Origin of the sequence: Roseomonas sp. KE2513, assembly GCF_016107305.1 — a bacterium.
In the GTDB taxonomy this organism is placed as follows: Bacteria; Pseudomonadota; Alphaproteobacteria; order Acetobacterales; family Acetobacteraceae; genus Roseomonas.
Map to the genome: position 1 here is coordinate 55,995 of NZ_RCVR01000007.1, position 113,340 is coordinate 169,334.

Genomic DNA, 113,340 nt, shown 5'->3' on the forward strand with positions numbered 1-113,340 from the left:
AGGGCGATCCGCTGGCCCTCGGCATGCGGGCGGTCCACCGCGCGGTATCGGACCTGCGCCGCGGCACGCCCGTGCTGCTGGACGGCAATGGGGAGTGCCTCGTGCTCGCCGCCGCCGAGACAGTCGGCGCGCGCGGGCTTTCGGACCTCTCGGGCATCGCCGTCGGTCCTGCCGTGCTGCTCCTCTCCCTGCCACGCGCGGCCGCCCTCCTCGCCCGTCCGGTCGCGGCCACCGCCGCCTCGTCGGTCACGGCCGAGGACGTGCCGGTCGCGCTCCGGCTCTCCCCCGCGCTGCTCGCCCCCGATTCGCTGAGGCGCCTCGCCGACCCGGTGGCCGAGCAGATGCTGCCCGAATCGCCTCAGGTCGTTCCCAGCCCCGGCTTCGCCCAGGCGCTCTCGCCGGCCGCGATCGCGCTGGCCAAGATCGGCCGGCTGCTTCCTGCCCTCGTCGCCGCCCCTGCCTCGGCTGCCGCGGCGGCGCGACTTGGCCTTCTCTCCGTCTCTGTGGCGGATGTCCTCGCCTATCCCCTGTCGGCCGCCGCCAGCCTGACCCGCGTGGCCGAGGCCCGCGTGCCGCTGGCGGAGGCGCCCGAGGCCCGCATCGTCGCCTTCCGCGCAGCGGACGGCGGGATCGAGCACCTGGCCATCCTCGTCGGCAAGCCGGAGGCCTCGGGCTCCGTCGCGCCGCTCTGCCGCATCCACTCCGAGTGCTTCACCGGCGACCTCCTGGGATCGCTGCGCTGCGATTGCGGACCGCAGCTCCGCGGCGCCATCGCGCGCATGGCCGCGGAACCGAGCGGTGGCGTGCTGCTCTATCTCGCGCAGGAGGGGCGGGGCATCGGCCTCGTGAACAAGCTCCGCGCCTATACCCTGCAGGACACGGGCCTCGACACGCTCGATGCCAACCGCGCCATCGGCTACGGCGCGGACGAGCGCGACTTTCGCGTGGCCGCGACGATGCTGGAGGCGCTCGGCTTCCCGCGGGTGCGGGTGCTGACCAACAACCCCGACAAACTTGCCGGCCTTGCCGCCTGCGGCATCGGGGTGGAGGGCCGGGTCTCGCACCTCTTCGCCGCGAACGGGGTGAACGACGGTTACCTTGCCACCAAGAAGGCCCGCTTCGGCCACCTGATGGGGTGACGGGGAGGGGGATCAGCCCTCCTTCACGCCCCAGAAGATCGGGAAGCCGCGCACGCGGTCCCGCAGGGCCCGCCGGGTTGCCGTCATGGCGCGATAGGCGCCGACGGGGATATAGGGCACGTCCTCCATCGCCTGGCGCTGGATCTCGGCGGCGATCCGCACCTGGGCGGCACGGTCCTCTGCCGTCAGCCATTCCTCGCGTAGCGCCTCCAGCCGCGGGCTGGTCGGCCAGCCGAACCAGGCGTCCAGCCCGTTGCCGCGGATCGCGAAGTGCACGGCAGGGTCGAGGAAATCTGTGTCGTTCACCGCCGTGGTCATGGCGGACCAGCCGCCGCGTTCCACCGGCTCCCGGCTCGCGCGGCGCTGAACCACCGTGCCCCAGTCCGAGGTCGCGTCCTCCAGGTTGAAGCCCAGGCGCCGGAACAGGTCGCCCGCCACCTGCGCGATGGCGGAGGGGGCCAGGATGTCGGTGGGCGTCAGCAGGCGGAGCGGCTGCCCGGCATAGCCCGCCTCCCGCATGAGAGCCTTGGCGCGGTCGAGGCCGCGCGGCCCGAGCAGCGGCTCCAGCCCCGCTTTGCTCGCCATGGCCGAACCGCTGGTGAAGAAGCCGCATTCCACGTCGATGGCGGCGGGGTCGTCGCCGGCGATCGCCGTCATGAAGTCGCGCTGGTCGATAGCGGGCCACAGCGCCCGGCGCAGCGCCGGGTTGTCGAAGGGCGGGTGCAGGTGGTTCAGCCGCAGCACGCCCGGCTGCGGGCGCGCGCCCATCGGCTCGACCAGGATCGCCCGGTCTCGCCGCAACGAGGCCGCAAGCTCCGGCACCACCTGCTCGTACCAGCCGATCTCGCCGGTTCGCAGCGCCGCGGCGGCGGTCGCCGAATCCGGGATCACCAGCCACTCGATCCGGTCGAAATAGGCGACCTTCGGCCCGGCCGTCAGGCTGAGAGGCCCGCCCGGCGCCGGGGCGTAGTCCGCGTTCCGCTCATAGACGCTGCGGCTGCCCGAGACGTACTCGTCCGCCTTGAAGCGGTAAGGGCCGGAGCCGACCACTTCCCGGAACTGAGTGAAGGGGTCTGTCCGCGCGATGCGCTCCGGCATGATGAAGGCAACGGGCGAGGTGGCCGAGGCGAGCGAATCGATGAGATTGGGCTGCCGTCGCTTCAGCCGGATCTGAAGGCGCCGATCGTCCAGCGCCGTCATCTCCTCGAGGTTGGCGGCCATGTACTGCCCGGCCGCGTTGCGCCGCGACCAGCGCGCGAGGCTCGCCACCGCATCCGCCGCCCGCACCGGCTCGCCGTCGTGGAAGCGCAGGCCGGGGCGCAGGGTGATGACGTAGCGCCGGCCGTCATCCTCCACCGCGTGGCCCTCGGCCATCTGCGGGTGGGCGGTGTTGTCCTCGGCCAGCCCGTAGAGGGTGTCGTAGACCATGTAGCCGTGGTGGCGGGTGACGTTCGCTGTGGTCCAGACAGGATCGAGGCTCGTGAGGTTGGCCTGCGGCACGAACTTCAGCACCCGCGCCCGCCCCGTCTGCGCGGCGGCATGCAGGGGTGCCGCGAGCGCGAGCGAGGAGGCGAGAAGGTCCCGGCGGCGCATCGTCAGCCCTCCCTGGCGTGTGCGGGGTGGCCCGGGTGGATCATGTGCACCGCCACCCAGCGGGTCTCCGGCATGGCCATCCGCAGCTTCCCTGTCGCCGAGCAGGCGGCATGCTGGGGATTGTCCTATCATGCTGTCAATCAGTCCTGCGGCACGCCGCTTGCGCTGGTCTCTGCCGTCCGGAAGCCGGACCAGAAGGGTGGAGAGGTGCCATGAACCCCATCGTCCCCAACACCGCGAGCCCCGAGGGCTGGGGCATGTTCGCCGGCAAGGTCTATGGCGGGAGCCGCCCGGCCGTGGATGGCGGCCCGCCCCTCTTTGGAGAGGAATCCGCGCCGATGCCCGTCAGCGGTTCGTTCAACGACCTCATGGAGTCGATCAACCCGCTGCAGCACATGCCCGGAGTGGGCATGATCTACCGGGAGGCGACCGGAAATGCCGCCCCGCTGGCCGCCCGCATTCTCGTCGGCACGGCGATCGGCGGGCCCATGGGCTTCCTCGGCGGCGTGGCTTCCGCCCTGGCCGAGGTGACGGGCTTCGTGGACACCCTGCGCGCCATCGCCAACGGGCGCGACCAACCCACCGCCTACATGGCCTGGGGACAGACTGCGGACCCGCAGACCGTCGCGCGGGGCAGGGCGGCCTACGAGCAGGCGATGCGGGGAAACATGGCCTGATGCGGTCCTGATGCCGCTGAGGCCTCCGGGAAGAGCGACACCCTCTCCGGCGCCGCAGGCGGCGGGCCGCTAATCCGCGAACTGCCCCACGGGCGTGCCCGCCACACCCACGTCGAGCGCGAGCAGCCGGCCTTCATGCGCCCCCGCTTCCTTCTGCAGGCTGGTCACAAAGAGAGTTCGCAGCCCGGGGCCGCCGAAGCAGGGCATGGTCGGGGACTTGATCGGCAGTTCCACGAAGCGGTCCAGCGTGCCGTCCGGCAGCCAGCGGTTCAGCCGGCCGGCCGAAACGCCCGCGCTCCAGTAGGCGCCTTCCGCGTCCACCGCGCCGCCGTCGGGGCGGCCGATCTCGTTCGTGGGGCGCGCCACCTCGCGCCGGTTGGCGATGGCGCCGGTCGCTGGGTCGTAGTCCCAGTTCCAGATCACGGCCTGGCGGGTGCAGCTGTGCCAGAGGGTCCGTCCGTCCGGGCTCCAGGCGAGGCCGTTGGAGATGATGAGCCCCTGCGCCAGCAGCACGCATTCGCCCGCGCCGGGCGAGAGGCTCCAGAGGGCGGCGGTCGGCTTCTTCTCCGGCACGTCGTGCATGGAGCCGACAACGAAGCGGCCCTCGGGCGACACCTTGCCGTCGTTCAGCCGGTTTTCCGGCAGGTCCGGCTCCGGCGCCGCGACGAGGTCGAGGGAGCCGTCCTCAGGGTCGAAGCGGTGGATGCCGGAGCGGAGGCCGAGCACGAGGGCGCCCGAGCGGCAGAGGCCGAGGCAGCCGACCGGCTCGGGCATCGGCCAGGTCTCGGTTTCGCCGGTCGCAGGGTCGGTGCGGTGCACGGCGGGGCGGGGGATGTCCACCCACCACAGGCGGCCGGTCCGCTCGTCCCAGACCGGGCTCTCGCCGGTGCCGGCCGCGGGGGCGATGTCGTAGACGCGGATGGAGGGGGTCATTGGGTCGGCGCCTCGCTACACGGACTCAGCCAGAAGGTCCTGGTCCTCGGGGTGGCGCGCGATATAGGCCGCGACGAAGGAGCAACTGGGGATGACACGGATACCCTCGGCCCGGATGCGGTCGAGCGCGCCGCGGACGAGGCGCGACCCGACGCCCTGTCCGGAGAGGGCGTCCGGCACCTCCGTATGGATGAGCGTGATCCGTCCGCCCTCGCGTCGATAGACGATGCGGGCGAGCGCCTCGCCGACCCGCATCTCGAACTGGCTGCGCTCGCGGTTATCGGTGACCTCGCCCTGCATTCCACCCTCCATTGCCCGGGCAGCGCCGGGCCCGTTCCTGAACGCCCGGGCTTCGCGGTCGTTGGGGCTGGGCGGCCTGCCTCAGCCCTTCTCCACGATGAAGCCGATGGAGGTCGCGACAAGGCCCATGATGGACAGCCTGAGATGCGGCGCCTCGGGGATCGCCAGCGGGCTGGCATTGCCGGGATAGGGGGGCAGGTCCACGAAGCCGTCGAGGATGCCCGTGCCGGTGCCGAAATCCATCGGCAGCATGCGGTGGCCGGCGAGCGAGAGGCGTGCCTCCAACTCCTCCATGTGGCGCCGCTGGAAGAGGACGGTGGCGCCCTCCTCGATGGTTGGGCCCTCGGGGTTCATGTTGAACTCGGTGGTGTGGACGGCGACTCCGCCGGGGCGGAGGCAGCGCATCGCCTCCACCACGAAGTCGAGCCCCTGCCTGATCGAGCCGCAATGCTCCAGCGAGCAGACGGACCAGACGAAGTCGAAGCCCCCGTGCAGGTCCGCGGGAATGCGGTTCATGTCCACCGGCCGCAGCGAGACCCTGCTGTTGAAGCTATCGAGGTCGATAAGGCCCGGCTTGAAGATGGTCTCCACCCGCCCGCCGTGCTGGTCGGCCTTGATCCAGTTCTGCGCGCGCATGTCCTCGGCATCGAGGTCGGTGGCCACCACCTCCACGCCGCGCTTCGCGAGGAAGCTCGGCAGCCATTCGGCGCCCACCGCGAAGCCAAGGCCGCGCTTGCCCGGTGCCAGCATGCCGCGCTCGTGCAGGACCTGCAGGGCGTAGCAGTCCTCCCAGACCTTGCGGTGGTACATCGGCACGAAGCCGATCTGGCCGCACCAGTGGCGGAGCCAGGGACTCTCGATGTCCTCCTGCCGGCAGAGGCGGCCGCCGAAGCCCATGTGCACGGGCTCGGGTGGAAGCGGAGCCTGCCGCCCGGCCAGCCCGGCCTCGTAGAACCCGGCCGCGATGGCGGAGCCCATCACCTTCGTGTTCCAGGCCGCCAGCTCGGCGTTCCGGGCGACCGCACCGGAGGAGACCTCCAGGGACTGGATCTTCCCGAGGAGACCGCCCGGACCGAGGCCGCGGGCGATCGAGCGGAGGCGACGGAGCAAGGGGCTGATGTTCCTGTCCTGGACGGCAATGTCTGTTCGGTCAGGAACTAACAAATGCGCCAGCTGCCCGGAAGGGCTCGCAGGGGAATGGCCGACGGGCGTTCCCCATCGGCCACGCCGTGCGCGGCGCTCAGCTGTCCAGGCGGATGCCCAACTCGCGGATCAGCGGGCGCCACTCCGCGTTCTCCCGCGCGACGAAGGCGGCGAAATCGGCGGGGGAGAAGTTCGCCCGCTCGATGCCGAGGGTAGTGAAGCGGGCCTGCACCTCGTCGGAGCCGATCGCGCGGGCGAGTTCGGCCGAGAGGCGCGAGACGACGGGCGCCGGCGTCCCGATCGGCACGCAGATGCCCTGCCAGCCATAGGCGATGGCGTTGGCAAAGCCGAGTTCCCGCGCGGTGGGCACGGCGGCGCTGGTGGGGGAGCGCGCCTCGCTCAGCACGCAGAGGGCGCGGACGCGGCCGTCGGCGATGAAGGCGGTGCCCGTCGCGCAGTCGATCACCACGCTGTCCACGGTGCCGGCCAGCAGGTCCTGCATGGCGGCGGGGCCGCCACGATAGGGCACGTGCGTGGCGTCGAAGCCTGCGCGGCGCTTGAACATCTCCATCGCCAGGTGGTGCGGCGAGGCGACGGCCGGCGTGCCGTAGGTCGGTGCCTTGGCCTTTGAGGCGGCGATGTAGCCTGCCAAGTCCTGGATGGGGCTGTCCGCCTTCACGACGAGGAAGAGCGGAAAGCGCCCGATGAAGCCGACACCCGCGAGGTCCTTGTCGGGGTCGTAGGGCAGGCGGGCGTAGAGCGCGGGGTTGTAGACGAGGATGCCGTTGTCGACGTGCAGCAGCGTGTTGCCATCCGGCGCGCTGCGGGCCACCGCCTCGCTCGCCACCACGGCGCCGCCGCCGGGGCGGTTCTCCACCACCACGTTGTGGCCGAGCCGCGGGCCCATCTGCCCCGCGATCATCCGCCCGAAAAGGTCCGAGGCGCCGCCCGGCGGGTAGCCGATGATCAGCCGCAGCGGCCGGTCGGGCCAGTTGCCCTGGGCCTGCGCGAAGGAGGGAGCGAGGGAGGCGGCGCCAAGGCCCAGGGCCCCGCGCGCGAGGCTCCGTCGTGTCAGGGTGGGGCGCGTCAGCATGGAACGTGATCCCGTCAGGGTGAGGTTGACGCCATCATGAGGCAGGGGCCTTGCCCCGCCAATCGCAACGAGCGCGCGATCTGGCCCGCTCCGGCGCGATCCGCCCGCCCGCGCGTCACGTCAGGGGCAGGATTGCCCAGAGAATGGCCAGCCAGAGCGGCAGGGTCGCCACGGCGACCACGTGCTGGAGCGTGGTCATGGCCGCCATCAGCGGCGCGTCACCCCCCATCATCCGGGCCATGACATAGGCGGTGGTGGCGGTGGGCTGGGCCATGAAGACGGTCGCGATGGTCGCCGGCAGCGGCTCCAGTCCGAAGGCGAGGCTGAAGGCGAGCGTCATCGCGGGCATGGCGAGCAGCTTCCAGGCCGTCGTCGCCCCTTGCAGGGCGAGCCGGTCGCGCATGGCCTCGGCCCCCAGGGCGGCGCCCACCGCGAGCAGGCCGAGCGAGACCGAGGCCTGCCCGAGGGTGCGGGCGAGCGGCCCCAGGCCCGGCGGCAGCCCGCCGAGGGCGGCGAGCACGAAGCCGGCAGCGCAGCCGATGATCAGCGGGTTGAGCGTCACCTGCCGCAGCAGCGCCGCCGGGCGCGGCCGCCTCCCGCCGCCCATGGCGAAGGCGGGGGTGATGATGAGCTGCACGCAGGGCACGATCAGGCCCACCGTGACCGCGGCCAGCGCCGTGCCGGGTGCCCCGAAGACCGCGCCGGTGATGGCGAAGCCGAGCAGGTTGTTGAAGCGGATGCCCCCCTGCAGCACCGAGGTCGCGGCCGGGTGCGCCTGCCCGAAGCCGCGCGCGATGAGCAGCGAGGCAGCGGCACCGAGGAGGAGCGAGGTCCAGAGCGCCGCCGCCATTCCCCCGACAGGCAGGGCGGCGAGGTTCACCGAGGATAGGGAGGAGGCCAGTAGGCAGGGCAGCAGCACCCAGAAGACGAGCCGCTCGATCCCCGCCCAGACCGCGTCCTCCCGCAGCAGGCGGCGCTTGAGGAAGGCGCCGAGCGCGATCAGCCCGAAGGCGGGCAGGAAGGCGTCTAGCCAGGGGTTCATGGCCGGTCAGCTGCGGTCCTGGGCCGGCGTGTCGCGGGCGAGGCCGTCGAAGGCGTCCAGCAGCCGGCCGCGCCATGCGTAAACGGGGTCGTCGGGTGTGAGCAGCGGGAAGGCGGAGACGCAGCGCGCCCATTGAAGCGGCCCGAAGGCGATGTAGTCCGCCGCCCCCGCGGTGGGGCCGGAGAGCCAGGGCCGCTCCCGCAGCACCATCCGCAGAGGGTGCAGGTCCCGGCGGAAGGCCTCCACGTCGCGGTCGCGATTCGCGGTCACCTCGGCCAGCGGCTTGCCGAAGCGGGCTTCCCGCGTACGGACGAAGTAGGCGGCGTCCTCAGGCGCGAGATGCGCCGGGATGTCGGAGACGACGAGCTTCACGACGGTCGGCATCATGACCGCGTCCGACCAGGTGTTGACGAAGCGCGAGAGCGCCCGTCCTCCCTCCCCGCCGAAGAGGCTGAGGGCGCCCGGCCAGGTGTCCTCGAGGTACTCGAGGACGGTCCAGCTCTCCGACACCGTGCGGTCGCCGTGGCGGAGTACCGGCACCTTGTCCGTCCCCGCATCGGCGATGGCGGCCTTGTCGGTGAAGCGCCAGGGCACCGTCTCGTGCGGGATCCCCTTGTGGGCGAGCGCCATGCGGACGCGCCAGCAATAGGGCGAGAAGCGGTGCGACGGGTCGGCGCCGCAGAGGTCATGGAGGATCACGGGCATGGTGCCTATGCTGCCCCCGGAAACATGAGGGGGGAAGCGCATGGCGGCGGATGCCTTGCTGGCGCTCGATCAGGGCACGACGTCGACGCGGGCGATTCTTTTCGACGCCGCCCTGCACCCGCGCGCCACGCACCAGGTGGAACTGCCGCAGCACTTCCCGAGCCCCGGCCGGGTGGAGCACGCGCCGGAGGACCTCGTCGCCCATTCCATTGCCTGCCTGCGCGGGGCGCTGGAGCGGGGCAGGGTGGCCGCGAATCAGGTGGCGGGGATCGGCATCACCAACCAGCGCGAGACCACGCTCGTCTGGGACCGGCAGACCGGCCGCACTGTGCACCGCGCCATCGTCTGGCAGGACCGCCGCAGCGCCGGCATCTGCGAGCGCCTGCGGGCCGAGGGGATCGAGGCGCTGCTGACCGAGCGCACGGGCCTCCTCGCCGATCCCTACTTCTCGGCGACGAAGCTCATGTGGCTGCTCGCCGAGATCCCCGATCTGCACGCCCGCGCGACGCGGGGCGAGTTGGCCTTCGGCACCGTGGACAGCTTCCTGCTGTGGCACCTGACCGGCGGGCGGGTACACGCGACCGACGCGACCAACGCCGCGCGCACGATGCTCTACGATATCCGGCGGGGCGACTGGGACGACGACATCCTGCACGCCCTCGGTATCCCCCGCGCCCTGCTGCCGGAGGTGCGGGACTGCGCCTCGGAGTTCGGCACGACCGACCCCTCCGTGCTCGGCGCCGCCGTGCCGATCCGCGGCATCGCGGGGGACCAGCAGGCGGCCACCCTTGGCCAAGCCTGCTTCTCGCCGGGCATGGTGAAATCCACCTACGGCACCGGCTGTTTCATGCTGCTGAACACAGGGGAGAGGGCGGTGCGCTCCTCCCACCGGTTGCTCACCACCGTCGCCTGGCAGATCGCGGGCAGGCGGACCTATGCGCTGGAGGGGGCGATCTTCGTCGCGGGCGCCGCGGTGCAGTGGCTGCGCGACGGCCTCGGCATCATCCGCACAGCGGCCGAGGCGGGGGAGTTGGCCTCACGGGCCGACCCCGATTCGGGCGTGGTCATGGTGCCCGCTTTCACCGGCCTCGGCGCCCCGTACTGGGACGCGGAGGCGCGCGGCGCCATTCTCGGCCTCACGCGCGGGGCGGGGGCGGCCGAGATCGCGCGCGCGGCGCTGGAGAGCGTGGCTTGGCAGACGCGCGACCTGCTGGACGCCATGCGCGCGGACTGGCCCGATCCCGGCGGCACGGTGCTGCGCGTGGACGGTGGGATGACCGCGAGCGACTGGACGATGCGGTTCCTGGCCGACGCGCTGCAATGTCCGGTGGAGGTGCCGGCGGTCGCCGAAACGACGGCGCTCGGGGCCGCCTACCTCGCCGGCCTTCAGGCGGGGCTCTGCCCAGCCCCGGAGGAGGACGCCACCCACTGGCGGCGGCGCGTCCTCTTCGAACCAGCGATGCCCGCGCCGGAAGCCGCGTGCCGACACGCGGCCTGGAAGGTGGCGGTGGGACGGGTGACGGGGCCGAGTTGACCCTCGGGGCTAGTGGGAGGGGCTTTGTTCTGATCCGGCGTCGTGGGTGATTTCGGGGAGAGGAAGAAGGAATTCTTCCTCTCCCCAAGCCCCTCACCATCATCTTTTTCTTCGAGTTTGAGGGACTTCTACGGCCGGTTCGCCTCGGGGCGTGGACCCGAGGCGACTACACGGACAGGAAGGGGGGAACGGGAAATAGAACTAATCCCGGATCACCGCATCCGCGAAAGCCAGATGGGGATCCAAGGGCCTCAGGCCCTTGGCGGGTGAGGTCCAGAGAGGGCAGAGCCCTCTCCGGGGGCCGCCAGGTACCGGCAGGCCAAGATCGGCTCAGACCCCCCGCGTGTTCACGTAGACCGAGTAGAGCGACCGTGCGCCCGTGATGAACAGCCGGTTGCGGCGGAGGCCTCCGAAGCAGAGGTTGGCCGCGCGTTCCGGCAGGTCGATGTGCCCGATGGGCGCGCCGGCTGCGTTAAACACGCGCACGCCATCCTGCTCGGCGGTGCCCATGCCCCAGCCGCACCAGAGGTTGCCGTCCTCGTCCACGCGGAAGCCGTCCGGCGTGCCGCCGGGCTCGGCCACGATGAAGTCACGGCGGTTCGAGAGGCGCGCGCCATCGACGGCGAAGGACAGGATCTTGCGCGGGTTGGTTCGGCTCTCGACGATGTAGAGGAGCGATTCGTCGGGGCTGAAGGCGAGGCCGTTGGGGCCCTCGATGCCCTCCGCCGCCACCTCCAGCGTGCCGCGCGCGGGGTCGATGCGGTAGACGTTCTGCGGCAGCTCGGGCTCGGCGCGCTCCCCCTCGTTGTCCGAGAGAATGCCGAAGGGCGGGTCGGTGAACCAGATCGTGCCGTCCGATTTCACGACGACGTCGTTCGGGGAGTTGAGGCGCTTACCCTCGTAGCGGTCGGCGAGAACCGTGATCCGGCCATCGTGCTCGGTGCGCGTGACGCGCCGCGTCAGGTGCTCGCAGGTGACCAGCCGGCCCTCCCGGTCGCGCGTGTTGCCGTTGGCGAAGTTGGATGGAGTGCGGAAGGTGGTGGTGGCGCCCGTCGCCTCGTCCCAGCGCAGCATGCGGTCGCCCGGCACGTCGGACCAGACGAGACAGCGGTGGTCGCCGAACCAGACAGGGCCTTCGCCCCATCGCGTGCCGCCCGCAAGCTTCTGCACGGGCGCATTCATCAGCCGGTAGCGTGCGAAGGAGGGATCGAGATCCCGCAGACGAGGGTCCGGATAGCGGGCGGAGGGGACCCAAGGGGTCTCGTTGTCGAAGGGACGTTCCATGCGGAGGAGGCTGCGCGGGTGCGCAACCTCCCGCAAGCCCCCCACGTTGGGGTTGCGGACGTAACATTGGGAGAATCAGCCGATGCGCGGCATCCTTCTCTGGTTGATCGGGATCCCCATTCCCGTGATCCTGCTGCTCTGGCTCTTCGGGGTGTTGCACTAGGCCCTTCGCCGCCAAGCCCCTTCGGCCCAGTGCGGCCGAAGGGGAGATGCGCGATGCCACTCTCGCTTCCGGCCCGCTTCGCGGACAGGATGCGCTCCATGGACGCCCCCGCCCGTACCATTCCGCAGAGCCCGCGCGCCGAGGCCACGCGCCAGCGTATCCTCGATGCCGCAAGAGCCGAGTTCGCGGCCAATGGCCTGGCCGGCGCGCGGGTGGATGACATCGCCGCGCGCGCCGGCGCCAACAAGCGCATGATCTACGCCTATTTCGGCAATAAGGAGGACCTTTGGGTCGCCGTGCTGGAAGCGGCCTACGCGCATAAGCGCGACGAGGAACGGGCGCTGCGGGTGGACGACCTGCCGCCCGGGGAGGCCATGGCGCGGCTGGTGCGTTTCAACCTCCGCTACACCGCCCGCCATCCCGACTTCGTCGCCCTGCTGAACCAGGAGAACCTGCACCGTGCCGCCTATCTCGCGCGGAGCGAAAGGGTGCCCGCCCTCTACTCTCCGCTTCTCGAGACGCTGCGTGCCGTGCTGCGCCGCGGCGTGGCCGAGGGGGTCTTCCGGCAAGGCGTGGACCCCATGCAGGCCTATGTGACGATCGTATCGCTCGGCCATTTCTACGTCTCCAACATGCACACCCTCTCGGCCATCTTCGGCACCGGCCTCGGCACGGAAGCTGCCATCGAGGCCCGGGAGGCACATTCGGTGGAGGTGGTGCTGGGCTGGCTTCGTCCGTGACGAAGCGCTTGACCTTGTCTTCCAGCGGGTCTTAGGTAACCATGCGGTTACTTACTGAGCCCGGTGGGAGGAAGCGCGAATGGCGCAGCGGCGTATCGGCCTGATCATGCATGGCGTGACCGGGCGCATGGGGATGAACCAGCACCTCATCCGCTCCATTGCGGCCATCCGGCGGGATGGCGGCGTGCCGCTGGCCAATGGCGACCGCATCATGCCGGACCCCATCATCGTCGGCCGCAACAAGGAGAAGCTGGAGGCACTGGCCAAGGCGCATGGCGTGGACCGCGTGGGCACGGATCTGGACGCAGCGCTCGCCAACCCCGACGACACGATCTTCTTCGACGCCGCCACAACGCAGATGCGCGCGGAGCTGATCCGCAAGGCGATCGCGGCAGGCAAGCACATCTACTGCGAGAAGCCGACCGCCGATAACCTGGCCGATGCGCTGGACTTGGTCCGCGTCGCCAAGGCCGCCGGCGTCAAGCACGGCGTGGTGCAGGACAAGCTCTTCCTGCCGGGCATCCGCAAGATGAAGATGGTGATCGACAGCGGCTTCCTCGGCCGCATCCTCTCGGTGCGCGGCGAGTTCGGCTACTGGGTCTTCGAGGGCGACCTGCAGCCGACGCAGCGGCCGAGCTGGAACTACAAGAAGAACGAGGGCGGCGGCATCATCCTCGATATGCTGTGCCACTGGCGCTATGTGCTGGACAACACCTTCGGCGCCACGAGGTCCGTCTCCTGCCTCGGCGCCACCCATATTCCCGTCCGCTACGACGAGAACGATAAGCCCTACGAGGCCGATACCGACGACGCCGCCTATGCCACCTTCCAGCTGGAGGGCGGAATCGTCGCGCAGATCAATTCCTCCTGGACCACGCGCGTGCGGCGGGACGACCTCGTCACCTTCCACGTGGACGGGACGCACGGTTCGGCCGTCTGTGGGCTGACCGATTGCTGGACGCAGTCCCGCGTGAACACGCCCAAGCCCGTCTGGAACCCCGACGAGCCGCAGACGATCAACTTCTACGAGGGCTGGCAGAAGGTGCCCAGCACCCAGCCTTATCCGAATGGCTTCCGCGTGCAGTGGGAGGAGTTCCTGAAGCACGTGGCCGGCGAGCGCGCCGACTATCCCTGGGACCTGATGGCCGGTGCCAAGGGCGTGCAGCTTGCGGAAGCCGGGCTGCAATCCTGGGCAGAGCGCCGTTGGATCGACCTGCCGACGCTGGAGGCGTGACATGGCCACGCTGAACCTTCCGACCGCCGCCGGCACGGTGGAGGCCTATACCACCGGCACGCCCGGCAATTTTGCGACGGCGAAGCCGCCTTATCCGCGCGTCGCCTATGCCGCGGCCCATGTCGTGGCCGACCCGCTCGCGGAGCAGGATCCCTGGCTGGACGCGAAGGTGGATTGGGACCGCACCATCGCCTTCCGACGACATCTCTGGTCGCTCGGCCTTGGCGTTGCCGAGGCCATGGACACGGCGCAGCGCGGCATGGGCCTCGACTGGGCCGGGGCGCAGGAACTAATCCGCCGCTCCCTCGACGCCGCGCGCGACTTCCCGGACGCCTTCATCGCCAGCGGCGCCGGCACGGACCACCTGGCCCCTGGGCCCGACGTGACGGTGGACGACGTCATCCGCGCCTATGAGGAGCAGTGCGAGGCGGTGGAGGGGATGGGCGGGCGCATCATCCTCATGGCCTCCCGCGCGCTGGCCAAGGCTGCGAAATCCCCGGCGGACTACGTGCGCGTCTATGACCGCGTGCTCTCCTCCGTGCGCCAGCCCGTCATCATCCACTGGCTCGGTGAGATGTTCGACCCGGCGCTGGAGGGCTACTGGGGCCACCACGACCATATGCAGGCCATGGAGGTGGCGCTGGAGGTGATCGCCGCCCATGCGGACAAGGTGGATGGCGTGAAGATCTCGCTTCTCGACGATCGGAAGGAGGTCTCGATGCGCCGCCGTCTGCCGAAGGGCGTGCGCATGTACACGGGCGACGACTTCAACTACGCCGAGTTGATCGCGGGCGATGCCGAGGGCCATTCGGACGCGCTGCTCGGCATTTTCGACCCGATCGCGCCCGCGGTGGGCGGCGCGCTGGCCGCGCTGTCGCGGAATGATCTCTCCACCTTTCACGAGATCCTGACGCCGACGGTCCCGCTCTCCCGCCACATCTTCAAGTCGCCCACGCGCTTCTACAAGACGGGCGTGGTTTTCATGGCCTGGCTGAACGGCCACCAGGATCATTTCGCGATGATTGGCGGGCAGCAATCCACCCGCTCCATCCAGCACTTCGCCGAGTTGTTCCGGCTTGCTGACAAGGCCGGGCTGCTCTCCGATCCGGAACGCGCCGCGTCCCGAATGAGGACATTCCTCGCCCTTCACGGGGTGGCGTGATGGGTGCGCCGGGACCGCTGTCCCTCAACACCGTCACGGTGAAGGAGCGCTGGGACCTACGCGAGTGCATCGAGGGCTGCGCGCGCCATGGAATCCCCGGTATCTCCCCCTGGCGCGACGTGCTCCAGGCCATGGGCGTGGAGGCGGCTGCGCGCGCGATCCGCGATGCCGGGCTGTCCGTCTCCGGCCTCTGCCGTGGCGGCATGTTCCCGGCGGCGGACGCTGTGGGCCGTGCCGCGGCCATCGAGGACAACCGCCGCGCCATCGCGGAGGCGCACGCGATCGGTGCCGCCTGCCTCGTCATGGTCTGCGGCGGGTTGCCGCCGGGCTCGAAGGATATCGAGGGCGCGCGCGTCATGGTGCGGGACGGGCTGCACGCCATCATGGAGGATGCGCGCGCCGCCGGCGTTACCATCGCACTCGAGCCGCTGCACCCGATGACCTGCGCCGACCGCAGCGTGCTCTCCACGCTCGCCCAGGCACTCGACCTCTGTGACGAGCTGGGCGCGGGCAGCGGTATCGCTCTCGATGTCTATCATGTCTGGTGGGATCCGGCGCTGCGGGCGCAGCTGGCGCGGGCAGGAGCGCGCATCGCCGCCTTCCACGTCTGTGACTGGCTGGTGCCCACGACCGACACCGTCTTCGACCGCGGCCTGCCCGGGGAGGGGGTGATCGACATCCCCACGATCCGCGCGATGGTCGAGGCCGGCGGCTATCGCGGCCACACGGAGGTGGAGGTGCTCTCCCGCCGCTGGTGGGCCGCCGATCCGGACGAGGTGCTGCGTGAAATGAAGCGGCGGCACGCCACGGCCTGCTAGTCTGCGCGACACAAGACTTGGAGGAACGACAGGAATGACCATTGCCCGACGGACCTTTCTCGCCAGCGCCGCGGGGCTCGCGGCCCTGCCTGCGTGGGCGCAGGACTGGACGCCGCCACGCCCCATCCGTTTCGTCGTTCCCTTCGCCGCCGGCGGGGCCACCGATGTCGTGGCCCGCGTGCTGGCGGATCGCATGGGCGAGAAGCTGGGCCAGCCCGTGGTGGTGGAGAACCGCGCGGGATCGGGCGGCAACATCGGCGTGGAGAACGTGGTGCGCGCGCCTGCCGACGGCACCGTCATCCTCATGGGCACGACGGGCACGCTGACGATCAATCAGCACCTTTACAACAACATGGGCTTCGATCCCGTGCGGGACCTCGCGCCCATCTCCATGGCCTTCGCGACCGATCACGTGTTGATCGTCGGCCCGAACGTGCCGGCCCGCACCGCGCAGGAATTCATCGCCTGGCTGCGCGAGAACCCGGGCAAGGCGAGCTTCGGCTCCGCCGGCTCCGGTTCCTCCACGCATATGGTGGCCGAGCTGTTCCGCTCGGCCGCGAAGGTGGAGGTGACGCATGTGCCCTATCGCGGCAGCGCGCCGGCGCTGAACGACACCGTCGCCGGCAACGTGCAGTTCATGCTCGACCAGTTGCCCTCCGCCATTGGCCAGATCCAGGGCGGCCGCGTGCGCGCGCTGGCCACCACCGGCCCGCGCCGCACCGCGCAGCTGCCGGAGGTGCCGACGATGAAGGAGATCGGCCTGCCGGATGCCGAAGCCACCTCCTGGGGCGCGGTCATGGCCCCGCAGGGCACGCCGGCCGCGGCTATTGCGCGAATGAATGCGGTGCTGCGCGAGGCCCTGGCCGATCCCGCGATCCAGGCGCGCTTGGTTGCGGCCGGAGCGGACGCGGTTTCCTCCACCCCCGGGGAGCTGTCGCAAAAGATGGTGCAGGAGGCGGCGACCTGGGGCCGGGTGGTGCGCGATGCCCGGATCACCGTGAACTAGGCGGGATCAGCGGGCGTAGTCGCCCACCGCGCGCCGGGCCGCGTCCTCGCGCCCGGCGCGCGTCACCTCCCAGAGCGGGTTGTCCACGGCCAGCCGCTGCCCGCCGTCGCGCTGCACCGGCCGGAACACGGCCGTGCCGTTGCCGCGCGAGTTCGTGCCGAAGAGCGAGAGCGGCACGCGCACGTAGATTCCCTTGTCGAAGGAGCCCTCTCCGAAGCGGGAGAAGGGCACGTTGGTGAAGGTGGCGAAGCCGCCGACCTCCACGCCGCTGTCGAAGCGCCGGCCCATCTCGATCGTCGCGCCCCAGTCGCCTGCCAGGTAGCGGCCGGCGCGCAGGATGCCGTAAAGGTTCCAGAAGGGCAGGTCGGCGTAGAGCGAGACGTGCCCCGTCGCCACGCCGTAGCGGCGGAAGCCGAAGAGGCCGTCGGTCGCGCGTTGCTGCACGAGGTTGAGGTCGAGGCCCAGCGCGAAGCCCCGGTTCACCGGGCGCCAGAGCACCTCGGACGAGACGCCGCCGAACATCGGTTCCAGCAGCCCGGCGCTGGCGCGGGCGAAGACATCCGGCGTCAGGTTCCAGATCCCCTCGGCGTAGAGGCCGGGGATCGAAGTCTTTCCGTCCCGCGCGTAGAGCGCGTAGTCGCTGCGCACATGCGGCAGCTTGCTGTCCGAGGGCAGGCCGCGGTCGAGATTGCCGAAGACTGCCTGCTGCAAGGCGCCCGACAGGCTGTAGGCGCCCCACTCCACCCGCCCGCCCGCGGCGGCCGCGCCCTGGTAGCGCAGCGTGCGGCTGGGATCGCCGAGCTGCAGGTTCAGGCGGGGTTCCAGCACCCAGTCGAAATGCGGCCCGGGCTCGGCATAGGCCTCGGGCCATGGTGCGCCCTTGGCGGGGAAGAGGGTGGTGGCGGACCAGGCCTCCTCCGGGCTGCCGAGACCGGCGCGGGGTGCCGCGTTCTCCACGGTCCGGCGCGGCACCATCAGCGAGGCCGTCTCAATCCCGGCTTGCCACCAGGAGAGGCGGATCGCCTCGACCTCCGGCGGGAGAATGCCGTTGACCGCGCGCAGCACGCGGGAGGCGACCTGGGGCAGGGTGCGGAAATCCCCCTCGGCCACCGCGATCCGCGCCTCCACCCCTCGTTCCTCATAGGCGAGGGGGCGGAAGCCCGCGGCGCGCAGGGCGGCGAAGACGGCCGTGGCGCGGCCATGCTCATCGCCCCCGTTCTCGTGTCGGTGGGTGGCGCGCGCGGGCATGGCCGGCAGGGGGCGCAGCGGCGTGGCGGCGGGCGGGTTTGCCGCGTCCATCCGGAGCGAGATGCGGGCCATCAGGTCCGTCCCGTGCACGAAGGAGAGGGCGGCGTCCACGTACTCGCCCGACCATTGCAGGCCGAGGTTGACGGGGCTCTCGGCCAAGCCCCTCAGCGGGCCGCGGCGCACGGGATAGCCGCCGCGCTCGTCCCGCAAGGCGTCGCCGGACCACTCGATCTTGGCGCGCAGGCCGTCCACCTCGCCCCAGGGCGTGTCGAAGCGGGGCAGGCTGTATTCCAGGCCGCCGAAAAGGGCCGTGTTCTCGCCCCGGAAGAAGTCCAGCCGCAGCGTGCCGCCGCGCCCGATGCTGCGGGGGCGCACGCGGAAGGATTCGGAGATCTCGGTCAGCGGGTTCGTCACGTCGCCCCGCGTGCCCAGCCGCCCGAAGCCGAGGCCGAGCGTGAAATCCGCCGGCCCCCAGCGGCGGGAGGCCACCACGTATTCCCCGCCATAGAGGCCGGTGCCGATGAGGTCCTGCAGGCCCACCGCCACGGCAGGCGTCCAGGCCCCCTCCTCCAGCAGGCGCAGCTTGAGGTCGAAGGAGCGGTCGGTGGTGGTGCCGCGGCCGGTGGTGGCGTTCAGGCGCTCCGTCAGGCGGAAGGTGGTCTCCAGGAAGGGCAGGGCCTGGAAATTGGCGAAGAAGAACCGGCGCTGGTGGCGTAGCGTGGCGCCGGCCTCCAGGGTTCCGTCCTCGCGGAAGCGGGCGTTACGCATCTCGATGAGGCCGGCCCCGCCGAAGTCGCTTCCGGTGGCCGGCACCTCCTCCGCCCGGGCTGCCGCGGGAAGGGCCAGAGGGGCGGCCAACAGGGCGAGCAGGAGGACGGCGGGCCTGGCGGCACGCGTCATGGATGACTTTGTTGCTCCCGATTTTGTGATCTATTGGTCATGTGCTTCGGGCGAAGGCAAGCGCGAACCCACCACCTCTGCGCGTAACGAGTGGGATGGACACCCGCCGGACACGCTCCCAGGATCCCGGCCATGACCTTCTCGCTCCTCGGCCGCTGCGCCCGGACCGGTCAGATCGGCGCGGCGGGCGCTACCTCGGATATCGGGGTGGGGGCGCGCATTCAGCACGTCGCGGGCGGGGGCGGGGCGGTGCTCACGCAGCACCGGACGGACCCGCGCCTCGGCCCGCGTGGCCTGGCTCTGCTGAGGAGCGGCTGCTCGGCCGTGGAGACAGTAGCGGCGCTGGTCGCCTCCACCGCCCATGCGGAATGGCGCCAACTCGCGGCGCTCGATGCCGCGGGGCGCACCGCGCACCACCACGGCGCTCGCGTGAAGCCCGCCCGCGCCGCAGCCCATGGGCGGGATTGCGTGGCTACCGGCAACATCCTCTCGAACGAGGCGGTGCCCGAGGCCATGCGGCGCGCCTTCGAGGCCGAGCCGGATGCGCCGCTCGGCGACCGTCTGCTCGCGGCGCTGGTCGCCGGGGAGGCGGCGGGCGGCGAGCACGGACCGGTCCTCTCCGCCGTGCTGGAGGTGCATGGCGGGCACGATTTTGCCCTGGCCGATCTTCGCGTGGACCGCGCGGCGGCGCCCATCGCGGAGCTGGCGGGTCTATGGCGCGACTACGCGCCGAAGATCGATGAGTTCGTCCTCCGCGCGACCGATCCCGACCGGGCGCGCGGCGGCGCCTCCGGCGGTCTGGAGATTTCCGCATGAAGCGCCGCGAGATCGCCGGCCTCGGTGCTGCCCTTGCCGCCAACACCCTCGACGCGGGAGCCGCTATGGCCCAGGACGCCCCACGCCCCCCGATGGGCGGCGCCATCACCGAGGTGCCGGGCATCCGCGTCGGCCATTTCACCGAGACGCGCCGCCCGACCGGCTGCACCGTCATCCTCGCGGAGGAGGGGGCAACCGCCGGGGTGGATGTGCGCGGCGCCGCCCCCGGCACGCGGGAGACCGACCTGCTGAACCCCGCCAACCTCGTGGAGAAGGTTCACGCCGTCCTTCTCTCCGGCGGCTCCGCCTTCGGATTGGAGGCGGCGACCGGCGTGGTGCGCTGGCTGGAGGAGCGCGGCATCGGCTATCCCGCCGGTCCCGCGCGGGTGCCGATCGTGCCAGCGGCCATCCTGTTCGACCTCTCCGTAGGGGACCACCGCATCCGCCCCGACGCTGCCGCCGGCTACGCCGCCTGCGAGGCCGCGCGGGGCGAGGCTCCGGCGGAGGGAAGCGTCGGCGCCGGCACGGGCGCGACCGTCGGCAAGCTCTTCGGCATGGCGCGGGCGATGAAGGGTGGCGTCGGCACCGCCTCGCTCAAGGTCGGCGCGATCACCGTGGGAGCCATCGTCGCGGTGAACGCGGTGGGCGACGTGATCGAGCCCGGCACGGGGCGTATCCTGGCCGGCGCGCGCGACCCGGAGGGCCGCCGGCCCTTCGGCACGACCGCCGCCCTGCTGCGCGGCGAGCTTCCGCCGCCCATGCAGGCGGGAATGGCGACCACGATCGGCGTGGTGGCGACCGATGCCGCGCTGACCAAGGCGCAGTGCCAGCGCCTCGCCGGCGCCGCGCATGACGGTTTCGCCCGGACCATCGACCCCTCCCACACCATGTCGGACGGCGACACGGTCTTCGCGCTTTCCACAGGCAGGAGCGGGCTGCCGGGGAACATGATGGCCCTCGGCGCCATCGTGCCGCAGGTGATGGCGGCGGCCGTGCTGCGGGCGGTGATGGCGGCGAAGGGAATCGCGCCCAGCCCGCCCGGGATGTCGGAGCTGGGCTAGGGTCTATCCTGGCAGGAGGGCGGATCGCCCGGCCTCCACGACGAAGCGGCGCTGCGTCGAGAGCCCGGTGTCGCGGTCCCGGACGTCGTCGATGGCCCGCAGCTCCGCCGTGGCCGTTTCCGGGGTGAGGGTCATCATGAGATAGCCGCGCGCGCTGCCGTTCGCGTGGGCGATGTGCGGGTCGGCCGGGTAGCTCTCGCGGTAGCGGCCGCCCTGGCTGGTGATGGAAGTTCCCGTGAACTCCACGGCCACGGGGGGCGTCTCCGGCCGGTCGAAGTCGGGGCGCAGCTCCGCCACGAGATGCGCGTGGATGTCGCCGCCGATGACCAGCGGGTTCGGCGCGCGGCTGGCCGCGAGGTCCCCCAGCAGGCGCGCGCGGGCGGCGGGATAGCCGTCCCAGCCGTCGGTCCAGTAGGTGACGGGGGTTCGCATCGTACCAAGGCGGGCCATGCGCGTCTGCTGCGCGAGGACGGTCCAGCGCGCCCTCGCGCCGCCCAGACCCTCGCGGAGCCACGCCTCCTGCGCGGGGCCGAGCATGGAGCGGGCGGGATCGTCCAGCTCGGCGCAGGCCTCCCGCGAGACGTAGCCGCCACCGCCGCGCCCCGGTCGCTGGCAGGCCTGGTAGGCGCGGTACTGCCGGTCGTCCAGGATGTGGAAGCCCGCGAGGTCGCCGAAGCCGGCGCGGCGGTAGATCCGCGCACTCGCCCCGTCCGGCCGGGCAGAGAGGGGGAGCGGCATGTGCTCCCAGAAGGCCTTGTAGGCCGCGGCACGGCGCGCGAGGAAAGCCGCGCCTTCCTCCATCTCGCCGCGGTCGGCGGCGTAGTCGTTGCTCACCTCGTGGTCGTCCCAGGTGACGAGCCAGGGGCAGGCGCGGTGCATCGCCTGAAGGTCGGGGTCGGTCTTGTAGAGGGCGTAGCGGTCCCGGTAGCCCTCCAGGTCCCGAGCGCTCGGCCCCTCGTGGCTGCGCACGAGGTTGCGGCCCCAGGAAGCCTCGTAGATGTAGTCGCCGAGGAAGACAACGAGGTCCGGGTTCTCCGCCAGCATGTGGCGATAGGCGCCGTAGTAGCCCTGCTCGTATTGCTGGCAGGAGGCCACGGCGAAGCGAAGGCGCGCGGGCAGGGTGCCGGGCCGGGGGGCGGTGCGCGTACGGGCCGTGCCGCTCTCGGCACCGAGGGCGGTGAATCGGTACCAGTACGGGCGGTCCGGATCGAGGCCGGTGACCTCGACGTGAACGGAATGCGCGTCCTCCGCCACGGCCATCACGCGGCCGCGGCGGACCACGTCGCGCAAGCCCTCGTCACGCGCCACCACCCAGTCCACCGGCACGGGCGCGGGCGTCATGCCGCCGCCCTGCCAGCGCGTGGCTAGGCGGGTCCAGAGAACCACCAAATCGGCGCCCGGCTCGCCCGAGGCGACGCCGAGGGCGAAGGGGTAATCATCCGCCCGCGCGGGGAGGTGGCCGAGCAGCGCCAGGCCCGGCATGGCCATCCCGGCCCGCAGCAGGCCGCGCCGGGTAAGGAGGAGGGTCATGGAAGCGGCCTCGCCGTCGCCTGGAACGCGCGCATTCTGTCGCGGAAGGGCGCCCGCGCCCAGGCCCGGCCCCTTGGCGGCCGGGCGGGTGCGGGGCGATGATCCCGTGCCGCGCCTGGATGCGGCGGGGTGGCCGGAATGGTGGCTGCCCGGACGAGGCCTGGGGGAACGATCAGGATGGAAGCCTTCACCTACGAGGCGCTGCCCGCGCGCGTGATCTTCGGCACGGGCACCCTCGCCCGCACGGGGGAGGAGGTGCAGGCCCTCGGCTGCAAGCGCGTCCTCGTGCTCTCCACCCCCGAGCAGCGCGACATGGCGGAGGCCCTTTCCGCCCGCCTCGGCCCGCTCTCCGCCGGTGTCTTCGCGGGGGCCGCCATGCACACGCCGGTCGAGGTGACAGAGCGCGCCATGGCGGCGCTGCGGGAGGCCGGCGCCGACTGCACCGTCGCCATCGGCGGCGGTTCCACCACCGGGCTGGGCAAGGCGATCGCGCTACGGACCGACCTGCCGCAGATTGCCATCCCCACCACCTACGCCGGATCGGAGGCGACGCCGATCCTCGGCGAGACCGAGGGCGGGCGGAAGACCACCCAGCGCACGCTGAAGGTGCTGCCTGAGGTCATCCTCTACGACGTGGAACTGACGCTCAGCTTGCCGCCTGCTCTCTCCGCCACTTCCGGCATGAACGCCATCGCGCATTCGGTGGAGGCGCTCTACGCGCGCGACGGCAACCCCGTCACCTCGGCCATGGCGGAGCAGGGGATCGCGGCTCTCGCCCGCGCCTTGCCGCGCATCGTGAAGGACCCGGGCGATCGCGAGGCGCGCTCGGACGCGCTGTTCGGCGCCTGGGCCTGCGGCGTCTGCCTTGGCACGGTCGGCATGTCGCTGCACCACAAGCTCTGCCATACGCTCGGCGGCTCCTTCGACCTGCCGCACGCGCAGACGCACACGGTGGTGCTGCCCCACGCCACCGCCTTCAACGCGCCCGCGGCGCCCGAGGCCATGGCGCGCATCGCCCGCGCGCTCGGCGCCGGCGAGGCGGCGACCGGGTTGTTCGACCTCGCCCAATCCCTCGGCGCACCCGTCGCGCTGCGCGATCTTGGCATGCCGGAGGACGGGCTGGACCGCGCGGCCGACCTCGCGACCGCGAACCCCTACTGGAACCCGCGCCCGGTCGAGCGGACCGCCATCCGTGCGCTGCTGGACGACGCTTGGCACGGGCGGCGGCCGGGGGAGCGGTAGTGGCTGTGCTTGTGCTGGTCTTGTGGCGCTGGTGACTCCGGGGAGAGGAAGAAGGAATTCTTCGTCTCCCCAGACCCCTATCATCTTTTTCTTCGAATTTAGGATGCCTTGCGGCCGGTGCGCCTCGGGTCGTGAACCCGAGGCGATGGCACGCGCAGAAGGGCACCAGGAAACCGAACCGGCCGTCAGTCACCGCAGCCGCGAAAGCCAGACGGGGATCCAAGAGCCTCAGGTCTTTGGCGGGGCGGGATGAACGCTGCGCGTTCACCCGGAAGCCGCACGCGCCAACCGGTCAGCGCGAAGCTGCAGCCCGTCGCCGGCGCAGGATCACGACGCAGCCCAGCGCGATCCCGATGACGGCAAGCGATAGCCCGGTGGTGACGGTGCCGAGCGCGTAGATCTCCGGCGTCGTCACCGTGGTGGTCAGGCCCTGGAGTTCCAGCGGCAGCGTGTTGCGGCCGCCGATCGCCTGGCTGGTGCGCGCCACCTCGTCCCAGGAAAGGGTGAAGCCGAAGAGCGCGACGCCGACGAGAGAGGGCGCGATGATCGGCAGCACCACGTGGCGCAGCGTGCGCCATGGCGTCGCGCCGAGATCGCGCGCGGCTTCCTCGTAGGCGGGGTTGAAGCGGTTGAAGACCGCGAAAAGGATGAGCAGGCCGAAGGGCAACGTCCAGGTCAGGTGCGCGCCGAGGGCTGAGCTGTAGAGGCCTGACGAGGTCTCGTAGCCCTGCAGGAAGCCCCAGCCCGTGCTCTCGGCCAACGACTTCATCATGTCGTCGATGATGCGGAACTCGAGCCCGATGCCGAGGCTGACGACGATGGAGGGCACGATGAGGCTCGCGACCGCGACGTAGAACAGCGCCCCCTGGCCGATAAAGCGCTTGCGGAAGGCCAAGCCCGCGGGCAACGCGAGCAGAACGGTCAGCAGCATCACAACCGCGCCGAGGCGAAGCGAACGTCCGAAGGCCGCCCAGATGTCCACCACGCCCACGCCCTGCCACAGCTTCGAGAACCAGTAGGTGGAGACCCCGTTCATCGGGAAGGTGAGCCCGCCGGACGGTCCCTGGAAGCTGAGCACGATGATCGCGAGGATCGGCCCGTAGAGGAACAGCACGAAGAGGGTGAACAGCGCGGCCAGCCACCAGAAGGCGGCGGGGCGGCGCTCGCCGTCGCGGCTCATCACAGCTCCCGCCGGATATCGACCAGCCTGGTCAGGGCCCAGATCATCAGCAGCACGATGCCGAGCAGCACCACGGCATTGGCGGCGGCGATCGGAAATTGCAGGTAGCTCATCTGCACCTGGATCACCTTGCCGATGGAGGCGATCTGCTGCCCGCCCATGATGCCGACGGTCACGAAATCGCCCATCACGATGGTGAGCACGAAGATGGAGCCGATGACGATGCCGGGCTTGCAGAGCGGGATGACCACGTTCCACAGCGTCTGCCAACCCGAGGCCCCGGCGTCGCGCGCGGCCTCGATGAGGGAGCGGTCGATCCGCGCCATGGAGTTGAAGATCGGCACCATCATGAACAGCGTGTAGAGGTGCACGAAGGCGAGCACGACGGAAAATTGCGAGTAGAGCAGCCAGTCAAGCGGCCCCGTCGTCAGCCCCACCGCCTGCAGCCCCTGGTTCACCAGCCCGTTCCGCCCGAGCAGCGGCACCCAGGCAACCATGCGGATGATGTTGGAGGTCCAGAAGGGCACCGTGCAGAGGAGGAACAGCGCCATCTGCACGGGCACGCTGCGGACGTGGAAGGCGAGGAAGTAGGCGATGCCGAAGCCGAGCACGAGGGTCGCGGCCCAGGACATCAGGGCGAAGCGCAGCGTCGAGAGATAGGTCGCGAAGGTGACGCAGAGTTGGGGCAGCTTGTCGATGCAGCCCTCGAAGACTTCGCGATAAGCATCGAGGTTGAGGTCGGGCGTCAGCACGTAGTCATCGAAGCGCCAGAAGGAGACGGCGACGGTGAGCACCAGCGGCACGATGAAGAAGACGAGGAAGAGAAAGGCGAAGGGCGCCGCCTGCCAGTAGGCGGTGCCCCGGCCGCGCCGCATGGTGCGCGCGTCCTTCGCCGTTGTGTCGGACACGCGCACCATGCCATCCATCATGCCCGCGACTCAGGCAGCAATGAACTCGTTCCACTTTCGGATGAGGTAGCTGTTCTCGTCCATGACGGCGTTCCAGCAGGCCACGCGGCCCATCCGCTCCTCGTAGGAGCCGCCGTCGCGCGTGGTGCCGGCCTTCTCCAGCAGGGAGCCATCGGGCGCCTTGATGTCCTGCGCGGCCGGCTTGCCCTCCATCCAGTAGGCCCATTCGTAGGGCTCCATGTTCGCCTGCGCCGTCTCCAGCACCGCGGAGTAATAGCCCTGGCGGTTGAGGAAGGCGCCGGCCCAGCCGGAGAGGAACCAGTTGATGAATTCGTAGGCGGCGTCGAGCTTGCGCCCGTCCAGCGTGCGCGGCATGCCGAAGCCGGTGGCCCAGGCGCGGTAGCCCTCCTTCAGCGGCTGGTAGATGCACTGCACGCCCTGGCTGCGCACCTTCGTCACGGCGGGCGACCACATGGACTGGATGACCGTCTCGCCGGAGGCCATCAGGTTCACGCTCTCGTTGAACTCGGACCAGAAGGCCCGGAACTGGCCGGCCTTCTTGGCCTCGGTCAGCATGGCCATGGTGCGGTCGATCTCGGCCCGCGTCATGTTGCCCTTGTCCGGGTACTTATACGCGCCGGTTGCCTCCATCACCATGGCCGCGTCCATGATGCCGATGGAGGGAATGTTGAGGATCGAGGCCTTGCCCTTGAACTGCGGGTTCAGCAGCTCGGCCCAGCTGTCGATCGGGCGGCCGATCAGGTCGGGGCGGATGCCCAGGGTGTCCGCGTTATAGGTGGTGGGGATCAGCGTCATCCACTCGGTGGGGGAGGAGGCGAGATCCTTGCTGCCGCGGCCGGTGATGAACTGCACCTTCTTCGGCGCCGTGCCCTGCTCGCCCAACGTCTTGCCGCCCGCCGTCACGCCGCGGGTGAAGACCGGCGTGATCTTGTCGAACAGCTTGATCCGCCGCGCCTCGATGCCCTGCAGGTTGCCGGAGGGCAGCACGCGCTTGACGGAGAAGTACTCCATGTCCAGCAGGTCGAAGGTATTCGGCTGCGTCACCGCGCGGCGGATCACGTCATCGGTCGTAACCGGGATGTACTCGATGGTGATGCCCAGGTCCTGCTTCGCCTTGGCGGCGATCTCGGCACTCTGGTTCACGGCCGTGCCGAGGTAGCGCAGCGTCACCGGCTCCTGCGCGTGCACGGCTGGGGCGGCAAGCTTCGTGGCCGCGCCGGCGATGGCGAGGCCGGCGGTGGCGCGCAGCATGTCGCGACGGCCGGGCCGCGCGCTCCGGCAGGGTGTCTCGGTCATGGGGTGGATTCCTCCAGGGCCGGCACGAGGGCCGACGGTTGCGCGTCGCGCAGGGAATGGGCGTCGCCCGCCTCCCAGCGCGCGGTCACGGCATCGCCCACCGCGAAGGGGCGGGCGGCGAAGGCGTCGTCCGGCACTACGGCGAAGAGTTCCGTGGTGCCAAGGGCGTGATCCAGGGGCCGCAGGCGGAGCTGCACGAAGGAGCCCTGGTACTCCACCGTCTCCACCCGCGCGCCGAGCGAGAGGGGCGTCGTCGGCGAGGCTTCCGGCAGGAGGCGCATCCGGTCCACCCGCACCGCAATGGTGCTGCCGCCTGGCAGAGCGATCACGTTGTGCCCGCCGATGAAGCGGGCGACGAAGGCGGTGTCGGGCCGGGAGAAGACCTCGCGCGGCGTTCCCGCCTGCTCGATTCGCCCGTTGTTCATCACCACCACTAGGTCCGAGAGCGCCATGGCCTCCTCCTGGCTGTGGGTGACGTGGATGAAGGTGATGCCCAGCTCCGATTGCAGCCGCTTCAATTCGGCGCGGACCTGGATGCGGAGGAAGGGGTCGAGCGCGCTCAGCGGCTCGTCCAGCAGCAGGACCGAGGGCTCGGTGACCAGCGCGCGGGCAAGCGCCACGCGCTGCTGCTGCCCGCCCGAGAGCTGCGCAGGCAGGCGGTGAGCGAGGGCCTCCATTCGCACCAAGGTGAGCATCTCCCGCGCCTTCCTCTGGCGGGTCGCCTTGTCCACGCCCCGCATGCGCGGCCCGAAGGCTACGTTGTCGAGGAGGTTGAGGTGCGGGAACAGGGCGTAGGACTGGAACATCATGGCCGTGCCACGAGCCGCGGGCGGCAGGTGGCCGACCTCGCGCGGGCCGATCAGCACGTCGCCGTCGCTGGCGGTTTCATGCCCCGCGATCATCCGCAGGGTGGTGGTCTTGCCACAGCCAGAGGGGCCGAGAAGGCAGCAATAGGCGCCCTCCGGGACTTTCAGGTTGATCGCGTCCACCGCCACGGCGGAGCCGTAGCGCTTGCTGACCTGAACAAGTTCGACGCTGGCGCCGTGCATTCGTCCCCGCATTCGCTGGGCCGGGCGGCCCTTGGCCTGAGACTGAGCAAGGTGCGTGCCAACGGGCCTGGGTGGCGTCCGCGGCTTGCGTCCCTAAGGCAGCGACGGTGCGGCGGGGACGGCCGGCCGGCGCATGCCGCCGGGCCAGGTGGATGGTGCGCCGGGGCAGCGCCCTCTTCAACTCATCGCCATAGGGGCCCGGCGCCATCAGAATCGGGCCGATCCGGGTTATGTCTGCCCTTGCCGCTGAGGTGAGGAGGCCGTTTGCAGCACACGACCGACGCAGAGTCCGAGCCGGGGCTGCCGCCCTCCGCGGCGCCCCTTCCAGCAATTGAGGCGTCGCGACAGGCCGTGCCGCACGCTGCGCTGGAGGAGGCGCGCCGCCGGGTGCTGGAGGCCCTGGAGCGCGGGGCGCCGGTGGTCGCGCTGGTCGGCGCGGCCGGGACGGGCAAGACGCTGCTGCTCGGGCAGCTCGCGGAGATCCTGCGCGGCCGGCAGGACGGCGTCCTTCTGCTGCGCACCACCCATGATCTGCTGACCTATCGGGCAGAGGCGGGCGACGCCGCGCTGGCCGCGGCCACCGTGCTGCTCGACGAGGCTGACCGCATCGGCGACGACCAGCTCGCCCCGCTGCTCGGTGTCGGGCAGGCTGCCCATCTTCCTCCTCGGATCCTCGTCGGCCTGCCGCCCCTTCTGCGCCGGCTGGAGGCGCTGGGCCGGCCGGCCATGGCCGTGACGCTCAGCCCCGTGTCCCGCTCGGAACTGCCCGGTTTCATCGAGGCCCGCCTCGCCGCCGCCGGCTACCCGCCCGACCTCTTCGCGGCCGAGGCGGTGGAGGAGCTCGCCCGGCGCTCTGGCGGTGTGCCGCGGCTGGTTAACGTGCTGACGAAGGCCGCCGCCTTTGCCGCCTCGCTCGAAGGATCGCCGGAAGTCCTGGCCCGCCACGTGGTTGAGGCGACGCGCCACGCCGCGGGGATCGCGCCGGCCACCCGCGCTGCGCCCCCGCCTGCCCAGGCCGAGCCGCCTGCCCTGCGTCCCCCTCCGGCGGAGGGCGCCCCGCCCACTCGGCCGCATTTGGTGGATGCGGCGGCAGAGTGGATGGACGGTCTCCGCCCCCTCCCGCCCGCCGCGCCGCCCGTTGCGCAGCTGGTGCCCGCAGCCGCTCCGCCCTCGGCCGAGGCCCCGGCAAGCAGCCTCTTGCCCGAGGTGGCGGCTGATGCGATGTCCCCGCCGCCCGTTCCCCCGCCGCTCGATGCGGTGCGGGCGACGGCCGACGAGATCGCCATCCCTCCGCAGCCCGTCGCGCCGGCTCCCGGCAGGATCGAGCCCCCGGCGACCGCCGCGATGCCCCTTTCGGGAACCGACGCACCGCCTGCCCGGCCGGCGCCCCCGGTGGTGTCGGAACCGGTCCTCGCCGAGCCTGCGCCCGCCGTTTCCCCTGCCCGAAGGCGGCGGGGTGCCGGTTGGGTGCTCGCCGTCGTGGCCCTGCTGATCCTGGCCGGGGCGGCGGTGGCGGTGGAACGGTCGAAGCACGCTCAGCCGGGCAGCCCGCTGGCACGGTTGGCGCCGGCCCGCGCCTGGCTGGCGGAGAGGACCGACCTGGATCGCATCATGGCCGCCCTGCGCAGCGACAGCGGAAGCGCGCCGGCCGCGAGGACCACCCCGGCAGCAGTGGCTCCCGAGCCAGCAGCCGTGACGGCGCCGCCTGTACCTGTACCTGTACCTGTACCTGTGCCCGCGCCAGCGGTTGCGCCCGTGCCCGCGCCGGTCACAACGCCAGAGCCGGTCGCGACGCCCGAGCCGGTCACGACGCCGGAGCCGCCCGCGCTGCGGCCAGCCCTCTCCGAACCCCCGCCGGCCGCCAGCGCAGTGCCGGCGGCGCCCACTCCGGCGCCCGCCGAGCCCGTTCCTTCAACGCCGCCCCCGGCTCCGGCCCCTGTGGAGGGGAACGCGGCGCCCGCCGCCGAGCCTCCCGCGCCCACGGCCATTCCGCCGGTGCCGCCCGTGAACCAGGGGTTCCTCGCGCCTCCAGCGCCCCCAGTCCCTGCCGAGGCGCCGGTCGTGGCTGAAGCGGCGGGTGGGCCGCCGGCGCGGGTGATCGTCCACTTTCTCTCCGCCACCCCGCAGGGGAGGTCGGAGCGGCTCCTGGCCGGGTTGACCGCGCGCTATCCAGACCTTCAGGTCCGCCGAGGCGGAAGGGGGCCGAGCTTCGCCGCGGTGCGCCACTTCCTCCCCGCGGATGCGGGCAGCGCGGCGACGGTCGCTGCCCTTCTCGCCTCCTCCGGCGTCGAGGCGCGGGTGCAGGACTTCTCCTCCTACCGCCCGCGGCCCCGGCCGGGCACGATCGAGGTCTGGCTGCCCTGAAGGCGGGGCGTGGCGCCCGTGCAACGCCGCGCCCCGCCGGACCTTCCTTCCACGGTCAGTGCCAGGAGGTCCCATGCCAGCCGATGATCCAGCCCGGGCGCAGCGCCACCTTTTGGAGGCGCCCGGCCTTCGCGCCACCATCCTTACACTCGGCGGCGTTATCGAGCGGCTGGAGGTGCCGGACCGCGAGGGGCGCTTCGCGAATGTCGCGCTCGGCCTGCCCGCGCCCGCCGACTACGCGGCGCAGGGGCCCTATTTCGGCGCCCTCATCGGCCGCTATGCCAACCGCATCGCGCGGGGGCGCTTCACGCTGGATGGGCGCGAGCACCGCCTCGCCACCAATAACGGGCCGAACAGCCTGCATGGCGGGGCGCGCGGCTTCGACAAGCGGATCTGGGATGTCACCGCCGCCGATCCCCGCCGGCTGGACCTCTCCCTGGTCAGCCCGGATGGGGAGGAGGGCTATCCGGGCACGCTTACCGTGCGCGTCTCCTACACGCTGGAGGGAACGGACACGCTGCGCATCGACTACACCGCGGAGACGGACGCGCCGACGGTCATGAACCTGACCAACCACAGCTACTGGAACTTGGCGGGAGAGGGGTCGGGCACGGCCCTCAGTCACGAGCTGGAGATCGCCGCGGACGGCTTCACCCCGGTGGACGAGACGGTGATCCCCACGGGCGAGATCCTGCCGGTGGAGGGCACGCCTTTCGATTTCCGCACCCCCACGCCGATCGGTGCCCGCATCCGCGCCGACCACCCGCAACTCCGAATCGGGCAGGGCTACGACCACAACTGGGTGCTGCGCGGCGCGCCCGGCGCCGGGGTGCGGCCCGCCGCGCGACTGCGCGACCCCGGAAGCGGGCGGGTGCTGGAGGTGCTGACGGACCAGCCGGGCCTGCAGTTCTACAGCGGGAACCTGCTGGACGGTACGCTGGCGGGACCCAGCGGGCGCCTATACAGGAGCGGCGACGGCGTGGCGCTGGAGACCCAGCACTTCCCGGATAGTCCGAACCGGCTGGCCTTCCCCTCCACCGTGCTGCGGCCCGGGGCGGTGTTCCGCTCAACGACGCAACTGCGCTTCGGCACTGGCTGATGGGAGACAAAATTCTTTGCGAACTCGCTTGAAACGGTTCCGTTAAGACCCACACGTGATTTGCATTTGTTGATGAAATCCGCCCCCTGCTCCCCACCTCACCGCGTCCGGCAGAAGAGGAGGCCTCCGCACCCGTGACCCGCTCCTTCGAGACTGTGCCGCCTGTCGATCCGAATCGCGCTTCTACGGGGATTGCGGGCCTGGACGACATCCTCGGCGGGGGACTGACGCGGGACCGTCTCTACCTCGTGGAGGGAACGCCGGGGACGGGGAAAACCACGCTCTCGCTGCAGTTCCTGCTGGAGGGTGCGGCGAAGGGGGAGGCGGGGCTCTACATCACCCTCTCGGAGACCGCCGAAGAGCTGCGCGCGGTGGCCGAGGCGCATGGCTGGTCGCTGGACGGCCTTTCCCTCTTCGAGCTGGCCGGCGACCTCGGCCTCGACCCGGAGAGCGAGCAGACGGTGCTGCACCCCTCCGAGGTGGAGTTGGGCGAGACGACGCGGGAGGTGATGCAGCGGGTGGAGGACCTGCACCCCACCCGCGTGGTGTTCGACAGCCTTTCCGAGATGCGGCTGCTGGCGCAGAGCCCGCTGCGCTATCGCCGGCAGATCCTGGCGCTGAAGGGCTTCTTCTCCAGCCGCCGCTGCACGGTGCTCATGCTGGACGACCGCACGGCCGATCCCACGGACCTGCAGCTGCACAGCATCGCCCACGGCGTGATCTCGCTCGAGCAGGTGCCCCGCAACTACGGCGCGGAGCGGCGGCGGCTGCGCGTCGCTAAGATGCGCGGCATCAAGTTCCGCGGCGGCTTCCACGACTTCGTACTCGACACCGGGGGGCTGACCGTCTTCCCGCGGCTGATCGCGGCCGAGCACCACGACAGCTTCGCGTCCGCCCCTACCTCGAGCGGCAACGCCGACCTCGACGCCTTGCTCGGTGGCGGGCTGGTGCCCGGCACCAACATTCTTCTCAGCGGCCCCTCCGGTGCGGGCAAGTCCACGACGGCAACGCACTGCGTGATGGCTGCCCTCGAACGTGGGGAGCGCGCGACCTACTACCTTTTCGACGAGGGCCTGGGCACCTTCCTGTCCCGCAGCGCGGCACTGGGGATGGACCTTCACCCTCATGTCGAAGCGGGGCGGCTGACGCTCCGCCAGATCGACCCGGCCGAGCTCTCCCCCGGCGAGTTCGCCTGCCGCGTGCGCGCCGCGGTGGAGGGAGGATGCAGCTTCATCGTCATCGACAGCCTCAACGCCTACATGCAGTCGATGCCCGGGGAGAACTACCTTCTCCTGCAGATGCACGAACTGCTGAGTTATCTCGGCCAGCGCGGGGTCAAGACGATGCTCGTCCTCGGCTATCATGGGCTGGTGGGAGACGTGCGCGCCGATATCGACCTCAGCTATCTCAGCGACAGCATCCTCTTCTTTCGCTTCTTCGAAGCGGCGGGGCAGGTGCGGACCGCGATTTCCGTCGTGAAGACGCGCAGCAACGCGCATGAGCGGACGATCCGGGAGCTGAAGCTGAGCGCCGGCGGGCTGCAGGTCGGCGAGGCGCTGACGGATTTCGAGGGCGTGCTGACGGGCCTGCCCTCCTACAAGGGTGGGGTCTCCATGCTGAAGGACCGGCTGCCCCGGGTGGACGGAGCCTGATCGCCCATGGCCGAGCGCATACTCGTTCTGGCGCCGCGAGGGCGGGACGGCCGGGTCATCGAAGGGGTGATGCAGCGCGCCGGCATCACCGTCCAGCTCTGCAACGACCTTCCGGACCTGCATGAACGCCTGCAGGGCAAGGTGGGAAGCGCGTTGGTGACGGAGGAGGCACTCGTCGGGCCCGCGCTCGAGCCGCTGCTCGCGCTCTGCGAGGCCCAGCCCTCTTGGTCGGACATCCCCTTCATCGTTCTCGCGACACGCCAGATCGGGCGTCGTTCCGATGCCGCGACCCGCGTGCTGGAGCGCCTCGGCAACGTCGTGCTGCTGGAGCGGCCGGTGAACGCGGAGACGCTGGCGAGCGCCGCGCGAGCCTGCCTTCGGGTGCGGCGCCGCCAGTACGAGACGCGAGACCTCCTGCAGGAGCGCGAGCGGCGCGAGCGCGAGCTCAGCCTGCTGAATGAGACGCTGGAGCAGCGCGTGAGCGAGCGTGCCCAGGAATTGGAGAAGACGCGGGTCGCCCTTGAGTTCGCGCTTGATTCCGCGGGCATGGGATCCTGGGATCTCGACCTCGTCGCAGATACCTCCCGCCGGACGCCGCAGCACGACCGCATCTTCGGCTACGCGACGATGCTGCCCGCCTGGGGCCGCGCAACCTTCCTGGAGCACGTGCTCGAGGAGGAGCGCGAGGAGGCCGCCGCAGCCTTCGCGCGCGCGGCCGAGACGGGCGCTCTGGACGTCGAGTGCCGCATCCGCCGGCCCGACGGCGCCGTGCGCTGGATCACCGCCAAGGGCCGCGCCGGCTACGACGCGGCGGGACGTGCGGTGCGCATGGCCGGCGTGGTCATGGATACCACCGACCGCCGCGTGACCGAGGATGCGCTGCACCAGGCGCAGAAGATGGAGGCGATCGGGCAGCTGACGGGCGGTGTTGCCCACGACTTCAACAACCTGCTGACCGTTATCGTCGGCGGGCTGGACATGGTGCTGCGGCGCCCGGAGCAGACCGAGCGCGTGACCCGCCTGGCGACGGCCGCGATGACCGCCGCACGGCGCGGGGAACAGCTGACGCAGCAGCTCCTCGCCTTCTCCCGCCGGCAGATGCTGCGGCCGCAAACACTCAACCCGAACCGGCTGTTGCTGGAGTTCGCGGGTCTCGCCCGGCGGGCTGTGGGCGAGGCGGTGACGCTGCGCTTCGACCTCGACCCCGCGGTCGACCCCATCCGCGTCGACCCCGCGCAATTCGAGTCGGCTGTGCTCAACCTCGTGGTGAACGCGCGGGACGCGATGCCCGAGGGGGGCGAGGTGACGGTGTCGAGCCGCAACGTGCACCGGGACACGCGCGCCACCAACGAGCGCGGCATCGCGCCCGGCGCCTATGTCATGGTTACGGTGACGGATACCGGCACCGGCATCGAAGCGCCGACTCTGCTGCGCGCCTTCGAGCCCTTCTTCACGACGAAGGAGGTGGGTAAGGGATCGGGTCTCGGGCTGAGCCAGGTCTACGGCTTCGCCCGGAGCGCCGGCGGCGATGTGGCGATCGATTCCGAGGTCGGCCACGGCACGAGCGTGCGGCTTTACTTCCCACCCTCCTTCGACGCGCCGGCCGAGGAGCCGGCAACGGCGCCGGGCAAGGTGCCGCTGCGCCCGGCGGCGAGCGGGGAGACGGTGCTTCTGGTGGAGGACGACGAGCAGGTGCTCGCCATGGCCGTCGAGAGCCTGGAGGAGCTGCGCTATAACGTGATCATTGCCCACAACGCGCGTGAGGCGCTGGAGCACATCCACGGACCGGCGCGGATCGACATCATGTTCTCGGACGTGGTGATGCCGGGCGGCATGAACGGCGCGCAGTTGGCGGTGGAAGCGCGTCGGCTGCGGCCTGAGCTGAAGGTGCTCCTCACGTCCGGCTATGTGGGGGAGCCGCTGACGAGCAAGCCGATCGCGGACGACATGGACGTGCTGAACAAGCCCTATCGGCGTGACGAGCTGGCGCAAAAGCTGCGCGTGGTGCTGGGTCGCGGGTGAGGCCGAGTTCCTCCCGCGCGGTGCGGCGGGCTGGAAAACCGGTGGCTCCGCTACGATCTGGTGGCGTAGCGCGCGTTCAGCGCGTGCCGATCCGTGAGAGGCGCCTGAGGCATTCGGGGCAAGTGACGGCCTCGGCCGGCGGTTCCGCCCAATAGGATCCCGCGCCGGGCTCATCGGCGCAGAGGGACATGCGGCAGTTCGGTGTCACGGCATGGAAGACGGCGGCCCGCCCTCGCGTCGGACGGCCAGCTTTCTGGAGCGCGACGAAGGTGCGGCCGGCGACGGTGATGGCTGTCTGTTGCATGGCGCGCCTTGGATGGCGATCCATTCGCCCGAGGTCAATCGTTTGCAAGGAATGGTTTCGATTGCGGATTCGTGCCGGTTTCAACTCGCGGTGCCGAATGCGAGGGCTGGCGACAGAAGGATAAGACGATGAGGTTTTGGAGGGTGGTTCTTCTCTGCGCGTCGATGGCCTTCACGGCGGTCGAGGCACCCGCGGTGGCGGCGGAAGGCGGAAAGGATTCGCGGCATGCGAGTGTTGGTGTGGGTTACCGCGCGCATCCGGTTGTACGCTCGGTCGGGCAGTGGCACGCGCATCAGGCACGGGCGCAGGAGCGGCGGCCCGCGATCCGCCGTGGTCACGCTGCCGTGACCCAGCGCGGCCGTGCCTCCATCTATGCCTCCAGCCTTGCGGGGCGGCGGATGGCCGATGGCGGGCGCTTCGATCCCCGTTCGGATTCCGTGGCCAGCCGGACGCTGCCGCTGGGTGCCCGGGCACGCGTGACGAACCTGCGGAACGGTCGCAGCGCAGTCGTGCATGTGCGGGACCGCGGTCCGCACGTGCGGCATCGCATTCTGGACGTCAGCCCCGGCGTCGCCACGCGGCTCGGTATGGGGCGTACCGGCACCGCGCCGGTGGCAGTCACGCCACTGCCGGGCCCCTCCACACGGGCAGAGGCGGGGACGCTTCCCCGCCGCTGAACCGCTAAGCCGCCGGCAGCGCGCGCCGCGCCATCTCCACCGCCCCGTCACGCGAGCGTGCGGCGCCGACGAAGCGACGCACATGAACGAAGACCGCGTCCGCGACGCCCGAGCGCTCGGCCAGTTCCGTGTCCTGAAGGCCCGCCCATTCCTCCGGCAGCGGCTGGCGCTGGGCGAAGGAGCCGGGCTCGGGCGGCATGGTGTCGAGCATCCAGTTGCCGTTGGAGGCAGGGCTGACCGCGAAGAGCACGGGCAGGTCGTGCGCGAAGACGGCGCCTTTCCAGGGCATGCCGCGCTCGAGCACGAGGATGCGCGGGTCCTCCCCGGCCTGATGCGCGGCCAGCACGCGCGCATCGGCCGCGTGGCGCGCGCGCAGCCCTTCCACACGGCGGCGCAGGACGCCCTCCATGAAGGCGGTCGCCTCCAGGAAGGCGGCATCGCCGGCGGTGGGGCCTTCCGAGGCGGGGTCGTCCCAGGACGGGTTGAACTCGCCGACCAGCGAGGCGAGGCTCAGCGTGTCGTCCACCAGGGGACCGGTCATGGAGACGCCGTTGTCCACCTCGTCGATGCGGCGCACGAGCTTGCGGTCCAGCTCCGCCGCGATGGCGGGGGCGAAGCGCGCGCTGTCCGAGACCTCCAGCAGCCGAGCCACCGCGTGTTCCCCATAGACCTGCCAGACAAGGCCGGCGGAGGAGAAGGGCGTGCCGTCCTCGCGCGTCGGAGCGCCGCGCTGGTGGTGGTCGAAGCGCTGGCGCGCGGCGTCGAAGGTGGTGCCGACGTCCCAGACGATGTCGGCGGCCGCGATCGGCTCCGGCTTGCGCGTCCGCACCAGCCGGTGGTCCTCGCCCGGCGTCCGCAGCGCGAGGGCGAGGCGCAGCACGGCGTAAGCGAAGACCTCGTCGCAGTGGAACTTGCCGCTATGCGTGACCAGAAGGGGCATCCCGCCGGCCGCTTCCAGGGCGCTCATGCCGCCACCAGGCCGCGGCCACGCAATAGTGCGGCGGTGCTCGGCTCCCGCCCGCGGAAGGCGATGTAGAGCTCCATCGGATCGCGCGCGTCGCCGGCGCTCAGCAGGGTGCGCAAGCGGGCAGCCGTCGCGGGGTCGAAGGGATCCCCGGCCTCGGTGAAGGCGTCGAAGCCGTCGGCGTCCAACACCTCCGCCCACATGTAGGAGTAGTAGCCCGCCGCGTAGCCGCTGCCGGCGAAGAGGTGCTGGAAATGCGCGGGGCGGTGGCGAAAGCCGATCTCGGGGGGCATGCCGATCTCCGCAAGGAATTCCGCTTCGAAGCGGTCGGTGTCGATGGATGCCGGATCGGGATGGCTGTGCAGCGCCATGTCGATGAGGGCTGAGGAGGTATACTCCACCGTCGCGAAGCCCTGGTTGAAGTTGCGCGCCGAGAGCAGCCGCTCGCTCAACGCCTCCGGAAGCGGCTCGCCCGTGCGGTGGTGCAGGGCGTAGTGCCGCAGTGTCTCCGGCAGCGCCATCCAGTGCTCGTAGATCTGCGACGGCAACTCCACGAAGTCGCGCCGCACGGAGGTGCCGGACTGCGCGGGGTAGCGCACCCTGCTCAGCAGCCCGTGCAGCGCGTGGCCGAACTCGTGAAACAGCGTCTCCGCGTCGTCGAAGCTCAGCAGCACCGGCTCAGACTTCGCAAAGTTGTTGTTGTTGACGATGACGGGGGAGACGGGCGCGTCGAGATCTTCCTGGTCGCGGTAGCTGCTCATCCAGGCGCCGGAGCGCTTGCCCGGCCGCGCGTAGGGATCGGCCAGGAACACGCCGACATGCCCGTCCGCGTCCCGCACCTCGTAAGCGCGGACGTCGGGGTGGTAGAGCGGCACGTCGTCCCGCGGCGTGAAGGTGACGCCGAAGAGGCGGGTCGCGGTGTCGAAGGCGGCCCTCTGGATGTTGTCGAAGACGAAGAAAGGCTTCAGCTCCGCCTCGTCCAGCGCGTAGTCGGCCAGGCGGACGCGCTCGGCGAGGAAGCGCCAGTCCCAGGGGGCGATCTCACCCTCGAAGCCCTCCTGGCGGGCGAGGGCGAGCAGGCGGTCGCGTTCGGCGGCAGCCTTCTTCTTGGCGGGTTCCCAGACCTCAGCCAGCAAGCCCTGCACGGCGGTCGCGCTGCCGGCCATGGTGTCGGCGAGGCGGAAGGCGGCGTAGGTCTCGTAGCCGAGCAGCCTTGCCCGCTCCGCCCGCAGCGCCAGGATCTCGGGGATCAGGGGGCGGTTGTCGTGCTCGCCGGGATGGGTGCCGCGCGCGATCCAGGCCTTGTAGGCGCGCTCCCGCAGGTCCCGCCGGGCGGAGAAGGTGAGGAAGGGCTCGATGAGGGAGCGCGAGAGCGTCACGGCGTAGCCGGGGATGCCGCGCTCGGTGGCGACCGCGGCCATGCCGTCGCGGAGGAAGGCGGGCAGGCCCTCGAGGTCGCCCTCCTCGAGCGCCATGTGCCACTCGTTCTCGTCGTGCAGCACGTTCTGGCCGAACTGGGTGTGCAGCACGGCCAGGCGCTCGGAGATCGCGGTCATGCGCGCCTTTGCCGCCTCGTCCAGCGCCGCGCCGCTGCGAATGAAGCCGAGATAGGTGCGCTCCAGCAGCCGGCGCTGGTCCTCTTTCAGGTTCAGCTCCTCGCGGCGCTCGTGCAGGGTGCGCACCAGGGCGAAGACCTGCGGGTCGAGCGCCACGCGCATGCCGTGCTGGGCCAGCCGGGGCGACATCTCCCGATCCAGCGCTTCCAGATCGGCGCCGCCGAAGCTGTAGACGAGGTTGGAGAAGACGAGGCTCACCCGCGCCAGTGCCCGGCCGCTGCGCTCCAGTGCCTCTATCGTGTTGGCAAAGCCGGCCGCGGCGGGATCGGTGCCGATGGCCGCGATCTCCTCCAGGTTCTCTGCAATGGCAGCCTCGAAGGCGGGGGCGAAGTGCTCCGGCCTGATCCGGTCGAAGGGCGGCAGGCCGAAAGGGGTGTCCCAGGCCGACAGGAGGGGATTGGTCTCGCTCATGCCGCTATAGGTGGCGATGTGCCCCACGGGTCAAGCCGTGGCGGTCATTCCATCGGGCGGCGGGCCGGAGGAGCCGCGCTGCACCAAACCGGAGGCGAGGACCAGCGTGCCCGCCTCCGCACCCTGGTGGATACGCTCCAGCAGCAGCCGCGCGGCCTCGCGGCCCATCCTCTCGTGCGGGATGCGAATGGTGGTCAAGGGCGGCTCGATGAGATCCACCATCGGCATGTCGTTGTGGCCGGTGACGGAAATATCCGCGGGGATGCGAAGGCCAGCCCGGTGGCAGGCATCATAGGCGCCGAGCGCCAGCAGGTCGTTCGCGCAGGCCAGCGCCGTGACGCCGGGGCAGCGCGTGAGGAGGAGGGTGGCGGCCGCCTCTCCCTCGGCGCGGCCATAGGCCGTGGCGGCCTCTACCCAGCCCGGGGGGATGTCCAGGCCTGCGGCGGCCATGGCGCGCTCGAAGCCCTCCCGCCGTAGCAGGCCGGTGGAGAGGGGAGCGGGGCCGCCGACATGGGCGATGCGGCGATGGCCGAGGCCCACGAGATGCTCGACCGCGAGCGCCATGCCGCCGCGGTCGTCCGAGACCACGGCGGGCACGCCCTCGCCGCCGCTGCGGTTGACGAGCACCGTGGGCAGGCCGCGCAGGCGGCAGGCGGCGAGCGCGGGGTCATCGCGCAGCGACACGGTGGCGAGCAGGAGGCCGTCCACGCGGCGGGCAGCCAGCTCGGCCACGAACTCGGCCGCGCGCTCGGGATCGTCACCGGGATCGGCGACGAGAAGAGCGTGGCCGTCCGCCGAGAGGGCGGCCGCGGCGGCGGCGAGGATGGGCGCGAAGACGGGGTTGGCGATGCCCGGCACCAGCGCACCGACAAGGCGCGAGCGCCCGGTACGAAGCGACATCGCCGCCGCGTCCGGCCGGTAGCCGAGGCGCGCGGCGGCCTCCTGCACGCGCTCCGCAACGGGGGCCGCGACGAGGTGCCGGGTCGCGGAATTGAGCGCGCGGGAGGCCGTGGAGGGGTGCACGCCCGCCTCCTCCGCGACCTGGCGGAGATTGATCGAACGAGGGATGGGTGTCGTCATTGTCACCAAGATAGCGATTGCGGAGCCGCTGTGAGGGGCTATACAATCGATTGCAGAGGAAATGGGAGGGCAATCCGTGATCATCAACGGCGAAGCCATGGTCACGCCGGCGGTGCTCGAGGCGATGGCCGGCACGAAGGACGCGCGCCTGCACGAGGTGACTACCGCGCTGGTTCGCCACCTGCACGCCTTCATCCGCGAGGTGAAGCCGACCGAGCAGGAATGGGAGTACGGCGTGGAGTTCCTCGGCCGGATTGGCCAGGCGAATAGCGCGGTGCACAACGAAGGCGTGCTCTTCTCGGACGCGGTCGGCGTCTCGACCCTCGTCTGCCTGCTGAACAACGGGGCGAACGGGTCCACCGAGACGGCCGCGGCGTTGCTCGGACCCTTTTGGCGCGACAACTCGCCGGCCGTTCCGGATGGCGGCAGCATCGTGCGCGGGCCGACGCCGGGGCCGAAGCTTTTCGCCACCTGCCAGGTGCTCTCGGGTGGGGCGCCCGTGGCGGATGCCCGGGTGGATGTGTGGCATTCCTCGCCGGAGGGGGTCTACGAGAACCAGGACCCGAACATGGCCGACATGAACCTGCGCGGCCAATTCAGGACCGATGCGGAGGGGCGGTTCCGCTTCACCTCCGTCAAGCCCGCGGGTTACCCGGTGCCGACGGACGGGCCGACAGGCGACCTGCTGCGCGCCCAGGGCCGCCACCCCTTTCGCCCGGCGCACCTGCACTTCCTCATCCACAAGCCCGGCCTCAAGACACTGATCACCCAGGTTTTCGTGGACGACGACGAGCACCTGGAGAGCGACGTGGTCTTCGGCGTGACCCTGGCTCTGGTCGGTGGCTACAAGAAGGGCGAGGGGCCGGCGCCGGACGGGAGCGAGGGAGAGTGGTGGTCGCTCGACTATACCTTCCACATGGAGCCGGGTGACTCCCGCCTGCCGGTGCCGCCGATCCAATGAGCACTCTCAACGGGAAGATTGCGGTCATCCTCGGTGGCTCCGGGGGGATCGGCGCGGCGACGGCCAGGGTGCTGGCCGAGGCCGGCGCCTCCGTGATCGTCAGCTATCGCGGGCAGGAGGCAGCGGCGCGCGCGCTGGTCACCTCTTTGCCGGGAAGTGGGCATGACGCCCGCCCGGCCTCGATGGAGGACCGGGCCTCGATCGAGGCGCTGGCGGCGGATGTGGCCCGCAGCCACGGCCGCTGCGACGTGCTGGTGAACAGCGCGGGCTTCACGCGGGCCATCGCCCATACCGACCTGGATGCGCTGGACGACGAGTTCCTCGATTCCATGTGGCGCGTGAACTGGCGCGGCCCGCTCTCCGCCGTGCGGGCCTTCCGCCCGCTGCTGGAGGAGTCGGAGGGGCTGGTCGTGAACATCTCCTCCATCGGGGGGCTGAACGGATCGGGCTCCAACCTCGCCTACGCCGCGGTGAAGGCAGCAACGGACAGCCTGACGAAGTCGCTCGCCCGGGCGCTCGCGCCGAAGGTGCGGGTGATGTCCGTCTCCCCCGGCGTGGTGGAGACGGGCTTCGTGCCAGGGCGGGGGCCGGAGGCGAACGCGAAGATCGCGCCCTCCATTCCGCTGAAGCGCGTCGCGCAGCCGGAGGACGTGGCGAATGCCGTCCTCGCCTGCGCGACGCTTCTCACCTATTCCACGGGATCGCTGATCCTCGTCGACGGAGGGCGTGCGCTTTGAGATCCATGCGCGACGAGGTCTTCATCACCTGCGCGGTGACGGGCAACCTGACCACGCGGGAGCAGCATCCGGAGCTGCCGGTGACGCCGGAGGAGATCGCCAACGCCGCCCTCGCCGCGGCGGAGGAGGGGGCGGCCGTCGTCCACCTGCACGTGCGCGACCCCGCGACGGGCAAGCCGAGCATGGAGCTGGAATACTACAAGGACGTGGTCGCGCGCATTCGCGGCCGCAACAAGGACCTCATCATCAATCTCACCACCGGCCCCGGTGGCCGTTTCGTGGTGGGTGAGGAAGATCCGAAGATCGCCGGTCCCGGCACGACGCTGACCACGCCGGAGATCCGCACGGCGCATATCACCGCGCTGCGTCCGGATATCGCGACGCTCGACCTGAACACGATGAACTCGGGGCGCGAGGTGGTAATCAACACGCCCCGCAACGTGCGCCGCATGGCGGCTTTCCTGCGGGAAGCCGGGGCGGTGCCGGAGATCGAGCTGTTCGATTCCGGCGATATCGCCCTCATGCGCGACATGCTGGCCGATGGCAGCCTGGCGGCGCCGGCGCTCACCTCCTTCGTCATGGGCGTGAAGTACGGCTTCCAGCCCTCGCCCGAGACGGTGATCTACGCGCGCAACCTTCTGCCGGCGGACGCGCAGTTCACCGCCATCGGCATCGGGCGCAGCGCCTTCCCGATGGTCGCGCAATCGATCATCGCCGGCGGCCACGCGCGCGTCGGGCTGGAGGACGCGACGATGATCGCGCGCGGCGTTCTCGCCCCCTCCAACGCCGCCATGGTCGAGAAGGCTCGGCGAATGGTGGAGGATCTCGGACCGCGCGTCGTCGGGCCTGCCCGCGCGCGCGAAATCATCGGCCTTTCCTGAGGGATTCACGAGACGTGTCAGCTTCCCTCAAGCCCGGGCGCCGCAGCGGCCCGGGGCTGCGTATCGAGACCAAGGCCGCAGGGCCAAAGGACCTCGGCCTTTCACATGCCGAGGTTTCGCCCGAGTTGCCGCCCGGCTGGTGCCTCGTCGAGGTCGCGGCGGCCGGGGTCAATCCTTCCGACGTGAAGGCTCTCCTGGGCGTCATGCCCAAGGCGGTCTTCCCGCGCACGCCCGGCCGCGATTTCGCGGGGCGCGTGGTGGAGGGGCCGGCGGAGTTGATCGGCCTTGAGGTCTGGGGTTCGGGCGGCGATGTCGGCATCTCGCGGGACGGCAGCCATGCCAGCCTGCTTGCCCTGCCGCCTGACGCGGTCTTCGCCAAGCCGAAGAATCTATCCATGCAGCAGGCGGCGGCGATCGGTGTGCCCTTCGTCACCGCCGAGGTCGGCTTCCGCGAGGCGGGCGGCGTGAAAGCGGGGCAGGTGGTGCTCGTGCTCGGCGCCAATGGCCGCGTCGGGCAGGCGGCCTGCCGCATCGCGCACGCGGCGGGCGCGCGGGTCTTCGCGGGCGTGCGGCGGCCCGGCATCGCGGTCGAGGGTGCCGAGGCGGTCTTCGACAGCGAGACGGGCGACGTGGCCGCGGCCGTGCGCGAGGCTACGAAGGGCCATGGCGCCGATCTCGTCTTCAACTGCGTCGGCTCGCCCTGGTTCGCGGCGGGCAATGCGGCGATGGCGCATGGAGCGACGCAGATCTTCATCGCGACGCTCGACCGCGCCGTCCCCTTCGACATCTTCCTCTTCTATCGCGGGCAGCACCGCTATGTCGGTGTGGACACGCTCGCGCTCTCGGCCGCCGAGACGGGCGCCGTGCTGGAAGCGCTGCGGCCGGGCTTCGAGTCAGGCGCGCTGACGCCCTACGAGATCGAACCGGACTTCGTCTTCCCGCTCTCCCGCGCCGAGGAGGCATATCGCATCGTGCTCGGCGGTGCGCCGCAGCGCGTGCTGCTGGAGATGGGCGCGTGAACGTCACCCGGCTGGCCGATGCCCCCGCCTACCAGGCGCCCGGGCATTTCGACATGCGCATGCTCCGCCTGCAGGGCCGCGAGGCCGGGCCGGCGGAGAGCCTCTGGCTCGGTCTCTCCTGGCTGCTGCCGGGCGGGCACACCACGCTCGACGCTTCGCCGGTGGAGAAGCACTACGTGGTGGTAGAGGGCGAGTTGACGATCATTGCGGAGCGCGATGGCGTGAAGGAGGAGGCGACGCTCGGCCGCCTTGATTCCTGTCGTATCGCGCCGGGTGAGGGGCGGCAGCTTGAGAACCGGACGAACCGGCCAGCGGCCGTGGTCTTGGCCATGCCTTTCGCGCCGCCTGCCTGAACGAGCAGGTCTGAAGGAGGAAGAAGAATGAACGTCCGATCCATCCTCACCCGACTGTCGGGTGGCCTTGCGGCGGTCCTGCTGCTCCTACCGGGAGCCCAGGCGCAGGGGCGCTTTCCCGATCGCACCATCACCATCATCGTGCCTTTCGCGGCCGGCGGCCCGACCGACGTGGTGGCGCGCCAGCTCGGCGAGGCGATGGGGCGCGACCTCGGTGTCTCCGTCGTAGCCGAGAACGTGACGGGCGCGGGTGGCACGATCGGCGGGCAGCGCGTCGCGCAGTCCCGGCCGGACGGCTACACGCTGCTGCTCGGCAATATCGGTGTCGCGACGGCACCCACCCTCTACCGCAACCTGCCCTATGACGTGCTGAAGTCCTTCGACACGGTTGGCCTCATCACGCCCGTGCCGATGACGCTGGTCGCCCGCCCGAACATCCCGGCGGCGAACCTGCCGGAGCTCGTCGCTTGGCTGAAGCGGCCGGGAGCAGAGGTGAATATCGGGCATGCAGGCCTCGGCTCCGCCAGCCATCTCTGCGCAACGCTGCTGCGCTCACTGCTCCAGACACCGATGACGCCGATCGCCTTCCGCGGCACGGCACCGATCATGACGGAGCTGATGGCGGGCCGCCTGGACCTGACCTGCGACCAGACGACCAATACGGTGCCCTATATCCAGGACAACCGCGTCCGCGCCTTCGCCGCCACCACCGAGCAGCGCCTGCCCGCCCTGCCCAACCTGCCCACCGCCGCCGAGGGCGGGCTGCCCGGGCTGACGGTGACGGTGTGGCACGGCTTCTACGTCGCTGCCGGCACGCCGCGCCCGATCATCGACCGCCTTTCCCAGGCACTGCGCGCCGCGCTGGCGGACGACAAGGTGGTAACCCGCTTCGCGGAGCTGGCGACGACGCCGGAGCCCGCCGAGCGCGCGACGCCCGAGGCGCACCGCGCGCTTCTTGAAGCCGAGGTCGCCCGCTGGCGCCCGATCATCCAGTCCGCCGGCGAATACGCGGACTGAGTTAATAGCCTTTTCAAGGCGCCGCGGGCCGCGCCCGCCCGCGGCGCTTACCAACAAAGGGCGCAGGAGAACGCGTCCATGACCCCGTCCCGCCGTGCGCTGCTGGGCGCCGTGCCCGCTGCCGGCCTCGTCGCCAGCCTTCCCGCCGCTGCCCAAGGCAACGCGCCTGCCCTTGATCCCGCCCGGCCGGTGCTCATCCGCGGTGCCGTCGTCGTCACGATGGATCCCTCGGTGCCCGATCTGCCGGCCGGCGACATCCTCGTGCGGGATGGCGCCATTGCCGCCGTCGGGCGCGACCTGCCGCAGCCCGAGGGCGCGCAGGTGGTGGATGGCGTGGGGCGGATCGCCATCCCCGGTCTCGTGAACGCCCATATTCATCTAGGCCAGGCGCTGCAGCGCGGCATGTCCGGCGACCAGACGCTCGCGCAGTATTTCGGCACGGTGGTCGCAAAGCGATCCTCCCGCCTCACGGCGGACGACCTGCGCGCGGCGGATTATGCGGGATGCCTCGAGCTTCTCTCGGCCGGCGTGACCACGGTGCTGGACTGGAGCCGTGAGACGACCAGTTCCGCGCACGCGGACGCCGCGCTGGACGCCTTTGAGAAATCTGGCATCCGCGCCGTCTTCGCCTACGGGCTGGCGGGGTCAGGCGCTGGCAGCACCACCAGCGCGAACAGCCCCGAGGCGGTTTCCGCCGATATCCGCCGCCTGCGCGCGGGCCGCATGGCCTCACCTGGCCGGGTGCGGCTGGCGCTGGCCATGCGCGGACCGGACTTCTCCTCGCTGGAGGAGACGGAGAGCGACCTTCGTCTCGCGCGCGACCTCGACCTTCTGGTGCAGTTCCACGCGGGTGCCCCGGTCTATGCCGAGCGCAAGCGGCGCAGCATCGCCGCGCTGCACGAGAAGGGATTGCTGAACTCACGCATCAGCCTCGCCCATGCCAACGACCTGGACGAGGACGAGTACAAGATGCTGGCGGATGCCGGCGGCAGCACCGTCTCCACGCCGGAGGTGGAGATGCAGATGGGGCACGGCTTCCCCGCCGCCCCGCGCATGCAGCGAGCAGGCGGCGCGGTGGGCATCGGCAGCGATATCTCGGCTGGGGTGGGGGGTGATGTCTTCACCCAGACGCGGATCGCGCTCGCGGCCGCGCGGGGCTTGGCCAATGCCGAGGCAATCCGTGCCGGGGCGCCGCTCCGGGCTGTCGCCTTCACCACGCGGCAGGCGCTGGGCTGGGCAACGCTCGGCGGGGCACGTGCGGCTGGGTTGGGCGACGTCACGGGCAGCCTGACGCCTGGCAAGCGCGCCGATATCGTTCTGCTGCGGGCGGACACGGTCGGCACCTCGCCCGTGCTCGACCCTATCTCCTCCGCCCTCCTGCAGTGCGGGGCAGGGGCCGTTGATCTCGTGATGGTGGACGGGCGCATCCTGAAGCGCGACGGGCGCCTGCTGCACGCCGACGCCGAGGCGGCCGCGGCGAATGCGCGCAGCCGCGCCGCCGGCCTGGAGGCCCGCGCCGCGGGCTGAGAGAGGTGGCCGGGGGCTGCTCCCCGGCCCCTAGTTCACGCGGCCGAGCAGCCCGCGCGCGATCACCTGGGCCTGGATCTCCGCCGCGCCTTCGAAGATCGACAGGATGCGGGCGTCGCAGAGTACCCGGCTGATCGGGTACTCGATGGCGTATCCGTTGCCGCCATGGATCTGCAGCGCCGCGTCCGCGTTCGACCAGGCGACGCGCGCGGCCAGCAGCTTCGCCATGCCGGCCTCCACGTCGCAGCGGCGGCCGGCGTCCTTCTGGCGGGCGGCGAAGTAAGAGAGCTGGCGCGCCATCATCGTTTCCGCCGCCATCCAGGCGAGCTTCGCGTGCACGCGCGGGAAGGCGAGAATGGGCTTGCCGAACTGGGCGCGGCTGCTGGCGTAGGCGGTGCCGAGCTCGAGCGCGTTCTGCGCGACGCCGAGCGCGCGGGCGGCGGTCTGGATGCGCGCGCTCTCGAAGGTCTCCATGAGCTGCTTGAAGCCCTGGCCCTCCACGCCGCCGAGCAGGGCGGAGGCGGGAACCTCGAAGCCGTCGAAGCCGATCTCGTACTCCCGCATGCCGCGATAGCCGAGGACGTGGATTTCGGCGCCGCTCATGCCGGGGGCGGGGAAGGGGTCTTCCTCCATGCCGCGCGGCTTCTCGGCCAGCAACATGGACAGGCCCTTGTAGCCCGAGCCCGGCGCGCCCGTGCGGACGAGAAGCGTCATCAAGTCGGAGCGGGAGCCATGGGTGATCCAGGTCTTTGCGCCGTGGATGCGGTAGGTGTCGCCCTCGCGCACCGCGCGCGTGCGGAGGCTGCCGAGATCGGAGCCGGTGTCAGGCTCGGTGAAGACGGCGGTCGGCAGGATTTCGCCGGAGGCAATGAGGGGCAGCCAGCGCGCCTTCTGCTCCTCTGTGCCGCCGAGGCGGATCAGCTCCGCCGCGATCTCGGAGCGCGTGCCGAGGGATCCGACGCCCAGATAGGCGCCGCTCAGCGCCTCCGAAACAAGGCACATGGCGACCTTGCCGAGGCCGAGCCCGCCGAATTCCTCTGGCACGGTCAGGCCGAAGACGCCCATCTCCGCGAGCTTGCGCACGACAGGCATGGGGATAAGCGCGTTCCCCTGATGCCACTCCTGCGCATGAGGAGCGATCTCGGCGGCGGCGAAGCGGAGGAACTCGCCGCGCGTCGCCTCCAGCAACTCGTCCTCCAGCGCGAGCGCGCCGAAGCGGCCCTCGGAGACGGCGGTGGCGAGGGAGAGGCGCGCGGCGTCGAGGGCGGCGGGATCGGAGAGGGCCATCAGGCTGGGCCGGAGGGCTTCCAGCCGCGGCTCCGGCACGCCCATGTCGTGCGGGCGGACGATCTCGGCCTGACTCATCGGGATTCCGCCCACGAGTTGCGCGCCGTACTCCGCGAAGCCGAGGCGGAGGATAGCCGCCTCCACCTCACCGAAGGCGCCAACGGCCTCCAGCCGTCGTGCCCAGGCGAGGGACTGGCGCAGCGCCTCGACATAGGTGGCCTGCCAGGCAAGGCCGTGGGCGGCGAACTGCGCGGCTTCCAACCGGGCGGGATCGGCCCGGCCTTCAGGGGCAAGGGTGGCGCCCAGCGCGGCGCGGGTGGCCTCGTGCAGCCGTTCGGCCGCTTCCAGCAGGGCGGCGCAGCCCTCCACCAGGGCGGGGGCGGGATGGTCCAGCATGGGGCGTCTCCTCGGCTTGCCCATCATGTGGGGGCGGGTGTCGTGCCCGCATCGTGGCGCCGGTTCACCCTGACGGTCGAGAGGCGGGGCCGCCCTGCCTGGAGGGCCCCGCAACCGGGCCGGTGAGCAGGCGGATGCGTACAGGACCAAGTTGTCGCAAAATTCTTGCCATCAGCAGTGATTTACTGACTCTGGCAGCCAAGTGGAGGGGAACGGAACGATGCGCGGGGAAGGTTTCGAGAGTTGCGTCGCCGCCGTTCGGCGCTTCAGCCGCTTCTACACGCGGCGCATCGGCCTCCTGCACGAAGGACTGCTCAGGGGGCCGCTTTCTCTTGCCGAGGGCCGGCTCGTCTACGAATTGGCCCAGCGCGAGACCTGCACCGCGCGGGATCTCGGCGTGAAGCTCGACCTCGACTCCGGCTATCTTAGCCGCCTGCTGCGCGGGCTGGAGGAGCGCGGCCTGATCGGCCGCCGCCCTGCCGAGAGGGACGGCCGCCAGCTTCTGCTCTCCTTGACCACCACGGGCCGGGAGGCCTTCGCCGCCATCGACGCGCGCTCGCGCGACGAGATCGGCGCCCTGCTTGACCGTCTCTCGCTGGCGGAACGGCGCCAACTCGCCTCCGCGCTCGCCGAGGCCGAGCGTTTGCTCAGCGGCACGCCCCCGGAGCCCGCCCGCGCGGCGCCGTACCTCCTGCGCCCGCCACGCCCAGGCGACATGGGCTGGATCGTGCATCGGCAGGCGGTGATCTACACCGAGGAATACGGTTGGGACGCGACCTTCGAAGCCCTGGTGGCTGAAATCGTCGCGACGTTCATCCGGGAGTTCGACCCCCGGCGTGAACGCTGCTGGCTGGCGGAGCGCGATGGGGTCGTCGTCGGCTCGGTCTTCCTGGTCCGAGCCTCGGAGGAGGTCGCCAAGCTGCGCCTCCTCTATGTCGAGCCCTCGGCGCGCGGCCTTGGCATGGGGCGGCGGCTGGTAGAGGAATGCATCCGCTCGGCGCGCGAACTTGGATACCGGCGGCTGACGCTTTGGACGAACGACATCCTCGTCTCGGCGCGGCGCATCTACCTTGCCGCCGGCTTCCGCCTCTCTGCGGAGGAGCGGCACCACAGCTTTGGGAAGGATCTAGTGGGGCAGAACTGGGAGTTGGACCTGTGAGGCCGCGCGGCCGGCGCCGGTCCCCTAGGTATCCCGCTCCCAGTTGCCGATGATGCGCTCGCGGTTCTCCGTCGCCTCGTCGGCGAGCGCGGAGGTAAGGGCGCCGACCGCCATTAGCGCTGCGACCAGGGGGCGGCGTGCTCTCGCGAGCCCGGTCATGTGGCACCTGCCCGGGCGGGCCGCTCGATCTGCTCCTGCAGGGCACCAACGCCGCCTCGCAGGAAGTCGGCCAGATTTTGGCGGAGCGTCGGTAGGGCCTGCTCCGCATAGGTGTCGCTCATCCCGCCGATATGCGGCGTGATGATGAGGTTCGGCGTGTCCCAGAGCGGGCTGCTCTCCGGCAGAGGCTCCTGTGCGAAGACGTCGAGCGCGGCGCCCGCGATGGTGCCGGCCCGCAGCGCCGTGGCCAGCGCCTCCTCGTCCACCACATTGCCGCGGGCGAGGTTCACCAGCCAGGAATCCGGCCGCATCGAGGCGAGCAGCTTCGCGTCGATGATGTTGTGCGTCTCGGGCGTGTAGGGGGTCAGCAGGATGAGAAAGTCGGCGAGCGCGGCGGCCTCGGCCAGTCGTGCGCGCGGCATCATCTTGTCGAAGCCCGGGGGCGGTTCGCTCCGGCTGCTGATGCCGATCACGCGCATGCCAAAGGCCTTGCAGCGCGGCGCCAGCTCCTCGCTGATGGAACCGACCCCGAGAATGACGGCGGTGCGGCCGACGAGCAGCTTCTGCGGCCAGCGTTCCCAGCGGCGCCTCTCCTGATTGCGCAGCACGGCCGGGAAGTTCCGCGCCAGCAGCATCATGTTGAGTATGGCCATCTCGGACATTTGCGGGCCGTGGATGCCGCGCACGCGCGTGATGGCGACCTCGGGCGGGAGTTCCGGCATGATGAGCAGGTTGTCCACGCCCGTGGTCATGGCCTGCACCCATTGCAGCCGCGGCAGCGCGCGCACGGTGGCGGCGGTGACGGCGGGCGCCATGGCGACAAGCAGCTGCGACTCCGCCGCTTGCCCTGTGATGCCGGCATTGTCCTTCGCCAGGTGCAGGCGCAACCCGGGAAACTCCTGCGCGAGATGCTCCCGGTAGTACTCGGCGTCCTTGCCGAAGAAGAGGATGTCGGAGACGGCCATGGCTCAGCCGATCTCGGTGACGATCTCGGGGAATTCGTGCAGCCGCCCCGTCGGCCCCTCCGGCCCGATGAGGTAGTTGTCGCAGACCCAGGACATGATGCCGTTGTGGTTGTATGTGGGGTGGACGACGATGTTCGTGTCCGCCTGAATCGGGAAGGGCTCGTCATGGCGGATGAGCGGGCGCTCCACCATGTCGTAGCCCTGGCCGTGGCAGTAAAGGCGGTTCTCGGGCGGGCGGCCGTTCCGCACCATGAAGGCGTTGAACTCCTCCCAGATCTGGCGGCTTGGCATGCCGGGCTTGAGGAGGTCGAGCGTGAACTTGCGGGCTTCCAGCGTGAAGGCGAACTCGTCCTTCATCTGCTGGGAGACCTTGCCCAGGACACAGCTGCGGCCCAGCTCCGTGTACATGCCGCCCGGGCCGCTGTTCTCCACGAGGAGAACAAACTGGTCACCCTCGCGCAGCATCCGGTTGCCGAAATGCCACTGGCCGAAGTGGAAGGGCGTGCCGGCGGGGGCGGAGGCGCAGAGATAGATGCCCTGCTCGCTGCCATAGGCGTGGCTGTACTGCTGGGCCACGGCGGCCACCTCGCGGTCGCGCATGCCCGGCTTGATGGCAGCGAAAGCGGCGCGCATGGCGCCGTCCTGCATCCGCGCGGCGTCGCGGATCAGTCCTTTCTCCTCGTCGCTTTTGATGACCTTGATCCGGTCCACGAGGTCCGAGGCGTCGACGAAGCGGGCCTGCGGGTAGGTGGCACGGATATGGTCCGTGACGGCCGCAGACATCTGGTAGGTGCCGACAAGGCCGATGGTCGCGCGCGCATAGGGCGCGAGGCCCGTGGCCGCGAGTTCCGCGTCATAGGGCGCGGTGTAGAAGCAGGAGGAGTAGCTGGGGGTCGTCAGCGCCCGCTTCACGCCGCGCAGCACGCCGTTGCTGCCGCCCGCCGGTTCCTCCACCAGACCGAAGGGCCCCTGGCGGACGATCGTCATCAGGTCGTCGCGCGGGAAGATGACCGTCACGGGGTAGCCATTGGTGGCCGGCAGGTCCGTGAAGTACTTCACGTAGCCGCCCATGTGGTCGCTGTTGTTCTGCATCAGCAGGACGTCGATGCCCGCCGCTTCCATCGCAGCGCGCACGGCCGCCCAGCGCCGCTCGAGCTCGGCGGTCGAGATCGGCCGCTGGATCCTCTGGTCCTGGTCGGACATGGTCACCCCTTCACACGCAATGTTCCGCCGCGATCTTCCGCAGCGCTATCGTTCGAGCGAGATCCCGGCTTGCCGCGCGACGGCGATCCAGAACTCGGCATTCGCCTTCACCGCGGCGCGGAAGGCCTCCGGGTCCTTGCCGTCCGGCTCCACCGAGTTCAGCGCGAGCCGCTGCTGGACGTCCGGCGTGGCCGCGGCGCGCCGCACCTCGTCGTAGAGGCGGCGGTGGATCTCCTCGGGCACGCCGGCCGGCGCGAAGAGGCCGATCCAGTATTCCACCACGAAATCCGGGAAGCCTGCCTCCACCATGGTCGGCACGTCCGGATAGGCGGCCATCCGATGCGCGGATGTGACCGCCAGGAGGCGCACGCGGCCGCCCTCGATTGCCGCGCGCGCGGGCCCGGGATCGCTGAGAGCCAGGGCCACGTCGCCCGCGGAAAGGGCGGTCACGCCCTCGGTGCTGCTGCGATAGATGATGTTCTCGAGCGTGACCCCCGCGCGCTGCGCGAAATAGGCGCCGAGGAGCTGAAAGCCCGTGCCGCCGGTGCCGTAATTCGCCCGTCCCGGATTCGCCTTTAACCATGCGACGAGGTCCGCCACCGTGCGGTGCGGGCTGTCGCCCTTGACCAGCAGCATCCCGGGAAAGGCACCGAGGACAGCGATGGGCGTCATATCGGACTGCAGGTCGTAGGCCGGCCTGGTTGCGCCCTTCTCGGACAGGACGGGGCCGCTGGCGTGGACGAGCAGCGTATAGCCGTCGGGGCGGGAGCGGATGACCGACTCGGTGCCGATCACCGCGCTGGCGCCGGGCCGGTTGTCCACCACGAAGGGCTGGCCCAGCGCCTCCGCCAGCTTCTGGCCGTAGATGCGTGCCAGGATGTCGTTGCCGCCACCGGCCGCGTAGGGCACGACGATCCGCACGGGGCGGTCGGGATAGCCGCCGGACGTTGCGCGGCCCTGCGCGAGGGCGGGCAGCCCGCTCGCCGTGCCGGCCGCCGCGATGCTGGTCAACAGGGCGCGTCGCGTCGCCATCGAACCCCTCCCGATGCCGCGGCCTTGTTCCGGCGCGGCTTTTTCTTTGCTGGCCTGCGGCAGCCGGTGTCGTGTTGAACCGCATGGCAGTACGACGTGCCTACGATACGGTTCGGCTACCCCGTCCTGTCAACAGGAAGGAATGGACGAGGCGAAGGAAGCCTCCCGTCTTGCGCATCACGGCACGAATGGCTTTCCCTGCCAGACGCGCCAGCACCGGAAGATTGGCGTCAGGAGAACAGGTTGCCACCCGAGAAGAACCAGATCCAGGTGATCGGCCGCGCCGCCGCCATCCTGCGCTGCCTGGAAAACCAGTCCCACGGCCTCAGTCTGGGCCAGATCGCCGCCAAGGTGGAACTCGCACGTTCCACGGTCCAGCGGATCGTGGCGGCGCTGGAGAGCGAGAAGCTGGTGGTGGCCGCGACACCCGGCGGGCGCGTGAGGCTCGGCCCCGCGCTGCTGCGGCTCGCGGCCTCGGTGGAGACCAACGTGGCCGCGCTCGCGCATCCCTTCATAGCGGAGCTCTCGGCTTCCCTTGGCGAAACCGTGGATTTCGCGGCGGTACGACGTGACCATCTTGTCTTCGTGGATCAGGTGATTGGGATGCAACGGCTACAGGCGGTCTCGGCCGTGGGGGAAACCTTCCCGCTCTACTGCACCGCCAACGGCAAGGCCTATTTGGCCACCCTTTCGGACGACGAGATCCTGGCGCTGATCGGTCGCAGCTACCCGCGCCGCACGCCAAGCACGCTCACCGCCGCCGAGCCGCTGCTCGACGAGGTCCGGGTGGTGCGGCAATCGGGCTTCGCCTTGGATAGGGAGGAGCACGTTCTTGGCATCTCCGCCGTAGGCGTGGCCCTGCGGGACATGATGGGCAACCCCGTGGCCATTTCCGTGCCGGTGCCGACGCAGCGGTTCCTGGGACGGGAGGAGGAGATCGCCGGGAGGCTGCTTGCGACAAAACGGGCGCTGGCCGAGCGCTTTGCCGATGAGAGCGCCTGAGAGAAACGCAGGGGGAAAAACCTCTTGCGGAGCCTGCCCGTATCCCGATACGGTCGGCCCACAAAGTAATACAGAAGGCTAGGATCAGGGGCCAAGCGCCCCGCCTGCCGAAGGGGAAACGCGCATGCCGGTGACCATCAAGGGCATCCAGTTCGAGGCGAATCTCGACAATTCCATGGGGTTGCAGTTCCACAACCTCTCGCATCGCTTCGGCTTTCAGTCGCCGAACTGGCCGTATTTTCAGGACGTGCAGATCGAGCGCATCCACTACATGGCGAAGTCGGGCGTGCTGAGCCAGCGCATCACGACCACCATGCACAACGGTACCCATATCGACGCACCCGCGCATGTCGTCTCCGGCACGCCCTTCATCGATGAGGTTCCGCTGCCGCACTTCTTCGGCACGGGCATTGTCGTCTCCATTCCCAAGAAGCGCTGGGAGATGATCACCTATGACGACCTCGAGGCTGCGGCCGGCAAGGTCGTGCGCCCCGGGGACGTGGTGATCGTCAACACCGGCTGGCACCACAAGTACGACGACAACGACGAGTACTTCGCCTACTGCCCGGGCTTCGTGCCCTCGGCCGGCGACTGGTTCGTTGAGAAGAAGGTGAAGGTGGTCGGCCACGACACCCAGGCCAACGACCACCCGCTGGCCACCGCCATTGGCCCGCACCGCAACGGCCCGCTGCTGCCCCACCTGGCGAAGGAATACCTGGAGTGGTCCGGCGGCCGTTCCTGGGATCAGGACCATCCGGAGTGGGAGCCGGTGCACCGCAAGCTCTTCACCAACGGCATCCTCGGCATCGAGAACGTGGGCGGCGACCTCGACGCCGTGACCGGCAAGCGCGTGACCTTCGCCTTCTTCCCCTGGAACTGGGACCGCGGCGACGGCTGCATCATCCGCCTGGTGGCCATCACCGATCCCACGCAGAACTATCGGATCGAGCCGGGCTCGTCCTTCTGATGCGCGTCAGGCGCTTCCAGGACGCGAAGCCCTACGAGGCGCCCAACCACTTCGACATGAAGGGGCTGCGCCTCCAGGGCTTCGAGGAGGGCGGTCCGGAGAAATTCTGGACGGGCCTCTCTCACTTCCTGCCGGGTGGCGGCGCAGGCCCTGACAGCTCGCCGCTGGAGAAGGTCTATGTCGTCGTCGCCGGCGAGGTGACGGTGCGCGCCGAGGGCGAGGAGGTCGTGCTCGGGCCGCTCGATTCCGTCTGTATCGGTGGTAACGTAGTGCGGGAGGTGGTGAACGCCTCCAACACCGTCGCGACGATGATTGTCATCATGCCCTATCCGGAGGGTGCTGCGTGAGCGACTTCCTCTCCAACCCGGCCTCGCTCTTCGACGTGCGCGGCAAGGTCGCGGTCATCACGGGTGCTTCCGGAGCCTTCGGGGCGCTGGCCGCGAAGGTGCTCGCCGGCGCGGGCGCGAAGATCATCACTGTCGCCGGCAGCAAGGATGCGCTGGACGAGGTGGTGGCCGAGTGCCGTGCGCTCGGCGCCGAGGCGGAGGGCGTGAACCGCCGCCCCTCATCCGAGGCGGAATGCGATGCTATCGTCACCGAGGCCGTGGCGCATTACGGGCGCGTCGATATTCTCGTCGTCGCTTCCGGCAAGAACGACGTGGCGAAGATTACGGAGATGGCGCCTGAGCGCTTCCTCGACGTGATGGACGCCAACGTCACCCAGTCCTGGCTGATGGCGCGCGCCGCGGGCAAGCGGATGCTGGAGCAAGGGGAGGGCGGCAAGGTCGTCCTCATGTCCTCCGCGCGCGGCAAGCTCGGGCATCCCGCTGGTTACTCCGCCTATTGCGCCTCCAAGTCGGCGGTCGATGGGCTCACGCGCGCGCTCGGCTGCGAGTGGGGCGAGACAGGCATCACGGTGAACGCCATCGCGCCCACCGTCTTCCGCTCCCCGCTCACCGCCTGGATGTTCGAGGATACGGACCGCGCCAAGACGGTGCGCGCCGGGTTCCTCTCGCGTGTTCCGAAGGGACGGCTGGGCGAGCCGGCCGACCTCGCGGGGCCGCTGCTCTTCCTCGCTTCCCGCGCCTCGGACTTCTACACCGGGCACGTGCTCTACGCCGATGGCGGGTACACTGCGGGATGATCGAGGGCTTCAACCGGATCGCGGTGATCGGCGCCGGGCTCATGGGCCACGGCATCGCGCAGGTCTTCGCCGGCGCGGGGCTGGCCGTCACGGTCTATGACCCCGCCCCCGCCGCCCGCGCCGCGCTGCTCGACCGCATCCGGGCGAACCTGCGCGATCTCGGCGAGGACGAGGCTGCCGCGGACCGCGTGACGCCGGTTTCGGATCTGGCGCAGGCAGTTCGCGAGGCCGACTTCGTGGTCGAGGCGGCGCTGGAGAACCTGCCGGTCAAGCAGGAACTCTTCGCCGCGATCGAAGCGGCCTGCCGCCCCGACGCCGTCCTCGCAAGCAACACCTCCGTCATCCCGATCACCGACATCATGGGCGGGCTCCGCGACCGCGCGCGGGCGCTGGGCACCCACTGGTGGAACCCGCCCTTCCTCGTCCCGCTCGTCGAGGTGATCGGCACCGAATGGACCTCGCCGGGGGTGATCTCGCGGACGATGGCGCTGCACAAGGCGCTTGGGAAGGTCCCCGTGCACGTGAAGCGTGACGTGCCGGGCTTCGTCGGGAACCGCCTGCAGCACGCGCTCTGGCGGGAGGCGATCTCGTTGATCGAGAACGGCATCTGCGACGCCGAGACGGTGGACCTCGTCGTCAAGAACAGCTTCGGCCGCCGCTCGGGCGTGCTGGGGCCGATCGAGAACGCGGACCTGGTGGGCACCGACCTGACGCTCGCCATCCATCAGAACGTGCTGGGGGCGATCGAGAGCCGCCCGGGCCCCTCGCCCCTGCTGGAGAAGCTCGTCGCGGAGGGCCGGCTGGGCATGAAGTCCGGCGAGGGCTTCCGCCGCTGGACTCCGGAGCAGCAGGCGGCGCTGCGCCGTGATATCGTCGTCGAGCTGAAGCGGGCGCGAAGCAACGACGCCCTGCGTGCCAAGGGAACGGACGGGAATGACGACCATGGAGACGGACGGGCAGGCGAATAGCGCCAAACTGACGCGCCGCGCCGCCGCGGCAGCGGCAATCGGCACCCTGGCGACACCCTCGGTGCTGCGCGCCCAGGGTGCCGGGCGCCCGATCAAGATCGGCTTCGTGAACCCGCGCACCGGGCCGCTGGCGGCCTTCGGGGAGGCGGACGCCTTCGTGCAGGAGGGACTCGCCCGCGCGCTCTCGGGCGGCATCCGCATCGCCGGCCGCACCCATCCCGTGCAGATCCTGGCGCGCGACAGCCAGTCGAGCCCGAGCCGCGCGGCCGAGGTCGCCTCCGAGCTCATCCTGCGCGACAAGGTGGATCTGATCACCGCCACCAGCGCGCCCGAGACGGTGAATCCCGTGGCCGACCAGGCCGAGGTGAACGAGGTTCCCTGCCTCACCACGAACTGCCCCTGGCAGCCCTATTTTTTCGGGCGACGCGGCGACCCCGCGAAGGGCTTCGACTGGACCTACCATTTCTTCTGGGGGCTGGAGGACGTGATCGCGGCCTTCACCGATCTCTGGTCCAAGACCGAGACGAACAAGGTCGTCGGCGCACTCTTCCCGAACGATGCCGACGGCAATGCCTGGGGCGACGCGCGGATGGGCATGCCGCCGGCACTGGCGCAGAAGGGATACCGGCTGATTGACACCGGGCGTTATCAGCCAGGCGCCAACGACTTCTCCGCGCAGATCTCCGCCTTCAAGGCGGCGGGCGTGCAGATCGTGACGGGTGTCATGCCGCCGCCGGACTTCGCCACCTTCTGGACCCAGGCCGGGCAGCAGGATTTCCGGCCGAAGATCGCGACCATCGGTAAGGCGCTGCTCTTCCCCTCCGCCGTCTCCTCCCTCGGCGATCGCGGGCTGGGGTTGACGACGGAGATCTGGTGGTCCCCGCACCACCCCTTCCGCTCCTCGCTGACGAACCAGACGGCGGAGGAGGTCTGCGCGGCCTATACTCAGTCCACCGGCAAGCTTTGGACCCAGCCGATCGGCTACCAGCACGCGCTGTTCGAGGTGGCGGTGGACGTGCTGAAGCGCACAACGGCGCTGGAGCCGGAGGCGATCATCCGCGCGATCCGCGCGACCGACCTGCGCACCATCGCGGGGCCGGTGAAGTGGGGATCGGGGCCGGTGAAGAACGTTGCCAAGACGCCGCTCGTCGCGGGGCAGTGGCGGCGGGCCGGAGGCAATTCGCTCGACCTCGTGGTGCTCGCGAATCCCGGCTCGGCCGAGATCCCGGTCGGCGGCACCCTTGACCCCCTCGGCTGAAACGGCGCCGATCCTTGAGCTGAAGGGCATCCGCAAGCGCTTCGGCGCGGTGGTGGTGGCCGACGGCATCGACCTCTCCGTGCGGGAGGGCGAGGCGCTCGGCATCCTCGGCCCCAACGGCGCCGGCAAGACCACGCTTTTCGGCATGGTCACCGGCACCGTCCGGCCCGATGCCGGCCGCGTGCTGTTCGAGGGGAGGGACGTCACCGCCCTCTCGCCAGCGCGCCGCTGCCGGCAGGGGATGGCACGGTCCTTCCAGGTGCCGCAGCCCTTCGCGGGGCTGACGGTCTTCGAGAACCTCGTCGCTGCCGCCTCCTTCGGGGCGGGGGAGGGGGAGCGCGCCACCTACGACCGCTGCGCCGATATCCTTGAGCGCTGCGGGCTGATGGCCCAGGCGAACGGGCGCGCCGGCGGGCTGCGGCTGCTGGACCGCAAGCGGCTGGAACTGGCGCGGGCGCTGGCCACCCGCCCGAAGCTGCTGCTGCTGGACGAGGTGGCGGGCGGGCTGACCGAGCAGGAATGCGCTGTTCTGGTTGATCTGGTGCGGGAGGTGCGCGCGGGCGGCGTCACCGTCGTCTGGATCGAGCACGTGCTGCACGCACTGGTGGCCGTCGCGAACCGCGTCGTGGTGCTGCATGGCGGCCGCCTGATCGCCGAGGGGCGGGCGGACGAAGTAGTCCGTATACCCGCCGTGGCCGAGGTCTACATGGGAATCCCCATGGATGCCTGAGGCGCCCCTTCTGGAACTGCGCGCGCTCGACGCCTTCTACGGCGACTTCCAGGCGCTGTTCGGCATCTCCATGGCGGTCGCGCCGGGCCAGGTCGCGGCCGTGATCGGCGCCAACGGCGCAGGCAAGAGCACGCTGCTGAAGACGATCGCCGGACTGATCGCGGCCCCGAGCCGGGATGCGGTGGTCTTCGGTGGGGAACCCATCGGCGGGTTGCCGGCGCATGGCGTGGTCGGCCGAGGGATCGCGCTGGTGCCCGAGGGACGGCGCCTCTTCTCCTCCCTCAGCGTGGAGGAGAACCTGCTGATCGGCGGGCGCACGCGCCGCCCTGGCCCCTGGTCACTGGAAGCGGTCTACGGCTTCTTCCCCGTGCTGGCGGAACGGCGGCACACGCCGGCGACGGCGCTCTCGGGTGGGCAGCAGCAGATGGTGGCGATCGGCCGCGCGCTGATGTCCAACCCGCGTTTGCTGCTCTGCGACGAGATCAGCCTTGGCCTCGCGCCCGTCATCGTGCGCGACATCTATGCCCGCTTGCCCGCTCTGGCGGCGCAGGGCACTGCGATGGTGATCGTGGAGCAGGACGTATCCCAGGCGCTGGCCGCGGCGGATCACGTGTTCTGCCTCCGGGAGGGAAGGGTGGTGCTGGAGGACACGGCACGCGCCCTGACGCGAGAGGCGGTCGCGGCCGCCTATTTCGGGGTCTGACTCGGGATGGAATGGATCAACGCGATCGTCCAGGGCGTGCTGCTGGGGGGCCTCTACGGCCTCTTCGCGGCCGGGCTGTCGCTCATCTTTGGTGTCATGCGGCTGGTGAACATCGCCCATGGCGACCTCATCGTGCTGGCCGCTTACCTGGCGCTGGTGGTCACGCAGGCGCTCGGCATCGGGCCGCTGCCCTCCCTCTTGCTGGTGGTGCCGCTGATGGCCGTTATCGGCTACGGCTTGCAGCGATTGCTGCTCAACCGGGCGCTCGGGGACGACCTGCTGCCGCCGCTGCTCGTCACCTTCGGGCTCTCCGTCATCATCCAGAACGGGCTGCTGGAGGTCTTCTCCGCCGATAGCCGGCGCCTGCAGGCCGGGGCGATCGAGACGGCGGCCCTGCCGCTCGGCGGCGGGCTGGCGATTGGCGTGCTGCCGCTGCTGCAATTCGGTGTGGCTGTCGCGGCGATCGCGGGGTTGCAGCTTCTTTCCTGGCGCACACCGCTCGGCCGCGCCTTCCGCGCGACGGCGGACGATCCGGAGGTCGCGCGGCTGATGGGGCTCGACAACCGGCACGTCTTCGCGCTGGCCATGGCGCTGTCCCTCGCCGTGGTGGCGCTCGCGGGAGTGTTCCTGGCGGTACGCACCAACTTCGACCCGGCGATCGGCCCGGCACGCCTCATCTTCGGCTTCGAGGCGGTGATCATCGGAGGCCTGGGCAGCCTCTGGGGCACGCTGGCGGGCGGCGTGCTGCTCGGCGTCGCCCAGTCCATCGGGGCGCAGATCGACCCGGGCTGGCAGATCCTGGCGGGGCACCTCCTTTTCCTCCTCGTGCTCGCCGTCCGGCCCGAGGGGCTTTTCCCGAGGCTGCGCGGATGAGCGCCATCCACGTCGCCCACGGCACGCGCGCGAGCCGGATCGGGCTGCCGCTCTTCCTCGTGCTGCTGGCCGTCCTGGCCGCCGCGCCTTGGTGGACGGACCGCCAGGGCATGCGGTTGCTGGGCGAGATCTACGCCTATGCGGCGCTGGCCAGCCTGTGGAACCTGCTCGCGGGCTATGCGGGGCTGGTGACGGTGGGGCAGCAGGCCTTCGTGGGGCTTGGGGCCTATGCTCTTTTCTCGCTCTCGCTGCTGCTGGGGCTGAACCCGCTCTGGGGCATTCCGGCTGCGGGGTTGGTCGCCGCCCTGGCCGCGGTGCCCGTAGCCGCGCTGACTTTCCGGCTGCGCGGCGCCTATTTCGCCATCGGCACCTGGGTGGTGGCGGAGGTGTTCCGGCTGTTTGCCGCGCAGTTCACCGCGCTGGGCGGCGGCTCCGGCACCAGCCTGCCGGCCTCGGTCGTCGCTTCCATCGCCAGCGGGCGGGCGGCGCGGGAGCAGCTGCTCTACTGGCTGGCGCTCGGGCTTGCCGTCCTGGTGCTCCTCGCGATCCTGCTGCTACTTCGCTCGCGCCACGGGCTGGCACTCGCCGCCATCCGGGACAATGAGGTGGCCGCGCGCTCCTGCGGGATCGAGGTGGACCGGACGCGGCTGGTGGTCTTCGTCCTGGCCTCCGCGTGCGCCGCGATGGTGGGGGCGCTGATCTTCCTCCAGAAGCTTCGCATTTCGCCGGACGCCGCTTTCAGCGTGAACGATTGGACGGCACTGGTGATCTTCATCGCCGTCATCGGCGGCATCGGGCGCGTGGAGGGGCCGCTGATCGGCACCGCCATCTTCTTTCTCCTGCGCGAGACGCTGTCCCAGCTCGGCAGCCTCTACCTCATGGTGCTCGGGGCGGTCGCGATCGCTGTCATGCTCTTCGCGCCGCGCGGCCTCTGGGGCGTGCTGGCGGACCGGCTGGGCTGGCAGGTCTTCCCGCTGGCGCGGCGGCTGGAAGCGCGCCCTCCCATGCTATCCACATCCTCTTTGAGAGAACCGTCATGAGCAGCCTTCGCAACAAGGTCATCATCACCTGTGCGGTCACGGGCGGCATCCACACGCCCACCATGTCCGACGCCCTGCCCATCACACCCAACGAGATCACCGAGCAGGCGGTGGCGGCGGCCGAGGCGGGCGCCTCCATCCTCCACCTGCACGCGCGCGACCCTGAGACCGGCAAGCCCACGCCGGACCCGGACGTGTTCATGCAGTTCCTGCCGCGCATCAAGCAGGCCACAGGGGCGGTGCTGAACGTCACCACCGGCGGCGGGCTGAACATGACGGTGGAAGACCGGCTGGCCGCGCCGCTTCGCGCGAAGCCCGAGATGTGCTCGCTCAACATGGGATCGATGAACTTCGCGATCTTCGGCCTGGCGGACCGCTACAAGACCTGGAAGCACGACTGGGAGGAGCCCTACCTGCGGGGCACCGACGACTTCATCTTCCGCAATACCTTCCGCGACATCGAGCGCATCCTCCAGCTGCTCGGCAAGGACCACGGCACGCGCTTCGAGCACGAGTGCTACGATGTCGGGCACCTCTACAACCTGGCCCACTTCGTGGACCGCAAGCTGATCGAGCCGCCCTTCTTCGTGCAGACGATCTTCGGCATCCTCGGCGGCATCGGCAGCGATTGGGACAATGTGCTCTTCATGAAGCGCACAGCGGACCGGCTCTTCGGCACGGACTATGTCTGGTCGGTGCTGGCCGCCGGGCGCCAGCAGATGCCGATCTGCACCCAGGCCGCGATGATGGGCGGCAACGTGCGCGTGGGGCTGGAGGACAGCCTCTATATCGGCCGCGGCAAGCTGGCCTCCTCCAACGCGGAGCAGGTGGCGAAGATCCGTCGCATCATCGAGGAGCTGGGCCTCGAGGTCGCAACCCCCGATGAAGCGCGCCAAGCCCTCGCACTGAAGGGGGCCGACCTTGTCGGGTTCTGAGCCGACCACCGAGACGCTGCGCTACGCGAGTGGCGATCTCGCCTGCGCGGGCACGCTCGTTATCGGCCCGCGAGCAGACCGGAGCAGCCCGCTGCTGCTGGTCTCGCCGAACTGGCTGGGCACTACGCCCGAGGCCGCTTCCCGTGCCGCCCGCATCGCGGGCGAGCGGGGCGTCGCGCTCGTCGCCGACATGTATGGCGGCGGCCGCACCGCCACGGGACCGGAGGACGCGGGGCCGCTGGCCGAAGCGCTGCGCCGCAACCCCACCGAGCGGCGCCGGCGGATCACGGCCGCACTCGACGCGCTAACTGCCGAGGCAGCACGGCGCGGCTTGGGCGACTCTGCGAAGCGCGCCGCCATCGGTTTCTGCTTCGGCGGCGGAAACGTGTTGGAACTGGCCCGGACCAGCGCCGAGATCAGGGCCGCAATCTCTCTGCACGGCGACCTCACCAGCCCGATGCCGGCCGCACCGGGCACGCTACGCGCGGCGCTGCTCGTCCTGCACGGCTCGCGCGATCCGGTCGCGCCGAAGGCGGAGCGCGACGCCTTCGAGGCAGAGATGGACGCGGCCGGCGCGAACTGGCGGATGATGACCTTCGGCGGTCTCGTCCACTCCTTCTGCGAGGAGGACGCCACGGTGCCGGGAATCGCCGAGTACAACGACGCGGCGGCGCGGGCGAGCTACCGAATGGTCGACGACTTCCTGGCTGAAGCCTTCGCGGCCTAGCGCGTGGCGGGTGCCGCTCCGGCACCTGTCTTTCCCCACCCAAGTGCGAATGAGGCACCCGTCATACGATCGTCGTTGACCGGGATGTGGGACACACATACCGTATCGTGGACAACGAAAAGAAGCGCGCCGGAAGGGCCGCGCCGAAACGGGAGAAGGTCGTCATGAACAAGCGCAGGCCGCTTCGCCGTTCGCTCCTGCTGCTGGCCGCCGGGCTGATGGGCGGCCTTGCCTCGATTGGGGGAGCGAAGGCTCAGGGAGCGGCCCAGCCGGTCGGCGCCTGGCCCAACCGTCCTGTGCGCGTCATCATCCCGCAACCGCCGGGCGGCGTGCTGGACATCCTCATCCGCGCGCTTGCCGAGCCGCTGCGCCAGCAGTTCGGCCAGCCCATCGTGGTGGACAACCGCCCCGGCGGAAACAACGTGGTCGGCCTTGAGGCCTGCGCGGGCGCGGCGCCGGACGGCTACGCGATCTGCGCCGTCTCAGCCGAGGTGCTCTCGACCTATCCGCTCGTGGAACCCGCACTCTACGCCCGCTACAGCTCGATCGTGCCGGTGACGCTCATCGCGCGGAACGCGGGCGTGCTGCTGGCTAATCCCGCCGTGCCCGCGAAGGATCTGCGCGAGTTCGTCACCTGGGCGCGCGGGCAGACGGGTCTGAACTACTCATCCTCGGGCCAGGGCTCGACACCGCATCTCCTCTGGGAATTCATTAGGCAGCACGACAGCCTGCGGATCGAGCACGTGCCCTATCGCGGCATCATCGAGGCCTTCAACGAGATGGCGGCAGGGCGCGTGCAGGTCTCCTACATCGCCCTCGGCTTCGCGCTGGAGCCGATCGCGACGGGCCGGGTGAAGCCGCTCGCGGTGCTTGGCAGCCGCCGTTCGCCCCGCCTGCCGGAGGTGCCCTCCCTCGGCGAGCTCGGCTACGAGTTCCCGTATGACGGTCCTTGGTGGGGCTTCGCCGCGCCCGCCGGCACGCCCGCATCGGTGATGGAGCGCATCGCGGGCGCGACGCGCGCTGCGCTGCAGGACGCAAACCTCCGTACCCGCCTGCTGGAGCCCCAGGCCTACGAGGCCGTCGGCAACACCCCCGCCGAGTTCGCCGCGATCATCGAGCAGGAGCGCACGCGCGGCGTGGCCATCGTGCGCGCCGCCGGCATCGAGGCCCGGTAGTCCCACGGCGCAGCTTGCTGCGCTCGCCCACGGCGCGGCTGTCCGCGCCGCACATCCTTCCCAGACGCCGGCCGTAGCCGGAATCGCCGTGACGGAGATGAAGTTTGATCAGCAAGATCGCGCTTGAGGAACACTTCATGACCCCGGGTATGGAGGGGTACTGGCGGGCGACGGTGGAGGACCTTCCGCCCGCGCTCTACAAGGATATCCACGGCCGCCTATCCGATTTCGGGGAGAGCCGCCTAGCCGCGATGGACGCCGCCGGCATCTCGCGTGCGGTTCTCTCCCTCGCCGGGCCAGGCGTGCAGGCGGAACCGGACACCGCGACCGCGATCCGCCGCGCGAAGGAGGCGAACGACGCGCTGGCGGCCGAGATCACGAAGCGCCCCGACCGTTATTCCGGCTTCGCGCACCTACCGATGCAGGACGGCCGCGCAGCGGCGGATGAGCTGGAGCGCAGCGTGCGCGAGCTCGGCCTCGTCGGCGGCATGGTGAACGGCCAGACCGACGCCACCTATCTCGACCACGACAAGTACGAGCCTTTCTGGGAGCGCGTGGCGGCGCTGGGCGTGCCGGTTTACATCCACCCGAACGACCCGCCCGCGCCCTATGGCGGCTGGGCCGATGCCAAGATCCTCTCCCGCGCCACCTGGGGCTGGACGGTGGAGACGGCGACGCACGCGCTGCGCCTCGTCTTCAACGGCGTCTTTGACCGGCATCCCAACGCCCGCGTCATCCTTGGCCATATGGGCGAGACGCTGCCCTTCCTGCTCTGGCGCCTCGACAGCCGTGCGAAGCTCTACAAGGCGGAGCGGCCGCTGAAGAGGGAGCCCTCGGCCTATATCCGCGAGAACATCCTCGTCACCACCTCGGGGCAGTGCGCGAAGGAGCCGCTGCTCTGCACCCTGGCCTCGCTCGGCGAGGACCGGGTGATGTTCGCGGTGGACTATCCTTTCGAGGCGGCGGAGATTGCCGGCCGCTTCCTCGACGAGGTGCCCGTCAGCGACGCGGTGCGTGAGGGGATCGCGAGCGGCAACGCAAAGCGCCTGCTTGGCCTGTAACGCGCGGAGGGGACGGCATGGGGCATTGGGGCATCGGCCGGCGCGTCGAGGACGAGGCGCTGCTGCGCGGCCTCGGCCGCTATTCCGATGACGAGATAGCCGAGTGCGCGGCCTGCGCCTTCTTCCTCCGCTCCCCCCATGCCCATGCCGCCATCAGCAGCATCGACGCGGACGTCGCGCGCGCGATGCCCGGCGTGCTCGCGGTGCTGACCGGCGAGGATCTCCTAGGCTTTGGAAGCGTCACCAGTCCCATGCCCGTGCGCGGCCGCGACGGCGTGCCGATCCGCCCCGTGCACCGTCCGGCGCTGGCAACAGGCCGCGTGCTGCATCTCGGCGAGCCCGTCGCGCTTGTTGTGGCCGAGACGGCCGCCCAGGCGCAGGACGCGGCGGAGGCGGTGGTGGTGGATTACGATCCGCTCCCCGCCGTGACCGATGCCGCCGCCGCGCTCACCCCTGGGGCGCCGGTGCTCTGGCCTGACGAAGCACCGGGGAACCTCGCGCTTGATTGGGTGGGCCCGCCCGATCCGGACGGGACGAAGGCCGCGGCCGTCGAGGCTGCCTTTGCCCGCGCGGCGCTCGTCGCGCGTGTCGAGGTGCCGATCGGGCGGCTGGTCGTCGCCTCCCTGGAGCCGCGCGCCGCGACCGCCCTGCACGACCCCGGTACGGGGCGATACACGCTCGTCACCGGTTCCCAGGGCGCCGCGGGAATGCGCCAGGGTGTTGCGGCCTCCATGGGCATTCCCGAGGCAGGGCTGCGCGTGGTCAGCCACGATGTCGGCGGCGCCTTCGGCATGAAATCGGGCAACTACCCGGAATACCCCGCCCTGCTGCGCGCGGCGGAGCGCCTGGGGCGACCAGTGCGCTGGGTCTCCACGCGTTCCGAGGCCTTTCTGACCGACAACCAGGGCCGCGGCAGCGACTGGATGGCCGAGCTGGCGCTGGACGCCGAGGGCCGCTTCCTCGCGCTGCGCGTGGAGGGCCTGGCGGATCTCGGCGCCTATCTCACCCAGGCCGCGGCCTTCGTGCCGACGGGCCTGGTGATGATGTGCCTGCCGGGCATGTACGACATTCCTCACATCGCCCTGCGCACGCGCTGCGCCTTCACCAACACCGTGCCCACGGGCCCCTATCGCGGCGCGGGGCGGCCGGAAATCAACCTGTTGCTGGAACGCGCGGTGGAGGAGGCAGCCCGGCTGCGCGGTGAGAGCAGCGCGGCGCTGCGCCGCCGCAACCTCATCCCGCCCGCGCGCATGCCCTATGCCACGGCGGTGGGCACCACCTATGACAGCGGCGACTTCCCTGCGATCCTCGATGCCGCGCTGAGGTCTGCGGACTACGAGGGCTTCCCGGTCCGCCGCGCGGAGGCCGCCGCGCGCGGGCGGCTGCGCGGCATCGGCTTCGCCTGCTTCCTGGAGAATGCCGGCGTGATGCCGGAGGAGCCGGCGCGCATCGCTTTCACTGCGGGCGGAGAGGTGCATGTCAGCATCAATTCCGTCTCCAGCGGGCAAGGACACCAAACCGTGTTCGGTGACCTCGTGGCAGAGCGGCTGGGCGTGTCGCGGGATGCCGTGCGCGTCACCAAGGGCGACAGTGATCGCGACGTGCCCGGCTTCGGCGCCGTCGCCTCGCGCTCCGCCATGACGGTGGGCGGCGCCATCGCCAACACGGCCGACGAGGTGCTGCGCAAGGCCCGTCCCATCGCCGCACTGCTGCTGCAGGCGAGGGAAGAGGATGTGACTTATGCGGAGGGCCGTTTCTCCGTGGGTGCCGCGGGCGGCGTCGGCCTGATCGAGGTCGCAGCACGCGCGGCAGAGCTGGGCACGCCACTCGACACCACGGGCAAGGTCATGGCCCCCACCACCTTCCCCAATGGCTGCCATGTGGCCGAGGTGGAGATCGACCCCGAGACCGGCGCAGCGCAGGTCGTCTCCTACCTCGCCGCGGATGATTGCGGGCGGGTGCTGAACGCCATGGTGGTGGAGGGGCAGATCATGGGCGGCGTCGCCCAGGGGCTCGGCCAAGCGTTGACGGAGCGCGTGGCGATGGATGCCGATGGGCAGCTCATTTCCGGTTCCTTCATGGACTACGCCCTGCCGCGTGCCGAGGACGTGCCACCGATCCGCGGGCTGCACATCGAGGTGCCCGCGACGACCAACCCGCTAGGCGTGAAGGGGACCGGCGAAGCCGGGACCACCGCGGCGCCGCCGGCCATCCTCGGCGCCATTGCCAACGCCATGCCGCCCGAGGCCGCCGCCCGTCTGGTGCTGCCCGCTACCCCCGAGCGCGTCTGGCAGGCCCTGCGCGCCGCCGGCTGAGGAACAGGCATGATTGACATTTACACGCACATCCTGCCGCGCCCCTTCTCGGAGGCGCTGGGGAAGGTCTCGCCCAGGCTCGGCAACATCGCGGCGCGCCTGCAGGGCGTGCGGGCGCTGCACGACCTCGAGGCCCGCTTCCGTGCCATGGACGAGGTGCCCGGCTACAGCCAGGTCATCTCGCTGCCCAACCCGCCGCTCGAGGACATCGTCTCCGCGCCCCAGGCCGCCGACCTCGCGCGCATCGCCAACGACGCCATGGCCGGGCTCTGCGCCCGCCACCCCGAGCGCTTCCCCGCCTTCGTCGCCACCCTCTCCCTCCTCGACCCCGAGGACGCGCTCCGCGAGGCCGACCGCGCCATCACCACCCTCGGCGCCCGCGGCGTGCAGATCTTCACCAACGTCGCGGGCAAGCCGCTGGACCGGCCCGAGTACCAGCCCCTCTTCGCCGCCATGGCAGGCCACGACCTGCCGGTCTGGCTCCACCCCGCCCGCACCGCCGACATGGCGGACTACGCAAGTGAGGCAAAGAGCCGCTTCGAGATGTGGTGGTGCTTCGGCTGGCCCTACGAGACCTCCGTCGCCATGGCACGCCTCGTGCTGTCAGGTCTCTTCGACCGCCACCCCGCCCTCAAGATCATCACCCACCACGGCGGCGGCATGATCCCGACCTTCGACGGCCGCGTCGGACCCGGCATGGCCGTGCTCGGCAGCCGAACCACCGACGAGGACCTCTCGGGCATCCTCCCCGCCCTCCGCCGCCCCCACCTCGACTACTTCCGCGACTTCTACGCCGACACCGCCATGTTCGGCTCCGCCACAGGTCTGCCCGCCTCCCTCGCCTTCTTCGGACACGAACACCTCGTCTTCTCCACCGACGCACCGCTCGGGCCCATTCCCGAAACCCTGCGCGCTCTGGAAGAACTGGACCTGACGCCGGAGCAGCGCCACGCGGTCATGCGGGGCAATGCCGAGCGCCTGCTGCGGCTCGACGCGCGCGACTGATCGCCGGGCAAGCGACGCGGCTCACCGGACCGTTGGTGGGCGCAGCCTGGACGGGCCGGTGGCGCTGGTTAAGCATGTTGCCACCGGCGACGACCCGCGTCCGAACGGGCGTCCCGAGTGGCCGGAGGCGGGTGGCGCGTCCACCCCTCCACCAAGAAGAAAAGAGGAAACGCCGTGCGCTACGTCGATGCCTTCTGCCATTTCTTCCCCAAGCGCCTCTGGGACCGGATCCTGACCCTGGAGGGCGCTGGCGCTGGCATCGGTTCGCGCATGCGCGGCATTCCCGCCATCTACGACCTGGATGAGCGGATGCGCGTGATGGATCTGTTCAGCCAGCACGATTACACGCAGGTCATCTCGCTCGGCATGCCGCCGCTGGAACAACTCGGCACCCCCGAGGTCTCGGTAGAGCTCGCGAAGCTCGCGAATGACGGCATGGCGGATCTGGTGCAGAAGCACCCCGATCGCTTCGCCGGCTACGCCGCCGCCCTGCCGATGAACGATCCCGACGCCGCCGTGCGCGAGGCCGAGCGCGCCTTCCGCAACCTCGGCGCCAATGCCGTGCAGATCCACAGCAACATCAACGGCGCGCCGCTCGACGAGGAGCGCTTCTTTCCGATTTTCGAGACGGCGGCCAAGCACGGCAAGCCGGTCTGCCTGCATCCCTCCCGCGGCAACGAGGTGACGGACTACGTCACGGAAGCGAAGTCGCGCTACGAGATCTGGTGGACCTTCGGCTGGCCCTACGAGACCTCCGCCGCCATGGCCCGCCTCGTCTTCGGCGGCGTGATGGACCGGCTGCCGGACCTCAAGATCCTCGCCCACCACCTCGGCGCCATGGTTCCCTATTTTGAGGGGCGCGTGGGGCCCGGCTGGGACCAGCTCGGCAAGCGCACGACGGACGAGGATCTCTCGGGCGTGCTCGCGGGCCTCAAGAAGCGCCCGCTCGACTACTTCAAGAGCATGCACGCCGACAGCGCCACCTTCGGCTCGCGCGCGGCCACCGTCTGCGGCCTCGACTTCTACGGCGCCGACAAGGTTCTTTTCGCCTCCGACTGCCCCTTCGATCCCGAGCGAGGCCCCGGCTACATCCGCGAGACAATCAAGGTGCTCGAGAGCATCGACATGCCCGAGGAGGACCGGCTGAAGATCAACTACCGCAACGCCGAGGGCTTCTTCGGACTCAAGCCCCGCTGAGAGGACCGGCGGCGCGCCGTCTCGCGCGTCGCCCCGACATGCGGCTTGCAGAGACGAGGGTGACGCCGGATCAACCGGCGCGCCGGAGAGGGGAGGTTCACCATGCTCACCCGCCGACAGGCCGCGGCCGCTGGGCTGCTTGCGCTCGCGGTCCCCGCCGCCGCCCAGGAGAGCGCCCAGGAGGCGGGCGCCACCCGCCTGCCGGACGGCCCCGTGAACATCATCGTCGGCTCCGCGCCGGGCACCGGCAACGACATCCTCGCGCGCCTCATGCAGCCCTACCTGCAGCAGCGCCTGGGGCAGCCGGTCGTGGTGGAGAACCGCGTGGGCGCCAGCGGCATCATCGCCGCCCAGGCGGTCTCTCGCGCGGCGCCCGACGGGCGCACGCTGCTGGTGATGGGCGATCCCTTCGTCACCAGCCCCAGCCTGACGAAAAGCCTGCCCTACGATCCCGTCGCGGGCTTCTCCTTCCTCATCCGCCTCGCCAGCGGCGTTGTCGTCCTGGCGGTGAAGGCGGATTCACCGGCCAACGACCTCCGCGGCTTCGTGGAACTGGCGCGGGCGAATCCAGTGCGGCTCAACTACGCCTCCCCCGGCAACGGCACGCCCCATCACATGATCATGGAGATGTTCAAGGTGACCAACCACCTGGACATCGCCCATGTGCCCTATCGCGCCGCCTCGCAGGCCCTCCAGGACCTCGTCGGCAAGCGGATCGACGCGATGATGGTGCCCGTCCACGTTGCGCTACCAATGGCTCGCGATGGGCAGATCAGGATCCTTGCCATCGTGGCCGATAAGCGCTCGGCGGAGGCGCCGGAGGTGCCGACCATGGCGGAGGCGGGCTTTCCCATGACGAGCGCCACCCTCCTCTTCGGCCTCTTCGGCCCTGCCAACATGCCGCCCGCCCTCGTCGCCAAGATCAACGCGGCGGTGAACGGCTGGCTCTCCCTGCCGGAGACGAAGGAGCGGCTGCGCTCGCAGGGGATGGTCGCGGATGGCGGCACGCCGGAAGCCTTCCGCCAGGGCATCGTGAACGACATCGCCCATTGGGCGAGGGTGATCCGGGAGGCCGGGATCACCCCCGACTGACCCGGCGTGGTGCTTGCGGCACAGGAGGTGGGGTGACAGCCTCCGCGTGCCGGCGCGGGGCCATCCCGTCCCGGCGCGCCCCGGAGCATGCGCGCCCATGAAGATCCCCGATCTGCCCTTCACCATCACCGACTGGTCCACCGTTCCCAAGACCCACCACCCCGGCGAGACCGGGGAGGCCACCTGGCGCAGCTTCACCGTGGGAGACCTGCGGGTGCGGATGGTGGAGTACTCGCCGGGCTATCTCGCTGACCACTGGTGCGACCGCGGCCATGTGCTGACCGTGCTGGAGGGCGAGCTGGAGACCGAGTTGCGCGACGGCCGCCGTTTCACGCTGCGGCCCGGCATGAGTTACCAGGTCTCCGACTTCGGTGATGCCGCGCACCGTTCCTCGACGCGGACCGGGGCGCGGCTGTTCATCGTGGACTGACGCGGGTTGATCGGCCGGGTGCTTCCGCGGCCGTTGCCTGATCCTGGGCATGACCGACTTTTGATGCATCATAACAAAATAAAGACCAGCTTAAAAAACGAGTGCAAAAACGATTTGGATGTTCAACCAATTTCTGAAGGAAGCGTTAAGCGCCCGAACCGATCTCTGGCCGTCCCCCCTCGGCCAGGAACCCCTCGACCCGGCTCAGGAATTCCCATGGCAGTCTCTTTCCTCCGCCGCAGCATCTTCCTTCTCGTTGCCCTCTTCGCGGTAAAATCCACCCCCGTCGCCGCCCTTCAGGAGTTTGCACGCGAGATTCATCCCTTTTTCACGACAGGCACCTCGGTCTGGGTGCTCACCGCCCTGCTTGCTGCGATCCTCGTCAGCCATCCTGGCCTGCGCCAACGTTGAGCCGGCCTGGGGCGTAGCGGGCGGGGCGCTCAAGCCAGCGGCAGGCCCCAGCCGACCACCGCATCAACAAGCGCCAGATCGGCCCCGCGCGGGCCGATGACGGAGAGACCGATCGGGCACCCGTCCAGCAGCCCCAAGGGCATCGAGACCTGGGGCAGCCCGCCCAGGCCCGCGATGCAGGTCAGCGTCATCGCCCGCGTGCGGAAGGCCTCCAGCTCCGCGGCCGGTGTCGCCAAGCGGGGCGCGATACCGGGGGCGGTGGGAAGCAGGAGCGCGGTGCCCGGCGGCAGGGCGGCGTCCAGCACGCGCAGGGCGGCGTTGCGCCCGGCCTCGGCGGCCTGCTCGGCCTCCTCGGTCAGGCCCGAGGCCCAGGCGAAGCGCTCGCGGACTCCAGGGCCGAAGGCGGGCTCCACCGCCGTCACCCACTCCCCATGCGTGCGCCAGGCGTCGCGGCCCTGCAGGACCCGGAAATGGCCGAACCAGTCGGATAGCCCGTCCGGGGCAAGGCGCGTGGACTCGAACGGCAGTTGCTCCGCGAGCATCGCCAGGGCGGGCGCCAGCCCCCCGCCAACCTCCTCTCCCGCCAGATCGAAGGCGTCCTCCAGCCGGACAAGACGGGTGATCGGCGCTGCCGCCGCCTCCGGCAGCAAGGCGCGGCCGACGCGGGCCAGCAGCCCGGCCTCGCGCGTGAACCAACCGACTACGTCGAAGCGCGGCGCCAGCGGCACCAGCCCGCCCACCGGTACCGCCCCGTGCGTGGTGCGGATCCCAAACAGGCCGCAATAGGAGGCGGGTACCCGCACCGAGCCGCCGGTATCGGTGCCGAGCGCCGTGTCCACCGCCCCGCCCGCGACGGCCGAGGCCGAGCCGGAGGAGGAGCCGCCGGGGATGCGCCCCGGCGCCCGCGTGTTCACGGGCGTGCCGTAATGCGCGTTCTCGCCATTAAGGGAGAAGGCCAGCTCGTCGGTATGCGTCTTGCCCGAGAGGGTGGCGCCGGCGTCTAGCATCGCCGCGACCGCAGCGGCGTGGCGCGTCGGTACGGGATGGGTGCGCGCCCAGTCCGGGTTGCCCGCGGCGGTCGCGAAGCCCGCGACATCGAAGAGGTCCTTGGCCGCGAAGGTGATCCCCGAGAGCGCGCCGCCCGGCACGCCCGCGATATGCGGCTGCGGTCCTGGGGTGAAGGCGTTCAGCGGGTCGGTCATGCTCTCTTTCCTTGGGCGCTTAAAATCGGCCGGGCATGGGCCGCGATGGCCCCTGGCGTGCAGAGCCACACTTCCCCCGCGGCCGCCGAGGCGGCAAGCCGGGCGAAGATCCGCCGCAGGTGCCGCAACCGCGCCGGCCAGCCGACGAGGAAGGGGTGGAGCGACAGGTTGAAGACGATCGGGTGCCGGGCGGAGAGGCGCAGCATCTCCTCGAAGCCGTCCAGCGTAGCGTCCGCCCATTCGGCGGGCGTCCACTTGGCCGCGTGCAGCGCCGGCAGGTCGTTCAGCGGGCGGGCATAGGGCACCGCCACGAGGTCGCGGCCCCTTGCCGTGCGGAGAAGGGTCGGCTGGTCGTCATGCGGCCAGTCCATGACGTAGTCGAAGCCGGCATCGGCCAGGATCTCCGGCGTGCGGTGCGTCTCGGCCACCCAGGGACCCATCCAGCCGCGCGGCGGGGCGCCGGTCAGCGCCAGGAGCCGGTCGCGGCACTCCCGGATCATCGCGCGCTCCGCCGCCTCGTCCATGTCGGACTGCCGCTCGGCATTGGTGCGGCCATGGCCGACGATCTCGTCGCCCCGTGCGAGGAGGGCGGCCGGGACCTGCGGGCAGAGGTCAATGATCTCGGTGTTCATCAGCGCGGCGGCCGGCAGCCCGTGCTCGGCCAGCGCGTCCAGCAGGTACCAGATGCCCACCCGGTTGCCCCAGTCGCGCCAGCCGAAATTCACCACGTCCGGCTCAGGCAGGGGGTTCACCAACGGGATACCCAACCCCTCCGCGAAGGGAAAGGCCTCGACGTTGATGGCGATGTAGACCGCCAGCCGCGCGCCGTTCGGCCAGTCCCAGACCGGCCGCTCCGGCAGGGGCGAGTAGGCATAGCGGCCATGGGTCGCGAGCGGCATCAGGGCATGATGTCGAAAGCGAGGCCGAAGCGCTGGTCGAGCCGCACCGTGTGGTGGTCCGCGATGTTCGTGTCGGCCAATTCCAGGTTGAGGAAATCGACCGACGATCCGGTGAAGTAAGGCCCCGCGTGCCAGGTTCCGTGGTGCAGGGCGAGGGCCTTGCCGCTGGGGATGCGGAAGGCCTCGATGGCAGCAGGATCGGGCTCCGCGCCCGCATCGTCCACGTTGCCGGGGGCAGCGAGGGCGATGAACCACTCCTCCCCTTTCGTGGCCGCGAGGCACTGGGTGACGGCGGTGTGGCGGGTGATGCCGGCGACGCGCATCGGCCGCGCCGTCAGCCGCATGATGTAGAGCCGCGGCGTGCCGCGCCCGAGGTCGAGCACGGCCTCGGCGGGGCCGAAGGGCGTGCCGTCCTCGCCAGGCTCGATCAGCGTGCCGTAGGGGGCGATCGCCTCGGGCGTCGCCTCGCGGGCGGGGAGGGCGCGGATTTCGATGGCCGTGTCGCTCATGGCCGGGGCTCCGTGATGCAGGGGGCGGTCAGCATGGCATGGAGGCGCCTCGCCAGGGGCGTTGCCGGATCGAGCACCGCTTCGGCCTGGGAGAAATGGTCGGCGCCCTCGATGGCCATCAGCGTGGCCCGGGGGCCGAGCCGGGCCGCAAGTTCCCCCGCCTGCCGCCGGAACTCGGCCGTCTCCCGGGCGCCGTGGGTGATCGTGACCTCGGCAGACAGCAGCGCGGCATGGTGCAGCGGGGAGAGAGCGGCGGCTTCCGCCTCGCTCAGCGAGAGGACGGCGTTGCGGAAGGAGCGGCGCACGGGCTCGAGGTCGTACATGCCGCCCATCAGCAGCAGGGAGGCCGGCGGCGCCTCCTCCCGCAACTCGATCGCCGCCATCGCCGCGAGGGTCGCGCCGGAGGAGATGCCGGCGAGGTGCATGCGCTGGGGGTCGAGCCCGAGCGGGGTGGCCTCCCGCCGGAGGAAGCGCAAGGCCTCGGCCACTTGCGCGGCCATTTCGGCCAGCCTCGCCCCGGGCCGCTTCGCGTGGGTCACCACCGCGTGGGAGATGCCCCATTCGCGCAGCCGGGCCGCCCAGAAGCCTGCGCCAGCGGCATTGCCCGTGGTCCAGCCGCCGCCGTGCACGAGGACAAGAAGGGGCTGCGGCCCATCCACCCCCTCTACGGGATAGAGGTCGAGGCGCATGGCCGGGTGTGTGCCATAGGCGATGTCCGGGCGGATCGGCAGGGCGGCGCGGTTGCGCTGCGCCAGCGCCCGCAGCCGGGCAAGCGCCGCCGCGCCCTCCGCGCCGGCGGCGGCGTTGTTGTCGTACTGCGCGTCGAGCGCCGCTTGGTCGTAGCCACCCCAGACCGGCGCCGGCGCGGATACCTCGCTCACGCAACTGCCTCCCGCGGGAGCTCGGTGTGGTCGCCGCCGATGAACTCGCGCCAGGTGGCCGCCTCCTGGTCGAGGAAGAGGCAGCGCTTCACACCCTCGATCAGCCGCGGCGCCGTGTATTTCATCCCGCTGTTGGAGGCCGAGACCGGGCCGAGGCTGAGCGTCGCCCCGCGCGTGATCGTCAGCACGCGGGAGAGCCAGGGCGCCCGCCCCGCCTCGCGCTCCGTGAAAGCGCCGAGGCGGTCGAGATAGGGGAAGCGGCCGAGCGCCGGGTTGGCCTCCTCCGGCGGCGGGGCGTAGCGGTCGGACCAGAGCGCGGCCTCCGCGGCAATGGCCGCCATCTCAGGCCGTTCGGCGAGGTCCACGCGCATGCCGGTGGCGGCGACCACGGCATCAAAAGCAAAGCGGCGGCCACCGCCCTCCACCAGGATCTCGCTGCCGCTCCAGCAGATGGAATCCCAGGGCGTGGCGGGGTGCAGCGCGAAGCCAGGCGTCGCCATGGCCGCGTCGTAGGTCGGCTTCGGCGGGCCCTGCCCGATGCTCAGCAGCCGGTGCATCATGGCCCATTTCCGGGCATCCGGCAGGTCCACGTAATGGGCGAGGTAGCCCGCATTCTCCATCCAGCGGCGCGGATTGGTCAGCGGCAGGGCAGGGCGGCGGAAGCAGAGATCGGCCGAGCGCGCCCCGGCTGCCAGGGCCGCCACCGCCGTATCGAAGCCAGAGGCCCCGGCGCCCAGTACGCCCACCCGCATGCCGCGCAGGACGGCAGGGTCGAAAGCGTGGTTCGCATGGTACACGCGGTCCGCCGGCACGGCTTGCGCCATCCATTCGGGGATGGAGAAGCCGGCGGCGCCGGTGGCGAGGACGCAGCTGCGGGCGAAAACCGTCCGTGGCTCCGCCACCGTCTCGAAGCCGAGGCGCAGCAATTGGCTGCCCTCCACCGGTTCCAGCGACGCAAGGCGCCAGCCATTCGTCACCGGCAGATCGAGCGCCTCGCGGTAGAAGTTGAGGTAGTCCATCCAGGAGGTGCGCGGGATGCGGAACATCGCCGCCCACCCGTCCGCCCCGTGCTGCGCCTCCCACCAGGCGCGGAAGGAGAGGGAGGGGAGGCCGAGGTCGGGGCCGGTCAGCGTCTTGGGTGTGCGCAGCATCGACATGCGCGCGAAGGTTACCCAGGGCCCCTCTCGTCCCGGCTCGGCCACGTCGAAGATGCCTATGCGCTCCACCCGCTCCCGCCGCAGCCCGGCGCCGAGGGTCAGTCCGTACTGGCCGGCGCCGATGACCGCGCAATCAAGCGCCACCGTGCCGTCCGGCGCCGCGACCGGCTCGACCCAGGCCGGGGTGGGGTAGGCGAGGGTTTCGAGCTCCCGGCGGATCCGGGATCGCAGGTCGTCGAGCGCGCTGGCACGGGGAATGGGATGCATCACGGAGCCTGAGGCGAGCGTGGTGGGCAGGAGGCGGGGGGCGGGATTCAGCGGCGAGGCCGCCAGCGGCCCCGCGCCCGGCTCGACCCGTGCGAGCCTGGAGGGCGGGCCCTCACGTGGTTCATCGTCGCGCCCTGCAAGGAAGATCGGCAGCCCATGGGCAGCCCGGTTGCAAGCCTCGTGCCGAATACTACCCGCGGCGGAGCGCCCCCAGCGGCAGCCGGTTCGCTTCCTTCAGGCGGTCCAGAACGATGGAGGAGCGCACCCGCGCAACACTTTCATGCGGCAGCAGGACGTCGTTCACGAGGGCCGAGAGGTCCTTCAGCTCCGGTACCACGGCCTTGAGCAGGTAGTCGGCGTCGCCGGTCATGGCATAGGCCTCCTGCACCTCGTCTAGGCGCGCGACGAGTTCGCGGAAGCGCTGGGCGTTGTCGCGGCTGTGGGTGGCCAGGGTGACGTTGATGAAGACGAGCAGCCGCAGCCCCAGCGCGCCCGCCGCCAGTTCCGCATGATAGCCGCGGATGGCGCCCGCTGCCTCCAACGCCAGTCGCCGGCGCGAGCACTGGGAAGCCGAGAGGCCGATACGTTCCCCTACCTGCTGGTTTGTTAGTCGCCCGTCCTCCTGCAGGGCCGCGAGCAGCCGGAGGTCGATGGCATCGAGGTCGAGGATTTCGTGCATGAAAGGATGATATACCGCACGGGTTGTGTGGAAAAGTTATGACTGAGTTCGAGTTCGCACGCTTTGCGCGGGGCAGACGCAATAAGCTGGTCCAAAGTCAGAGGATAAGAGGAGACTTCCCAATGGGCCCCTTCCCGCACGACGCGCCCCGCGCCACCATCTCCGAGCACAACCCGGCCGGCACGGACGGCTTCGGCTTCGTCGAGTACGCTCATCCGGAGCCCGAGAAGCTCCACGCCCTGTTCCGCCAGATGGGCTTCACCGCCGTCGCGCGGCACCGGACGAAGCGGAGCACCCTCTATCGCCAGGGCGACATCAACTACCTGCTGACGGAGGAGCCGGGCTCGCACGCCGTGCGCTTCACCGAGGCCCACGGCCCCTGCGTGCCCTCCATGGCCTTCCGCGTGGTGGATGCGAAGCACGCCTTCGAGCGCGCGGTGGCGAACGGCGCCGAGCCCGCGACCGAGGGCAAGACGATGGACATCCCGGCCATCAAGGGCATCGGCGGCAGCTTGCTCTACTTCATCGACCAGTACGGCGAGGGCCGCTCGGCCTATGATGCCGAGTTCGAGTGGCTGGGCGCGCGCGACCCCTGGCCGGTGGGCGCGGGCCTCTACTACATCGACCACCTGACCCATAACGTGTTCCGCGGCCGGATGGACGTCTGGTACGACTTCTACGCGCGCATCTTCAACTTCCGGCAGATCCGCTACTTCGACATCAAGGGTGAGTACACGGGCCTCTTCTCCCGCGCTCTGACGAGCCCCGACGGCCGCATCCGCATCCCGCTGAACGAGAGTGCGGACGACGAGAGCCAGATTGAGGAGTACCTGCGCGAGTACAAGGGCGAGGGCATCCAGCACATCGCCTGCGGCTGCGACGACATCTACGGCACGATCGAGGGCCTACGCGAGGCCGGCCTCTCCTTCATGCCCGCGCCGCCCGACACCTATTACGACAAGGTTGACTCTCGCCTGCCCGGCCACGGCGAGGACCTGGTGCGCCTGAAGCGGAACGGCATTCTCGTGGACGGTGAGGGCGTGGTGGAGGACCGCAAGGCGCGGCTGCTCCTGCAGATCTTCTCCGGCAACGTCATCGGTCCGGTCTTCTTCGAGTTCATCGAGCGCAAGGGTGACGACGGTTTCGGCGAGGGCAACTTCCGCGCCCTCTTCGAGAGCATCGAGGAGGACCAGCTGCGGCGCGGCGTGCTCTCCGGGGCGCAAGCGGTGGAGTAGCCGGCACAAACTGAGCGCCATCCGGCCGCGCGGCGGCCGGATGTTGCGGCGCGGGCAGGGGCGGCGGGATACTGGGCCGTTGCCTCTGGAGACCCGCTCATGCTTCGCCGTGCCCTTCTCTCCCTGGCCCCGGCGGCGCTTGCCGCGCGGCCGGCCCGCGCCGCGCCCGGGTGGAGGATTGTTACCGAGTATCCAGCCAATGCCATGCCTGGCGAGGGGATCGCCTATTTCGCGGAGGCGGCGACGCGCCTCGCCGGAGGCCTGCTCACCGTCACCCCCAGCTTCGACGCCCCGCAGGGCCTGCGCTCCGCCGCCATGATCCGCGCCACGGCCGAGGGCCGGGTGGAGGCCGCCGATGCCTTCACCGGCGCGTTGGCGGGAGAGGGGGCGATCTTTCAGCTCTCCGCGCTGCCCTTTCTCACCGCCTCGGGCGAGGACACCGCGCGCCTGCTGCGCGCCGCCCGCGGGGCCTATGCCTCGGCGCTCGAGGCGCGCGGCGTGACGCTTCTCTACGCGACCCCCTGGCCCGCCACCGGCCTCTGGTCCCGCAACCCCGTCCCCGGCCCGGAGGCGCTGCGTGGCCTGAAGATCCGCACCTACGACGCCGCCAGCACGGCCGTGATGCGCGAGGCCGGCGCGGCCCCCGCGCAGATCTCCTTCGCCGACGCCATGCCGCGCCTTCGCGCGGGCGAGCTGGACGCGGTGCTCTCCTCCGGGGACGGCGGCGCGGGGGCGCGGCTGTGGGAGGTGCTGCCGCACTTCACCGCGCTCGACTATGCCTCGCCGCTCAGCCTTGCCTTCTGCAACCTCGCGGCGCTCCGCGCGCTCCCGCCGGCAGGGCAGGAGGCGATAGCGGCGGCCGGACGCGAAACGGAGGCCCGGCAGTTCCGCGCGATCGCCAATCGCCTAGTTGAGAACGAGACGCGAATGCGGGAAAACGGCGTGACGCTCTCGAGCGGAGCGCCCCTGCGGGCCGCGCTCAGCGCCGCGGCCGCGCCCGTGCTGGCGGAATGGTCCGCGCGAGCCGGGGCGGAGGGTGCGGAGATCCTCGCCCACTACCGGGCGCGCTAAGGGAAGGAGCCGGGATGGGGTTGCTCGTGGACGGCCGGCGGCAGGACCGTTGGTACGATACGAAAGCCAGCGGCGGCCGCTTCCTCCGCAAGGAGAGCGCCTTCCGCAACTGGGTGACCCCCGACGGCGCCCCCGGTCCCAGCGGCGAGGGCGGCTTCAAGGCGGAGCCAGGCCGCTACCACCTCTACGTCTCCCTTGCCTGCCCCTGGGCGCATCGCGCGCTGATCATGCGGGCGCGCAAGGGGCTGACGGAGGCAATCGGCCTTTCCGTGGTGCACTGGCACATGGGAGAGAATGGCTGGACCTTTGAGGAGGGACCGGGCGTCATCCGCGACCCCATCCACCACGCCCGCTTTCTGCACGAGGTCTATACGGCCGCCGAGCCGGACTATACCGGCCGGGTCACGGTGCCGGTCCTCTGGGACAAGCAGCGCGGGACGATCGTGAACAACGAGTCGGCCGAGATCATCCGGATGCTCGACCACGCCTTCGGCGGCCCCGGCGATCACTACCCGGCAGCCCTGCGCCCCGAGATCGACGGGCTGAACGCCACGATCTACGACACCGTCAACAATGGCGTTTACAAAGCCGGCTTTGCTACCACGCAGGAAGCCTATGAGGAGGCGGTGCGCCCGCTCTTCGAAACCCTGGACCTGCTGGACTGGCGCCTCTCGTCGCGGCGCTACCTCGTGGGCGACGGGTTGACCGAGGCGGACATCCGCCTCTTCACCACGCTGGTGCGCTTCGACGCCGTGTACCACGGCCACTTCAAGTGCAACCTGCGGCAGATCGCGGCCTATCCCGCGCTGTTTCCCTATCTGCGCGACCTCTACCAGTCCGTGGGCTTCGGAGAGACCTGTGACTTCGACCATATCAAACGGCACTATTACGGCAGCCATCGCGGGATAAACCCGACGGGCATCGTGCCGCTCGGACCCTTGCAGGACCTCCGCGCGCCGCACGGGCGGGAGGCATTGGGGCAGGGGAGTGGGTGAAGCATACCACACCTCGCCCTGCGGGGCGCCGCGCCGATTTGGGCGCTCGCCTGCGTTCCCCCGAATAGGCAGGATAGCTTGAAAACCTCGGGCGGGCTCGGAAGTCCGCTTGACCATCATCCCCCATTCATCAACAGGAGAGGTCCCATCTCGCCCAAGGTCGGGATCGCCGCGTCCCTTTCCATGCCCGCAGGGGCTCCCCCGCACGAGCGGATCATGGCTGTAGCCCGGGAGATGTTCTGTCGCGATGGCATCCACGCGACCGGCGTGGACCGCATTCTCGCCGCGGCCAATGCCTCCAAGATGACGCTCTATACCCGCTTCGGCTCGAAGGAGGCGCTCGTCCGCGCCGCCCTGCGCCAGGAGGGGGAGATCTGGCGGGCAACCTTCTCGTCGAAGGTCATGGAGGCCGCCGACGACCCCATGGAGCGGCTGCGCGCCATCGTGCCCGTGCTGTCCGGCTGGTTCAACGGCGGCCGCTTCTACGGCTGCGCCTTCATCAACGCCGTCGCCGAGCACACGAAGGGCGAGCCCTGGCTGCGCGAGCTGGCGGCCGAGCACCAGCGCGCCTGCCTCGATTTCCTGGAGAACCTGGTCCGCGACGCCGGCTACGCCGCCACCAGGGATCTCGCGCGCCAGCTGCTGCTCCTGGTGGACGGCACGGCTGCCGAGCTGATGGTCAGCGGCGACGAAGGCGTGCTGCGCATTGCCGCCCGCACCCTGGACGCCCTCCTCGCGGTCGAGGAACGTGTGCCGGCCTGACCTTCGGGCAGGAGCAGACCCCCGGCGGGCCATGTCGCCCGGACGGATGGTCTGCCCGGAAACAGGGAACCTTGGACGCTCACCGGCCGCCATTGCGCGCGCCGGCGGCTCCGGCGCCCGCACGAGAGGAGACCGCGATGATCGTGGACCTGCGGATCTACACCTGCCAGCCCAACCGCATGGCCGAGTTCGTGAAGCTGTACGAGACCATGGCCTGGGAGATTCAGAAGAAGTATCTCGGCCGCTGCCTTGGCTGGTACACGACACTGGAGGGCCCGCTGAACCGCGTGGTGCACCTCTGGGCCTACGAAAGCCAGGCGGACCGCGAGCAGCGCCGCGCGGCGATGGCCGCGGATCCCGGCTTCCAGGCCTATCTCGCCAAGGCGGCGGAACTGGGCGTGCTACAGGAGATGCAGAACCGCATCGTCGCGCCGACGGCCTTCTTCAAGGCCTATTCCGAGGCGCAGTAAGGGCTCGCCCCCGGCTGCTAGGCGGGCCGGGAGCGAGATGGTGGGCCGGGAGGAGAGGCCTTCTCCTCCCGGATCTCACCGGCCCTTCAGCAGGTCGGCAAGCCGGTCGAGCAGCCCTTCGCCCTGCCGGGCGGCGTAGCGGCCCCGCTTCTCCGCCTCATACCGGGCCCGGCCGAAGAGGCCCCAGCCGGCATCGCGCACGTCCTCGGCCGCGTCCCGGCCGCGCCGGAACAGGCTCCAGCCACGGTCGCGGGCATCGTCGTAGACGTCCTCGCCGCCACCGCGCGCAGCCTTGTAGAGCGAGCGCCCGCGGCTGCGCGCCTCGTCGTAGAGGTCCGCGCCGCGATCCAGCACGTCCTCGTAGGCGGATGCGGCGTAGCGGCTGGCGCGGTCGGCGAAGCGCTCGCTGCCCTTGCGCGCGCCGCGCAGGTAGGGGCGCGTTTCCTTCCCGGCATAGCCGAGGGCGCGGCCGGCGATGCGGCTGGCCTCGTCGCCGAGGCTGCCGATACCGCGCCGTGCCTCGGAGCCCAAGGAGCCGATCCCGCGTCGAGCCTCATACCCAAGGGAGCCAATCCCGCGGCGCGCTTCGTGGCCAAGCGACCCGATCCCGCGCCGCGCCTCGGAGCCCAGGGAGCCGATGCCGCGCCGGGCCCGGTCCGCGAAGCGCTCCGGCAGCGGCCGGGAGTGGCGCAGCGTGTACATGCCGAAGGCGGCGCCCGCGAGCAGGGCGGTGGCCCCCAGGATGATCCCGGCCGGGCCGAGCGGGTTCATCTGGGCCTCCAGCAGGAACGAGGTGCGGCGCGGCGGTGGGCCGGCGAGGGAGGAGGTCTCGGCCAGGTCCTCGCGCGCGTCGTAGAGGTTGTCCCGGCGCTCCTGCCGCCCGGGCTGATCGCTCGACTGGGTGGGCTTGGCGATCTTGCTCATGACGAGATCCGTCAGCTTGGGGGCGAGGCGCCCGATGGCGGAAACCGCGAGTCCGCCTCCGCCGACCGTCAGGTCGCGCACGCGGTGCTCGCAGGCATAGAGGATGGCGCGGGCTACCACACGCGGGTGGTAGGCCGGCGGCGGGTTCCGGACGCCGGTCGTGCCCATCAGGTTCCGGGCGTGCTCCATATAGGGCGTGTCGATCGGGCCGGGTTTGATGAGGGTGACGCTGATCGGGTAGCCCTCGGCCAGGAATTCCGTGCGGAAGGCCTCGGTCACGCCCTTGATCGCGAATTTGGAGGCCGAGTAGGGGCCCTGCAGCGCCATGGAGCGGTCCGAGAGCACGCTGCCCGTGTTGACGATGGCCCCGCCCTTGCCCTTGAGGTGCCGCGCCGCGACGAGGGTGCCGTGGACGACGCCCCAGTAGTTCACGTCGAAGAGGCGGCGCTGGTCCTCCACCGGCACGTCCTCGAGCGAGCCGTAGATCGCGACACCCGCGTTGTTGCACCAGGAGTCGAAGCCGCCGAAGGCCGTGATGGCGGCGGCGCTGACCGCTTCCACCTGCGCGAGGTCCGCGACATCGGCCACGACGGGCTCGGCCCGGCCGCCCTTGGCGCGGAGTTCAGCGGCCAGGGCGTTCAGCGCGTCCTCGTTCCGCGCGACGATGACCACGGCAGCCCCCTGGCTGGCGGCCATGCGGGCGGTCGCGAGGCCGATGCCGGAGGTGGCACCGGTGACGACGATCACCTGTTCCGAAAGGGGCTTTAGCTTGGGTGCGGGCATGGGAGGGTCCTCGGCATTGCGCGGTCTCAACGACGCAAGCCCCCCAGGGTTGTCGCGGCCCGGTCCGCCCTCGCGCCCCTCCCGCCCTGGGGGCCGGACCGAGGAAAAGGGCGCCCGGCCTTCGCGGCCGGGTGCCCCTTCCTGGCCTCAGCCCTGCTTCGCGAAGTTGGCGGCGATCCGCTGCTGCAGGTAGTCATGCGCCGTGATCGGCTCGAACCGGCCGCTGGCGCTGCGGATCACCGCGTCCTTGTTCGCCTGGCAGAAGAAGGGCAGCGAGTAGCGCGGGCCGAGATACTCGTCCGCCCGCGGCATCCGCACCCGGTGCAGGGTGGACTGCAGCTGGTCGTCGCTCCAGCGCATCAGCATGTCGCCGATGTTGCAGGTGATGACGCCGGGCAGCGGCGGCACGTCGGTCCAGGCCAGCTCGCCCGAGATCTCCTTGCCGGGGCAGAGCTGCAGGCCGCCCTGGCCGGTGCGCTGGTGCAGCAGCGTCAGGCAGTCGTAATCGGTATGCGCGCCGGCGCGCCAGCCCGTGAAGTCCTCGGGCTTGGCGTTGTCCATGGCCATGTAGTGGATCATGCGCAGCGTGGATTGGTACTCGGGCGAGGTCGGGTCATGCGCCTCGGTGAAGAAGTCCGGGGGAAAGCCGAGCTTGAGCGCGAAGCAGGAGAGCACCTTCATCCCCAGCGCCCAGTTCGCCCGCTCGAAGGCGAGCATAACCGCCTTGAAGCCCGGCAGCTCGTCGCCTGAAGGCCAGAGCTCCTTCATACGGGGCACGGTAATCTGGAAGGATTCCTTGTTGTCCGCCGTGCCGGTGGAGGGGCGGACCTGCTCCTTGTACTCCCAGCCCGTGTTCGTGCCCTTGAGCATCGGCAGCTTCGCCTTGCTCTCCATCGGCAGCTCGAAGAACCTCGCGCAGAGGTCGAAGGCCTCGTCGATCTGCTCCTGGGTGATGCCGTGGTTGACGAGCTGGAAGAAGCCGGTGTCGGTCGAGGCGTCCCAGAGTTGGTCCGCGATCTCCGCCTTGCGCGCCTGGAAGTCGCTCATGTCGACGCGCGGAACCTCGCGCTCCTTCGTGGTGCCCATGCCCCCGAAGCCCTCCTCGCGGTTCAGTTCCTCCAGGCCGTAGGTCCTCTGCGTCGCGCTCATGCTCGTACTCTCCTCGTTCGGGGAGGCGGCCCGCGCCTGCCTCCGGTTGAAGGAGCAATGTCCGGCCCGGGGGAAGGGCTCCGACCGCTTCTACTCCTGGGTGCCGCCCGCCGGCGGGATCGCTGGCGGGCGGAATTCATCAGGCGCCCGGCAGGGGCGGCCACGCGCCGCGGCGGAACGCGCCGGCCGGCTCGCGGGGAAGGATCCTGCAAGAAGGATTCCACGGAACGGCGCTGCGCCAGCAGCGGCGCCGATGCCCTGTTTGGGAAGTAGGGTTCGCGAGCATGCGGGGTGCCTCGGCCAAAGGATGCCGGAGCAATGTCCTGGGCGTGGCCGCCCTGACCGCTTCTACTCGCGGGCGGAACCTAATCCGCAGCGGAAGGGCGAAGCAAGCGGGATATCAGGGGTGGGGCAGGGGGCCTGCGGGCCGTCGCGCCGAGCCGCGCAAGACGAGTTCCCCCCCGACCACGACCCGCCGCACCGGGAGGGAGGGATCGTCCATAAACTCGAGCAGCATCCCGACCGTCGCCTCCACCATCGGCCCGAGCGGCTGCGAGAAGGAGGTGAGGTCGTAGCTGCGCCAGCGCGCCGGCCCCACGTCGTCGAAGCCGACGACCGAGAGGTCGCCGGGGATGGAGAGGCCGAATTCGTGCCGGGCCACCTCCATGCAGGCGATGGCCATGTGGTCGTTGGCGCAGAAGATGGCATCGGGTGCCGCCTCGCGCAGCAGCGCGCGCGTGGCCGCCGCCGCACCCTCGTAGCTGTAATGCCCGGCCGCGCGCGCCGGGGCGGCGAGGCCCGCTTCCGCAAGGCCGCGCACGAAGCCGCGCTCGCGGTCCCGGTTCGTCGAGGAACCCTCCAGCCCCGCGATGAAAGCGGGGCGGCGATGGCCGGCGGCGGCCAGGAAGGCCGCGACATCCCGCCCGCCGCGCTCATTGTCGCCGATGACGCAGGAGAGGTCGGGATCGTCCGTCATCCGGTTGAACATCACGACGGGCACGCCCAAGGCCCGGCACTCCCGCGCCAGTGCGGAGGAGAGGCCCGTAGAGGCCAGCACCACCGCGTCCACCTGGTAGCGCATCACCTGCTCGATCATCGGATCGCTCGGTGCGGCCGGATCGGCCGTGAAGAGGAGGATCTGATAGCCCTCCGCCTGCAACCGGGCCGAGAGCGCCTCCAGCACCAGCGGGTAGAACTGGTTGCCGAGATCGGCCATGGCGACGGCCACAATGCGTGACCGCCGTGTGATGAGGGAGCGCGCGATGGCGTTGGGCCGGTAGCCGAGGCTGCGCGCCGCCTCCATCACCCTTTCGCGCAGATCGGGCGAGACGCTGGCGCCAGGAGTGAAGACGCGGCTGACGGCCGATTGAGAGGTGCCGGCGCGCCTCGCCACGTCGGTGGCGGTGACGCGGCGCGCGGTGCTCATTCCGCCGTCCACCCTCCGTCGACGAGGATCGCGCTTCCCGTCATCAGCGCTGCGCCATCCCCCGCGAGGAAGACGATCGCGCCCATCAGGTCCTCCACCTGCCCGAGCCGCCCGAGCTTGATCTTGGACAGCACCGAGGCGCGGAAGGCGGCGTCCTCGAAATAGGGCCTGGTGAGCGGCGTCTCGATATAGGTGGGGCAGATCGTGTTCACGCGGATGCCGTGGGTGCCGAGATCCACGGCCATGGCCTTCGTCATCCCCTCCATTGCGGCTTTCGAGGCGCAGTAGACGGTGCGGTTGGCCCCGCCGACATGTCCCATCTGCGAAGACATGTTGATGATCGAGCCGCGCCGCCCTGCCGCGATCAGCCGCCGCGCGACCGCCTGCGCCGCGAAGAAGGCGGCGCGGAGGTTGAGGTCCATAATCGCGTCGAAATCCTCCACCAAGACCTCGGTGAAAGGCTTTGGGCGGTTGGTGCCTGCGTTGTTGACGAGGATGTCGAAGGGCTCCGCCGCGGCGATGGCGGCCTGCGCCGCGGCCACGTCCAGCACGTCGAGGACCATCGCCTCCGCGGCACCGCCTCCGGTGCGGATCTCCGCCGCGGCCGCCTCGATCTCGTGGCCGGTGCGGGAGAGGAGCGTGACATGCGCCCCTGCACCAGCAAGCGCCGCCGCAGCGGCGAGGCCGATGCCGCGCCCCGCGCCCGTGACCAGCGCGCGCCGTCCATCGAGACGGAACGAGGGTGTGACCGGCAGCATCACTCCGCCGCCTGCCCATAGGGGATGTTGCGCCCGCCGTAGCGGCGAACCCGGACATTCGCCTGCTCCGCATGGCCCACGAAGCCCTCCAGCATGCAGAGGCGCGAGCAGTACTCCCCGATCATCGCGGAGGCCTCATCCGTCAGCACGCGCTGGTAGGTGCAGGTCTTAAGGAACTTGCCGACCCAGAGCCCACCCGTGTAGCGCGCTGACTTCTTCGTCGGCAGCGTGTGGTTTGTGCCGATCACCTTGTCCCCGAAGGAGACGTTCGTGCGCGGTCCGAGGAAGAGGGCGCCGTAATTCGTCATGTGGCTGAGGAAGTAGTCGGGGTCGCGCGTCATGACCTGTACGTGCTCGGAGGCGATGTCATCGGCCACGCGAACCATCTCGTCGTCGGAGTCGCAGACGATCACCGCGCCATAGTCCTCCCAGGCCTTGCGGGCGATCTCGGCGGTCGGAAGGATGCCGAGCAGTCGCTCCACCTCCTCCATCGTTTCCCGCGCCAGGCGCTCGGAGGTGGTGAGGAGGATGGCCGGCGAATTCGGCCCGTGCTCGGCCTGACCCAACAGGTCCGTCGCGCAGATCTCGGCATCCACCGCCTCGTCCGCGATCACGAGCGTCTCGGTCGGACCCGCGAAGAGATCGATACCGACGCGGCCGTAGAGTTGGCGCTTCGCTTCCGCGACATAGGCGTTGCCGGGGCCGACGAGCATGTCAACGCCCTTGATGCTCTCCGTCCCCAGCGCCATCGCGCCGACAGCCTGGATGCCGCCCAGGCAGAGAATTTCGTCGGCACCCGCCATGTGTTGAGCTGCGACAATCGCGGGGGCAGGGCGCCCTCGGTAGGGCGGCGCGCAGGTGACGATGCGGCCGACACCCGCGACCTTCGCGGTGATGACCGACATATGAGCGGAGGCGAGCAGCGGGTACTTTCCGCCGGGGACGTAGCAACCGACCGAGTTCACCGGGATGTTACGATGACCCAGGACCACGCCAGGAAGCGTTTCCACCTCGATATCACGAATGGCCTCGCGCTGGTGCTGAGCGAAACTCCGCACCTGCTCTTGGGCGAAGCGGATATCGTCAATGTCGCGCTGCGAAAGTTGCGAGAGGCATTCCTGGATCTCCTCGTCGGTGAGCCGGTAGTCCGCGCGGTCCCAACCGTCGAAGCGTACCGAATACTCGCGCACTGCGGCGTCACCCCGGGCGCTGATTTCCGCCAGGATGCCCTCAACGGTCTCACGGACGCGCGCGTCGTCCTCCGCGATGGCGCCGGGGTCCCGTCCCTGTTTCAGATACCGCGGCATGCTATCTCCTCCCTTTTTGCATACGTATGCAACAGCCTGGATAGGTTGAGCCTGGGGCTGCGTCAATGAGCATCTGCAAGCTCCTGATGCACGACGTTGTGCAGGGCTTGCCAACAGCCACACCCGTTCGTGATTGGCGGTCTGTAGCTACGTTCCATTTTACCTCACGGGCTTCCTGAGGTTAGAGAATGTCGTTAGCGCAATCTGGGCGGAAACTAGGTGTCGCGGTGGTGGGTCTCGGCGGTGCAGTCGCCACCACGGCCGTCGCCGGTATCGAGGTGATCCGGCGCGGCGCGAACCGGCTTGATGGCCTGCCGCTGGCCGATGTGTCGGCGCCCGGTCTGGTCGACTACCGTGACATGGTTTTCGGCGGCTGGGACCTCGATGGTTCCGACCTTGCTTCCGCTGCGAGCAACCACCGGGTGCTCAACGACGCGCAGCTGAACGAGACGGGCGAAGCTCTCTCGGCGATCCGTCCATGGCCCGCGGTCGGTAGCGGCGAGTTCTGCCGCGGCGTTACGGGCGCGAACAAGCACGAGGCGCCCGGCCACCGCGCGGCCGTCGAGGCCATCGCGTCCGACCTGCGACGCTTCCGCAAGACGAGCGGCGCCGACGGCATTGTCATGATCAATCTTGCCTCCACCGAACGCACGCCCGGCAATGACGAGGCGCTGAATTCGCTCGACGCCTTCGAGCGAGCGCTGGATCGCGACGATCCTTCCATCGGGCCGGCCATGCTCTACGCCTACGCGGCGATCGAGAGCGGCGTGCCCTACGGTAACTTCACGCCCTCTCTCGCGGCGGATGCGCCGGCGCTGAAGGAGTTCGCGAAGGCCCGTAACGTCCCGGTCGCCGGCAAGGACGGCAAGACCGGGCAGACCATGATGAAGACCGTGCTGGCGCCCGCGCTGAAGGCCCGCGCCCTGCACGTGGACGGCTGGTTCAGCACCAACATCCTCGGCAACCGCGACGGTGAGGCGCTGCGCGATCCCGGCAGCCTGCAGTCCAAGCTCGACACCAAGGGCAACGTGCTCGACAGCATCCTCGGCTACCATGTCGAGGACCATCTCGTGGACATCCGCTACTATCGTCCCCGCGGCGACGACAAGGAGGCCTGGGACAACATCGACATCTCAGGCTTCCTCGGCCAGCGTATGCAGATCAAGGTGAACTTTCTCTGCAAGGACAGCGTGCTCGCGGCGCCGCTCGCGCTCGAGATCGCGCGCGTGCTCGATCTCGCCCAGCAGCGCGGCGACGGCGGGGTGCAGGAGCAGCTCTCGATCTTTTTCAAGGCGCCCATGGTGGCCAACGGCCACGCGCCCGAGCACGCCTTCCATGCGCAGGAGCGCATGCTGATGGACTGGCTCGGGGCGCCGCAGTGAGCGCCTGCCGGTGACGGACGGGATTGTGCCGGCGGTGGAAGCGCCGCCGGCACGGATCCTTGAGCTTTTCCGCGAGCTTGGGGAGCTAAAGCGCATCCGCTCCGCGGGGCGCGATGGATCCATCGCAGATCGGCTCTTTGTTGCGGCTTGGTCGGCGCTCTGCGGCGGGCGTCCTGTGTCGGAGGCCTGGCGTGCGACGGTGACCGCCGCTCTCGCCGCGACGCGGCTGGGCGACATCGACCGGGGCGTGCTGGGCACGCTTGGCCTTCCGGCCGCGGACGCCCAATCCATCTTCGATCGCGCGACCGAGGAGGCGGCGGAGGAGGTGGACCCTGGCCTCCGCGCGATGCTGCGCAACGCGCCGCCCGCAGAGGCAACGGGGACGGTGCCGCCCTTCGTCGCCCTGCTGGCGCGCCAGCCGCGGGCCGGCGTCACCTGTCCCGGCCGCCCGCGCCTTCTGCTGGAACCGCCGGAGAATCATGCCGAGCACTGCCTGATGGTTGCGGTCTACGGCGTGCTTCTCTGCCCGGTCTATGGGGCGCGGCCGGAGATCGTCTTCCTCGCCGCCCTCGCGCACCACCTGCATAACGCGCTGATTCCGGACTCCGGCTTCGCGGGAGAGGTGCTGCTCGGCGAGCATCTTGAGCCCGCCTTTGCCCGCGCGACGGAAATGGCGCTGGCCGAGCTTCCCCCTGACCTTGCCGAGCAGACGCGCGAGGCCCGCGCCATCCTGCCCGACGCCGGGACGCCGGAGGGGCGCGCCTTCCACGCGGCCGACACGCTCGACCGCGTGCTGCAGATCGAGCAGCACCTGCGCGCGGGCAAGGCAAGCATGTCCTATGTGCTGAACGACATGGCGCTCGTCCATGAGGGGCCGGTAAAGTCCTTCCAAGACCGGCTCCTCGCCGCCGTCGGGCTCTCCGCATGATACCGGACACGCCCCATTCGGTGGCGGATGCCGCCGGGCGGCGCTGGCCGGTGATCGATGGCATCGTCTTTGCGCGAGCCTCGCGTCCGGAACTGGCGGCCGAAGCGCTGGCGCGTCTCGATGCCGGGGATCGCGAGGGTGCCCTGGTGGTGTTGCTGGCCGACCAGGACGACTGGTGGCGCGGTCCCACCGCCGATGCCGCGGCGCTGCGTGCCCTGGTCGTGGACCGCGCGAGCCTCACCCTGCGCCAAGCCATGGAGCATCTCTCCTGGGGGCCCGTGGGCGACTACTTTGCGCATCGCTGGAGCGACCCGACCTTCCTCGCCGGCCTCGCGTTGATGGAGGCGCACTGGACGGCACCGCGCAGCGCCTTCGAGCTCGCATGCGGCATCGGCCAGTACCTGCGCGCCCTTTCCCAACGCGGCGTGGCCGCGACGGGGGCGGATGTCGTCTTCGCGAAGCTCTGGGTCGCTCGTCACTGGGTGGCACCGGAGGCGGAGCTCATCTGCCTCGACGCCGCGATGCAGCCCTGGCCCATCGGCGAAGACCGCCGCTTCGATCTCGTTGCGTGCCACGACGCCTTCTATTTCCTGGAGCCCAAGGGACCGATCCTTGCGCGGCTGCGCGCGATGGCGGGCGAGGGGGGGTGGCTTGCCATCGGGCATGTCCATAACCGCGAATGGCCGAACCTTTCGGCCGGCGCGGCGGTCACGGCGGATGAGCTGGCGGCTCTCTTCCCGGACGCCATCGCCTACGATGATGCCGAACTCACCCGCGCGGCGGTGGAGCGACGTGCTCCCCGCACGGCGCCGCCTGCTGCCCTGCGCGGCGCTGAGGCCTTTTCCGTTGTGGCGGGGCCGGGGGCGATCCCGGCACGTTCCGTGACGGGGGCGCTATCCCTGCCGCCCGAGGGAGCCTTCCTGCGCCGCAACCCGCTTTACGCCGCGGGTAAAATTGCCTGGCCCTCCGAGCGCTACGCACGGGAATACGGGCCTCGCGCTACCTATCCCGCCCGCACCGACTGCCCTGAGCACGCGGTTGCCACCGCCGCCACGGCGGAATGGGCACTGCGACGCGAGCTGCTGGACCTCCCGGAGCGATGGTGACGGCGCTCGCCGCCCGGGCGCTGAGCTGGGGCATCGTCGGCTATGGTTGGGTCGCGCGCGACTATGCCGCGCCCGCCATCCTCGCGGCCGGTCATGCGGTGCGCGCGGTCTGCGATCCGTCGCCTGCTGCGCGGGGGGCGGCGCTCGCGACGCTTTCTCCGGCAGGGGGTGCCCATGCCGATCTGGGGCCGTTGCTGGCGGACCCGGAAGTGGACGCGATCTACGTCGCAACCCCGAATCACCTGCACCGCGCGGCGGTGGAAGCGGCCGCCGCGGCGGGCAAGGCGGTGCTTTGCGAGAAGCCGATGGCCGCGACGATCGCCGACGCCGAGGCGATGGTTGCGGCCGCCTCGCGTGGCGGGATTCTTCTCGGCACCGCTTTCGACCAGCGCCACCACCCCGCCCACGCAGCCATGCGCGCGGCCGTTGCCGCCGGGCTGATCGGCACGCCCACCGTCATCCGCATCGCCTATGCCTGCTGGCTGGGACCCGATTGGAGCGTGACGGGCGAGGGCGACAACTGGCGCGCCGATCCCGCGCGGGCAGGCGGCGGCGCGCTCATGGATCTTGCGCCACACGGGATCGACCTCGCCAACTACCTCCTGGGCGAGCCGATCGAGGAGATTGCCGCTCTCACCCAGCGCCGCGTGCAGCCCTATCCCGTGGATGATGGCGCGTTGCTGATCGGCCGCACGGGTGGCGGCGCGCTGGTGCAGCTGCATGTCGCCTATAACTGCCCGGACGCGCTGCCGCGCCGTCGCCTGGAAATCCTCGGCTCGGCCGGTCAACTCCTGGCGGAGAACACCATGGGCCAGGACGCCGGCGGCCGCGTGACGCACACAGATGCCTTGGGCCGCAGCCGCAGCCTGCCGGTGCCCGACGCGGAAGCTTCCCCCTTCGCCCGCCAGATGGCCGCCTTCGCCCGTGCCCTGGCCAATGGCGACCGCGAGACGTTCAGCACATCTCGCGACCTGCACACCATGCGGCTTCTCCACCGCGCCTATACGGGGGATCCCGCATGCCGCTGACACCCTGGGCCTGCGCGAATTGCGGCTTCTGGCAGAAGCATTTCGAGCCACGCTCCTGCCCCGTCTGCGACGACACGCGCAACGACCTGCCGCATGACGGCTGGCACTTCCTGCGGGAGGAGGAGGTGGCGGCGCGGCTCACCGGCTCCTGGCGGCAACTCGACCGGGACATGGTCGCCTTCAGCACCGCACCGCCCTTCGGCCTGAACGGCACGGGCTGGCTGCTGCTGCATCCCGATGGCAACACCGCCTTCGAGGCCGCGCCCTACTACACGCCGGAGATGCTGGAGGAGATCCGCCGCCTCGGCGGTATCCGCTTCCTCGCGGCCTCTCACTGCCACGGCTACGGCGCGCTGTGGCAGTTGCAGGACGTGTTCCAGCCGGAGGTCATGGCCATCCAGAAGGACGACCTGCGGATGACCAAGGCCTTCCGCGTCACCTGGCCCTATGACGAGGCGCTGGAACTGCGGCCGGGCCAGACGCTGATGCATGTGGGCGGCCATTACGAGGGCCAGGCCATTCTCTACGACGAGGCGCGCCGCACCCTCTTCTGCGGCGATGCCTTCAAGGTGGACCAGGGGGCGGCCGGCGAGAACCTGGCTGTCTCCACGCACAAGGCCTTCCACAAGGATATCCCGCTCTCGCCGAACGAGGTGCGGAAGTACCGCGACGTGATCGGCGCGGTCGATTTCGATACCGTCTGCACGCCCTTCGAGCACGCGCGGGGAATCACCACTGCGATTGCGCTGGCGGTACTGGATGACCAGCTGCGCGGCCCGCCGGGCGTCCGCCACATCCCAATGGAGGAGCTCCGCCGCCGCGCGGAGACGAGAAGCGCATGAGCGACGAACTGCATCGCGTGGCCGAGGCCTTCCGCGCCACCATGCCGAAGCACGCCCACGTTTCCACCTTCCGCATCGATCATCTTGACCGCACGGGTATTCCTGTGGTGCAGGCGAATCTCCTCGTCGAGAACTATCCCGCCACCACCGGCTACGGCTACGGCTTCACTCCTATTGAGGCGGAGGTGGGAGCACTCGGGGAACTCTGTGAGGAGGTACATATCGGCCGCTGGGTCGCGCGGGCGCCGCGCACCACCGGAAGCTACGCGGAACTCTCCCGCACGCACGCCGTGGTAGACCCGCTCACCCTCTGCCTCTCCGCCGGCTCCGACTACACGCCGGACATGCCGCTGACCTGGATCGAGGCGCGGCGCTGGCCCTCGGGCGAGACGGTCCTCGTGCCGCGCGAGTGGGTTGCGGCCTATCCCTACCAGCTCGGTGACGAGAAGCCGCGGCTGATTACGCCGATCACCAACGGCCTCGGCGCTGGCTTCGACCTGGAGCACGCGATTGCCCACGGCATCATGGAGGCGCTGCAGCGCGACGGGAACGTCACCGCCTATCGCGCGCTCGACCAAGGCGTGGTGGTGGAGCCCGACGCCGTGCCGGACGCGCAGGTGAGAGGGCTGCTGGACCACCTGAAGTCGCTCGGCATCGGCGTGACGGTGAAGCTCGCGGCCGAAGACTTCGGCATGGCCAACCTCTACGTCGTCGGCGACGACCGCGGGCAGCCCACCGCCCCCATCCAGGTCACCTCCTGCGGGGAAGCCGTGCATCCCGACTGCGACCGCACGCTGCGCAAGGCGCTGCTCGAATTCTGCGGTTCCCGCGCGCGCAAGGCCGCGACGCACGGCCCCATCCCGATGCTGCGGGAGGCCCTGCCGCTCGATTACGTCGAACGGCAGATGAAGGTGGCCATGCTGGACGAGGAGGAGCCGCGCGCCCTCGACGCCATGGTGGAGTGGATGGGCCAGGACGCCGATGGACTGCGCTCTCGCCTCGCCAGCAGTGTCTTCGCCGCGCGCAGCCATCGCCGCCTGTCGGAGCTGCCGACCGTGCCCGCGGCCGCTGTCGCCGATTCCAAAGCCCGCCTCGCGCTGCTGACGGAGCGGCTGGCGGCGGAGGGCCTCGAAATCCTCTACGTTGATGCTTCTCCGCCGGGAGAGGCGGTGCGCGCGGTGAAGGTCATCGTGCCCGGGCTCGAGATCGAGACGATGAGCTATCACCGTATCGGCTGGCGCGGCGTGCGCCGCCTGCGCGCGCGGAGGGACCCGCTGATCCTCGATACCCCGCGGGACGGAGCGAAGCGCGTCCTGCTGCGCCCCGAGGACGAGGAGCGCGCCGGCGGCCCCGCCTGGTTCGACGGCGCACTGGCCGACCGCCTCGTCGGCCGCCTCTATCCCATGTACCGCGAGACCGGCACCTTCGCGGCGCAGATGGTCCTCGCGCAACGCCGCGGGCAGGCGGTGCCGGCATGACGCTCCGCTTCGCCTACAACACGAATGGCGCCGCCAACCACCGGCTGGCGGATGCCGTCGCCCTCATCGCCGATGCCGGCTACGATGGCGTGGCCCTTACCCTTGACCACCACCACCTCGACCCGATGGAGGAGGGCTGGGAGCGCCGCGCCGAGGCCCTGGCGCGCGACCTCTCCACCCGCAAGCTCGGCTGCGTCATCGAGACCGGCGCGCGCTACCTGCTGGACCCCCGCGCGAAGCACGAGCCGACGCTGCTGACGCCAACGGCGGAGGGGCGCGACCGCCGCGTCGCCTTCCTCAATCGCGCGATCGACATCGGCGCCATCCTCGGTGCGGAGGCCGTCTCCTTCTGGGCCGGCGTGCCGCGCGCGGGTGTGGAACGCGGGCAGGCGTTGGAATGGCTGCGGGGCGGCGTCTCCCGCGTCCTTGAGCACGCCGCCACCCGCAACGTCACGGCGGCCTTCGAGCCCGAGCCCGGGATGCTCGTGGAAACCGTGGACGACTGGTCCGCCCTCGACCTCCCCGGCCTCAGGCTCGCACTGGACCTCGGCCACCTGCTGGTCACGGGCGAGCGCGACCCGGCCAGGGCCGTGCAGGAATTCGCGCCTCATCTTGGTACTGTCGCGATCGAGGATATGGCGCGTGGCACGCACATCCACCTTCCTTTCGGGGAGGGCGACATGGACATCCCCGCCTGCCTCGATGCGCTGGAGGCAATCGGCTTCGAGCGCCTCGTCTGCGTGGAACTCTCCCGCGAGAGCCACCGCGCCGACAGCATGATCCCTCAATCCCTCGCCTGGCTGCGCGCCTGCCGGTCTGCTTGAAGAGGGGCGCATGAGGGTCCTCTTCCTCTCCCGCCGCTTCTTCCCAGCCATTTCGGGAATGAGCGTCTACGCCATCAACCTGCTGCGCCAACTCGTGGCTGCCGGGCACGACGTGACGATGGTCAGCCAGTATCGCGGCGATCCCACGGGCACTCGCGTCTATGGTGGCGGCCCGCCGCCAGAGGTGCCGGGCGTGAAGGTCATTGGCCGCCGGTCCCTGGGCGAGGAAGCTTTCGCCGAGCCCGGCGGCGCGGATTTCGAGCGCGACGTCGAGGACATGGTGAGCACCATCCTGGCGGAGCACGCGAAGAAGCCCTTCGACGTGCTGCACGCGCAATACGGCTATCCCAACGGCTGGGCCGTGCTGCTGGCGGCGCAGCGCATCGGCGTGCCGACTGTCGTCTCCATCCAGGGCGGAGACGGCCACTGGGTCGGTTCCTGCTGCGAGACGCACCGCCAGGCGATGCTCCGCGTCCTCAACCACGCGGACCGGCTGCTGATCGGCTGCGACAGCTTCGCGCAGGAGGTGGTGGACCGGCTCGGCGTGGCACGCGAGCGCTTCACCATCGTTCCCGGTGCCGTGGAAGTGGACCGCTTTCACCCAGCCCCCGGCCACCAGCCCGGCGACGCGCAGGATCCAGTTCGCCTGCTCTATCACGGCCGCGTGGACCGGCGGAAAGGCGCGCTCGACATGCTCGACGCGCTGGCCGTCCTGCGTGACGAGGGCGTCCCCTTCGCCGCCACCATCAGCGGCATCGGGCCCGACCTTGACGCCTGCCGCGAGCGCGACGCCGCGCTGAAGCTCGGCACGAACTTCTCCGGCTACGCCGATTACGCGGCCGCGCCCGCCCTCTACCGGCAGGCCGACGTGTTCGTCTCGCCTACCTATGCGGAGGGTTTCTCCAACACCGTGCTCGAGGCCATGGCGAGCGGGCTGCCCACTGTCTCCTGCAACGCCGTCGGCGTGGTGGACTGCTTGCGTCACGAGGAGAACGGGCTGCTCTCCGACCCTGGCGATATCCCAGCCCTCGTCACCAATCTTCGCCGCATTATCCAGGACGCCCCGCTGCGCGCCCGCCTCGCGGCAACGGCGCTCGAGGAGTGCCGCCGCACCTATTCCTGGGAAGCGGTCGGGCGGCAGATCATGGGCGTCTACGATGAGGTGCAGGGCATGCGGCCCGATACCGGCTTCGACCCCGTCCTGCCCGCTTCCGACTGCCGCTTCCGCGCAACCCCGCACCTGCTCTGACGCTGCTGCCGGATGCCGCTCGCCCTCGCCCTCTCGCCGCATCTCGACGACGCCGCCTTCTCCGCCGGAGGGGCCATTGCCCACCTGGCGCGGGAGGGCTGGGAAGTGGTGGTGGCCACGATTTTCACCGCGACCGTGCCCCATCCCAGCGGCTTCGCCCTCGCCTGCCAGACGGACAAGGGCCTGCCGCCAGAAGCCGACTACATGGCTATCCGTCGGGCGGAGGACCGCGCCGCCTGCGCAGCCCTTCGTGCCCGTCCGCTGCACCTGCCGCTGCGCGAGGCCCCGCATCGCGGCTACGCCTCGGCCGCCGCCCTCTTCGCCACGCCGCGTGCGGACGACATGGCGCATTTCGACGCCGCCGAGGCGATCGAGCGGTTGTTGGCCACCCTGCGGCCGGACCTACTCCTCGCTCCCCAGGCCATCGGCGGGCATGTGGACCACGTCCTCACCGTGCGCGCGATTCAGATGTTGGATCCCGGCCTGCCCATCCTCTGGTGGCGGGACTTTCCCTATACGATGCGCGCCGACACGCCCCGCCGCCCTTTCGAGGCGATGCTCTCCCGCTTCCCCGAGGCCGCGCTGCCCACGGATCCCGCGGCGAAGCACGCCGCCTGCGCGGCCTATGCCACCCAACTCGGGTACCAGTTCGGCGGCTCCGCCGGCCTCGCCCGCGCCCTGGCCGCGACGGGCGGGGAGGAGACGGCGCGCGCCCAGGGCCATGCGCCGGCGCTGACTCAGGTCGCCTGATGCCGCGCGGCCCCTATGCCGGCGCCTTGTCCAACGCCACGGAACTCGCCGCGCGACAGGCCTTGCTGGACACCGCCGCGCATACCGCCCCAATTCGTGCGCTTGCCTGGCGCATCCGAGAGGCCACCGGCCGCCCCGTGCCCGACCCGGACCCGTTGGATGGCGGCGTGGAGGCGCGGCTCCTCCTCCTGCTCGAAACGCCGGGGCCACGCATGTCGCACGAGCACGCCATCGTCTCGCGCGACAAATCCGGCGGCACCGGCGCCAACCTCCGCCGCTTCCTGGGCGCTGCCGGCATCGCACGCGGGGATACGCTGATCTGGAACGCCGTGCCCTGGATCATTCACGCGCCTGGCGCGCTCAACCGCGCCCCGCGGATGGCGGAACTGCGTGCCGGATTGGAATTTATCCCCGCCCTGCTGGAGCTAATGCCGTGCCTTCGCGTCGCCGTCCTGGCCGGGCGTTTCGCTGCCGCGGCGGAGCCGGTGATCCATGCTGCCAACGCCGCGCTCCCTGTGCTGTCCATGCCGCATCCCAGCCCGACCTATGTCTGCACCAGCCCGGCCATCCCTGCCCGGATCGCCGCCGTGCTCGACGAGGCCGCCGCCCTGCTCCGCGGCGCGCCAGCGTGAACGCCGACCTGTGGAGGTGACCGCGGAGCGCCGCCGGCTCTTCGCCGCCCTCGTCGCCTTCATCGCGCTGGTGCTGGTCGATCTCGGGTTCCGGGTGCTCGCCCCCGGCGGCTGGACGGTCTGGGAGGTGCTGCTTTTCCTGTGCCTGCTGGCCAATGCGCCCTGGCTGGGCCTTTCCGCCGCAACGGGCATCCTCGGCGCTGCCATTCGGCTTCGCGGGCAGGCCGGGGCGCCCGCGCCCACCGGCGGGCCGCTCGCGCTCCGCACCCTTCTCGCCGTCTGCATCCGCGACGAGGAGACGGATGCCGTGCTCCCGCCCCTCGTGCACCTGCTCGACGGGTTGGCGGCGAGCGGCCATGGAGGCCACTTCGCCCTTGCCATCCTTTCCGACACCGCCGATCCCTGCCACGCCGAGGCGGAGGGTGCCACCATCAGCCGTTTTGCGGAGGGCCGTCCGGATGGGGCCGTAATCTACCGCCGGCGGGAGGAGAACATCGGTTACAAGGCCGGCAACGTAATGGATTTCCTCGACCACCATTCGGCCGGCTTCGACCTCATGCTGCTGCTGGACGCCGATTCCGAGATGACGCCCGAGGCCGTTCTGCGCATGGTGCGGGCGATGGAGGCCGATCCGAAGCTCGCCATCCTCCAGTCCACCATCTCCGGCCGCCCGGCCGCGGCGCCTTTCGGCCGTCTCCTCGGAGCCGGCCATCGTCCGGGTTCCCTCACCTGGGCGGTCGGGCAGGATTGGTGGCAGGAGGCGGAGGGGCCGTTCTGGGGGCACAACGCCCTGCTCCGCATCGCGCCGTTCAGCACCCATTGCCGTCTGTCGCCGCTGCCGGACGGCAGCCATATCCTCTCCCACGACCATGTGGAGGCGGCGCGCCTGCACGCGGCCGGCTGGGCCGTGCGCGTGCTGCCAGACCCATCCCCGGAGGGCGCGGGATCGCGCGAATCCCACCCGCCGAACCTGCCGGAATTCCTGGTGCGGGACCGCCGCTGGGCCGCGGGCAACCTGCAGTACCGCCACCTGTTGCGCGATCCCTCCCTCGGCGCGCTCGGGCGCTTCCAGATGCTGCAGGCCATCCTGCACTACATCCTTGGCCCGCTCTGGTTCGCCATGCTGCCGCTGGCCGCGATCAACGCCGCGATGGACGGAGAGGGAACGCCGCGTGGCCCCCTCGTGCTGCTGCTCGTCCTTGGCTACGCGGCGCTGCACCTGCCGCGTCTGGCCGGCCACGCCGTCGCGCTCCTTCAGGGCGCTGGCTGGCCCTATTTCCGCACTGCCCTGGCCGAGAGCTTCTTCCTCCTCCTCTTCGATCCCATCGCGGCCTTCGACAAGACCCTGACGGTGCTCGCCCATGCCTTCGGCCTGCGCCGCGGCACCTGGGTCGCGCAGCATCGCGCCGAGCGTCGTGTCTCCTGGCGGGAGGCCGCGGCGCTTCTGTGGCCGCACACCCTGGCAGGCCTGCTCATCCTTTCTCTACTCGCCCTTTCCGGCTCGGCCTTCGCCGTGCTGGCCGGGCTGCCTGTTCTCGCAGGGCTGCTGCTCGCCATTCCCTTCTGCGTCCTCACGGCCGCGCCCGATGCGCGCTGACACCGCCGGCCCGCTGATCGCCGCGCCCGCCTGGCGCTACGCGGTCATCTGCGGCCTCTACGCCTATCAGGGCCTCGTCGCCGGCTTCGCCCTCACCGCCCTGCCGAACCACTACGCTGCCATGGGCGCGACGGCGGCGGCAGTGGGCGCGCATGTCGCGACCGTTGGCCTGCCCTGGATCCTGCAACCTCTCTGGGGCCCGGTGGTGGACCGCTTCGGCGGCTTCGCCATGGGCAGGCGCCGCTTCTGGGTGGTGGCGGCGCTCACCCTGTCGTTGCTCGCCCTCGCCCGCCTGCTGCTGGTGGAGGACGAGAGCGTGGCAGGCCTGCCCGTTGTCAGCGCCGTCTTCCTTGTCCAGAGCGCCTTCGCCGCCCTGACGGACACGGCGACCGACGGCATGATCATCGACAACGTGCCCGCGGAGCGCCTGGGCACCGCTAATGCTGTCACCCGCGTCGGCTTCGTCTGTGGCACCGCGCTGGGTGCCGCGCTCTTCGCCTGGATGCTGCCAGCCTATGGCCTGCACGCCTCCGCTATTGCGCTGTTGGCGATCGGCGTCCTCGCGTTGCTTTTGCCCCTCATCGTGCGCGAACGGGCAGAGGACGCCGTACTCTCGCTGCGCCCCGCACCGGCGCGCATGGCCGGCGAAACCCTGTTCCAGCTTCTGCGTCGCCTGGCCGCCAGCTTCTCCGGCGGCACCACCCTCGTCCTGCTCGCGATCTGCTTCGCCACCGACTATGCGGGCGCCCTGTTCCGCCTTCCGCTCACGGTCGAGCTCATCCAGCACCGCGGATGGGAGGCCGAGGCGCTCTCCCGCTTCCAGGCCGCCACCGCCCTCGTCACCGGCACGGCCGGCGCCATGCTGGTGGGGTGGTGGACGGACCGGGAGGGCACCTCCCGTGCGCTGGCGATCCTTCTCGCCCTCTGCGCCGTCTCGCATGTCGGCGCGGCCGCGCTGCTGCTCCTCTCGGACCCGCGCTGGGCCGCGATGGCCGGACCCTTGGCGCTCGGCCTCTCTACCGTCATGCCGGCGCTGCTCTTCGTCGCCCTCGCCCCTGCGGTGATGCAGGCCAGCCTCGGCCCCGCGGCGGCCACGCGCTTTGCCCTCTTCATGGCCTCGCTGAACATGGGCGATGTCGTGGGCTCGGCCATGTCGGGCCAGGTCTCGGCGGCGGTCGGCCTCCCGCTGGTGGGCTTGGCTGCGGGCAGCGCCTTCGGGCTGCTCGCCCTGCTGTCGCGCCTGGGGGCGGCGCGACGCCTGGGGCTTTCCTAGGCCTCCTCCATCACCAGCAGCGTTTCCCCGGCTGTCACCGGGCGCCCCTGCCTGCAGCGGATGCTGCGGATGGTGCCGCCGATAGGGGCGGAGACGCGCAGCTCCGTCTTCATCGCTTCCAGGATGATCACCGCATCCCCGGCGGAGACGATCTGCCCCTCCTCCACCAGCACCTTCCACACGCTGCCATGGATGTCGGCGGCCACCTTCCGCCCGTCCATCTCCTCCTCCGGCGACGCCTCCACGGCCTCGGCGGCGGGCTGCGTGTCCTCCTCGCGCCAGCGCGCGACCTCCCGCTCAAAGGCGACGGCCTGGCGGGCCTTGAAGGCGGCGATGCTCTCCGCCTGCTCCACCAGGAAGGCCTCGTGCGCGCCGAGGTCGAAGACCTCCTCCTCGATGCGGATCGTGGCGCGGCCCTCGCGGAAGTCGTCGCGCAGCCGGTCCAGCTCCGCCTCGCTCACCTCGTAGTAGCGGACCTGGTCGAAGAACTTCAGCAGCCAGGGCTCGCCCGGCGCGAAGACGGGGTTGCGGAGGAACTTGCTCCAGATTGGCAGCGTGCGCCCGACGAGCTGGTACCCGCCCGGGCTGTCCATCCCGTAGATGCACATATAGACGCCGCCGATGCCGACCGTCCCCTCCGCTGTGAAGGTGCGGGCAGGGTTGTACTTGCTCGTCAGCAGCCGGTGCCGCGGATCGACGGGCACGGCGCAGGGCGCGCCGAGATAGACGTCACCGAGGCCGAGGATCATGTAGCTCGTCGCGAAGATCGTGCTCTTCACCTCCTCCCGCGTGGCCAGCCCATTGATGCGCTGGATGAAGTCCACGTTGTTCGGAAGCCAGGGCGCGCTCGCCCGCACTGTCTCGCGGTACCGGTCCACGGCGCCCAGCGTCGCGCTGTCCTCGAAGGCCATGGGCATGTGGACCACGCGGGTCCTCACCTTCATGGCGCCAACCGGCGGCAGCTTCGCCTCGAGCGCGATCAGCGCGTCCAGCAGCGCGCGCTGGTGAATGACGCGGCTATCGTAGTTCACCTGGAGCGAGCGAACGCCGGGCGAGAGTTCCAGGATGCCCGGCACCGGATCGGCCCTGAGCGCCTCCATCAGCGCGTGCACGCGGAAGCGGAAGCGGAGGTCGAGCACCGGCCGCCCGTATTCGAGCAGGATGTAGCGGTCGCCCGCCTGGCGATAGGCCACCTCTGGCCGGTCGCCCTCCGCGGGCAACTCTGCCAGCACGCAGGCCGAGACGGTGCCCTCCGGCGCGAGGGAGGGCGCCTGCATCGCGACCACATCCGGCGCGGAAAGCGACACGATGGCCACATCCTGCGCGCGCTCCAGCGCCAGCGCCGTGTCGAAGGAGATGGGCCGGAAGCGGATGCGGTCGCCCGGCTTGGCCTGCCCCACCTTCCACAGCTCGGCCTTGGCAATCGTCACCGGGCAGACGAAGCCGCCCAGGCTCGGCCCGTCTCGCGTCAGGATCACCGGGCTGTCGCCGGTGAAGTTCACGCTGCCGATCGCGTACTCGCAGTCATGCACGTTGGAGGGATGCAGCCCCGCCTCGCCGCCGTCGCTGCGCGTCCATGTCGGCTTGGGGCCGATCAGGCGGATGCCCAGGCGGTTGGAGTTGTAGTGAACCTCGAACGCGGCCGCGAAGAACTCCTCAATAGCCTCCGCGGTGAAGAAGTCCGGCGCGCCGTGCGGTCCGTAGAGGACGCCCACCTCCCATTCCGTGGGATAGGCGGGCACCAGGGCCGCCGGCGCCGCGCCCGGCGCGGGTGCGTTGGCGGCCGGTTGGCCGAGCGGTAGCATGTCGCCGGCCCGCAGCACGCGCCCTGCATGCCCGCCGAACTGCCCGAGCACGAAGGTGGAGCGGCTGCCGAGATAGAGCGGCACGTCGAAGCCCCCGCGCACCGCGAGGTAGCTGCGGCACCCGGACGTCGCCCGTCCGATCGCCAGCACCTGGCCCGCGCGCACCGCGACCGGCGCCCACCACGCCACGGACTCGCCGTCCAGCGTCGCCGGCGCCGGCGCGCCGGTGAGCGCGACCACGCCATCCGTGTGGAAGCGCAGCGTCGGGCCCGCCAGCGTGCATTCCAGCCCCGCCGCTTCCTCCAGGTTGCCGACGATGCGGTTGCCCAAACGAAAGGCGAGGTCGTCCATGGGGCCGGAGGGCGGCACGCCCACGTCCCAGTGCCCGACACGGCCAGGATAGTCCTGCACGGTGGTGAAGGTGCCGGGCTCCAGCACTTCCGCCGCCATGGCATGATAGGCGAAACGCGAGAGCGCCTGCGTGGAAACGTTGCCCGCCGTGAAGGCGGGCGAGGCTACGACTTGGCGCAGATAGTCGAGGTTCGTTGCGATCCCGCCAAGCCGCGTCGCGTCCAGCGCCGCGCGCAGCCTGGCGATGGCGGCCGGCCGATCCTCCGCATGGACGATCAGCTTAGCCAGCATCGGGTCGTAATAGGGCGAGACCTCGGTGCCCGTGGAAACCCACCCGTCCACCCGTGCACCGGCGGGGAAGAGAACCTCCGTCAGCGTGCCGGGGGAGGGCTGGAAGCCGTGCGCCGGGTCTTCCGCATAAAGCCGCACCTCGATCGAGGCACCCTTGGACTCGGGCAGCACGTCGAGCGAGGGAGGCGTGCCGGCCGCGGTGCGGATCATCCACTCCACGAGGTCGATGCCGAGCACGGACTCGGTGACGGGATGCTCGACCTGAAGCCGCGTGTTGACCTCGAGAAAGTAGAATTCCTCCCGCGCGCGGTCGTAGATGTACTCGACCGTGCCGGCGGAGCGGTAGCCGACCGCCTTGCCCAGCCGCGCTGCGGAATCGAGCAGCCGTGCGCGCACCGCCTCCGGCAAGTTCGGTGCGGGCGTCTCTTCCACCACCTTCTGGTTCCGCCGCTGCAGCGAGCAGTCGCGCTCCCCCAACGCCACGACCTTGCCGCGGCCATCGCCGAAGATCTGCACCTCGACGTGCCGCGCGTCATCGATGCAGCGCTCGAGGAAGACGCCGCTGTCCCTGAAGAAGTTCGCGGCGAGGCGCTGCACCGCCTCCCAGGCCGCTTCCAGCGCTGCCTCGTCGGCGCAGCGCGTCAGTCCGATGCCGCCGCCACCCGCCGTGCTCTTGAGCATGACCGGGTAGCCGAGCCGCTCCGCCGCCGCCCGCGCCTCATCCAGGCTTCCCAGCAAGCCGGTGCCGGGCGTCAGCGGCACGCCCGCCTTCTCAGCGATGGCGCGCGCGGCATGCTTGAGGCCGAAGTCGCGCATCTGCTGCGCGGTGGGGCCGACGAAGGTCAGCCCGGCGGCCTCGCAGGCCTCCGCGAAATCCGCATTCTCGGCCAGGAATCCGTAGCCGGGGATGACCGCCTGCGCCCCCTCGGCCTTTGCCGCCGCGATGATCAGGTCGCCCCGGAGATAGGTCTCCGCCGGCGAGGAGCCCGGCAACGCCACCGCCGCGTCGCAGGCCGTGACATGCGCGCTGTTGCGATCCGCCGTCGAATGCACGGCGACGCTCCGGATGCCCATGGCCTTGAGGGTGCGCGCGATGCGGACGGCGATCTCGCCGCGGTTGGCGATCAGGACAGTTTGGAACACGAGGGGAGGGCTCCGGCTTTTTGGCCAGCCGGGCCGTCCGTCCCGCGCGGGACGGCGCCCAGGCCGCCGTGCAGCCGCAGCAAGCCTCATGCCATTGGGAATCCTTCACCGCCCGAGCGTTGGGGTGCCCGCCTCCAGTCCGGCCGAGACCAGGGCCGCCCGATCCGCATCCACCAGCAGAACCCGCAGGCTTTCGGCCTCCATGCAACGCCCCGGCCCTGACCGGCGTGCTGCGCCGCACACGCAAGGCCTTTGCCAGAGCCGCCGCCGCCCCCACCCTCTGAGGAGGCGCCCGTTCTTGCGATGGGCCCCGGCACGGAGTGAGAGCAGAGCGATGGACCAGCATTCCGCCGAGGCGACCGACCCTCATCGCGCGGCCATCTCCGGCCCCGACCTTCTCGCCATGGCCGCGAAGGCTCGCGCGCAGGGCCGGGGCGACCCCTTCGGCGCCCCTGCCCTGGCCATGGCCCTGTCCCTGAGCCGCCGCCTGGATGACGGCGAGCTGACCCTGCCCGACCTTCGCGCGGCGCTGCGCCACATCGGCGACCTCGCCTTTGCCGACCGCGCGGCCTCCCTCGCCCGCAAGCTCGGCGGCACCGATGCCGGGCTGACCGACGCCGCCCTCATCGCGGTCGCCAGCCGCACCGCGCGCCCGGATCCCGCCGATAGCCCCGTTCCCTTCGCCGCCTTCCGCCAGGCCTGCGAGCGCCCCCGCGCCGCGGCAGTGTTCACGGCCCACCCGACCTTCTCCCTGCCGCGCGACACCAACCGGGCCCTGGCCGAGGCCGCCTGCGGCACGCCCCCGCCCTCCGGCCTGCCGCTGCGCCCCGTGCCGCCGGATCTGGAGGAGGAGTTCACCCAGGCCGTCGCCGCCATCGCCAACGGACGGGACGCGCTGGACCGCCTGTCCGCCGCCTTCCTGGCGGTCGCGCGCGACACTTGGCAGGACCGTTGGCGAACCCTCATGCCGGCTCCCGTCCTCCTCTCCTCCTGGGTCGGCTATGACACGGATGGGCGAACCGATATCGGCTGGCAGGACACGCTGCGACTGCGCCTGCGGATGAAGGAGCTTGGCCTCGCCCGGCTGGAGGCGCAGATCGCCGCCCTCTCCCTCGACGCCACCCAACCACTGCTGGACCGCCTCGCCACGGCACTCGATGCCGTGCGCGCGCAGATCATGGCCTGCCCACCGCCCGGCACACCCGAGCCCGAGGCGGCCCAGCGCTTCGCAATGCTCCTCGTCGGCCGGCGGGAGGAGGCGCTGACCACGCCCGAGCCCCTGCTTGAGCTCTTCGGCCCCGCCATCGACGCGGCCCCTGATGACAAGGCACGCCTCGCCCTCTGCGTCGCCCGGGCGGGGCTCGCGGCCCACGGGCTGTCGCTCGCCCAGACCCACACGCGCCTCAACTCGGCACAGCTCCACAACGCCGCGCGGCTGCGCGTGCCCGCCCTCGGCGGCGCGCCCGACGACGCCGCACGCCGCCGCGCCCTCTTCGGCGCCATCAACGCGGCGCTGGACGAGGCCAGGCCCGAGCCGGTCGATACCGGCGGCCTTCTCGCGGAATCCGCGAGCGCCATGCGCCTGATGATGACGGTCGCCCAGATCACGAAGCACGTGGACGCCTCCCAGCCCGTGCGCTTCCTCGTTGCGGAGACCGAGAGCGGCTTCACCCTTCTGGCGGCCCTCTTTCTCGCGCGCCTCTGCGGCGTGGAGCGGCACGTCGAGATCAGCCCCCTCTTCGAGACAGCGGAGGCCCTGGAGCGCCGCGGCGAGCGCGTGATCGAGGAGGCGCTCCGCTCCCCGCACTGGCGCGAGTACCTCCGCGGCATCGGCCGACTCTGCCTGCAGTTCGGCTACTCGGATTCCGGCCGCTACATCGGCCAGCCCGCCGCCAGCCACCTCATCGAGCGCCTGAAGCTCCGCGTCGCCGACCTGCTCGCCCGCCACGGCCTGGGCGCGCTGGAGGTTGTGCTCTTCGAGACCCATGGCGAGGGCCTCGGCCGCGGCGGCCATCCTGACGGCTTGGCCGCGCGCCTCGACTACCTCGACCCGCCCGCCGTTCGCGCCGCCTTCGCCGCCGCCCGGATCCCGACGCGCATCGAGACGAGCTTCCAGGGCGGCGATGGCTACCAGCTCTTCGGCACGCCGGCTCTTGCGCATGCCGTCGTCGCGCGCATCGCCGAGCACGCCTTCGCCCCCCCGCCCGGCGAGGTGACCGACCCTGTCTACGCCGAGGCCGGCTTCGCCGCGGACCTCTTCGCGGGCATGCGCAGCGCCATGGGCGCGCTGGTGGAGGATCCCGGCTATGCCGGCCTGCTTGGCGGCTTCGGCCCGGCGCTGCTGGACCGCACAGGCTCCCGCCCCGTCGCCCGCCAGAGCGACACCGGCGGCCCCGCTACCATCCGCCACGCGCGCGAGCTTCGCGCCATCCCCAACAACGCCGTGCTGCAGCAGCTCGGCTTCCTGGCCAATCTTACCCACGGCCTTGGCGCCAACGCCTCGCGCGAGCCGGAGGGCTTCGCGGAACTTCTTCGCAAGTCCCCCCGCTTCGCCGGTGCCATGGCCTTCGCCCGCGCCGGCCTCTCGCTCTCGGACCCCGACGTGCTGCGCGGCTACGTCGCGACGCTCGATCCCGGCATGTGGCTCGACCGCGCGGCCAATGCCCGCACCGCCGCCAATGCCGCTTCCCTTTCGGCCGTCGCCGCCGCCCTGGAGGAGCAGGGACTGGGCGACCCCGTCCGCCGCGTCTTCCGCAGCCTCCTGGCCGACCAGACCTCCCTGCGCCGCGCCTGGCCCGCGGAAGGGGAGGCGCCTCGCATGTCAGACCGCCTCTTCGCCGTGCACGCCCTGCGGCTGCTGCTGGTGCACCGGATCTGGATGCGCGCCGTAAACATCCCGGAGTTCTCCCCCCGTCACGGCGTGACGCGCGACGGCCTGCTCCGCCGCCTGCTGCGCCTGGACGTGGAGGAGGCCGCGAAACTCCTGGACGGCGTCTTCCCCGCCCACGAACCGCCGAGCGCCTCCCTGGACTATGGCGAACCGCCCTCGCCCCGCTACGGCGGCTACGGGCGGGAGCACGCGGAAATCATGGAGCCGCTACGGGAACTCTTCGCGATGGTGCGAGAGGCGAGCGCGGTGGTGTCGCTGGAGTGCGGGGCCTTCGGGTAGTGACCTGAGTTGTTCGGCGCTGATGGCCCTGGAGAGGGCGCTGCCCTCTCCAGACCTCAACCGCCAGTGGCCTGAGGCCCCTGGACTCGCATCTGGCTGTCGTGGATGCGGTGATGAAGGGCCGGTTCTGTTTCCTGGGCTTCTTCCTGGGCGTGCCGTCGCCTCGGGTTCACGACCCGAGCTGCACCGGCCGCCAAGTTATCTCAAAGTTGAAAAAGAAGATGATGGAGAGGGGGCCGGGAGAGGAGGAATTCCTTCTTCCTCTCCCCGGAGTCACCAGCACCGGCTTTCCTCAGACCTCAGCCGCCACCCGCGCTGCGACTGGTGCATCCCCCAGTCCCGTATCGCCGTAGAGCCAGTGAATCGTGTCGTACCACTGCTCCTGACTCTTGCTGGACATGATGCTGTTCCGCAGCGCCGCGTGTGCGCCAGCCGGGTGGTAGATGTGGTCCCCCACCGCGCGGGACTGGAGTTGCACGCGCGCCGTCCGCAGCACGCGGCGACGGCGATAGGCCTCCAGCGCCGCCTCTGCATCGCCGGGGTGCGCCGCCATTTCCTGAGCGAGGCAGACGCCATCCTCCATCGCCATGCAAGCGCCCTGCGCCAGGTATTGCAACGTGGGATGCGCGGCGTCGCCCAGCACGGCCACGCGGCCATCCACCCATTTCTCCGTGGGATCGCGGTCGCAGAGCACCCAAAGCTTCCAGTCCCGCCCGTGGCGGATGATGCTCTGCGCCTTCGGATGCACGTGCTCGAAGCCGCGCATCACCTCCTCCTCCTCCACGGGCAGGCCGGCCACCGGCTCGGGCGCGTCGTTGTGGTAGGTGACAACGAGGTTGAAGGTCTTCCACCCAGAGAGCGGGTAGTGGACGATATGGCACTTCGGCCCGGCCCAAAGCGTCGCCGCGTTCCAGCGAAGGTCCTCCGGCATCTGCTCGGTCGGGATGACGGAACGATAGGTGGTGTGGCCGGTCACGCGCGGCGGGCCATCGCCCACCACGCGGGTGCGAATGCGAGACCACAATCCGTCCGCCCCAATCAGCACGGAACCCGGAACCGCCTCGCCGGATTGCAGAAGGGCCGTTACGCCGCTGCCATCCTGCTCGTAATCCATGACCGCGCAGCCGGTGCGGAGCGTGATGCGCGGGCTCGCCTCGCAGGCACGGAGAAACACGCCGTGCAGGTCGCCCCGGTGCACGACGGCGTAGGGGTTGCCGAAGCGCCGCCGGAAATCCTCCTTCAGGTCGATAATGGCGATGTCCTCGGCCATCAGCGCGTCCATCAGCCGAAGCTGGTCCACGTAGACGGCCATGGCCCGCGCCGCGTCGCCGATGCCCAGGTGATCGAAGGCCTGGAAGGCATTGGGGCCGAGCTGGATGCCCGCGCCGATCTCGCCCAGCACCGGTGCGCGCTCCAGCACCGTCACGTTGAAGCCGGCCTGGGCGAGCCCGAGGGCCGCGGCCAGCCCGCCGATGCCGCCACCGGCGATGAGGATCGGCTTTTCCTGGCGAGTGGTCATCCTTGGTCCTCCGGGTGCATGGTCTTCTCGCCGGCGTTCGCTTCGCCGGGGCCGTTCAGGGCTGCCGCAAAGGGGGCTGGGAGAGGGTGGTGGCAACGACCACATCCCCCGACGCAACCCGAACGGGGCAGCTCGACGGGATTGACCTTACACGGATTGTCCGTATACGGTCAAACCTCAAAGGAGGGACGGCGACGATGGACACGAATGTGAATTCCGCGCCCGGCACGCAGGACCCGGCGGTGGAGGCGAGGCGCCAGGAGTTCTACGGCCGCATCGGCCAGCAGAACCTGACGCCCCTCTGGCTTTCGCTTGCGGAACTGGTCACCCCCGAGCCGCGCAGCGCCTGCCGCCCTGCCAGCTGGCGCTTCGATGAGATCCGTGCCGCGATGATGGAGGCCGGCAGCCTCATCACCGCCAAGGAGGCCGAGCGCCGCGTGCTGGTGCTCGAGAACCCAGGGCTCCGAGGCCAGTCCCGCATCACCACCTCGCTCTATTCCGGCGTACAGCTCGTCCTGCCCGGCGAGGTCGCGCCCGCCCATCGCCACACCCAGACCGCACTGCGCTTCGTCCTCGAGGGCAGCGGCGCCTACACCGCTGTGAACGGCGAGCGCACGATCATGGAGGAGGGCGACTTCATCATCACGCCCCCCATGTCCTGGCACGATCACGGCAACGAGAGCGACCGGCCGATCTTCTGGCTCGACGGCCTCGACATCCCCGTGGTTCAGCTCCTCGATGCCTCCTTCGCCGAACACCTCGACCAGGACGAGCAGCCCGTCACCCGCCCCCTCGGCGACAGCGACGCGCGCTTTGGCGCCAACCTCATGCCGGTGGACCACAAGCCCAGCGGCGGCAGCTCCCCTGTCTTCAACTATCCCTATGCCCGCACGCGCGAGGCGCTGGAGCGCATGCGCCGCGCCGAGGCCTGGGATCCCTGCCACGGGCTGAAGATGCGCTACACCAACCCGGTCACCGGCAACCACGCCATGGCGACCATGGGCACCTTCATCCAGCTCCTGCCGAAGGGCTTCTCCACCGCCGCCTACCGCTCCACCGACGCGACCGTCTTCGTGCCGATGGAGGGCCGCGGTCGCAGCATCATCGGCGACGACTTCGTGGTGGACTGGGGCAAGCGCGACGTCTTCGTCGTTCCCTCCTGGAAGAAGGTCCGCCACGAGGCGGCGGAGGAGAGCGTCCTCTTTTCCTTCTCGGACCGGCCTGTGCAGGAAGCGCTGCACCTCTGGCGCGAGGACCGCGGCAACGCCTGATGGGGTGGCGTTGGTGACTCTGGGGAGAGGAAGAAGGAATTCTTCCTCTCCCCGAACCCCTCACCATCATCTTCTTCTTCTATCTGTTTGGAATCGCTGAGCGGCCGGTGAGCCTTGGGTCGTGGACCCGAGGCGACTGCACATGCGGGAAGGGTGCCGGGAAAAGAACCGGCTCCCATCATTCATCCGCGCCAGCCAGATGGGGATCCAAGGGCCTCAGGCCCTTGGCGGGCGCGGGACGAACGCTGCGCGTTCGCCCGGAGGTACGGAGAGGGCAACGCCCTCTCCGGGGCCAGCAAGGCGGCAGTGACGAAGAGAGATTCTACTCCGGCTCGATCTTCGCCACCTCGGCCATCTTCGCGCTCCGCACGTTCTCGGTCGCGATGAAGCGGGTGAAGGTGGCGCGGTCTTCCGTCACTGGTTCCGCACCCTGCTCGGCGAGGCGCGCGCGGATGTCGGGCTCGCGGGAAATCGTCTGCACGGCGGTGTTCACGCGGTCGGCCTCGGCGTCGGCCAGGCCCTTCGGCGCCCACATCGCGTACCACAGCGTGAAGTCGAGCGAGGGCATGCCCTGTTCGGCGATGGTCGGGATCGCCGGCGCACGGGGCGAGCGTTGCGGACCCATGATGGCGTAGGCGCGAAGCTTCCCATCCTCGATCTGCGGCAGGGCCGAGCCGAGCGGGGCCACCATCAGCGCGGTATTGCCGGAGACAACGTCGGTCAGCGCGGGCGCGGTGCCGCGATAGGTGACGACAAGACTGTCGAGGCCCGCCTCGCGCTTGAAGCCCTCGGTCGCCAGGTGCCCCATGGAGCCGAGGCCGGAATTGGCAAAGGTGAAGCGGTCGGGCCGCGACTTCATCGCCGGGATTAGCGCGGCAACGCCCCCTTCCGGTGTGCTGCGCGGGTTGCCCACGAGCACCATGGGCGCCGTCGCCAGGCGCGAGATGGGCGTGAAGTCTCCCACGGGGTCGTAGGGTACGGAGCGCATCACGTGCTTGGCCATGAGCTGGATGTCGGCGTTGACGAGGTAGGTGAGCCCGTCGGCCGCCGAGCGCGCCACCTCCGCCGCACCGAGCGTGTTGCTCGCGCCGGAGCGGTTCTCCACCACCCAGGTCGAGCCCAGCAGATCGCCGAGGCGCGTGGCGTAGATGCGCCCGATGATGTCGATCGCCCCGCCCGGCGCCGCCGGCACGACGATGCGCACCGGCCGCCGCTGCGCGCGCACCGCAACGGGAAGGGCGGCGAGGAGCGAAGCGGCACCGAGGCTTCGACGGCTGATGTTCATGGCCACTCCCTCCTAGATGCCACCATAGCCGGCGCGGGCCCGCCAGTAGGACCAGGCGCGCTCCAGCGGCCGCTCGCCCATCAGCATGTCGCCGGCCATGCGCGTCTCGCCCTCGGTGAGGTAGCGCGGCTTGCCCATCGCCATGGCGCGGGACTGCAGTTCCGCGTTGTCCTTCATCCGCACGGAGACGAAGACCACCGCCGGAAGGGATTGCGCGGCGCAGGTGGCGCCGTGATTGCGCAGCAGCACCGAGGTGCCGCCGCCGAGCACCTTCGCCAGGCTGTCGGCCTTCGGCACGTCGTCGATGAGCATGTTCGTGTCGCCGAACTCGTCCCGGCTGTCCCAGACCGGCACCGGGCCGCCCAGCACGGAACCCATGTGGAACACGGGCCGGAGCGGCACCTCGTCGATCACCGTATAGGGCAGCACGGCTGGCGAGTGGTGGTGCACCGTCGCCTGCACGTCCGGCCGCGCGGCGAAAATCCGCGCGTGCAGCACGCTCTCGAGGTAAGGGCGTAGGCCCTTCGGATCGACGGGGACGCCGTCCAGTGTGAACTCCAGCAGGTCGTCGCGCGTGACGATCTCGGGCGAGCGGGAGCGCGAGACGAAGAAGCGGTCCGCGCGATCGGGGTGGCGCACCGCGACATGCCCAAAGTCGTCGAGCACGTTCTCATGCGCGAGGATGCGGTTGGCGATCACAAGGTCGCCCAGCAAGCTGTGCAGGTCCTGCTTCAAGCCGGTGTCTCCATCCCTTTCGAGGGGTGGACCGAGCGGCGGACCTCCCCATTCCTTTGAAAAGGCAGTATGCGTTCTTTCAGCATACCGTCAATGCGGCCGACCGTCGCCCGGAAGATCAGCCGACAGAACAACACGGAACCCGCACCCGATGCACGAACTCTACGCCATGCCCGGGCACCTCATCCGGCGGGCCCAGCAGATATCCAGCGCCCTCTTCGCCGAGGAGGTGGCCGCGCAGGACCTCACCTCGGTGCAGTTCGGCGCTCTCTACGCCATCCGCGAGAACCCGGACGTGGACGCGACACGCCTCTCCGCCCTCATTGCGTTCGATCGCTCCACCCTTGGCGGCGTGCTCGAGCGGCTGGAGGCGAAGGGCTGGATCGAGCGCTCCCACACCGAGGGTGACCGCCGCGCCAAGCGCCTGCGCCTCACCCCGGAAGGCGAGGCGCTCCTTCGCCGCGTGGAACCCG

General features: G+C 70.5%; 102 protein-coding genes (1 of these 102 cut by a window edge). 64 read left to right on the forward strand and 38 right to left on the reverse strand.

The genetic code is table 11. The features are described from left to right. Nucleotides 1-23 precede the first annotated feature (23 nt). Nucleotides 24-1,139 carry a GTP cyclohydrolase II gene (locus tag D9599_RS09125; protein WP_232480325.1) on the forward strand — a complete coding sequence of 372 codons (1,116 nt, stop codon included), beginning with the start codon at nt 24-26 and terminating at the stop codon, nt 1,137-1,139. Between the two features lie 12 nt (nt 1,140-1,151). On the opposite strand, the gene D9599_RS09130 is transcribed toward D9599_RS09125, so the two are convergent. Further along, on the reverse strand, nt 1,152-2,732 hold the full coding sequence (locus D9599_RS09130; protein WP_198380920.1) for an ABC transporter substrate-binding protein: 1,581 nt from the start codon (nt 2,730-2,732) through the stop codon (nt 1,152-1,154). A gap of 212 nt (nt 2,733-2,944) precedes the next feature. Here D9599_RS09130 and D9599_RS09135 point away from each other — a divergent pair, with 212 nt between their 5' ends. Continuing rightward, nucleotides 2,945-3,409 (forward strand): hypothetical protein, encoded by a 465-nt coding sequence (locus tag D9599_RS09135; RefSeq protein ID WP_198380921.1) that lies wholly within the window; start codon nt 2,945-2,947, stop codon nt 3,407-3,409. A gap of 69 nt (nt 3,410-3,478) precedes the next feature. Here the strand turns inward: D9599_RS09135 and D9599_RS09140 are convergent, their stop codons facing one another. From D9599_RS09140 to D9599_RS09165, 6 genes are all read right to left on the reverse strand, one after another. Then, a complete protein-coding gene (locus tag D9599_RS09140; RefSeq protein ID WP_198380922.1) occupies nt 3,479-4,342 on the reverse strand; it encodes an SMP-30/gluconolactonase/LRE family protein in 864 nt (287 codons plus the stop codon). Between the two features lie 15 nt (nt 4,343-4,357). Continuing rightward, the gene (locus tag D9599_RS09145; protein ID WP_198380923.1) at nt 4,358-4,642 is read right to left on the reverse strand and encodes a GNAT family N-acetyltransferase; all 285 of its coding nucleotides are present in this window, start codon (nt 4,640-4,642) and stop codon (nt 4,358-4,360) included. 81 nt (nt 4,643-4,723) lie between these two features. Next, entirely contained in the window at nt 4,724-5,752 is a 1,029-nt protein-coding gene (locus D9599_RS09150) for a cyclopropane-fatty-acyl-phospholipid synthase family protein (RefSeq protein WP_232480312.1), read from the reverse strand. A gap of 130 nt (nt 5,753-5,882) precedes the next feature. Beyond that, nucleotides 5,883-6,878 carry a tripartite tricarboxylate transporter substrate binding protein gene (locus D9599_RS09155; protein ID WP_198380924.1) on the reverse strand — a complete coding sequence of 332 codons (996 nt, stop codon included), beginning with the start codon at nt 6,876-6,878 and terminating at the stop codon, nt 5,883-5,885. 115 nt (nt 6,879-6,993) lie between these two features. Beyond that, nucleotides 6,994-7,920 carry an AEC family transporter gene (locus D9599_RS09160; protein WP_198380925.1) on the reverse strand — a complete coding sequence of 309 codons (927 nt, stop codon included), beginning with the start codon at nt 7,918-7,920 and terminating at the stop codon, nt 6,994-6,996. A gap of 6 nt (nt 7,921-7,926) precedes the next feature. Beyond that, on the reverse strand, nt 7,927-8,625 hold the full coding sequence (locus D9599_RS09165; protein ID WP_198380926.1) for a glutathione S-transferase family protein: 699 nt from the start codon (nt 8,623-8,625) through the stop codon (nt 7,927-7,929). A 40-nt stretch (nt 8,626-8,665) separates the two neighbouring features. Between D9599_RS09165 and glpK the strand changes: the two genes are divergently transcribed. Continuing rightward, entirely contained in the window at nt 8,666-10,159 is a 1,494-nt protein-coding gene (gene glpK / locus D9599_RS09170; RefSeq protein ID WP_198380927.1) for a glycerol kinase GlpK, read from the forward strand. Nucleotides 10,160-10,489: 330 nt separating this feature from the next. Here the strand turns inward: glpK and D9599_RS09175 are convergent, their stop codons facing one another. Next, a complete protein-coding gene (locus tag D9599_RS09175) occupies nt 10,490-11,443 on the reverse strand; it encodes an SMP-30/gluconolactonase/LRE family protein (RefSeq protein WP_198380928.1) in 954 nt (317 codons plus the stop codon). 261 nt (nt 11,444-11,704) lie between these two features. On the opposite strand from D9599_RS09175, the gene D9599_RS09180 reads away from it, so the two are divergent. The 5 genes from D9599_RS09180 (at nt 11,705) to D9599_RS09200 (ending at nt 16,566) form a co-directional block, all read left to right on the forward strand. Continuing rightward, nucleotides 11,705-12,346, forward strand: coding sequence for a TetR family transcriptional regulator (locus tag D9599_RS09180; RefSeq protein WP_198380929.1), 642 nt, complete (start codon nt 11,705-11,707; stop codon nt 12,344-12,346). 79 nt (nt 12,347-12,425) lie between these two features. Beyond that, nucleotides 12,426-13,580 (forward strand): Gfo/Idh/MocA family protein, encoded by a 1,155-nt coding sequence (locus D9599_RS09185; RefSeq protein WP_198380930.1) that lies wholly within the window; start codon nt 12,426-12,428, stop codon nt 13,578-13,580. A gap of 1 nt (nt 13,581) precedes the next feature. After that, a complete protein-coding gene (locus D9599_RS09190) occupies nt 13,582-14,742 on the forward strand; it encodes a dihydrodipicolinate synthase family protein (RefSeq protein WP_198380931.1) in 1,161 nt (386 codons plus the stop codon). Continuing rightward, nucleotides 14,742-15,560 carry a sugar phosphate isomerase/epimerase gene (locus tag D9599_RS09195; protein WP_198380932.1) on the forward strand — a complete coding sequence of 273 codons (819 nt, stop codon included), beginning with the start codon at nt 14,742-14,744 and terminating at the stop codon, nt 15,558-15,560. Before D9599_RS09190 ends, D9599_RS09195 begins: the two co-directional genes overlap by 1 nt. A gap of 34 nt (nt 15,561-15,594) precedes the next feature. After that, nucleotides 15,595-16,566: a tripartite tricarboxylate transporter substrate binding protein gene (locus D9599_RS09200; protein ID WP_198380933.1), complete on the forward strand. Its 972-nt coding sequence runs from the start codon at nt 15,595-15,597 to the stop codon at nt 16,564-16,566. A gap of 6 nt (nt 16,567-16,572) precedes the next feature. Here D9599_RS09200 and D9599_RS09205 read toward each other — a convergent pair whose 3' ends face one another. Beyond that, nucleotides 16,573-18,714 carry a YjbH domain-containing protein gene (locus D9599_RS09205; RefSeq protein ID WP_198380934.1) on the reverse strand — a complete coding sequence of 714 codons (2,142 nt, stop codon included), beginning with the start codon at nt 18,712-18,714 and terminating at the stop codon, nt 16,573-16,575. A gap of 132 nt (nt 18,715-18,846) precedes the next feature. Between D9599_RS09205 and D9599_RS09210 the strand changes: the two genes are divergently transcribed. Both D9599_RS09210 and D9599_RS09215 read left to right on the forward strand, forming a co-directional pair. Beyond that, entirely contained in the window at nt 18,847-19,530 is a 684-nt protein-coding gene (locus tag D9599_RS09210; protein ID WP_198380935.1) for a DUF1028 domain-containing protein, read from the forward strand. Beyond that, on the forward strand, nt 19,527-20,591 hold the full coding sequence (locus D9599_RS09215) for a P1 family peptidase (RefSeq protein WP_198380936.1): 1,065 nt from the start codon (nt 19,527-19,529) through the stop codon (nt 20,589-20,591). Before D9599_RS09210 ends, D9599_RS09215 begins: the two co-directional genes overlap by 4 nt. Before the next feature lie 3 nt (nt 20,592-20,594). Here the strand turns inward: D9599_RS09215 and D9599_RS09220 are convergent, their stop codons facing one another. Beyond that, nucleotides 20,595-22,121 (reverse strand): alkaline phosphatase, encoded by a 1,527-nt coding sequence (locus tag D9599_RS09220; RefSeq protein WP_198380937.1) that lies wholly within the window; start codon nt 22,119-22,121, stop codon nt 20,595-20,597. A gap of 177 nt (nt 22,122-22,298) precedes the next feature. On the opposite strand from D9599_RS09220, the gene D9599_RS09225 reads away from it, so the two are divergent. Next, the gene (locus D9599_RS09225; protein ID WP_198380938.1) at nt 22,299-23,363 is read left to right on the forward strand and encodes a maleylacetate reductase; all 1,065 of its coding nucleotides are present in this window, start codon (nt 22,299-22,301) and stop codon (nt 23,361-23,363) included. A 292-nt stretch (nt 23,364-23,655) separates the two neighbouring features. On the opposite strand, the gene D9599_RS09230 is transcribed toward D9599_RS09225, so the two are convergent. Genes D9599_RS09230 through D9599_RS09245 form a run of 4 tightly spaced genes read right to left on the reverse strand, consistent with a single transcriptional unit; the run spans nt 23,656 to nt 27,817 of the window. After that, a complete protein-coding gene (locus D9599_RS09230; RefSeq protein ID WP_198380939.1) occupies nt 23,656-24,543 on the reverse strand; it encodes an ABC transporter permease in 888 nt (295 codons plus the stop codon). Further along, nucleotides 24,543-25,472 (reverse strand): ABC transporter permease, encoded by a 930-nt coding sequence (locus D9599_RS09235; RefSeq protein ID WP_309228587.1) that lies wholly within the window; start codon nt 25,470-25,472, stop codon nt 24,543-24,545. Before D9599_RS09235 ends, D9599_RS09230 begins: the two co-directional genes overlap by 1 nt. A 9-nt stretch (nt 25,473-25,481) precedes the next feature. Continuing rightward, on the reverse strand, nt 25,482-26,768 hold the full coding sequence (locus D9599_RS09240; protein ID WP_198380940.1) for a PotD/PotF family extracellular solute-binding protein: 1,287 nt from the start codon (nt 26,766-26,768) through the stop codon (nt 25,482-25,484). Next, entirely contained in the window at nt 26,765-27,817 is a 1,053-nt protein-coding gene (locus D9599_RS09245; RefSeq protein WP_198380941.1) for an ABC transporter ATP-binding protein, read from the reverse strand. The genes D9599_RS09240 and D9599_RS09245 overlap by 4 nt, the downstream gene beginning before the upstream one ends. Nucleotides 27,818-28,081: 264 nt before the next feature. Between D9599_RS09245 and D9599_RS09250 the strand changes: the two genes are divergently transcribed. From D9599_RS09250 to D9599_RS09265, 4 genes are all read left to right on the forward strand, one after another. Further along, nucleotides 28,082-30,181, forward strand: a complete 2,100-nt coding sequence (locus tag D9599_RS09250) for a hypothetical protein (RefSeq protein WP_198380942.1) — start codon at nt 28,082-28,084, stop codon at nt 30,179-30,181. 73 nt (nt 30,182-30,254) lie between these two features. Continuing rightward, nucleotides 30,255-31,280: an aldose epimerase family protein gene (locus D9599_RS09255; protein ID WP_198380943.1), complete on the forward strand. Its 1,026-nt coding sequence runs from the start codon at nt 30,255-30,257 to the stop codon at nt 31,278-31,280. Nucleotides 31,281-31,414: 134 nt separating this feature from the next. Further along, nucleotides 31,415-32,932, forward strand: a complete 1,518-nt coding sequence (locus tag D9599_RS09260; RefSeq protein WP_309228588.1) for an ATPase domain-containing protein — start codon at nt 31,415-31,417, stop codon at nt 32,930-32,932. 6 nt (nt 32,933-32,938) lie between these two features. Then, entirely contained in the window at nt 32,939-34,954 is a 2,016-nt protein-coding gene (locus D9599_RS09265; RefSeq protein WP_198380944.1) for a PAS domain-containing hybrid sensor histidine kinase/response regulator, read from the forward strand. Between the two features lie 76 nt (nt 34,955-35,030). On the opposite strand, the gene D9599_RS09270 is transcribed toward D9599_RS09265, so the two are convergent. Next, nucleotides 35,031-35,258 carry a hypothetical protein gene (locus tag D9599_RS09270; protein WP_198380945.1) on the reverse strand — a complete coding sequence of 76 codons (228 nt, stop codon included), beginning with the start codon at nt 35,256-35,258 and terminating at the stop codon, nt 35,031-35,033. A 128-nt stretch (nt 35,259-35,386) separates the two neighbouring features. On the opposite strand from D9599_RS09270, the gene D9599_RS09275 reads away from it, so the two are divergent. Further along, a complete protein-coding gene (locus tag D9599_RS09275; protein ID WP_198380946.1) occupies nt 35,387-35,935 on the forward strand; it encodes a septal ring lytic transglycosylase RlpA family protein in 549 nt (182 codons plus the stop codon). A gap of 4 nt (nt 35,936-35,939) precedes the next feature. On the opposite strand, the gene D9599_RS09280 is transcribed toward D9599_RS09275, so the two are convergent. Genes D9599_RS09280 through D9599_RS09290 form a run of 3 tightly spaced genes read right to left on the reverse strand, consistent with a single transcriptional unit; the run spans nt 35,940 to nt 40,006 of the window. Continuing rightward, entirely contained in the window at nt 35,940-36,902 is a 963-nt protein-coding gene (locus tag D9599_RS09280; RefSeq protein WP_232480313.1) for an MYG1 family protein, read from the reverse strand. Beyond that, complete coding sequence (locus D9599_RS09285; RefSeq protein WP_309228589.1) at nt 36,899-38,953, reverse strand: M3 family metallopeptidase; 2,055 nt, start codon at nt 38,951-38,953, stop codon at nt 36,899-36,901. The genes D9599_RS09280 and D9599_RS09285 overlap by 4 nt, the downstream gene beginning before the upstream one ends. Before the next feature lie 3 nt (nt 38,954-38,956). Next, nucleotides 38,957-40,006 carry a LacI family DNA-binding transcriptional regulator gene (locus D9599_RS09290; protein ID WP_198380947.1) on the reverse strand — a complete coding sequence of 350 codons (1,050 nt, stop codon included), beginning with the start codon at nt 40,004-40,006 and terminating at the stop codon, nt 38,957-38,959. 76 nt (nt 40,007-40,082) lie between these two features. On the opposite strand from D9599_RS09290, the gene D9599_RS09295 reads away from it, so the two are divergent. From D9599_RS09295 to D9599_RS09325, 7 genes are all read left to right on the forward strand, one after another. Further along, nucleotides 40,083-40,967, forward strand: coding sequence for a dioxygenase (locus tag D9599_RS09295; RefSeq protein WP_198380948.1), 885 nt, complete (start codon nt 40,083-40,085; stop codon nt 40,965-40,967). Further along, entirely contained in the window at nt 40,964-41,704 is a 741-nt protein-coding gene (locus tag D9599_RS09300; protein ID WP_198380949.1) for an SDR family NAD(P)-dependent oxidoreductase, read from the forward strand. The genes D9599_RS09295 and D9599_RS09300 overlap by 4 nt, the downstream gene beginning before the upstream one ends. Before the next feature lie 5 nt (nt 41,705-41,709). After that, the gene (locus D9599_RS09305) at nt 41,710-42,585 is read left to right on the forward strand and encodes a 3-keto-5-aminohexanoate cleavage protein (protein WP_232480328.1); all 876 of its coding nucleotides are present in this window, start codon (nt 41,710-41,712) and stop codon (nt 42,583-42,585) included. Between the two features lie 14 nt (nt 42,586-42,599). Continuing rightward, on the forward strand, nt 42,600-43,604 hold the full coding sequence (locus D9599_RS32260) for a zinc-binding alcohol dehydrogenase family protein (protein ID WP_198380951.1): 1,005 nt from the start codon (nt 42,600-42,602) through the stop codon (nt 43,602-43,604). Continuing rightward, nucleotides 43,601-43,957: a cupin domain-containing protein gene (locus D9599_RS09315; RefSeq protein ID WP_198380952.1), complete on the forward strand. Its 357-nt coding sequence runs from the start codon at nt 43,601-43,603 to the stop codon at nt 43,955-43,957. The genes D9599_RS32260 and D9599_RS09315 overlap by 4 nt, the downstream gene beginning before the upstream one ends. A 27-nt stretch (nt 43,958-43,984) precedes the next feature. Further along, nucleotides 43,985-44,974, forward strand: coding sequence for a tripartite tricarboxylate transporter substrate-binding protein (locus D9599_RS09320; RefSeq protein WP_198380953.1), 990 nt, complete (start codon nt 43,985-43,987; stop codon nt 44,972-44,974). A gap of 78 nt (nt 44,975-45,052) precedes the next feature. Then, nucleotides 45,053-46,501 carry an amidohydrolase family protein gene (locus D9599_RS09325; protein ID WP_198380954.1) on the forward strand — a complete coding sequence of 483 codons (1,449 nt, stop codon included), beginning with the start codon at nt 45,053-45,055 and terminating at the stop codon, nt 46,499-46,501. A gap of 30 nt (nt 46,502-46,531) precedes the next feature. Here the strand turns inward: D9599_RS09325 and D9599_RS09330 are convergent, their stop codons facing one another. Beyond that, nucleotides 46,532-48,184, reverse strand: coding sequence for an acyl-CoA dehydrogenase family protein (locus D9599_RS09330; protein ID WP_198380955.1), 1,653 nt, complete (start codon nt 48,182-48,184; stop codon nt 46,532-46,534). 220 nt (nt 48,185-48,404) lie between these two features. Between D9599_RS09330 and D9599_RS09335 the strand changes: the two genes are divergently transcribed. Then, nucleotides 48,405-49,343 carry a bifunctional helix-turn-helix transcriptional regulator/GNAT family N-acetyltransferase gene (locus D9599_RS09335; protein ID WP_198380956.1) on the forward strand — a complete coding sequence of 313 codons (939 nt, stop codon included), beginning with the start codon at nt 48,405-48,407 and terminating at the stop codon, nt 49,341-49,343. Nucleotides 49,344-49,367: 24 nt separating this feature from the next. On the opposite strand, the gene D9599_RS31920 is transcribed toward D9599_RS09335, so the two are convergent. The 4 genes from D9599_RS31920 to D9599_RS09350 are packed head-to-tail and all read right to left on the reverse strand — an operon-like array spanning nt 49,368 to nt 52,702. After that, on the reverse strand, nt 49,368-49,502 hold the full coding sequence (locus D9599_RS31920) for a hypothetical protein (protein WP_255531551.1): 135 nt from the start codon (nt 49,500-49,502) through the stop codon (nt 49,368-49,370). Next, a complete protein-coding gene (locus D9599_RS09340; RefSeq protein WP_198380957.1) occupies nt 49,499-50,467 on the reverse strand; it encodes a D-2-hydroxyacid dehydrogenase in 969 nt (322 codons plus the stop codon). The genes D9599_RS31920 and D9599_RS09340 overlap by 4 nt, the downstream gene beginning before the upstream one ends. A 3-nt stretch (nt 50,468-50,470) precedes the next feature. After that, a complete protein-coding gene (locus D9599_RS09345; RefSeq protein ID WP_198380958.1) occupies nt 50,471-51,670 on the reverse strand; it encodes a Xaa-Pro peptidase family protein in 1,200 nt (399 codons plus the stop codon). A 45-nt stretch (nt 51,671-51,715) separates the two neighbouring features. Then, nucleotides 51,716-52,702: a tripartite tricarboxylate transporter substrate binding protein gene (locus D9599_RS09350; protein WP_198380959.1), complete on the reverse strand. Its 987-nt coding sequence runs from the start codon at nt 52,700-52,702 to the stop codon at nt 51,716-51,718. A 243-nt stretch (nt 52,703-52,945) separates the two neighbouring features. Here D9599_RS09350 and D9599_RS09355 point away from each other — a divergent pair, with 243 nt between their 5' ends. The 20 genes from D9599_RS09355 to D9599_RS09450 all read left to right on the forward strand — a co-directional run bounded on the left by D9599_RS09355 (nt 52,946) and on the right by D9599_RS09450 (nt 71,735). Continuing rightward, on the forward strand, nt 52,946-53,704 hold the full coding sequence (locus D9599_RS09355; RefSeq protein ID WP_198380960.1) for an IclR family transcriptional regulator: 759 nt from the start codon (nt 52,946-52,948) through the stop codon (nt 53,702-53,704). 124 nt (nt 53,705-53,828) lie between these two features. Continuing rightward, entirely contained in the window at nt 53,829-54,671 is an 843-nt protein-coding gene (locus D9599_RS09360; protein WP_198380961.1) for a cyclase family protein, read from the forward strand. Then, nucleotides 54,671-55,018, forward strand: coding sequence for a cupin domain-containing protein (locus D9599_RS09365; RefSeq protein ID WP_198380962.1), 348 nt, complete (start codon nt 54,671-54,673; stop codon nt 55,016-55,018). The genes D9599_RS09360 and D9599_RS09365 overlap by 1 nt, the downstream gene beginning before the upstream one ends. Continuing rightward, the gene (locus tag D9599_RS09370; protein WP_198380963.1) at nt 55,015-55,815 is read left to right on the forward strand and encodes an SDR family oxidoreductase; all 801 of its coding nucleotides are present in this window, start codon (nt 55,015-55,017) and stop codon (nt 55,813-55,815) included. Before D9599_RS09365 ends, D9599_RS09370 begins: the two co-directional genes overlap by 4 nt. Continuing rightward, nucleotides 55,812-56,783 (forward strand): 3-hydroxyacyl-CoA dehydrogenase family protein, encoded by a 972-nt coding sequence (locus D9599_RS09375; protein ID WP_198380964.1) that lies wholly within the window; start codon nt 55,812-55,814, stop codon nt 56,781-56,783. Before D9599_RS09370 ends, D9599_RS09375 begins: the two co-directional genes overlap by 4 nt. Continuing rightward, nucleotides 56,749-58,041 carry an ABC transporter substrate-binding protein gene (locus tag D9599_RS09380; RefSeq protein ID WP_198380965.1) on the forward strand — a complete coding sequence of 431 codons (1,293 nt, stop codon included), beginning with the start codon at nt 56,749-56,751 and terminating at the stop codon, nt 58,039-58,041. The genes D9599_RS09375 and D9599_RS09380 overlap by 35 nt, the downstream gene beginning before the upstream one ends. Then, a complete protein-coding gene (locus tag D9599_RS09385) occupies nt 58,025-58,771 on the forward strand; it encodes an ABC transporter ATP-binding protein (RefSeq protein WP_198380966.1) in 747 nt (248 codons plus the stop codon). The genes D9599_RS09380 and D9599_RS09385 overlap by 17 nt, the downstream gene beginning before the upstream one ends. After that, nucleotides 58,764-59,474, forward strand: a complete 711-nt coding sequence (locus D9599_RS09390) for an ABC transporter ATP-binding protein (protein WP_198380967.1) — start codon at nt 58,764-58,766, stop codon at nt 59,472-59,474. Before D9599_RS09385 ends, D9599_RS09390 begins: the two co-directional genes overlap by 8 nt. 6 nt (nt 59,475-59,480) lie before the next feature. After that, nucleotides 59,481-60,347 carry a branched-chain amino acid ABC transporter permease gene (locus tag D9599_RS09395; RefSeq protein WP_198380968.1) on the forward strand — a complete coding sequence of 289 codons (867 nt, stop codon included), beginning with the start codon at nt 59,481-59,483 and terminating at the stop codon, nt 60,345-60,347. Next, nucleotides 60,344-61,387 (forward strand): branched-chain amino acid ABC transporter permease, encoded by a 1,044-nt coding sequence (locus tag D9599_RS09400; RefSeq protein WP_198380969.1) that lies wholly within the window; start codon nt 60,344-60,346, stop codon nt 61,385-61,387. The genes D9599_RS09395 and D9599_RS09400 overlap by 4 nt, the downstream gene beginning before the upstream one ends. Beyond that, complete coding sequence (locus tag D9599_RS09405; RefSeq protein WP_198380970.1) at nt 61,384-62,322, forward strand: 3-keto-5-aminohexanoate cleavage protein; 939 nt, start codon at nt 61,384-61,386, stop codon at nt 62,320-62,322. Before D9599_RS09400 ends, D9599_RS09405 begins: the two co-directional genes overlap by 4 nt. Further along, nucleotides 62,309-63,049 carry a dienelactone hydrolase family protein gene (locus D9599_RS09410; RefSeq protein WP_198380971.1) on the forward strand — a complete coding sequence of 247 codons (741 nt, stop codon included), beginning with the start codon at nt 62,309-62,311 and terminating at the stop codon, nt 63,047-63,049. The genes D9599_RS09405 and D9599_RS09410 overlap by 14 nt, the downstream gene beginning before the upstream one ends. Nucleotides 63,050-63,213: 164 nt before the next feature. Further along, a complete protein-coding gene (locus tag D9599_RS09415) occupies nt 63,214-64,224 on the forward strand; it encodes a tripartite tricarboxylate transporter substrate binding protein (RefSeq protein WP_198380972.1) in 1,011 nt (336 codons plus the stop codon). Nucleotides 64,225-64,361: 137 nt separating this feature from the next. Then, complete coding sequence (locus D9599_RS09420; protein WP_198380973.1) at nt 64,362-65,285, forward strand: amidohydrolase family protein; 924 nt, start codon at nt 64,362-64,364, stop codon at nt 65,283-65,285. A gap of 17 nt (nt 65,286-65,302) precedes the next feature. Next, nucleotides 65,303-67,600, forward strand: coding sequence for a xanthine dehydrogenase family protein molybdopterin-binding subunit (locus D9599_RS09425; RefSeq protein ID WP_198380974.1), 2,298 nt, complete (start codon nt 65,303-65,305; stop codon nt 67,598-67,600). 9 nt (nt 67,601-67,609) lie between these two features. Further along, on the forward strand, nt 67,610-68,605 hold the full coding sequence (locus D9599_RS09430; RefSeq protein ID WP_198380975.1) for an amidohydrolase family protein: 996 nt from the start codon (nt 67,610-67,612) through the stop codon (nt 68,603-68,605). A 174-nt stretch (nt 68,606-68,779) separates the two neighbouring features. Next, complete coding sequence (locus D9599_RS09435) at nt 68,780-69,802, forward strand: amidohydrolase family protein (RefSeq protein WP_198380976.1); 1,023 nt, start codon at nt 68,780-68,782, stop codon at nt 69,800-69,802. 102 nt (nt 69,803-69,904) lie between these two features. Further along, nucleotides 69,905-70,894, forward strand: coding sequence for a tripartite tricarboxylate transporter substrate binding protein (locus D9599_RS09440; protein ID WP_198380977.1), 990 nt, complete (start codon nt 69,905-69,907; stop codon nt 70,892-70,894). Nucleotides 70,895-70,991: 97 nt separating this feature from the next. Next, entirely contained in the window at nt 70,992-71,324 is a 333-nt protein-coding gene (locus D9599_RS09445) for a DHCW motif cupin fold protein (protein ID WP_198380978.1), read from the forward strand. 216 nt (nt 71,325-71,540) lie between these two features. Next, nucleotides 71,541-71,735, forward strand: a complete 195-nt coding sequence (locus D9599_RS09450; RefSeq protein ID WP_198380979.1) for a hypothetical protein — start codon at nt 71,541-71,543, stop codon at nt 71,733-71,735. A 29-nt stretch (nt 71,736-71,764) separates the two neighbouring features. Here the strand turns inward: D9599_RS09450 and D9599_RS09455 are convergent, their stop codons facing one another. The 6 genes from D9599_RS09455 to D9599_RS09480 all read right to left on the reverse strand — a co-directional run bounded on the left by D9599_RS09455 (nt 71,765) and on the right by D9599_RS09480 (nt 77,329). After that, nucleotides 71,765-72,937 carry an amidase gene (locus tag D9599_RS09455; RefSeq protein WP_198380980.1) on the reverse strand — a complete coding sequence of 391 codons (1,173 nt, stop codon included), beginning with the start codon at nt 72,935-72,937 and terminating at the stop codon, nt 71,765-71,767. Further along, the gene (locus D9599_RS09460) at nt 72,934-73,836 is read right to left on the reverse strand and encodes a polysaccharide deacetylase family protein (RefSeq protein ID WP_198380981.1); all 903 of its coding nucleotides are present in this window, start codon (nt 73,834-73,836) and stop codon (nt 72,934-72,936) included. Before D9599_RS09460 ends, D9599_RS09455 begins: the two co-directional genes overlap by 4 nt. Then, complete coding sequence (locus D9599_RS09465) at nt 73,836-74,345, reverse strand: ureidoglycolate lyase (protein ID WP_198380982.1); 510 nt, start codon at nt 74,343-74,345, stop codon at nt 73,836-73,838. The genes D9599_RS09460 and D9599_RS09465 overlap by 1 nt, the downstream gene beginning before the upstream one ends. Next, a complete protein-coding gene (locus tag D9599_RS09470; RefSeq protein ID WP_198380983.1) occupies nt 74,342-75,226 on the reverse strand; it encodes an alpha/beta hydrolase in 885 nt (294 codons plus the stop codon). The genes D9599_RS09465 and D9599_RS09470 overlap by 4 nt, the downstream gene beginning before the upstream one ends. Further along, on the reverse strand, nt 75,223-76,650 hold the full coding sequence (locus tag D9599_RS09475) for an FAD/NAD(P)-binding protein (RefSeq protein WP_198380984.1): 1,428 nt from the start codon (nt 76,648-76,650) through the stop codon (nt 75,223-75,225). Before D9599_RS09475 ends, D9599_RS09470 begins: the two co-directional genes overlap by 4 nt. A 190-nt stretch (nt 76,651-76,840) precedes the next feature. After that, complete coding sequence (locus D9599_RS09480; RefSeq protein ID WP_198380985.1) at nt 76,841-77,329, reverse strand: Lrp/AsnC family transcriptional regulator; 489 nt, start codon at nt 77,327-77,329, stop codon at nt 76,841-76,843. A 122-nt stretch (nt 77,330-77,451) separates the two neighbouring features. On the opposite strand from D9599_RS09480, the gene hppD reads away from it, so the two are divergent. From hppD to D9599_RS09505, 5 genes are all read left to right on the forward strand, one after another. Then, a complete protein-coding gene (gene hppD, locus D9599_RS09485) occupies nt 77,452-78,564 on the forward strand; it encodes a 4-hydroxyphenylpyruvate dioxygenase (protein WP_198380986.1) in 1,113 nt (370 codons plus the stop codon). A gap of 99 nt (nt 78,565-78,663) precedes the next feature. Next, nucleotides 78,664-79,635, forward strand: coding sequence for a TRAP transporter substrate-binding protein (locus D9599_RS09490; protein ID WP_198380987.1), 972 nt, complete (start codon nt 78,664-78,666; stop codon nt 79,633-79,635). 14 nt (nt 79,636-79,649) lie between these two features. Next, nucleotides 79,650-80,630, forward strand: a complete 981-nt coding sequence (locus D9599_RS09495) for a glutathione S-transferase family protein (protein WP_198380988.1) — start codon at nt 79,650-79,652, stop codon at nt 80,628-80,630. Between the two features lie 216 nt (nt 80,631-80,846). Further along, the gene (locus D9599_RS09500; RefSeq protein ID WP_198380989.1) at nt 80,847-81,392 is read left to right on the forward strand and encodes a TetR/AcrR family transcriptional regulator; all 546 of its coding nucleotides are present in this window, start codon (nt 80,847-80,849) and stop codon (nt 81,390-81,392) included. Between the two features lie 137 nt (nt 81,393-81,529). Then, nucleotides 81,530-81,862 (forward strand): NIPSNAP family protein, encoded by a 333-nt coding sequence (locus tag D9599_RS09505; protein ID WP_198380990.1) that lies wholly within the window; start codon nt 81,530-81,532, stop codon nt 81,860-81,862. Nucleotides 81,863-81,937: 75 nt separating this feature from the next. On the opposite strand, the gene D9599_RS09510 is transcribed toward D9599_RS09505, so the two are convergent. The 5 genes from D9599_RS09510 to hisD all read right to left on the reverse strand — a co-directional run bounded on the left by D9599_RS09510 (nt 81,938) and on the right by hisD (nt 88,209). After that, nucleotides 81,938-83,569: an SDR family oxidoreductase gene (locus D9599_RS09510; RefSeq protein ID WP_198380991.1), complete on the reverse strand. Its 1,632-nt coding sequence runs from the start codon at nt 83,567-83,569 to the stop codon at nt 81,938-81,940. Nucleotides 83,570-83,716: 147 nt separating this feature from the next. Next, nucleotides 83,717-84,718, reverse strand: coding sequence for an isopenicillin N synthase family oxygenase (locus tag D9599_RS09515; protein WP_198380992.1), 1,002 nt, complete (start codon nt 84,716-84,718; stop codon nt 83,717-83,719). 400 nt (nt 84,719-85,118) lie between these two features. Then, nucleotides 85,119-86,144 (reverse strand): LacI family DNA-binding transcriptional regulator, encoded by a 1,026-nt coding sequence (locus tag D9599_RS09520; protein ID WP_198380993.1) that lies wholly within the window; start codon nt 86,142-86,144, stop codon nt 85,119-85,121. Beyond that, complete coding sequence (locus tag D9599_RS09525; protein ID WP_198380994.1) at nt 86,141-86,902, reverse strand: SDR family NAD(P)-dependent oxidoreductase; 762 nt, start codon at nt 86,900-86,902, stop codon at nt 86,141-86,143. Before D9599_RS09525 ends, D9599_RS09520 begins: the two co-directional genes overlap by 4 nt. Continuing rightward, nucleotides 86,902-88,209: a histidinol dehydrogenase gene (gene hisD / locus D9599_RS09530; protein WP_198380995.1), complete on the reverse strand. Its 1,308-nt coding sequence runs from the start codon at nt 88,207-88,209 to the stop codon at nt 86,902-86,904. Before hisD ends, D9599_RS09525 begins: the two co-directional genes overlap by 1 nt. 227 nt (nt 88,210-88,436) lie before the next feature. Between hisD and D9599_RS09535 the strand changes: the two genes are divergently transcribed. Genes D9599_RS09535 through D9599_RS09590 form a run of 12 tightly spaced genes read left to right on the forward strand, consistent with a single transcriptional unit; the run spans nt 88,437 to nt 101,298 of the window. Next, nucleotides 88,437-89,591, forward strand: a complete 1,155-nt coding sequence (locus D9599_RS09535) for an inositol-3-phosphate synthase (protein WP_198380996.1) — start codon at nt 88,437-88,439, stop codon at nt 89,589-89,591. Between the two features lie 10 nt (nt 89,592-89,601). After that, nucleotides 89,602-90,519 (forward strand): HD domain-containing protein, encoded by a 918-nt coding sequence (locus D9599_RS09540; protein ID WP_198380997.1) that lies wholly within the window; start codon nt 89,602-89,604, stop codon nt 90,517-90,519. Beyond that, the gene (locus D9599_RS09545; protein ID WP_198380998.1) at nt 90,516-91,625 is read left to right on the forward strand and encodes a bifunctional 2-polyprenyl-6-hydroxyphenol methylase/3-demethylubiquinol 3-O-methyltransferase UbiG; all 1,110 of its coding nucleotides are present in this window, start codon (nt 90,516-90,518) and stop codon (nt 91,623-91,625) included. Before D9599_RS09540 ends, D9599_RS09545 begins: the two co-directional genes overlap by 4 nt. Beyond that, nucleotides 91,619-92,653: a Gfo/Idh/MocA family protein gene (locus D9599_RS09550; protein ID WP_198380999.1), complete on the forward strand. Its 1,035-nt coding sequence runs from the start codon at nt 91,619-91,621 to the stop codon at nt 92,651-92,653. Before D9599_RS09545 ends, D9599_RS09550 begins: the two co-directional genes overlap by 7 nt. Continuing rightward, entirely contained in the window at nt 92,644-93,495 is an 852-nt protein-coding gene (locus D9599_RS09555; protein ID WP_198381000.1) for an MBL fold metallo-hydrolase, read from the forward strand. The genes D9599_RS09550 and D9599_RS09555 overlap by 10 nt, the downstream gene beginning before the upstream one ends. Continuing rightward, nucleotides 93,492-94,973: a YcaO-like family protein gene (locus D9599_RS09560; protein WP_198381001.1), complete on the forward strand. Its 1,482-nt coding sequence runs from the start codon at nt 93,492-93,494 to the stop codon at nt 94,971-94,973. Before D9599_RS09555 ends, D9599_RS09560 begins: the two co-directional genes overlap by 4 nt. Continuing rightward, a complete protein-coding gene (locus tag D9599_RS09565) occupies nt 94,970-95,797 on the forward strand; it encodes a sugar phosphate isomerase/epimerase (RefSeq protein ID WP_198381002.1) in 828 nt (275 codons plus the stop codon). Before D9599_RS09560 ends, D9599_RS09565 begins: the two co-directional genes overlap by 4 nt. 10 nt (nt 95,798-95,807) lie before the next feature. After that, nucleotides 95,808-97,046, forward strand: coding sequence for a glycosyltransferase family 4 protein (locus D9599_RS09570; protein WP_198381003.1), 1,239 nt, complete (start codon nt 95,808-95,810; stop codon nt 97,044-97,046). A gap of 12 nt (nt 97,047-97,058) precedes the next feature. Next, the gene (locus D9599_RS09575) at nt 97,059-97,796 is read left to right on the forward strand and encodes a PIG-L deacetylase family protein (RefSeq protein ID WP_198381004.1); all 738 of its coding nucleotides are present in this window, start codon (nt 97,059-97,061) and stop codon (nt 97,794-97,796) included. Further along, nucleotides 97,796-98,428: a uracil-DNA glycosylase gene (locus D9599_RS09580; RefSeq protein WP_198381005.1), complete on the forward strand. Its 633-nt coding sequence runs from the start codon at nt 97,796-97,798 to the stop codon at nt 98,426-98,428. Before D9599_RS09575 ends, D9599_RS09580 begins: the two co-directional genes overlap by 1 nt. Nucleotides 98,429-98,438: 10 nt before the next feature. Next, the gene (gene mdoH / locus D9599_RS09585; RefSeq protein ID WP_309228590.1) at nt 98,439-100,025 is read left to right on the forward strand and encodes a glucans biosynthesis glucosyltransferase MdoH; all 1,587 of its coding nucleotides are present in this window, start codon (nt 98,439-98,441) and stop codon (nt 100,023-100,025) included. Beyond that, entirely contained in the window at nt 100,015-101,298 is a 1,284-nt protein-coding gene (locus D9599_RS09590; RefSeq protein ID WP_198381007.1) for an MFS transporter, read from the forward strand. The genes mdoH and D9599_RS09590 overlap by 11 nt, the downstream gene beginning before the upstream one ends. On the opposite strand, the gene uca is transcribed toward D9599_RS09590, so the two are convergent. Beyond that, the gene (gene uca / locus D9599_RS09595) at nt 101,295-104,888 is read right to left on the reverse strand and encodes an urea carboxylase (protein WP_198381008.1); all 3,594 of its coding nucleotides are present in this window, start codon (nt 104,886-104,888) and stop codon (nt 101,295-101,297) included. The genes D9599_RS09590 and uca overlap by 4 nt on opposite strands. 334 nt (nt 104,889-105,222) lie before the next feature. Between uca and D9599_RS09600 the strand changes: the two genes are divergently transcribed. Then, nucleotides 105,223-108,057, forward strand: coding sequence for a phosphoenolpyruvate carboxylase (locus tag D9599_RS09600; protein ID WP_198381009.1), 2,835 nt, complete (start codon nt 105,223-105,225; stop codon nt 108,055-108,057). Between the two features lie 292 nt (nt 108,058-108,349). Here D9599_RS09600 and D9599_RS09605 read toward each other — a convergent pair whose 3' ends face one another. Then, a complete protein-coding gene (locus D9599_RS09605; RefSeq protein ID WP_198381010.1) occupies nt 108,350-109,576 on the reverse strand; it encodes a 3-hydroxybenzoate 6-monooxygenase in 1,227 nt (408 codons plus the stop codon). A 197-nt stretch (nt 109,577-109,773) separates the two neighbouring features. Here D9599_RS09605 and gtdA point away from each other — a divergent pair, with 197 nt between their 5' ends. Beyond that, a complete protein-coding gene (gene gtdA, locus D9599_RS09610) occupies nt 109,774-110,847 on the forward strand; it encodes a gentisate 1,2-dioxygenase (protein WP_198381011.1) in 1,074 nt (357 codons plus the stop codon). A 322-nt stretch (nt 110,848-111,169) separates the two neighbouring features. Here gtdA and D9599_RS09615 read toward each other — a convergent pair whose 3' ends face one another. Together D9599_RS09615 and D9599_RS09620 are read right to left on the reverse strand one after the other, a co-directional pair. Further along, nucleotides 111,170-112,132 carry a tripartite tricarboxylate transporter substrate binding protein gene (locus tag D9599_RS09615; protein WP_198381012.1) on the reverse strand — a complete coding sequence of 321 codons (963 nt, stop codon included), beginning with the start codon at nt 112,130-112,132 and terminating at the stop codon, nt 111,170-111,172. Nucleotides 112,133-112,144: 12 nt separating this feature from the next. After that, nucleotides 112,145-112,867, reverse strand: a complete 723-nt coding sequence (locus D9599_RS09620; RefSeq protein ID WP_198381013.1) for a class II aldolase/adducin family protein — start codon at nt 112,865-112,867, stop codon at nt 112,145-112,147. Between the two features lie 151 nt (nt 112,868-113,018). Here D9599_RS09620 and D9599_RS09625 point away from each other — a divergent pair, with 151 nt between their 5' ends. Further along, nucleotides 113,019-113,340, forward strand: the 5' portion of a protein-coding gene (locus D9599_RS09625) for a MarR family winged helix-turn-helix transcriptional regulator (protein ID WP_198381014.1). The gene runs 140 nt beyond the window's last position; 322 of the gene's 462 nt are visible here — the first part of the coding sequence; the start codon lies at nt 113,019-113,021; the stop codon falls past the right edge of the window.

Bases quoted from the DNA above. Each gene is read 5' to 3' on its own strand.
- D9599_RS09125 (WP_232480325.1), top strand. From the start codon at position 24: ATGCGGGCGGTCCACCGCGCGGTATCGGACCTGCGCCGCGGCACGCCC.
- D9599_RS09340 (WP_198380957.1), bottom strand. From the start codon at position 50,467: ATGGCCGTCTCCGACATCCTCTTCTTCGGCAAGGACGCCGAGTACTAC.
- D9599_RS09390 (WP_198380967.1), top strand. From the start codon at position 58,764: ATGCCTGAGGCGCCCCTTCTGGAACTGCGCGCGCTCGACGCCTTCTAC.
- D9599_RS09560 (WP_198381001.1), top strand. From the start codon at position 93,492: ATGAGCGACGAACTGCATCGCGTGGCCGAGGCCTTCCGCGCCACCATG.
- D9599_RS31920 (WP_255531551.1), bottom strand. From the start codon at position 49,502: ATGACCGGGCTCGCGAGAGCACGCCGCCCCCTGGTCGCAGCGCTAATG.
- D9599_RS09335 (WP_198380956.1), top strand. From the start codon at position 48,405: ATGCGCGGGGAAGGTTTCGAGAGTTGCGTCGCCGCCGTTCGGCGCTTC.
- D9599_RS09195 (WP_198380932.1), top strand. From the start codon at position 14,742: ATGGGTGCGCCGGGACCGCTGTCCCTCAACACCGTCACGGTGAAGGAG.
- D9599_RS09230 (WP_198380939.1), bottom strand. From the start codon at position 24,543: ATGAGCCGCGACGGCGAGCGCCGCCCCGCCGCCTTCTGGTGGCTGGCC.
- D9599_RS09490 (WP_198380987.1), top strand. From the start codon at position 78,664: ATGCTTCGCCGTGCCCTTCTCTCCCTGGCCCCGGCGGCGCTTGCCGCG.
- D9599_RS09220 (WP_198380937.1), bottom strand. From the start codon at position 22,121: ATGACCCTCCTCCTTACCCGGCGCGGCCTGCTGCGGGCCGGGATGGCC.
- D9599_RS09185 (WP_198380930.1), top strand. From the start codon at position 12,426: ATGGCGCAGCGGCGTATCGGCCTGATCATGCATGGCGTGACCGGGCGC.
- hppD (WP_198380986.1), top strand. From the start codon at position 77,452: ATGGGCCCCTTCCCGCACGACGCGCCCCGCGCCACCATCTCCGAGCAC.
- D9599_RS09205 (WP_198380934.1), bottom strand. From the start codon at position 18,714: ATGACGCGTGCCGCCAGGCCCGCCGTCCTCCTGCTCGCCCTGTTGGCC.
- D9599_RS09255 (WP_198380943.1), top strand. From the start codon at position 30,255: ATGCCAGCCGATGATCCAGCCCGGGCGCAGCGCCACCTTTTGGAGGCG.
- D9599_RS09305 (WP_232480328.1), top strand. From the start codon at position 41,710: ATGCGCGACGAGGTCTTCATCACCTGCGCGGTGACGGGCAACCTGACC.
- D9599_RS09330 (WP_198380955.1), bottom strand. From the start codon at position 48,184: ATGCTGGACCATCCCGCCCCCGCCCTGGTGGAGGGCTGCGCCGCCCTG.
- D9599_RS09455 (WP_198380980.1), bottom strand. From the start codon at position 72,937: ATGACCGACCCGCTGAACGCCTTCACCCCAGGACCGCAGCCGCATATC.
- D9599_RS09200 (WP_198380933.1), top strand. From the start codon at position 15,595: ATGACCATTGCCCGACGGACCTTTCTCGCCAGCGCCGCGGGGCTCGCG.
- D9599_RS09570 (WP_198381003.1), top strand. From the start codon at position 95,808: ATGAGGGTCCTCTTCCTCTCCCGCCGCTTCTTCCCAGCCATTTCGGGA.
- D9599_RS09345 (WP_198380958.1), bottom strand. From the start codon at position 51,670: ATGTCCGACCAGGACCAGAGGATCCAGCGGCCGATCTCGACCGCCGAG.
- D9599_RS09130 (WP_198380920.1), bottom strand. From the start codon at position 2,732: ATGCGCCGCCGGGACCTTCTCGCCTCCTCGCTCGCGCTCGCGGCACCC.
- D9599_RS09440 (WP_198380977.1), top strand. From the start codon at position 69,905: ATGCTCACCCGCCGACAGGCCGCGGCCGCTGGGCTGCTTGCGCTCGCG.
- D9599_RS09155 (WP_198380924.1), bottom strand. From the start codon at position 6,878: ATGCTGACGCGCCCCACCCTGACACGACGGAGCCTCGCGCGCGGGGCC.
- D9599_RS09600 (WP_198381009.1), top strand. From the start codon at position 105,223: ATGGACCAGCATTCCGCCGAGGCGACCGACCCTCATCGCGCGGCCATC.
- D9599_RS09225 (WP_198380938.1), top strand. From the start codon at position 22,299: ATGGAAGCCTTCACCTACGAGGCGCTGCCCGCGCGCGTGATCTTCGGC.
- D9599_RS09290 (WP_198380947.1), bottom strand. From the start codon at position 40,006: ATGACGACACCCATCCCTCGTTCGATCAATCTCCGCCAGGTCGCGGAG.
- D9599_RS09365 (WP_198380962.1), top strand. From the start codon at position 54,671: ATGCGCGTCAGGCGCTTCCAGGACGCGAAGCCCTACGAGGCGCCCAAC.
- D9599_RS09580 (WP_198381005.1), top strand. From the start codon at position 97,796: ATGCCGCGCGGCCCCTATGCCGGCGCCTTGTCCAACGCCACGGAACTC.
- D9599_RS09445 (WP_198380978.1), top strand. From the start codon at position 70,992: ATGAAGATCCCCGATCTGCCCTTCACCATCACCGACTGGTCCACCGTT.
- D9599_RS09460 (WP_198380981.1), bottom strand. From the start codon at position 73,836: ATGCCGCTCGCGACCCATGGCCGCTATGCCTACTCGCCCCTGCCGGAG.
- D9599_RS09375 (WP_198380964.1), top strand. From the start codon at position 55,812: ATGATCGAGGGCTTCAACCGGATCGCGGTGATCGGCGCCGGGCTCATG.
- D9599_RS09505 (WP_198380990.1), top strand. From the start codon at position 81,530: ATGATCGTGGACCTGCGGATCTACACCTGCCAGCCCAACCGCATGGCC.
- D9599_RS09275 (WP_198380946.1), top strand. From the start codon at position 35,387: ATGAGGTTTTGGAGGGTGGTTCTTCTCTGCGCGTCGATGGCCTTCACG.
- D9599_RS09515 (WP_198380992.1), bottom strand. From the start codon at position 84,718: ATGAGCGCGACGCAGAGGACCTACGGCCTGGAGGAACTGAACCGCGAG.
- gtdA (WP_198381011.1), top strand. From the start codon at position 109,774: ATGGACACGAATGTGAATTCCGCGCCCGGCACGCAGGACCCGGCGGTG.
- D9599_RS09575 (WP_198381004.1), top strand. From the start codon at position 97,059: ATGCCGCTCGCCCTCGCCCTCTCGCCGCATCTCGACGACGCCGCCTTC.
- D9599_RS09210 (WP_198380935.1), top strand. From the start codon at position 18,847: ATGACCTTCTCGCTCCTCGGCCGCTGCGCCCGGACCGGTCAGATCGGC.
- D9599_RS09240 (WP_198380940.1), bottom strand. From the start codon at position 26,768: ATGACCGAGACACCCTGCCGGAGCGCGCGGCCCGGCCGTCGCGACATG.
- D9599_RS09165 (WP_198380926.1), bottom strand. From the start codon at position 8,625: ATGCCCGTGATCCTCCATGACCTCTGCGGCGCCGACCCGTCGCACCGC.
- D9599_RS09190 (WP_198380931.1), top strand. From the start codon at position 13,582: ATGGCCACGCTGAACCTTCCGACCGCCGCCGGCACGGTGGAGGCCTAT.
- D9599_RS09270 (WP_198380945.1), bottom strand. From the start codon at position 35,258: ATGCAACAGACAGCCATCACCGTCGCCGGCCGCACCTTCGTCGCGCTC.
- D9599_RS09545 (WP_198380998.1), top strand. From the start codon at position 90,516: ATGATACCGGACACGCCCCATTCGGTGGCGGATGCCGCCGGGCGGCGC.
- D9599_RS09325 (WP_198380954.1), top strand. From the start codon at position 45,053: ATGACCCCGTCCCGCCGTGCGCTGCTGGGCGCCGTGCCCGCTGCCGGC.
- D9599_RS09320 (WP_198380953.1), top strand. From the start codon at position 43,985: ATGAACGTCCGATCCATCCTCACCCGACTGTCGGGTGGCCTTGCGGCG.
- D9599_RS09280 (WP_232480313.1), bottom strand. From the start codon at position 36,902: ATGAGCGCCCTGGAAGCGGCCGGCGGGATGCCCCTTCTGGTCACGCAT.
- D9599_RS09160 (WP_198380925.1), bottom strand. From the start codon at position 7,920: ATGAACCCCTGGCTAGACGCCTTCCTGCCCGCCTTCGGGCTGATCGCG.
- D9599_RS09235 (WP_309228587.1), bottom strand. From the start codon at position 25,472: ATGATGGATGGCATGGTGCGCGTGTCCGACACAACGGCGAAGGACGCG.
- D9599_RS09510 (WP_198380991.1), bottom strand. From the start codon at position 83,569: ATGCCCGCACCCAAGCTAAAGCCCCTTTCGGAACAGGTGATCGTCGTC.
- D9599_RS09555 (WP_198381000.1), top strand. From the start codon at position 92,644: ATGCCGCTGACACCCTGGGCCTGCGCGAATTGCGGCTTCTGGCAGAAG.
- D9599_RS09605 (WP_198381010.1), bottom strand. From the start codon at position 109,576: ATGACCACTCGCCAGGAAAAGCCGATCCTCATCGCCGGTGGCGGCATC.
- D9599_RS09135 (WP_198380921.1), top strand. From the start codon at position 2,945: ATGAACCCCATCGTCCCCAACACCGCGAGCCCCGAGGGCTGGGGCATG.
- D9599_RS09425 (WP_198380974.1), top strand. From the start codon at position 65,303: ATGGGGCATTGGGGCATCGGCCGGCGCGTCGAGGACGAGGCGCTGCTG.
- D9599_RS09415 (WP_198380972.1), top strand. From the start codon at position 63,214: ATGAACAAGCGCAGGCCGCTTCGCCGTTCGCTCCTGCTGCTGGCCGCC.
- D9599_RS09450 (WP_198380979.1), top strand. From the start codon at position 71,541: ATGGCAGTCTCTTTCCTCCGCCGCAGCATCTTCCTTCTCGTTGCCCTC.
- D9599_RS09550 (WP_198380999.1), top strand. From the start codon at position 91,619: ATGGTGACGGCGCTCGCCGCCCGGGCGCTGAGCTGGGGCATCGTCGGC.
- D9599_RS09265 (WP_198380944.1), top strand. From the start codon at position 32,939: ATGGCCGAGCGCATACTCGTTCTGGCGCCGCGAGGGCGGGACGGCCGG.
- D9599_RS09520 (WP_198380993.1), bottom strand. From the start codon at position 86,144: ATGAGCACCGCGCGCCGCGTCACCGCCACCGACGTGGCGAGGCGCGCC.
- D9599_RS09395 (WP_198380968.1), top strand. From the start codon at position 59,481: ATGGAATGGATCAACGCGATCGTCCAGGGCGTGCTGCTGGGGGGCCTC.
- D9599_RS09175 (WP_198380928.1), bottom strand. From the start codon at position 11,443: ATGGAACGTCCCTTCGACAACGAGACCCCTTGGGTCCCCTCCGCCCGC.
- D9599_RS09300 (WP_198380949.1), top strand. From the start codon at position 40,964: ATGAGCACTCTCAACGGGAAGATTGCGGTCATCCTCGGTGGCTCCGGG.
- D9599_RS09525 (WP_198380994.1), bottom strand. From the start codon at position 86,902: ATGCTGCCGGTCACACCCTCGTTCCGTCTCGATGGACGGCGCGCGCTG.
- D9599_RS09480 (WP_198380985.1), bottom strand. From the start codon at position 77,329: ATGCACGAAATCCTCGACCTCGATGCCATCGACCTCCGGCTGCTCGCG.
- D9599_RS09360 (WP_198380961.1), top strand. From the start codon at position 53,829: ATGCCGGTGACCATCAAGGGCATCCAGTTCGAGGCGAATCTCGACAAT.
- hisD (WP_198380995.1), bottom strand. From the start codon at position 88,209: ATGCCGCGGTATCTGAAACAGGGACGGGACCCCGGCGCCATCGCGGAG.
- D9599_RS09380 (WP_198380965.1), top strand. From the start codon at position 56,749: ATGACGACCATGGAGACGGACGGGCAGGCGAATAGCGCCAAACTGACG.
- D9599_RS09405 (WP_198380970.1), top strand. From the start codon at position 61,384: ATGAGCAGCCTTCGCAACAAGGTCATCATCACCTGTGCGGTCACGGGC.
- D9599_RS09180 (WP_198380929.1), top strand. From the start codon at position 11,705: ATGGACGCCCCCGCCCGTACCATTCCGCAGAGCCCGCGCGCCGAGGCC.
- D9599_RS09500 (WP_198380989.1), top strand. From the start codon at position 80,847: ATGGCTGTAGCCCGGGAGATGTTCTGTCGCGATGGCATCCACGCGACC.
- D9599_RS09565 (WP_198381002.1), top strand. From the start codon at position 94,970: ATGACGCTCCGCTTCGCCTACAACACGAATGGCGCCGCCAACCACCGG.
- D9599_RS09400 (WP_198380969.1), top strand. From the start codon at position 60,344: ATGAGCGCCATCCACGTCGCCCACGGCACGCGCGCGAGCCGGATCGGG.
- D9599_RS09430 (WP_198380975.1), top strand. From the start codon at position 67,610: ATGATTGACATTTACACGCACATCCTGCCGCGCCCCTTCTCGGAGGCG.
- D9599_RS09465 (WP_198380982.1), bottom strand. From the start codon at position 74,345: ATGAGCGACACGGCCATCGAAATCCGCGCCCTCCCCGCCCGCGAGGCG.
- D9599_RS09350 (WP_198380959.1), bottom strand. From the start codon at position 52,702: ATGGCGACGCGACGCGCCCTGTTGACCAGCATCGCGGCGGCCGGCACG.
- D9599_RS09140 (WP_198380922.1), bottom strand. From the start codon at position 4,342: ATGACCCCCTCCATCCGCGTCTACGACATCGCCCCCGCGGCCGGCACC.
- glpK (WP_198380927.1), top strand. From the start codon at position 8,666: ATGGCGGCGGATGCCTTGCTGGCGCTCGATCAGGGCACGACGTCGACG.
- D9599_RS09615 (WP_198381012.1), bottom strand. From the start codon at position 112,132: ATGAACATCAGCCGTCGAAGCCTCGGTGCCGCTTCGCTCCTCGCCGCC.
- D9599_RS09145 (WP_198380923.1), bottom strand. From the start codon at position 4,642: ATGCAGGGCGAGGTCACCGATAACCGCGAGCGCAGCCAGTTCGAGATG.
- D9599_RS09420 (WP_198380973.1), top strand. From the start codon at position 64,362: ATGACCCCGGGTATGGAGGGGTACTGGCGGGCGACGGTGGAGGACCTT.
- D9599_RS09495 (WP_198380988.1), top strand. From the start codon at position 79,650: ATGGGGTTGCTCGTGGACGGCCGGCGGCAGGACCGTTGGTACGATACG.
- D9599_RS09590 (WP_198381007.1), top strand. From the start codon at position 100,015: ATGCGCGCTGACACCGCCGGCCCGCTGATCGCCGCGCCCGCCTGGCGC.
- D9599_RS09475 (WP_198380984.1), bottom strand. From the start codon at position 76,650: ATGCATCCCATTCCCCGTGCCAGCGCGCTCGACGACCTGCGATCCCGG.
- D9599_RS09245 (WP_198380941.1), bottom strand. From the start codon at position 27,817: ATGCACGGCGCCAGCGTCGAACTTGTTCAGGTCAGCAAGCGCTACGGC.
- D9599_RS09215 (WP_198380936.1), top strand. From the start codon at position 19,527: ATGAAGCGCCGCGAGATCGCCGGCCTCGGTGCTGCCCTTGCCGCCAAC.